Source organism: Flammeovirgaceae bacterium, from assembly GCA_015180985.1.
In the GTDB taxonomy this organism is placed as follows: Bacteria; Bacteroidota; Bacteroidia; order Cytophagales; family Cyclobacteriaceae; genus UBA2336.
Window position 1 is genome coordinate 1,295,001 of sequence record CP054185.1, and the last position, 115,343, is coordinate 1,410,343.

At 46.0% G+C, this 115,343-nt stretch carries 96 protein-coding genes, 2 rRNA genes, 1 pseudogene and 1 riboswitch (2 of these 100 cut by a window edge); of the genes and pseudogenes, 52 read left to right on the top strand and 47 right to left on the bottom strand.

Features of this window, described 5'->3' with window-relative positions:
• Together HRU69_06185 and rrf are read left to right on the top strand one after the other, a co-directional pair.
• Positions 1 to 1,782 (top strand): 23S ribosomal RNA (locus HRU69_06185); it begins 1,117 nt to the left of the window's first position.
• 159 nt (positions 1,783 to 1,941) lie between these two features.
• A 5S ribosomal RNA gene (gene rrf / locus HRU69_06190) occupies positions 1,942 to 2,053 on the top strand.
• A 144-nt stretch (positions 2,054 to 2,197) separates the two neighbouring features.
• Here the strand turns inward: rrf and HRU69_06195 are convergent.
• The 5 genes from HRU69_06195 to HRU69_06215 are packed head-to-tail and all read right to left on the bottom strand — an operon-like array spanning position 2,198 to position 9,369.
• Entirely contained in the window at positions 2,198 to 3,457 is a 1,260-nt protein-coding gene (locus HRU69_06195) for an insulinase family protein (protein QOI97104.1), read from the bottom strand.
• A 5-nt stretch (positions 3,458 to 3,462) separates the two neighbouring features.
• Positions 3,463 to 4,605: a type IX secretion system outer membrane channel protein PorV gene (gene porV, locus HRU69_06200; protein ID QOI97105.1), complete on the bottom strand. Its 1,143-nt coding sequence runs from the start codon at positions 4,603 to 4,605 to the stop codon at positions 3,463 to 3,465.
• Positions 4,606 to 4,633: 28 nt separating this feature from the next.
• The gene (porU, locus tag HRU69_06205) at positions 4,634 to 7,996 is read right to left on the bottom strand and encodes a type IX secretion system sortase PorU (GenBank protein QOI97106.1); all 3,363 of its coding nucleotides are present in this window, start codon (positions 7,994 to 7,996) and stop codon (positions 4,634 to 4,636) included.
• 45 nt (positions 7,997 to 8,041) lie between these two features.
• The gene (gene pssA, locus HRU69_06210; GenBank protein QOI97107.1) at positions 8,042 to 8,719 is read right to left on the bottom strand and encodes a CDP-diacylglycerol--serine O-phosphatidyltransferase; all 678 of its coding nucleotides are present in this window, start codon (positions 8,717 to 8,719) and stop codon (positions 8,042 to 8,044) included.
• Positions 8,720 to 8,721: 2 nt separating this feature from the next.
• Positions 8,722 to 9,369, bottom strand: coding sequence for an MBL fold metallo-hydrolase (locus HRU69_06215; protein ID QOI97108.1), 648 nt, complete (start codon positions 9,367 to 9,369; stop codon positions 8,722 to 8,724).
• Positions 9,370 to 9,425: 56 nt separating this feature from the next.
• On the opposite strand from HRU69_06215, the gene HRU69_06220 reads away from it, so the two are divergent.
• The 5 genes from HRU69_06220 to HRU69_06240 all read left to right on the top strand — a co-directional run bounded on the left by HRU69_06220 (position 9,426) and on the right by HRU69_06240 (position 17,447).
• Positions 9,426 to 10,490 carry an FAD-binding oxidoreductase gene (locus HRU69_06220; GenBank protein ID QOI97109.1) on the top strand — a complete coding sequence of 355 codons (1,065 nt, stop codon included), beginning with the start codon at positions 9,426 to 9,428 and terminating at the stop codon, positions 10,488 to 10,490.
• A gap of 9 nt (positions 10,491 to 10,499) precedes the next feature.
• The gene (locus HRU69_06225) at positions 10,500 to 13,787 is read left to right on the top strand and encodes a translocation protein TolB (protein ID QOI97110.1); all 3,288 of its coding nucleotides are present in this window, start codon (positions 10,500 to 10,502) and stop codon (positions 13,785 to 13,787) included.
• Between the two features lie 40 nt (positions 13,788 to 13,827).
• A complete protein-coding gene (locus HRU69_06230) occupies positions 13,828 to 14,703 on the top strand; it encodes a YicC family protein (GenBank protein QOI97111.1) in 876 nt (291 codons plus the stop codon).
• Between the two features lie 24 nt (positions 14,704 to 14,727).
• The gene (locus HRU69_06235; GenBank protein ID QOI97112.1) at positions 14,728 to 16,002 is read left to right on the top strand and encodes an Nramp family divalent metal transporter; all 1,275 of its coding nucleotides are present in this window, start codon (positions 14,728 to 14,730) and stop codon (positions 16,000 to 16,002) included.
• 155 nt (positions 16,003 to 16,157) lie between these two features.
• On the top strand, positions 16,158 to 17,447 hold the full coding sequence (locus tag HRU69_06240) for a beta-lactamase family protein (GenBank protein QOI97113.1): 1,290 nt from the start codon (positions 16,158 to 16,160) through the stop codon (positions 17,445 to 17,447).
• 70 nt (positions 17,448 to 17,517) lie between these two features.
• On the opposite strand, the gene HRU69_06245 is transcribed toward HRU69_06240, so the two are convergent.
• The 4 genes from HRU69_06245 to HRU69_06260 all read right to left on the bottom strand — a co-directional run bounded on the left by HRU69_06245 (position 17,518) and on the right by HRU69_06260 (position 22,566).
• Positions 17,518 to 18,678, bottom strand: coding sequence for a formimidoylglutamase (locus tag HRU69_06245; GenBank protein ID QOI97114.1), 1,161 nt, complete (start codon positions 18,676 to 18,678; stop codon positions 17,518 to 17,520).
• 86 nt (positions 18,679 to 18,764) lie between these two features.
• On the bottom strand, positions 18,765 to 20,063 hold the full coding sequence (locus HRU69_06250) for an NADH:ubiquinone reductase (Na(+)-transporting) subunit F (GenBank protein QOI97115.1): 1,299 nt from the start codon (positions 20,061 to 20,063) through the stop codon (positions 18,765 to 18,767).
• A gap of 91 nt (positions 20,064 to 20,154) precedes the next feature.
• A complete protein-coding gene (locus tag HRU69_06255; GenBank protein QOI97116.1) occupies positions 20,155 to 21,384 on the bottom strand; it encodes a homoserine dehydrogenase in 1,230 nt (409 codons plus the stop codon).
• A 12-nt stretch (positions 21,385 to 21,396) separates the two neighbouring features.
• Positions 21,397 to 22,566, bottom strand: a complete 1,170-nt coding sequence (locus tag HRU69_06260; protein ID QOI97117.1) for a PLP-dependent transferase — start codon at positions 22,564 to 22,566, stop codon at positions 21,397 to 21,399.
• A gap of 137 nt (positions 22,567 to 22,703) precedes the next feature.
• Positions 22,704 to 22,820: riboswitch (SAM riboswitch) on the bottom strand.
• Between the two features lie 154 nt (positions 22,821 to 22,974).
• Between HRU69_06260 and HRU69_06265 the strand changes: the two genes are divergently transcribed.
• The 3 genes from HRU69_06265 to HRU69_06275 all read left to right on the top strand — a co-directional run bounded on the left by HRU69_06265 (position 22,975) and on the right by HRU69_06275 (position 27,191).
• Positions 22,975 to 23,646, top strand: coding sequence for a protein-L-isoaspartate(D-aspartate) O-methyltransferase (locus tag HRU69_06265; GenBank protein QOI98843.1), 672 nt, complete (start codon positions 22,975 to 22,977; stop codon positions 23,644 to 23,646).
• An 86-nt stretch (positions 23,647 to 23,732) separates the two neighbouring features.
• On the top strand, positions 23,733 to 24,314 hold the full coding sequence (locus HRU69_06270) for a hypothetical protein (protein ID QOI97118.1): 582 nt from the start codon (positions 23,733 to 23,735) through the stop codon (positions 24,312 to 24,314).
• Positions 24,315 to 24,338: 24 nt separating this feature from the next.
• Positions 24,339 to 27,191, top strand: a complete 2,853-nt coding sequence (locus HRU69_06275) for a CHAT domain-containing protein (protein ID QOI97119.1) — start codon at positions 24,339 to 24,341, stop codon at positions 27,189 to 27,191.
• Here HRU69_06275 and HRU69_06280 read toward each other — a convergent pair.
• Both HRU69_06280 and fabG read right to left on the bottom strand, forming a co-directional pair.
• Complete coding sequence (locus HRU69_06280) at positions 27,166 to 27,621, bottom strand: DinB family protein (GenBank protein QOI97120.1); 456 nt, start codon at positions 27,619 to 27,621, stop codon at positions 27,166 to 27,168. The genes HRU69_06275 and HRU69_06280 overlap by 26 nt on opposite strands.
• 1 nt (position 27,622) lies before the next feature.
• The gene (fabG, locus tag HRU69_06285; GenBank protein ID QOI97121.1) at positions 27,623 to 28,369 is read right to left on the bottom strand and encodes a 3-oxoacyl-[acyl-carrier-protein] reductase; all 747 of its coding nucleotides are present in this window, start codon (positions 28,367 to 28,369) and stop codon (positions 27,623 to 27,625) included.
• 104 nt (positions 28,370 to 28,473) lie between these two features.
• Between fabG and lpdA the strand changes: the two genes are divergently transcribed.
• The 8 genes from lpdA to HRU69_06325 all read left to right on the top strand — a co-directional run bounded on the left by lpdA (position 28,474) and on the right by HRU69_06325 (position 39,063).
• A complete protein-coding gene (gene lpdA, locus HRU69_06290; GenBank protein ID QOI97122.1) occupies positions 28,474 to 29,865 on the top strand; it encodes a dihydrolipoyl dehydrogenase in 1,392 nt (463 codons plus the stop codon).
• A gap of 524 nt (positions 29,866 to 30,389) precedes the next feature.
• Positions 30,390 to 33,866 (top strand): tetratricopeptide repeat protein, encoded by a 3,477-nt coding sequence (locus HRU69_06295; protein ID QOI97123.1) that lies wholly within the window; start codon positions 30,390 to 30,392, stop codon positions 33,864 to 33,866.
• A gap of 208 nt (positions 33,867 to 34,074) precedes the next feature.
• The gene (locus HRU69_06300) at positions 34,075 to 34,563 is read left to right on the top strand and encodes a thermonuclease family protein (GenBank protein QOI97124.1); all 489 of its coding nucleotides are present in this window, start codon (positions 34,075 to 34,077) and stop codon (positions 34,561 to 34,563) included.
• A 129-nt stretch (positions 34,564 to 34,692) separates the two neighbouring features.
• A complete protein-coding gene (locus HRU69_06305; GenBank protein ID QOI97125.1) occupies positions 34,693 to 35,082 on the top strand; it encodes a hypothetical protein in 390 nt (129 codons plus the stop codon).
• A gap of 37 nt (positions 35,083 to 35,119) precedes the next feature.
• Positions 35,120 to 35,767, top strand: coding sequence for a deoxyribose-phosphate aldolase (gene deoC, locus HRU69_06310; GenBank protein QOI97126.1), 648 nt, complete (start codon positions 35,120 to 35,122; stop codon positions 35,765 to 35,767).
• 14 nt (positions 35,768 to 35,781) lie between these two features.
• Positions 35,782 to 37,398 (top strand): NADP-dependent glyceraldehyde-3-phosphate dehydrogenase, encoded by a 1,617-nt coding sequence (locus HRU69_06315; protein QOI97127.1) that lies wholly within the window; start codon positions 35,782 to 35,784, stop codon positions 37,396 to 37,398.
• A gap of 1 nt (position 37,399) precedes the next feature.
• Positions 37,400 to 37,669: an acylphosphatase gene (locus HRU69_06320; protein ID QOI97128.1), complete on the top strand. Its 270-nt coding sequence runs from the start codon at positions 37,400 to 37,402 to the stop codon at positions 37,667 to 37,669.
• Positions 37,666 to 39,063: an MBL fold metallo-hydrolase gene (locus HRU69_06325; GenBank protein QOI97129.1), complete on the top strand. Its 1,398-nt coding sequence runs from the start codon at positions 37,666 to 37,668 to the stop codon at positions 39,061 to 39,063. The genes HRU69_06320 and HRU69_06325 overlap by 4 nt, the downstream gene beginning before the upstream one ends.
• A 7-nt stretch (positions 39,064 to 39,070) precedes the next feature.
• Here HRU69_06325 and HRU69_06330 read toward each other — a convergent pair whose 3' ends face one another.
• The 4 genes from HRU69_06330 to HRU69_06345 all read right to left on the bottom strand — a co-directional run bounded on the left by HRU69_06330 (position 39,071) and on the right by HRU69_06345 (position 45,681).
• Positions 39,071 to 39,574 (bottom strand): hypothetical protein, encoded by a 504-nt coding sequence (locus HRU69_06330; GenBank protein QOI97130.1) that lies wholly within the window; start codon positions 39,572 to 39,574, stop codon positions 39,071 to 39,073.
• A 61-nt stretch (positions 39,575 to 39,635) separates the two neighbouring features.
• Positions 39,636 to 41,225: an FMN-binding glutamate synthase family protein gene (locus HRU69_06335; GenBank protein QOI97131.1), complete on the bottom strand. Its 1,590-nt coding sequence runs from the start codon at positions 41,223 to 41,225 to the stop codon at positions 39,636 to 39,638.
• Between the two features lie 57 nt (positions 41,226 to 41,282).
• Entirely contained in the window at positions 41,283 to 43,073 is a 1,791-nt protein-coding gene (locus tag HRU69_06340) for a hypothetical protein (protein QOI97132.1), read from the bottom strand.
• A gap of 49 nt (positions 43,074 to 43,122) precedes the next feature.
• Positions 43,123 to 45,681 carry a zinc carboxypeptidase gene (locus HRU69_06345; GenBank protein QOI97133.1) on the bottom strand — a complete coding sequence of 853 codons (2,559 nt, stop codon included), beginning with the start codon at positions 45,679 to 45,681 and terminating at the stop codon, positions 43,123 to 43,125.
• Between the two features lie 254 nt (positions 45,682 to 45,935).
• Here HRU69_06345 and HRU69_06350 point away from each other — a divergent pair, with 254 nt between their 5' ends.
• From HRU69_06350 to HRU69_06365, 4 genes are all read left to right on the top strand, one after another.
• Complete coding sequence (locus HRU69_06350) at positions 45,936 to 49,325, top strand: TonB-dependent receptor (GenBank protein ID QOI98844.1); 3,390 nt, start codon at positions 45,936 to 45,938, stop codon at positions 49,323 to 49,325.
• Between the two features lie 12 nt (positions 49,326 to 49,337).
• Positions 49,338 to 50,420, top strand: coding sequence for a DUF4397 domain-containing protein (locus tag HRU69_06355; protein ID QOI97134.1), 1,083 nt, complete (start codon positions 49,338 to 49,340; stop codon positions 50,418 to 50,420).
• Positions 50,421 to 50,431: 11 nt separating this feature from the next.
• Entirely contained in the window at positions 50,432 to 51,553 is a 1,122-nt protein-coding gene (locus tag HRU69_06360) for a fasciclin domain-containing protein (GenBank protein QOI97135.1), read from the top strand.
• Positions 51,554 to 51,630: 77 nt separating this feature from the next.
• Complete coding sequence (locus tag HRU69_06365; GenBank protein ID QOI97136.1) at positions 51,631 to 53,061, top strand: transporter substrate-binding domain-containing protein; 1,431 nt, start codon at positions 51,631 to 51,633, stop codon at positions 53,059 to 53,061.
• Here the strand turns inward: HRU69_06365 and HRU69_06370 are convergent.
• The 5 genes from HRU69_06370 to HRU69_06390 are packed head-to-tail and all read right to left on the bottom strand — an operon-like array spanning position 53,058 to position 58,008.
• A complete protein-coding gene (locus HRU69_06370) occupies positions 53,058 to 53,612 on the bottom strand; it encodes a hypothetical protein (GenBank protein ID QOI97137.1) in 555 nt (184 codons plus the stop codon). The two genes, HRU69_06365 and HRU69_06370, sit on opposite strands and share 4 nt — an antisense overlap.
• Positions 53,613 to 53,639: 27 nt before the next feature.
• Positions 53,640 to 54,974 carry an FAD-dependent monooxygenase gene (locus HRU69_06375; protein QOI97138.1) on the bottom strand — a complete coding sequence of 445 codons (1,335 nt, stop codon included), beginning with the start codon at positions 54,972 to 54,974 and terminating at the stop codon, positions 53,640 to 53,642.
• A 56-nt stretch (positions 54,975 to 55,030) separates the two neighbouring features.
• Positions 55,031 to 56,302: a kynureninase gene (kynU, locus tag HRU69_06380; protein ID QOI97139.1), complete on the bottom strand. Its 1,272-nt coding sequence runs from the start codon at positions 56,300 to 56,302 to the stop codon at positions 55,031 to 55,033.
• A gap of 15 nt (positions 56,303 to 56,317) precedes the next feature.
• Positions 56,318 to 57,472, bottom strand: a complete 1,155-nt coding sequence (locus HRU69_06385; protein ID QOI97140.1) for a DUF2961 domain-containing protein — start codon at positions 57,470 to 57,472, stop codon at positions 56,318 to 56,320.
• A 5-nt stretch (positions 57,473 to 57,477) separates the two neighbouring features.
• Positions 57,478 to 58,008 carry a 3-hydroxyanthranilate 3,4-dioxygenase gene (locus tag HRU69_06390; GenBank protein QOI97141.1) on the bottom strand — a complete coding sequence of 177 codons (531 nt, stop codon included), beginning with the start codon at positions 58,006 to 58,008 and terminating at the stop codon, positions 57,478 to 57,480.
• A 125-nt stretch (positions 58,009 to 58,133) separates the two neighbouring features.
• Here HRU69_06390 and HRU69_06395 point away from each other — a divergent pair, with 125 nt between their 5' ends.
• The 4 genes from HRU69_06395 (at position 58,134) to HRU69_06410 (ending at position 62,941) form a co-directional block, all read left to right on the top strand.
• Positions 58,134 to 58,919, top strand: a complete 786-nt coding sequence (locus HRU69_06395) for an SDR family oxidoreductase (protein QOI97142.1) — start codon at positions 58,134 to 58,136, stop codon at positions 58,917 to 58,919.
• A gap of 9 nt (positions 58,920 to 58,928) precedes the next feature.
• The gene (locus HRU69_06400) at positions 58,929 to 61,013 is read left to right on the top strand and encodes an OmpA family protein (GenBank protein ID QOI97143.1); all 2,085 of its coding nucleotides are present in this window, start codon (positions 58,929 to 58,931) and stop codon (positions 61,011 to 61,013) included.
• Positions 61,014 to 61,026: 13 nt separating this feature from the next.
• Positions 61,027 to 61,227, top strand: a complete 201-nt coding sequence (locus HRU69_06405) for a hypothetical protein (protein ID QOI97144.1) — start codon at positions 61,027 to 61,029, stop codon at positions 61,225 to 61,227.
• Positions 61,228 to 61,498: 271 nt separating this feature from the next.
• Positions 61,499 to 62,941 (top strand): aldehyde dehydrogenase, encoded by a 1,443-nt coding sequence (locus HRU69_06410; protein QOI97145.1) that lies wholly within the window; start codon positions 61,499 to 61,501, stop codon positions 62,939 to 62,941.
• Here the strand turns inward: HRU69_06410 and HRU69_06415 are convergent.
• From HRU69_06415 to HRU69_06425, 3 genes are all read right to left on the bottom strand, one after another.
• Entirely contained in the window at positions 62,931 to 64,085 is a 1,155-nt protein-coding gene (locus HRU69_06415; GenBank protein QOI97146.1) for an ATP-binding protein, read from the bottom strand. The genes HRU69_06410 and HRU69_06415 overlap by 11 nt on opposite strands.
• A gap of 329 nt (positions 64,086 to 64,414) precedes the next feature.
• A complete protein-coding gene (locus HRU69_06420) occupies positions 64,415 to 65,581 on the bottom strand; it encodes a TlpA family protein disulfide reductase (protein QOI97147.1) in 1,167 nt (388 codons plus the stop codon).
• 58 nt (positions 65,582 to 65,639) lie between these two features.
• Positions 65,640 to 66,185: a hypothetical protein gene (locus HRU69_06425; GenBank protein ID QOI97148.1), complete on the bottom strand. Its 546-nt coding sequence runs from the start codon at positions 66,183 to 66,185 to the stop codon at positions 65,640 to 65,642.
• Positions 66,186 to 67,132: 947 nt separating this feature from the next.
• On the opposite strand from HRU69_06425, the gene HRU69_06430 reads away from it, so the two are divergent.
• On the top strand, positions 67,133 to 67,327 hold the full coding sequence (locus HRU69_06430; GenBank protein QOI97149.1) for a hypothetical protein: 195 nt from the start codon (positions 67,133 to 67,135) through the stop codon (positions 67,325 to 67,327).
• Between the two features lie 4 nt (positions 67,328 to 67,331).
• Positions 67,332 to 67,526 (top strand): transposase, encoded by a 195-nt coding sequence (locus tag HRU69_06435; protein ID QOI98845.1) that lies wholly within the window; start codon positions 67,332 to 67,334, stop codon positions 67,524 to 67,526.
• Between the two features lie 459 nt (positions 67,527 to 67,985).
• Here the strand turns inward: HRU69_06435 and HRU69_06440 are convergent, their stop codons facing one another.
• From HRU69_06440 to HRU69_06470, 7 genes and pseudogenes are all read right to left on the bottom strand, one after another.
• Positions 67,986 to 68,669 carry a hypothetical protein gene (locus HRU69_06440; GenBank protein QOI97150.1) on the bottom strand — a complete coding sequence of 228 codons (684 nt, stop codon included), beginning with the start codon at positions 68,667 to 68,669 and terminating at the stop codon, positions 67,986 to 67,988.
• Positions 68,670 to 69,126: 457 nt separating this feature from the next.
• The gene (locus HRU69_06445) at positions 69,127 to 69,555 is read right to left on the bottom strand and encodes a hypothetical protein (protein QOI97151.1); all 429 of its coding nucleotides are present in this window, start codon (positions 69,553 to 69,555) and stop codon (positions 69,127 to 69,129) included.
• Between the two features lie 17 nt (positions 69,556 to 69,572).
• Positions 69,573 to 70,196: a hypothetical protein gene (locus HRU69_06450; GenBank protein QOI97152.1), complete on the bottom strand. Its 624-nt coding sequence runs from the start codon at positions 70,194 to 70,196 to the stop codon at positions 69,573 to 69,575.
• Positions 70,197 to 70,216: 20 nt separating this feature from the next.
• The gene (locus HRU69_06455; protein QOI97153.1) at positions 70,217 to 70,666 is read right to left on the bottom strand and encodes a hypothetical protein; all 450 of its coding nucleotides are present in this window, start codon (positions 70,664 to 70,666) and stop codon (positions 70,217 to 70,219) included.
• Between the two features lie 72 nt (positions 70,667 to 70,738).
• A complete protein-coding gene (locus HRU69_06460) occupies positions 70,739 to 71,035 on the bottom strand; it encodes a hypothetical protein (GenBank protein ID QOI97154.1) in 297 nt (98 codons plus the stop codon).
• Between the two features lie 353 nt (positions 71,036 to 71,388).
• Positions 71,389 to 72,573, bottom strand: a pseudogene (locus HRU69_06465) (IS256 family transposase).
• Between the two features lie 602 nt (positions 72,574 to 73,175).
• On the bottom strand, positions 73,176 to 73,475 hold the full coding sequence (locus HRU69_06470; GenBank protein QOI97155.1) for a hypothetical protein: 300 nt from the start codon (positions 73,473 to 73,475) through the stop codon (positions 73,176 to 73,178).
• A 467-nt stretch (positions 73,476 to 73,942) separates the two neighbouring features.
• Between HRU69_06470 and HRU69_06475 the strand changes: the two genes are divergently transcribed.
• Complete coding sequence (locus HRU69_06475; GenBank protein QOI97156.1) at positions 73,943 to 74,629, top strand: nicotinamide mononucleotide transporter; 687 nt, start codon at positions 73,943 to 73,945, stop codon at positions 74,627 to 74,629.
• On the opposite strand, the gene HRU69_06480 is transcribed toward HRU69_06475, so the two are convergent.
• A complete protein-coding gene (locus HRU69_06480; protein ID QOI97157.1) occupies positions 74,602 to 74,898 on the bottom strand; it encodes a type II toxin-antitoxin system RelE/ParE family toxin in 297 nt (98 codons plus the stop codon). The two genes, HRU69_06475 and HRU69_06480, sit on opposite strands and share 28 nt — an antisense overlap.
• Positions 74,880 to 75,098 (bottom strand): hypothetical protein, encoded by a 219-nt coding sequence (locus HRU69_06485; GenBank protein QOI97158.1) that lies wholly within the window; start codon positions 75,096 to 75,098, stop codon positions 74,880 to 74,882. The genes HRU69_06480 and HRU69_06485 overlap by 19 nt, the downstream gene beginning before the upstream one ends.
• Before the next feature lie 98 nt (positions 75,099 to 75,196).
• On the opposite strand from HRU69_06485, the gene HRU69_06490 reads away from it, so the two are divergent.
• Positions 75,197 to 75,676 carry an ATP-binding protein gene (locus HRU69_06490; GenBank protein ID QOI98846.1) on the top strand — a complete coding sequence of 160 codons (480 nt, stop codon included), beginning with the start codon at positions 75,197 to 75,199 and terminating at the stop codon, positions 75,674 to 75,676.
• Here the strand turns inward: HRU69_06490 and HRU69_06495 are convergent.
• The gene (locus HRU69_06495) at positions 75,670 to 76,950 is read right to left on the bottom strand and encodes a sugar MFS transporter (protein QOI97159.1); all 1,281 of its coding nucleotides are present in this window, start codon (positions 76,948 to 76,950) and stop codon (positions 75,670 to 75,672) included. The genes HRU69_06490 and HRU69_06495 overlap by 7 nt on opposite strands.
• A 58-nt stretch (positions 76,951 to 77,008) precedes the next feature.
• Between HRU69_06495 and HRU69_06500 the strand changes: the two genes are divergently transcribed.
• Positions 77,009 to 77,941 carry a nucleotidyltransferase gene (locus HRU69_06500; protein ID QOI97160.1) on the top strand — a complete coding sequence of 311 codons (933 nt, stop codon included), beginning with the start codon at positions 77,009 to 77,011 and terminating at the stop codon, positions 77,939 to 77,941.
• A 52-nt stretch (positions 77,942 to 77,993) separates the two neighbouring features.
• On the opposite strand, the gene HRU69_06505 is transcribed toward HRU69_06500, so the two are convergent.
• Entirely contained in the window at positions 77,994 to 78,413 is a 420-nt protein-coding gene (locus HRU69_06505; GenBank protein ID QOI97161.1) for a nucleoside-diphosphate kinase, read from the bottom strand.
• Positions 78,414 to 78,539: 126 nt separating this feature from the next.
• On the opposite strand from HRU69_06505, the gene HRU69_06510 reads away from it, so the two are divergent.
• The 7 genes from HRU69_06510 to secDF all read left to right on the top strand — a co-directional run bounded on the left by HRU69_06510 (position 78,540) and on the right by secDF (position 85,752).
• Positions 78,540 to 79,568 (top strand): bifunctional oligoribonuclease/PAP phosphatase NrnA, encoded by a 1,029-nt coding sequence (locus HRU69_06510; GenBank protein QOI97162.1) that lies wholly within the window; start codon positions 78,540 to 78,542, stop codon positions 79,566 to 79,568.
• A complete protein-coding gene (locus HRU69_06515; protein QOI97163.1) occupies positions 79,552 to 80,505 on the top strand; it encodes an FKBP-type peptidyl-prolyl cis-trans isomerase in 954 nt (317 codons plus the stop codon). Before HRU69_06510 ends, HRU69_06515 begins: the two co-directional genes overlap by 17 nt.
• Positions 80,506 to 80,507: 2 nt before the next feature.
• Positions 80,508 to 80,993: an FKBP-type peptidyl-prolyl cis-trans isomerase gene (locus tag HRU69_06520; GenBank protein QOI97164.1), complete on the top strand. Its 486-nt coding sequence runs from the start codon at positions 80,508 to 80,510 to the stop codon at positions 80,991 to 80,993.
• A 3-nt stretch (positions 80,994 to 80,996) separates the two neighbouring features.
• Positions 80,997 to 81,584: an RdgB/HAM1 family non-canonical purine NTP pyrophosphatase gene (rdgB, locus tag HRU69_06525; protein QOI97165.1), complete on the top strand. Its 588-nt coding sequence runs from the start codon at positions 80,997 to 80,999 to the stop codon at positions 81,582 to 81,584.
• 33 nt (positions 81,585 to 81,617) lie between these two features.
• Entirely contained in the window at positions 81,618 to 82,250 is a 633-nt protein-coding gene (locus HRU69_06530) for a uridine kinase (protein QOI97166.1), read from the top strand.
• Between the two features lie 53 nt (positions 82,251 to 82,303).
• A complete protein-coding gene (locus HRU69_06535) occupies positions 82,304 to 82,645 on the top strand; it encodes a hypothetical protein (protein ID QOI97167.1) in 342 nt (113 codons plus the stop codon).
• A gap of 89 nt (positions 82,646 to 82,734) precedes the next feature.
• Complete coding sequence (secDF, locus tag HRU69_06540; protein QOI97168.1) at positions 82,735 to 85,752, top strand: protein translocase subunit SecDF; 3,018 nt, start codon at positions 82,735 to 82,737, stop codon at positions 85,750 to 85,752.
• A 165-nt stretch (positions 85,753 to 85,917) separates the two neighbouring features.
• On the opposite strand, the gene HRU69_06545 is transcribed toward secDF, so the two are convergent.
• From HRU69_06545 to recQ, 5 genes are all read right to left on the bottom strand, one after another.
• Positions 85,918 to 86,391, bottom strand: coding sequence for a gliding motility lipoprotein GldH (locus HRU69_06545; GenBank protein ID QOI97169.1), 474 nt, complete (start codon positions 86,389 to 86,391; stop codon positions 85,918 to 85,920).
• Positions 86,388 to 87,539 carry a Signal peptidase-like protein gene (locus HRU69_06550; protein ID QOI97170.1) on the bottom strand — a complete coding sequence of 384 codons (1,152 nt, stop codon included), beginning with the start codon at positions 87,537 to 87,539 and terminating at the stop codon, positions 86,388 to 86,390. The genes HRU69_06545 and HRU69_06550 overlap by 4 nt, the downstream gene beginning before the upstream one ends.
• A gap of 7 nt (positions 87,540 to 87,546) precedes the next feature.
• Complete coding sequence (locus tag HRU69_06555; GenBank protein ID QOI97171.1) at positions 87,547 to 87,897, bottom strand: type II toxin-antitoxin system VapC family toxin; 351 nt, start codon at positions 87,895 to 87,897, stop codon at positions 87,547 to 87,549.
• A gap of 134 nt (positions 87,898 to 88,031) precedes the next feature.
• Positions 88,032 to 89,360: a phosphoribosylamine--glycine ligase gene (gene purD / locus HRU69_06560; GenBank protein QOI97172.1), complete on the bottom strand. Its 1,329-nt coding sequence runs from the start codon at positions 89,358 to 89,360 to the stop codon at positions 88,032 to 88,034.
• A 58-nt stretch (positions 89,361 to 89,418) separates the two neighbouring features.
• Positions 89,419 to 91,608: a DNA helicase RecQ gene (gene recQ / locus HRU69_06565; GenBank protein ID QOI98847.1), complete on the bottom strand. Its 2,190-nt coding sequence runs from the start codon at positions 91,606 to 91,608 to the stop codon at positions 89,419 to 89,421.
• A gap of 74 nt (positions 91,609 to 91,682) precedes the next feature.
• Between recQ and HRU69_06570 the strand changes: the two genes are divergently transcribed.
• Both HRU69_06570 and HRU69_06575 read left to right on the top strand, forming a co-directional pair.
• A complete protein-coding gene (locus HRU69_06570) occupies positions 91,683 to 92,651 on the top strand; it encodes a KpsF/GutQ family sugar-phosphate isomerase (protein QOI97173.1) in 969 nt (322 codons plus the stop codon).
• Between the two features lie 43 nt (positions 92,652 to 92,694).
• On the top strand, positions 92,695 to 93,774 hold the full coding sequence (locus HRU69_06575) for a mannose-1-phosphate guanylyltransferase (protein ID QOI97174.1): 1,080 nt from the start codon (positions 92,695 to 92,697) through the stop codon (positions 93,772 to 93,774).
• Positions 93,775 to 93,809: 35 nt separating this feature from the next.
• Here HRU69_06575 and rlmB read toward each other — a convergent pair whose 3' ends face one another.
• Together rlmB and HRU69_06585 are read right to left on the bottom strand one after the other, a co-directional pair.
• Positions 93,810 to 94,550: a 23S rRNA (guanosine(2251)-2'-O)-methyltransferase RlmB gene (rlmB, locus tag HRU69_06580; GenBank protein ID QOI97175.1), complete on the bottom strand. Its 741-nt coding sequence runs from the start codon at positions 94,548 to 94,550 to the stop codon at positions 93,810 to 93,812.
• A gap of 15 nt (positions 94,551 to 94,565) precedes the next feature.
• Positions 94,566 to 95,738, bottom strand: a complete 1,173-nt coding sequence (locus HRU69_06585; GenBank protein ID QOI97176.1) for a GWxTD domain-containing protein — start codon at positions 95,736 to 95,738, stop codon at positions 94,566 to 94,568.
• A 65-nt stretch (positions 95,739 to 95,803) separates the two neighbouring features.
• On the opposite strand from HRU69_06585, the gene HRU69_06590 reads away from it, so the two are divergent.
• A complete protein-coding gene (locus HRU69_06590) occupies positions 95,804 to 96,580 on the top strand; it encodes a class I SAM-dependent methyltransferase (protein QOI97177.1) in 777 nt (258 codons plus the stop codon).
• Between the two features lie 12 nt (positions 96,581 to 96,592).
• Here the strand turns inward: HRU69_06590 and HRU69_06595 are convergent, their stop codons facing one another.
• The 4 genes from HRU69_06595 to HRU69_06610 form a co-directional block, all read right to left on the bottom strand.
• Positions 96,593 to 99,544 carry a DUF2723 domain-containing protein gene (locus HRU69_06595; protein QOI97178.1) on the bottom strand — a complete coding sequence of 984 codons (2,952 nt, stop codon included), beginning with the start codon at positions 99,542 to 99,544 and terminating at the stop codon, positions 96,593 to 96,595.
• Positions 99,545 to 99,653: 109 nt separating this feature from the next.
• The gene (locus HRU69_06600; protein QOI97179.1) at positions 99,654 to 99,896 is read right to left on the bottom strand and encodes a type II toxin-antitoxin system HicA family toxin; all 243 of its coding nucleotides are present in this window, start codon (positions 99,894 to 99,896) and stop codon (positions 99,654 to 99,656) included.
• Positions 99,893 to 100,099 carry a 2-oxoisovalerate dehydrogenase gene (locus tag HRU69_06605; GenBank protein QOI97180.1) on the bottom strand — a complete coding sequence of 69 codons (207 nt, stop codon included), beginning with the start codon at positions 100,097 to 100,099 and terminating at the stop codon, positions 99,893 to 99,895. Before HRU69_06605 ends, HRU69_06600 begins: the two co-directional genes overlap by 4 nt.
• 45 nt (positions 100,100 to 100,144) lie before the next feature.
• Positions 100,145 to 100,684, bottom strand: coding sequence for a sulfate ABC transporter permease (locus HRU69_06610; protein QOI97181.1), 540 nt, complete (start codon positions 100,682 to 100,684; stop codon positions 100,145 to 100,147).
• A gap of 116 nt (positions 100,685 to 100,800) precedes the next feature.
• On the opposite strand from HRU69_06610, the gene HRU69_06615 reads away from it, so the two are divergent.
• A complete protein-coding gene (locus HRU69_06615; GenBank protein QOI97182.1) occupies positions 100,801 to 102,012 on the top strand; it encodes a tetratricopeptide repeat protein in 1,212 nt (403 codons plus the stop codon).
• A gap of 108 nt (positions 102,013 to 102,120) precedes the next feature.
• Positions 102,121 to 103,452, top strand: a complete 1,332-nt coding sequence (locus HRU69_06620; GenBank protein QOI97183.1) for a hypothetical protein — start codon at positions 102,121 to 102,123, stop codon at positions 103,450 to 103,452.
• Here HRU69_06620 and HRU69_06625 read toward each other — a convergent pair.
• Both HRU69_06625 and HRU69_06630 read right to left on the bottom strand, forming a co-directional pair.
• A complete protein-coding gene (locus HRU69_06625; protein ID QOI97184.1) occupies positions 103,404 to 104,477 on the bottom strand; it encodes a glycosyltransferase family 4 protein in 1,074 nt (357 codons plus the stop codon). The two genes, HRU69_06620 and HRU69_06625, sit on opposite strands and share 49 nt — an antisense overlap.
• Positions 104,478 to 105,473 (bottom strand): NAD-dependent epimerase/dehydratase family protein, encoded by a 996-nt coding sequence (locus HRU69_06630; GenBank protein QOI97185.1) that lies wholly within the window; start codon positions 105,471 to 105,473, stop codon positions 104,478 to 104,480.
• A gap of 133 nt (positions 105,474 to 105,606) precedes the next feature.
• On the opposite strand from HRU69_06630, the gene HRU69_06635 reads away from it, so the two are divergent.
• From HRU69_06635 to HRU69_06675, 9 genes are all read left to right on the top strand, one after another.
• A complete protein-coding gene (locus HRU69_06635; GenBank protein ID QOI97186.1) occupies positions 105,607 to 106,986 on the top strand; it encodes an oligosaccharide flippase family protein in 1,380 nt (459 codons plus the stop codon).
• 13 nt (positions 106,987 to 106,999) lie between these two features.
• Entirely contained in the window at positions 107,000 to 107,686 is a 687-nt protein-coding gene (locus tag HRU69_06640) for a class I SAM-dependent methyltransferase (GenBank protein ID QOI97187.1), read from the top strand.
• The gene (locus tag HRU69_06645) at positions 107,686 to 108,921 is read left to right on the top strand and encodes a hypothetical protein (protein ID QOI97188.1); all 1,236 of its coding nucleotides are present in this window, start codon (positions 107,686 to 107,688) and stop codon (positions 108,919 to 108,921) included. The genes HRU69_06640 and HRU69_06645 overlap by 1 nt, the downstream gene beginning before the upstream one ends.
• A 2-nt stretch (positions 108,922 to 108,923) precedes the next feature.
• On the top strand, positions 108,924 to 110,054 hold the full coding sequence (locus HRU69_06650) for a polysaccharide pyruvyl transferase family protein (protein QOI97189.1): 1,131 nt from the start codon (positions 108,924 to 108,926) through the stop codon (positions 110,052 to 110,054).
• A complete protein-coding gene (locus HRU69_06655) occupies positions 110,041 to 110,781 on the top strand; it encodes an FkbM family methyltransferase (protein QOI97190.1) in 741 nt (246 codons plus the stop codon). The genes HRU69_06650 and HRU69_06655 overlap by 14 nt, the downstream gene beginning before the upstream one ends.
• Before the next feature lie 3 nt (positions 110,782 to 110,784).
• A complete protein-coding gene (asnB, locus tag HRU69_06660) occupies positions 110,785 to 112,668 on the top strand; it encodes an asparagine synthase (glutamine-hydrolyzing) (protein QOI97191.1) in 1,884 nt (627 codons plus the stop codon).
• Positions 112,665 to 113,888 carry a glycosyltransferase gene (locus tag HRU69_06665; protein ID QOI97192.1) on the top strand — a complete coding sequence of 408 codons (1,224 nt, stop codon included), beginning with the start codon at positions 112,665 to 112,667 and terminating at the stop codon, positions 113,886 to 113,888. The genes asnB and HRU69_06665 overlap by 4 nt, the downstream gene beginning before the upstream one ends.
• 254 nt (positions 113,889 to 114,142) lie before the next feature.
• Positions 114,143 to 114,997, top strand: coding sequence for a glycosyltransferase family 4 protein (locus HRU69_06670; protein ID QOI97193.1), 855 nt, complete (start codon positions 114,143 to 114,145; stop codon positions 114,995 to 114,997).
• Positions 114,998 to 115,050: 53 nt separating this feature from the next.
• On the top strand, positions 115,051 to 115,343 hold the start of the coding sequence (locus tag HRU69_06675) for a PKD domain-containing protein (GenBank protein QOI97194.1). It continues 3,232 nt past the right edge of the window; 293 of the gene's 3,525 nt are visible here — the first part of the coding sequence; its start codon is at positions 115,051 to 115,053; its stop codon lies off the right edge, out of view.

Below are 115,343 nucleotides of genomic sequence, written 5' to 3' on the forward strand. Positions count from 1 at the left end.
TTTAAAGAGTGCGTAACAGCTCACTGGTCGAGCGACAGAGCATCGATAATAATCGGGCATCAAGTGTACTACCGAAGCTTAGAATAGAGCAATCTGTGGTAGGGGAGCATTCTAACAGCGGAGAAGTCGTGTGGTAATGCACGGTGGAGCGGTTAGAAAAGCAAATGTAGGCATAAGTAACGATAAGACGGGTGAGAAACCCGTCCACCGATAGACTAAGGATTCCGCGGCAATGTTAATCAACCGCGGGTAAGTCGGGGCCTAAGGCGAACCCGAAAGGGGTAGTCGATGGACAACCGGTTAATATTCCGGTACTACCGTATCAAGCAAAGTGGTGAAGGAGGAGTGACAACTCCGCGAACTGACGAAATAGTTCGTTGAAAGGCGTAGGTAGATCTTTTACAGGCAAATCCGTAAAAGATGCTGAAACCCAACAGTACCCGGAGGCTTCGGCCAAAGGGATAGAGAGTGTAATCAGACTTCCAAGAAAACCCGCTAGCGTTAATTGATATGGTACCCGTACCGCAAACCGACACAGGTAGTCAAGGAGAAAATCCTGAGGTGCTCGAGTGAATCATGGCTAAGGAACTAGGCAAATTAATCCTGTAACTTCGGAAGAAGGGATGCCTCCTTTGTAGCAATACAAAGAGGTCGCAGTGAAATGGCCCAGGCGACTGTTTAACAAAAACACATGGCTTTGCGAAATCGAAAGATGAAGTATAAGGCCTGACACCTGCCCGGTGCTGGAAGGTTAAGGGGGGATGTTAGCGCGCAAGCGCGAAGCATTGAACTGAAGCCCCAGTAAACGGCGGCCGTAACTATAACGGTCCTAAGGTAGCGAAATTCCTTGTCGGGTAAGTTCCGACCTGCACGAATGGTGTAACGATCTGGGCACTGTCTCAGCCATGAGCTCGGTGAAATTGTAGTCACGGTGAAGATGCCGTGTACCCGTCACGGGACGGAAAGACCCCATGAACCTTTACTATAGCTTCACATTGACATTGGGTGGATGATGTGTAGGATAGGCGGGAGGCATTGATCCCGGGCCGCTAGGTTCGGGGGAGTCAACGGTGAAATACCGCCCTTCGTTTTCTTGATGTCTAACCACGCAAATGCGTGGGACAGTGTGTGGTGGGTAGTTTGACTGGGGTGGTCGCCTCCGAAAGCGTATCGGAGGCTTTCAAAGGTACCCTCAGCACGCTTGGTAACCGTGCGTGGAGTGCAATAGCATAAGGGTGCTTGACAGTGAGACCGACGGGTCGAGCTGGTAGGAAACTAGGATATAGTGATCCGGTGGTTCTGTATGGAAGGGCCATCGCTCAAAGGATAAAAGGTACTCTGGGGATAACAGGCTGATCTCCCCCAAGAGCTCATATCGACGGGGAGGTTTGGCACCTCGATGTCGGCTCGTCACATCCTGGGGCTGGAGAAGGTCCCAAGGGTTAGGCTGTTCGCCTATTAAAGTGGCACGCGAGCTGGGTTCAGAACGTCGTGAGACAGTTCGGTCCCTATCTGTGATGGGCGTTGGAAGTTTGAGAGGATCTGACCTTAGTACGAGAGGACCGGGTTGGACCAACCGCTGGTGTACCAGTTGTGGCGTCAGCTGCATGGCTGGGTAGCTATGTTGGGAGAGGATAAGCGCTGAAAGCATCTAAGCGCGAAACCCACCTCGAGATGAGACTTCCTTTAAGGGACGTCAGAGATGATGACGTTGATAGGCTGCAGGTGTACAGGCAGAAATGTCAAAGCTGAGCAGTACTAATTACCCAATAGCTTCTTTTTGACCACGCCCTATGTTCGCGGATTAATTTTTTACTGCATGTATCTACCTTTTCTGGTAGTCAAATTATTGGAGTGTTACACTCATTAATCTTAAGGTGATCCTGACGAGCCGTTGACTGTCAGGCCGAGCTAAGAAAAGTGCTCAATCACCAAAGATCTTAAGGTGACTATAGCGGTGGGGAACACCTCTTCCCATTCCGAACAGAGCAGTTAAGCCCACATGCGCTGATGGTACTGGGATAATACCCGGGAGAGTAAGTCGTTGCCTGATTTTTTTAACCCTACCTGAGTAAATCGGGTAGGGTTTTTTTTTAGGGAGAGCCCTGACGAGCCGTTGGCTGTCAGGGTGCTGACCTTGCGTCAGCATAAGTTGTTGCCTTTTTTATTTTTATTGTGGTGCCTTTTTTTAATTATGCTAACCTGCTGTTATAATTAGTAAATTGCTTTCGTGAAGATGTTCCTCGGCTATTTTGGCCAACTTCTCAGCGGAAATTTTTTGTATTTGAATGACCAGATTTTGGTAATAATCACTTTCAAGTTGATGTAAATAAATATTTTTCAGTTTCTCAGTATGGGCAAAAGGCGTGTTAATTTCAGTAAACAGGCTGCCCAGAAAGTGATTTTTTACTACCTGCAACTCAGTACCCTCAAGCGGATACGTTCTGAAATCTTGAAGAGTTGATTTAATCTCTTCTGTTGCAAAATTTTTATGTTCTTTGCTAACATCAGCACTAATTATAAAATATGCATGGCGTATAAGCGGATGTATTGCTGAGTGAATGCCGTAGGTCAGGCCTTTATCCTCACGAAGTCGTTGCATTAAGCGTGAACCGAAATATCCCCCAATGGCATGATTTGCTAGAACCAGAGCCGGATAATCTGGGTGGTTTCGGGAAATGACCAGCTTCCCTAAACGAAGTGATGCCTGAATACTATCAGTTTTTTTTATATGAACGGACCCTTTACCAGGTACCGAAATCTGTGCAGAAAATAACCGAACCTCCTGCACGGGAATCTGCGCTAACCTTTCAATTATACTGGCTTGGAGCGCTTCAGATAATCTGCCGGTGATAAACGCTGTGAAATGTTTGTAGTGCTTGGCGTGGAAAGATCCGAGTTTTTCACTTAAGATTTGATTTACATGGCTTTCATCCACTTCATTTCCATATGGGTGGTTTTGGCCGAAAAGATTTTTCCTAAAGGCAGTAGAGGCCAGATAACTGGTCTTTTCGCGGTTAATTTTAAGGGTTTGCAGGAAGATGCTTTTGAATTGGTCCAACTCATCCGAAGGGAAACAGGGCCTGACACAAATTTCAACGAGTGTTTCCAGGGCTTCGCTGAAATGTTTGGTTAATCCAAATAACGATACGGAGACGAAGTCAAATCCTGGAGTAATTTCTAAGTGCATTCCGAGCGACTCTAATGTATCGGCAATCTGTTTGCTAGTTTTTGTTTTCGTTCCTTTTGCCAAGAGGTGAGCAGTGAAATATGAAATTCCCGGAATGTCCTCATACCACCGGCCGGCATGGAAAATAAGTTCAAGTTTTACAACTTGCTGCTCGCCACCGTTGATAAAAAAAAGTTTTGCCCCTGTTTGGAGGTTTACTTGATGCGGCTTTAACAGATTGAGCGAATGACTTAGTGAAAAAGGAGGAGGTAGGGTACGATCCAACATGTGGATTAATCGGTAACGGACTCTTCCCTTTCTTTCTTAACCTGGAACAACAGCGAAAAGCGAATTGTTTCGGCCAGTGGATTCTCGCGGCCATTGGTTGGAACAAGGTAGGCCACATCAATGCCGAAGGACTTTTGATTTCTGAAGCCGACTCCGAGAGTGAGGTACTTGCGGTTTCCTTTTTCTTTTGATTCAAGAAAATATCCGATGCGGCCCGCAAACGTATTATTATACCAATACTCGACACCCATATTCAGTATGATCTCCTTGATTTCCTCTGAGAAACCATCGGGTGCATCTGAAAAGGAGTTGAACATTCCGCTAAGTACAGACTGCCCTTTGTCAACAGTGGGTACAAGCAGTTTATTTAAATCCATTGCAAAGCTTATTGAGTTGAACGGATCAAGTTCGGTAGTGTAAACACCACCTATTTTCAGGTTAGTAGGTATAAAATTTTCGTTGGCATCATCGGTATAGGAAACCTTTGGGCCAATGTTTGAAATCAGTGCGCCAAGCGACAACGTAGAATTCTTAGCCCCCTTCATCAATTTGTTATAATAAATACCGATGTCAGCCGCAGCTGAATTGATTGGACGCGTATCTGTACCTGATGGAAACGCACCAGTTAAGTTGGAATAAATGTATCTTCCGGTTAAACCCACACTTAATTCTTCAGTGAGCATCCTGGAATAAGTGAAGTCCAGGGACATTTCTCTGGGATTGAAGTCGCCAAGGGGTTCGTTGCCGTTACCCCTAAAGCTGATATCGCCCATATCGAAATATTTCATCGAAAGAGCAACGGCCTGTTCGCGTGTAATTTTGTAAAAACCTGAAAGGTAGGAAATCCACATATCGTTGATGATCTTGCCCAGCCAAGGCGTGTACGAGATCGAGCCTCCGTAGGCCTTGTCAATAAATACCAGTTTGGCTGGATTCCAGTAAGCTGAATTGGCATCCGGTGCTGTTGCAACTCCGACATCGCCTAATGCTGCACTGCGTGCATCCGGACTGATGGTTAGAAACGGAACAGCGGTGGTGATAACACGAAAGGTGGTATCGGCCCCGGTGACTACTCCGGTCTGTTGTGCATATCCGACAGAAAGCAGTAAAGATGCAGTAAGAAGTGTAAACGTGGAATGAACCTTCATTTGTCAGGCTTCAAGGTTTCAAAGATAGTTAATTCGCAATAATAAGTTTTGTAACCCGCTCATTTTTAGAACCATTGGTTATTGAACGCAGGCTTATCCGGGCATAGTATAAACCTGCTTTAAGATATTTTAATGGCTCTTCTGTACGGAAAAATTCAGCCAGGGTAACCTGGTAAGTGCTTTCGGGTACAAAAAAATTGATTCGGTGAACTTCCCGGCCGGTATAATCATAAAGGCCAAGTACTCCTTCCAGATCATCCCCGCTTCGATTGTGTGTAAGGTATAGTTTTGTTGATTCAGTAAATGGATTAGGGTAATTGCCAAAGGACTCAATGACAAGTCCCTCACCGCCTACCGAAAAATTAATTGAAGCCTGGGCAGGATTATTATAGGCATCCCAGGCTTTTAGGGTAAGATTATGCGTACCCGGCAGTAAAGGTGGGAGCGTAAATTCGATTGTGCCTTTTCTGAAATTATTGATATCAGCTATATAGTAGTTGTTAAGAATAAAAGTTTGATTGTCATCAATCGTAGCAACCAGGCTGTTGCCGATTCCGTAGGCGGAGATGTTAATTCCGCTATCATCGGAGAGACGGGCGATTAACCGGGCGGGGGTGGGTACAATTCCTCCTTCAATAAAAGTAGTGTCTCCAATAAATAATCGGATTTCGGGAGGCGTATTATCGGTAGGAGGAGTGGGTTCGCTCAGTCCTATTTTAAACGCTTTTGAAAAACCGGACGCATCGGTTAATTGTTCTTCATGGTAGGCGTACAAACTCAGTTTTCCGGTGCCAACAGAATAGACAATGTTTTTCGGCATAAGAAGCTCCATGCTGAATGTTCCGTTTTCAATCTGTGCCTGCCCCCGGTAAAGTGCATTGAACCATTGGGTGTAACTGAATACCGGGTTTTCATCCCCTAATGTTTGAAAGGAGGTTTCCTTGTCAAGCAATGTAGCATGCAAGATGCCATTAAACGAAGTGTTTACCGTATGGGTATGGTCGGTTATTTTTCCTGTAATGGTAACAAGCGATAATGCGCTTAGGGTATCGCTTCCGGCCTGGGTTTTTATTTCATCTGCTTCAATTCCGAATTCGGGCATGGCCAGGTGTAATGAGGGATCACCAATCAGTGAAAAATTGCGGTTTGAAACTCCGCTATGGCTGCTGTTTTTTGTTCTTCGGAAAATATCACCCAATTCGGTGTAAGCATTATCGTTTTTTTGAAACAGGGCCTCATAAAAAGCCTGGTTCAATGCAAAATTGGTGCTTGAACTTACCGGCCGGGCTGTGGTTACCAGGGCAATGGCTCCACCATTTTTTTGCAGTATGCACAATTCGCCACCTGAAAGAAATATTGGGTCATCCTGCCGGCCAAATTCGCAAGTTGCCGTAAGGAGTAAGGGCAGGCGTTTGTTTTGTAGGCTAACAATCACCAGATCGTCAAAAATTCTTTCCTGAGCCCACTGGCGTTCTCCGCCATGCCCGGTATAATTAATGATGAGTGCACCATCGTAAAAAGCCTTTTCAATGGCGGTTCTTGTTTCGGGTGAGGTTTGCCCCGAAGCACCTGCTGGTTGAGGAAAAGCATCGAGGTAGATTTTGTGCGGGTTAAAAAAGGCCTGATTGGCTTCGATTTCTTCAGCTAACTGGTCGGCCTGACTTTGGTGAATATTAAAATCGCCATCATCGGCAATGAACACAATATTTTTTCTCCAGGGGCCGGCCAGTTTGGTGTCGGTGTCGTATGCGATTATTTTATCAACTACTGTTTTGGCTTCGCTGAGTGTTTTTACCGGTAGCCTGCCTACCCCGATATCCATACTGTGGTTTACAGGCGGGTCTTCGGCCCATTCGCCTTCGTGGTTTTCAAGAAAAGCGAAGTAATCATCGGAGGAATAAGTTTGTAACGGATGCAGTGAATTTCGCGATTCGTAGGTGACTACAAAATTCCGGTTGTTTCCCAAAATGTTTTTATAATCGTATGAGCCTTTTCCAAACAACAGCAATGCCCGCAAGGCACCGGGTGCTTTATCGTATAGGTGCTTTACAAAATCGCGGATAGCGGTAACATCCTGGCGACCGCTGGAAAATTCGTTATAGATTTCAGTTGTTGTGGCTACCTGGGCAGTCCAGCCGGTTACAGCCATCCGGTGGTTGGCCAGTCGTTGAGCTTCATTTTTAAAATCAGGATGAGTTACTATTATCAGGTTAGGGGTGGACTGGCCTCGCAGGTTTTGATTGGTAACCTTTCCAATCAGCTCAGGGGCGGGCGCATTTGGCTGGAAGACAATATAGTTTTGAAGGTTTACTGAAGGCGCTGCGAAAGAAATTGTTCCTGACTGGAAGACGGCAACCTGGAGAACCGGACTTAGCGGGTCGGTGATATTCCAAATACGCGATGAGGCAGTTGCCTGGCCAATCGAGTACCTGGAAACGGGTTGCTGTAAACTGGCCAGTGAACGAAATAGCGTTTGCTGACCCTGTAGCTTAAGTTGTTGTGTAGCCTGCAGCAGGCAAAAATTTAAATAGCCAATGGAACGGGTTGAAGTGCTTTTATTGTATTGATATCGCAGTTCCTGTTTTGTTGTGGATGGAGCAGATACAGCAGTTGAATTGATAATGAGTGTATCGCGCTTTTGCCGTCCTTTAATACCATACTGAATGTTTGGGATAGCGGCTATCGTTTGCTGACCGATTTGTGTTCCATTTAAGAATAAACTAAACGAAGTATTATCAAATGATTGGGCCATCACATCCGATACAATTTTTATAGGCGTGTCGGGTATGATATCGGGTAGGCTGAAGGAATGTATCAACTCAGTACTTAAGTCAAAGCGCTCACCGAACCATGCACGTCCCGACTTCAGTTCATTGTGCTGGTCAAGTTCATGGTAAACAAAATTTTCAAAGGTACTTACGACAGGAAACCCTGATCCGGCATCGGAGGCAGTTTGAATACGTTTTCCATTGGTTGTACCTACTGTAATAAAATAGAAGTTCTGACTGGCGTATAGATTCTTTTCATAAAAAAATATTTCCTCTTGCTGGCTGAATGAGACTTTATCGGGGCCTTCGGCATAAAACAAGATAAAATCCTGCGAATTAAAATTTCCATCCTCTTCGCCCTGAATGTAGATGGCCAGTTCTGTTAAGTCGGTTGGTCGTGGAGTACTGTTTGCCTGGGGCAACATGCCACCGCCATTTCCGTAGATGCGGATTTTACGGGGATCAGTTTTCGGATCGAACCCCATTTTTTTAAACAGGTTCAGGTCAATGCGGTAAACCCCGTTTTGTTTCACAGCTACTTTGTACCAGTTGCCGGTATGAAGTACAGATGATTGACCTGAAGCGGATACACAAACAGCCACCAAGGCCACTACAGTAGCCATTAATCTGTGAAAGGAAATAAAAAGTGGAGCCCCCGGCACAGCGATTCAGTTCTGCTTAAGTATGAGTTTAGCTAGTAACGAAAAGGCGATATACAGTAGTATAACAAGCGGTACGGCTACCAGCTTAAACAGGCTTAAAAGTAATACCGCTGCTAGTAAAAAGGTAAACCTGATTTCATTGCCCTTCCATGAAAACGACTTGAATTTAATGGCAAATAGCCCGATGGGGGAAATCAACAACCACGATGAAAGTATGGTAATAACCATCAGTTGAATCGGTTGTTGAAGCAAGGCAAGGGTAGGTTCGGGTAACAGGGGTAGGGAGGTTAGCAGGATAGCATTGGCAGGAGTGGGTAAGCCCCTGAAGGAATCCGTCTGGGTTTCATCAATATTAAATATAGCCAGCCGAAGTGCAGAAAAAGCCACAATTGAAAGCGAAGAAAGGGCGATCCACCCGGGTACATCAGCGGGCCACAGCTTATAAATAACCAATGAGGGGAGCACGCCAAAACTTACCACATCAGCTAATGAATCAAGCTCCTTGCCGATGGCAGAATGCGTTTTAAGCAGCCTTGCTGTAAATCCATCCAGAAAATCAAAAACACAGGCAACCCAAACAAAATAGGCGGCCGGCATGGGTTTATTCTCAAGCAGGTACACAATACCGATGCATCCGCAAAGCAGATTGCCGATGGTAAGGATGTTTGGAATGAATCGCTTCATGGTTATCGGGCTAAAGCGCAGAACGGATTCGTTCGTTTTTCATTTCCGATAGTTGTTGTGGGGCCATGCCCGCAATATACGGTTACCTCATCGGGTAATGAAAAAAGTTTAGTTTGAATGCTTTCAATCAATATATCGTAATCACCACCGGGCAAGTCGGTTCGGCCGATGCTGTTTTCGAACAGTACATCACCGCTGATGAGTATTTTGTTTTGCTGATTATACAAAGCAATGTGCCCTGGGCTGTGCCCCGGAACGAACAACACGTTAAACTGATAATCGCCTGCCACAACAACATCGTTTTCGGAAAGAAAACCATCGTGCTGTACGTCATGGTAAGATGGGAATCCGTAGTTGGGTGCGTAGGTTTTCACGGCTCTGAGCAACGGCTCTTCAAGGGGGTGGATAAAAAGCGGAACCCGGTATTTCGATTTGACAAAATAGTTGCCCAACACATGGTCGATATGGCAATGGGTGTTGATCAGTTGCTTTACCACCAGGCGATTTCCGGAAATATAATCAGCCAGGTAATTTTCTTCTTCCCTGCTGCAACACCCCGGGTCGATAATGATAGTTTCTTTTGTATCATCATATACCAGGTAGGTATTTTCGGCAAACGGATTGAATGTAAAGCTTTCGATATGAAGCATAACTCAAAAATAATCCGGATTTTTGGCATTTCGGATTTCTTCGTTGCAAATAGTCGATGAACACCAAGGTAGTTGATTACCTGATTGTCGGCCAGGGGTTAGCCGGCTCCTGCCTGGCTGTTCAGCTATTGGAGCGTAAAAAAAAAATTGCTGTTATTGACTTGCCAGTTGATCAGGCAGCTTCACGTGTGGCTGCCGGGTTGTTCAACCCTATAACCGGAAAAATCTTTTCACTTACCTGGCAGGCTGATATATTGTTTTCCTATCTGCACATGTTTTATCAACGTGCTGAAAAACTAACAGGGCAGCATTTTTTTTATCCGATGCCGGTTTACCGGCCGTTTGCTTCGGCTGGTGAGCAAAACGACTGGATGATTAAGAGTGCCGATAATCGATATACGCCCTACCTTGAACAACTGACTACATCACCAATTTTTGAATCGCAGGTAATAAACCCCTATGGCGGTTTGCTGTTAAAACAGTGTGGGTACCTGGACACCGTTAAATTTCTGGAAGCCGTCCGCAAGCTAATTGTCCAACAAGGTACTTTCCTTGAAGATTTTTTTAATGAAGCTGAACTGGTTATTTGCCCCGATGGGGTTACTTATCGGAACCTGAAAGCCGCAAGGGTCATTTTTTGTCAGGGTATTGCTGTTAATCAGAACCGGTTCTTTTCATGGCTTCCTATTCAACCCCTGAAGGGCGAAGTACTTCAATTGGAAACCGATGAGGAGGTGACAAGAATTTACAACCGGGGCGTTTATGTGGTGCCTGGTGTGTGGAAGGCCGGAGCAACCTATAACCGGTTTGACGGCACACCGGGGATTACACCGGATGCCCGGAAGGAGTTGACTGCTGCACTTGATTTGCTGGTCCGGTTTCCCTACCAAATACGTAATCAGCTGTTTGGATTCAGGCCAACCGTGCCTGACCGCAGGCCCATACTGGGCTTGCATCCGGAGTTTAACAATCTGATTGTGTTTAACGGGCTGGGTACCAAGGGCGTAAGCCTGGCTCCGTATTTTTCGCACCATTTGGTGCAGTGGCTTGAAAATGAGCTTGCGCTGAACAATGCGGTGGCTATTCAACGTTATAAATCATTATATTGGAAGTCTGCTTAGGAAGGTAATATGGCAAAGGTTTTGGCAATTTGTTGCTTATGGGTAGTGGCAGCAGGGCTTGATGTCCGGGCGCAACAGGCACGCGAGGTTTTTGGAAAAAACCGTATTCAATACCGCAGTTTCGACTGGCAATACCTGACCGGTGAAAATTTTGATGTGTACTATTATGATGGCCGCAGAGATATTGCCACGCAGGCCCTGCAATACCTCGAACTGGAGTTTGACCGGATTACCGACCTGATTGGGTATGCTCCGTATTACAAGGCTAAAGTATTCATTTATAATTCAATGGCCGATTTGCGCCAGAGCAATGTAGGCCTGAACCATACATACTATAATATTAACGGAGAGGTTGATTTTATTAAACCTTATGTGGAGGTAGCGCATCAGGGCACCGCCCAGGAGTTTAAGGATGAACTCCTTTTTAACATTACATCCATGCTGGTAAATGAAATGATGTATGGAGGCAGCCTGAAAGATATTTTTCAGAGTGCGTTGTTGCTTAACCTGCCCGATTGGTTTGTGAGCGGAGTGGCCATGTATGTAGCCAGGGGCTGGACCGCAGAAATGGATGACTATGTTCGCCAGATTGTATCTACCAGAAACGTTAAAAAGTTTAGCAAGTTTACCCACAAGGAAGCGGCCCTTATTGGGCAATCGGCCTGGAATTTTATAGTGGAGCGTTACGGTAAAAGCAACATTTCCAACATCCTCAATTATACACGCATAACCCGAAATGAGGAGAAAAGCATTTTGATTACGCTCGGGGTAAGCTACACACGCCTTGTAGAGGAATGGCGCCAGTATTATTTACAAATGGAAAGTTCGGTAAGTAAATCATACATAAAACAACCCGATTCGGCCAAATTTCAATCGCCACCTAACCGATACACCGAGTTTACCACATTAAAAGTAAGCCCGGATGGCCGCTACCTGGCTTATGCAGAGAATGACCGGGGTAGTTATGCGATAAAAGTGCGGTCGTTAGAAAGCAACAAAGAAACAACTATTCTCCGCGGAGGGAGCCGGGTTATCGGCCAGCGGGTAGACAACCGCCTGCCGCTCATCAGTTGGGCTGATGCCGGTACGTTGGGTGTCATTGCGGTTAAGCGCGGTGAATATACATTCTGGCTATATGATTTAAACACTCGCACAAAACTTCCGCGTGAACTGGACCGGTTCGACAATGTTCGAAGCCTGAGTTTTTCTGGCAATGGCCGGCTGGCTATACTCAGTGCCGATTTCGAAGGGCAAAACGATCTTTTTCTTTTGAGCACACGCAGAGACCGCGTACGCAGATTAACAAACGATTTGTACGATGACCTGGATCCCGGTTTTATACCGGGCACCAATCGCATTGTGTGGAGTTCGAACAGAACCACCGATACCCTGCGTACACAGGCTAAGCCAACCCTTGGCGATTTAACGGACAATTACAACCTGTTTGTTTATGATTTAGACACCACCAACCAGGTGGTGGCCCGTATTACCAATACGCTCAGTAAAGATTATGCGCCCGTTGCCCTTAACGACAACATATTTTATTACCTCAGCGATCAGCGTGGCATTATTAACCTGTTTAAGTTTGACAGGGCCAGCGGTATCTATACTCAGGTTACCAATTATTCAACCAGCATCAAGGACTATGATTTCAATGCCGAACGCAGCATGCTTGCTATGGTAACCCAGCAACGTCTGCGTGATGACATTTTTATCGACAAAAATTTTAACCTGAATCGAAATGTATTTACCCCGGCCACCCGGAGAAAAGAACTGCAGCAGGCGCGAATTATTCGTGACCGTAAACGGCAGGAAGAAAACAAAAACATGACGATTAAAGACCTGCTTAATGCCCGCCTTAAAGAAGCCCAAACTAAAAACGATTCACTCCCGGCAAAGGATTCAATACCCGTTATCAGCGATACTGCTAAAGTTACGATCGACTCAACAATCCTTGTAAAGGCAGATACAGTAAAGCCAAAACAAGAACCCGTTATAAACACGGATAATTATGTTTTTGAAGATGAGGTTATCAGGCAACCGCAGCCGTCTGAAACTTTTTTAAACCGGTACATGAAGGCCCGCGATAAAAACCGCATCATGGGCCCGTTTCCCTATGAGAGCAAATTTGGCCGTGAGTCCATGGTTACTTCGGCTGTAATTGACCCCTTGCGTGGTTTTGGATTTTTAATGGAAATTCAAATGAATGATATGCTGGAAAATTACCGCTTTTACGGAGGGCTGATGACCAGCATCGATCTGCGCAACGGTGATGTGTATGGCGAATTTCAATACCTGCCTTCGTTTATCGACTTCAGTGCCCGCTTCGACAGAAAGGGCATCCGGTGGGAACCCTATTCGGGCGAAAACATCTATCACTACTCCCTGAACAAGTTTGAACTGGGAGCCGCCCTCCCGGTATCCGACCGGATTCGGTTAACGGCAAAACCTTTTGGAGCGTTAACCACCGCGGCTTTCCTGGGCGAAACCACCCTGCCTACCCGGCCGCCATCGGCACGACCTTCTTCAGAGTTTTTTGCAGGTGTAAAATCAGAACTTGTGTATGACAACTCGGTTTCAGTAGCCCTCAATATAATTGAAGGAACACGCGGAAAAATTACCTATACCCATTGGGAGGGGCTTGATAACAGCAGCAATAGTTTTAGCCAGATTTCGGCTGATATACGGCATTACCAGAAAATTTACCGCGAAATTGTTCTGGCTGTTAGGGGTTTTGGAGGAACCTTTTATGGTAAGCGACCGAAACATTATTTGCTGGGTGGCATGGACAACTGGGCTTTTAATCAGGTGTACCTGGGAGGAACCTCCAGCACCGGTGAAGAAAATCCGCTCGGAACGCAAACACAGAATACCGATCTGCTTTTTGCTGAATTTGCCACTAACCTTCGCGGGTTTGATTACGCAATTCTTTTTGGCAACAACGTGTTGCTGATGAATGCCGAACTGCGCGTACCACTCATCCGCGTATTATCGTCAGCACCAATTACATCTAACTTTTTCCGAAACATGCAATTTATCGGCTTCTACGATATCGGAAGCAGCTGGTCGGGTAAGCCCCCATTCTCCTCTGGCAACAGTGTTAGTTTCAGGCGCGTACGGGAAGGCAGTTTTGATATCGACATAAAAAATTACCTCAACCCCTGGTTGTACAGTTATGGTGTTGGCATGCGCACCGTTATGTTGGGCTATTACATGAAGTTTGACCTTGCCTGGCCGGTTGAAAATTACCGGGTGGGCAACCCCCGCCTTATGGTTACCCTGGGCTTCGATTTCTAACAGGGATTTGCTGTATCTTGTTCCGTAAATTAAATCAGTCATGATTAAATCAATGACCGGCTATGGCAGCGTTAGCCTCGATAATGGTCACGCGCAGGTACAGGCTGAAGTAAAAAGCCTCAATTCAAAGTTTCTTGATTTGAACCTCCGGCTGCCCAAATCTTTTTCAGATAAGGAACTGGAAATCCGTAACCTGATCAATGAAAAACTGGATCGGGGAAAGGTAAGCCTTACCGTAGACTTTCAGCGGGTGGCCGATGCAGAGATTAAACAATCCTACAACGAGGCTCTCTTTATTCAGTATTATACCCAACTTAAAAAACTGGCCGACCGGGCCATGGCTTCGTACGAAAACCTGTTTCAAATAGCCCTTTCATCACCCGATGTTGTGCAAAACAAACTGGCTGAGGGTGCCAGCGAAGGAGACTGGCATCTGGTGCGAAAAGCCATTGAAGAAGCCATAGCCAAATGCGATGCCTTTCGGGCTTCCGAAGGAAAGGTGTTGGAGAAATTTTTTGTTCACTACTGTCAATCCATACGGGCCTCGCTTAACAACGTGGAGCAGCTTGATTCGAAGCGTGTTGAAAAGATCAAGGAAAAACTCAAAGGCAACATCGAAGCATTGTTTGGCGATGGGTATGATGTAAACCGGCTGGAACAGGAGATTATTTACTATGCCGAGAAATTTGATATCCACGAAGAACGCGTGCGGCTGGCAGCCCACCTCGATTATTTTTTGCAGGTGTTGGCCGAGAAACAATCAAATGGAAAAAAACTGGGCTTTATCGCACAGGAAATTGGCCGGGAGATCAACACCATCGGCAGCAAAGCCAACGATGCAGAAATACAAAAGCATGTGGTGGCCATGAAAGAAGAACTGGAGAAGATAAAGGAGCAGTTAAACAATGTGTTATAGCCGAACACCAAAGTTTGCCCGCTCATGCGCCCACCTTCTAAACTCTCCAGCGTAATCCTCTACTCCGTTATTTCGGCCGCATTTATCGGTCCGGGCACCATTACCACGGCCATTACGGCAGGGGTTACGCACCAACTTCAGTTATTGTGGGCGGTTGCACTGGGCACACTGGGCTGCCTTGTGTTACAGGAAGCATCAGCCCGCATTGTTATCAGCAGCGGGTTAAATCTTGGAGAGGCTTCTAAGAAATGTTTCGGCAACAGATGGGGTCAAACACTGATGGTTATTGTTGGTTTAACCGTTATGCTGGGCTGTGCGGCTTATGAAGCAGGTAATATTTTGGGGGCTGTTGCCGGGCTAAACCTGCTGAGTGAGGTGAATACAAAAGCCCTTACTGTATTTATTGCGGTAGCCGCTTTTGTTGTATTGTGGACTAACAAGCGCCAGGTTATTTCGTGGCTGATGACGGTACTGGTAGGCCTGATGGGCGTTGCCTTTTTTATACTTGCTTTTCAGCAGGCATTTTCCGTTACGGATGTACTTAAGCATGCTCTAATTCCTTCTTTTCCTGCCGGCAGTGCATTACTGATTTTGGGGCTTGTGGGTACCACCATTGTGCCGTACAATATCTTTTTAGGATCAGGTATTAGTAAAGGCAAAACCGTTCCGCTGATGCGCATAGGATTAACTGTTTCAGTTCTCGTTGGCGGATTGATTACGGCAGCGATATTGATTGCGGGTACGTCCGTTCAGGCGTTCTCTTCATTTCCCGAACTGGCATTGGCATTAAAAGAAAAGTTGGGCCCGGTGGGCTCGCTGGCATTGGGCGTTGGTTTATTTGCTGCCGGATTTTCTTCGGCTATAACAGCACCATACGCCTCCTCCATCATTGCCTCAACTGTTTTTGGGTGGGATGATCCGCGCAGGCTGCGCCTGGTGTGGGGTGCGGTGTTGCTGACTGGTTTTTTGTTTGGCATCAGTGGCATTAAACCGATACCGGTAATTTTAACCGTACAGGCATTAAACGGACTGATTTTGCCGCTGCTGGTGGCGCTGCTGGTATTTTTGGTTAACTCGAAAGCGTTAATACAGGAAAATTACCGGCAAAGGTTTGTGGCAAACTTTATACTCCTTCTTGTTTTCGGAAGCATTGTGCTGGTTGGCCTGAACCAGGTAGAGAAAGTGTTAATTACCGTGGGATTATGGGAGTCATCGAAGCTGAACCTATTGGCAATTCTTAGCCTGGTGTTAACGGCTATGGTAGGGTTATGGGCGATGAAAAGGCAGGGCGCCACTTGATTCAGTTGGATGTTCAACGGCAGAAAATTGCCGGTGGCCGGGAAAGATTGAATTAATTGAAATTAAGTCATAGTATATTCCAGGTTGTTAGGCGCAGTTTATAGTATCTAATACAACAACAGAAATAAACTACCTGCTAAGAATGCTTTGAAAATATGAATAGATTTATCAAGTACGCATTTGTGGCCACTATATTGATTATTGGCTGGGCTATTGTTGTGTTTAATGGACTATTAAATGGATGGTGGCATAACCCGATTACAAAAAGCAAGGGTACTGTCTCATTTATTACTGCTGTTAAAGAAACTGCAGAAAAGGAATTCGTAGGGAATTTTGCAATGGCAATCATGAAGGATGGCACCGTTGAAAAGGAACTATTCTTTTCTCATAATAAGCCCGTAGATAGAAATACGATTTTTCAGGTTTCATCTCTTTCAAAATTCGTTTCTGCTGTAGGAATAATGAAATTGGTTGAACTTGGAAAGGTTGATTTAGACAATCCTGTAAATCAATACCTGACGAGATGGCAATTGCCACCAGGCGAATTTGATACTGAACAGGTAACTGTTCGGAGATTACTGAGTCATACGGCTGGTTTGACGGATGGGCTTGGATACAGCGGCTTTGAAATCCGGGATTCTGTTCAATCCCTTGAAGAGTCACTCACTAAGGCAAAAGATGCGGATACGGGAATAAGCGGTGAAGTACGTGTTGGAATAGAGCCAAACTCCACCTGGAAATACTCAGGCGGTGGTTTTACGCTTTTACAATTGATAGTGGAAGAAACAAGTGGTCAATCCTTTAACGAATTTATGACTTCCAGTTTATTCAAGCCATTGAATATGACCAGCAGTACTTACATTTTAAGCGATTCACTAAATAGCAGTTTATGTGAGTTCTACAATGCGGATAAAACAAAAGCACCCCATTACTATTACACGTCATTAGCAGCAACTTCACTTTATACTTCATTGGCCGATTTAGAGAAATTTTTTCAAATTTTTCTGGAAGGAAAGAACGGTGAACCAATAGGCAGAGAACAAGTAAAGCCGGAAACGCTTAAGGCAATGAGAGAAGGTCATTGGGACGTAATGGGCGAGGAGATTTACGGCCTAGGCACTATGCTTTACATTGATGTAGAAGATAGCGAATACATTTTTGGACATGACGGAAAGAGCACACCTCCGATAAACACGGCAATAAGAATTAATCCGGTTACGGGTGACGGAATAATAGTTTTGGAAACAGGTAATCCGGATTTGGCTACACGAATTGCCAGTGATTGGGTGTATTTGCAAACCGGAAAAGCAGATACTTTGCTTTTTAGCATGTTGTTGGGAAAAACAACAAAAATTGCGTTAGTCGGAATATTCTTAATCGTACTAGTTGTTAGTGTCGTAGCAAGGGTGCGAAAGAAAACGGCCGCTACCAGGGGCTTGGCATAAAACCATTTGCGCTTGGTTGTCAGTGAAGTGCTTGTAGATCTGCCACCACACTATGCCGCAAGCTGTAACCCTAACTTAACTTCGCCACCATGCTGATGTACCGTTCGGGCACTTCGCCTTTGGTGGCGGTTTGGTAGTCGGTATAACTGCAGGGCACAATGCTGTTGCGGGCATAGCGTTCAAAGCCGCCCGGGTAGGGCACCTCCATCCACCACCGGTCGCTGAACTTGCTCTTGTAAAAGGTAATGGTCTCAGCCTCCACCGGCATGGCCACCACGTATTTCAAAAAGTCGTTGCTCTTAAAGTTCTGTTCCTTTTTGCGGTGGTAGTAGCCTTCAATAAAATACCACACCATGGTGGCAATTACGCTGGCAGTTTTTTTATGGGCATCGTCCAGTTCAGGGTTGTATTCATAAAAACCAACGGAACTCAGTTTTTCATTTTGCCCTGCATACCAGCAAATCTGGCAGGCTTCTTCACCGGTGAGGCCGAAAGGTTGCGCGTTGGCATTGCCGGGGGCATCGGCTGAGCGGATGGCGGTAACATCAAACGACAGCATATCGGCATTGCGGATGACGGGTTCCATCTCCTGCAGGTTGGTGCGCATCTGCCCGATTCGAAATGCTTCGAAGTACAGTTTCTCCAATACCGATACAGAGGCCGGGTCAATCAGGTAAGTCTGGTAAGCCAGGTGTGTATAACCAAACAGGAAGTTGGGTTCGTGCAGCATGATTTTATGAATATGCTGGCGGTTCATCGGTGCCTCCCGGTTTTCATCCAGGTCCAGGAAGGCGTCAATGTTCAGCAGGCTTACCAGTTTATCCATGGTTTCGTACGCGGCATACTGGCCGTAGTCAAGGTCGTGTGAGCCCCCGAGGATCACCGGCAGTACATTGTTTTCGAGCAGCATGCGGCACACCTCGCTCAGGCGGATATAGGTTTCTTCCAGGTCGTGGCCGGGGTTAAGGTTGCCCAGGTCAACCACGCGGTACAGGGCATTTCCTTTCTTCAGGGCATATAGTTTTTTACGTATTTCATCGGCTGCGTTTTTCGTTCCGGTGTTTTCACCGGCTCCGCGGTTCTCGCCAACACCCAGCAGGGCAATGTGGGCATCTTTGTATTCGGGCATTTTGTTGCCGAAGATGCGAATGCTTTTATAAAAAGATGACGTGGAAGTAATGGAGGCGTAAACCGATTCGGGGATGGGAGAGAAGAGAATGGTTAAATCCATGCAGACTATTTTTGAGAAAGATACGAAAGGAAAGAAACAAAAAGGGAGCCGGTCAGGCTCCCTTTTTGATCAGAATCTGTTGAAGATTACCCGCCAAAGTCGTCAAAGCGGATGTTCTCCTTTGGAATACCCATCTCGTCCAGCATCTTCAGTACCGCTGCGTTCATTAACGGGGGTCCGCAGAGATAGTATTCGATATCTTCGGGTGCCGGGTGATTCTTCAGGTAGTTATCGTATAGGCATTGGTGAATAAAGCCCAGGTAGCCATCTCCTTCCCGATCGTCAAGGCTCTTAAGTACTTTCCAATTGTCTTCCGGAAGCGGCTCCGACAAACCGATGTAGAAGCGGAAGTTGGGAAAGTCTTTTTCAATTTTGCGGAAGTGATCAACATAAAATAATTCCTTTTTTGATCGGCCACCGTACCAATAGGAAACCTTGCGGTTGGTTTTTTCGGTGTGGAACAGGTGGAAAATCTGTGCGCGCAGCGGAGCCATGCCGGCACCGCCACCAATGTAGATCATTTCGCGCTGGGTAGGGTTAATATGAAATTCACCGTAAGGTCCTGAAATGGTTACCTTGTCGCCCGGTTTGCGCGAGAACACATAGGATGAACAGATGCCCGGGTTCACGTCCATCCATTTGTTGTTGGCGCGATCCCACGGGGGTGTGGCAATCCGGATGTTGAGCATGATGATGTTGCCTTCGGCCGGATGATTCGCCATGGAATACGCCCGGAAAATGGGCTCATCGTTTTTCATTTTCAAATCCCACAACTTGAATTTGTCCCAATCGCTTTTAAACACATCGGGTTTGTGGCCCAGTTCGGGGTGCGGGGTAATGTCAATGGTTTTGTAGTCAACGGTAATGGCGGGCACATCAATCTGGATATAGCCCCCCGCCTCAAACTTTAAGGTTTCGCCCGGAGGGAGTTTAACAACAAACTCTTTAATAAATGTGGAAACGTTGTAATTCGATACCACTTCGCATTGCCACTTTTTAATGCCAAAAATTTCTTCGGGTATGCGGATGGACATATCCTGTTTTACTTTTACCTGGCACCCCAGCCTTACGTGGTTGGCGCGTTCCTGCCGGCTCAGGTGGCCCAGTTCGGTGGGCAGCACATCGCCACCACCTGATTCAACCACGCATTTGCACATGGCGCAAGTGCCACCGCCCCCGCAGGCAGATGGCAGAAAAATCTTTTGGTTGGAAAGCGTAGTAAGCAGGGAAGAACCGGCTGCCACGGTAATGGCATTCTGGGCATCGCCATTGATAATAATTTTTACCGGCCCCGATTGCACCAGTTGTTTTTGGGCAACCAGCAACAGGGCAACCAGCAACAGGATAATAACGGTAAAGGCAATAATGGACGAGGCAATAATCATAATGAAACCGGTTTACGGGCTACAAATATATTGCGCGTGCCTGTAAAATGACATCCAAAATGCAGTTTTTTCCGGCTTGTTAAACCTTATTTCAGGCCACCAACAATGTATTCGCGTTAACTGTGGCAAGAGCCGGAACAAAATCGGGTTCAGGGGCCAGAATGAATCCAACCCGACTGTCGCTGCTCCAGGTTTTTAATTTGTTGAAAGGGAGCCTCCCGCATAAATACTGGCTGTGGGCCCCGGCATAACCCGATTCAACTTCCTGAAAGTTATTAAGCGGAATCCCTTGTTCGGCAGGCAAGCGCACAAATGTTCTTACAGCGATGTCGTTCGAAAACCGAACGTCACTGTGTTGTTGAAGCTTGCGGTATTCATACCGGTAGCCATACCGCAGTGCTGAAATATCCGAAAGCACGGCTGAGCCCGTAGGGTAACCGCCTGCTCCTTTGCCAATGAATAACTGCTTCTCTGAAAAAGCTCCGCGTACTTGTACGGCATTGTATTCGTTTTGAATGTGCCTTAGTGAATTATCATTTTCAACAAACTGAGGCGCTACAAGCGCATGGATAGCGTTGTCGGTTTTGAATGCGCAAGCCACCAGTTTAACAGCAAGTTTGTTTTCCCGGGCATAATCCAGATCATCTGCGCTTATACGGTCAATACCGATGTTGGTAATATCATCCGGCTTAACAAATACACCGAATGCATGTGCAAGCACAATGGCGAGTTTGTATTTCGGATCGAAGCCGGCCACATCCAGAGTCGGGTCTGACTCAGCAAAGCCAAGCTGTTGCGCTTCGGCCAAGGCTTCGGCATAGCTTTTCTCTTCATTAAAAATTTTGGAAAGGATGTAATTGGTGGAGCCGTTGAAAATTCCGCATACTTCGGTAATCAGGTCGTTATCGTAATATTCTTCCAGGTTACGGATTATCGGGATGCTGCCGCAAACAGCTCCTTCATACAAAACCGACCGGCCATACTGTTGTTGGAGGTGATAGACTTCTTCGAGGTTTTCGGCCAGCATTTTTTTGTTGGCCGTTACCACGTGCTTGCCGTTTTGCAGAGCTTCCTTCAAAATAGCAAAAGCGGCATCTGCATCATCAATCAATTCAACAACCACATCTATTTCCGGGTCATGCAGGATAACGGCTTTATCCAATGTAAAGAATGAATCCGGCAGCGATCGTTTTTTTTCAGGATGCTTTATGCATATCTTTTTTATTTCGGCCTTAATTCCCCGCGTTTCATGAAGTACATGGTATAACCCCTGGCCTACGCAGCCAAACCCAAATAATCCGAGTTTCAATATTTTTCCCATTGCGATGTTGTGTTATGCGTTTACTAATTTTTTTGCTTTTACTCTTTCTATGGCCTGCTTCAGGTCGGCAATCAAATCATGGGCATCCTCAATGCCGCAGGAGAGGCGGATGAGTGAATCAGCCACACCCGACTGCAACCGCTTTTCGCGCGGGATGGATTTGTGTGTCATCTGGGCCGGGTGGCAGATGAGGCTCTTAACACCACCCAGGCTTTCGGCCAGCTTAAAGTATTTTGTTGTGGTAACCAGGTTCACGGCTGCTCCTTCTGTATCGTCTTTAAGGGTGAAAGAAAGAACACCTCCGAACAAGCCGTTCTGTTGCTGTGCAGCAATGGCGTGATTTTTATGAGGAGGCAAACCCGGGTAATACACGTTTTCAATTTCATCGCATTGCGAAAGGAAACGGGCAACCTGCAAGGCCGTATTACATTGCCGTGGAACGCGCAGCGTAACCGTTTCAATGCCGCGGATGGTGAGCCAGCAATCCTGCGGGCCAAGGATGCCGCCTGTGGCGTTTTGAATGAACTTGATTTTTTCGGCCAGTTCTTCGGTTTTCACTACTACCAGCCCGGCTACCAGGTCGGAGTGACCCGCCAGGTATTTCGTTCCGCTGTGGATAACGATGTCGGCACCCAGCGCAAGCGGCTTTTGAGCTACCGGTGAGGCAAAGGTGTTATCAACAACTACCAGAATTTGATTGGCGTGTGCAATGGCAGCAATTTTTTCGATATCCGAAATTTTTAAAGTCGGATTGGTAGGCGACTCCAGCCAGATGAGTTTGGTTTTATCGTTGATGTAATCAATGATGTTTTCGGCATCGGTTGTGTCAACGTAATGGATTTTGATGCCGAATTTTTCATAGATGTGCGTAAACAGCCGGTACGCCCCGCCATAGATGTCATCTACCGCGATGATTTCATCACCGGTTGAAAGCAGTTTGGCTACCGCATCGATGGCGGCAAGGCCGGTGGCGAAAGCAAAGCCTGCCCGGCCGCCTTCCAGCTTGGCGATGATATTTTCCAGTGCCAGCCGGGTGGGATTGTTCGAACGGCCGTAGTCAAACCCTTTGTTTACACCGGGCGCCTGTTGCACGTAGGTGGCGGTTTGGTAAATGGGTACGGAAATGGAGCCGGTTAGTTCGTCAACCGGTACACTGTGAATGATGGAAGTGGTGTTGCTCATGGTAACTGATTTTTTTGGTTTTACATTTTTTTTAAACCACTTACCGAGCAAGGCGTACCGGAACGAGCAAGAAAAAAGCTCTTCCGATAAATCAGAAGAGCTTTGTAATTCAGGTAAAATTATTCAAGCTATAATCTGACTTATCTCTCCCTGATTTCTCAGGGCTGGAGTTGGCACCTTACCGCTGACACGTTGGTCAGGGCAGGTTGTCAAGGCTTCATCGGGCCATTTCCCTCAGCCTTTCTTGATAAGTGAATTGTTAAAGAACGTGTACAAAGATAAACAGAATGTTTTTTAAAAATCCAAAAGCTATTCCGGAAAATGCTTTAAAGCTTGTTAATTTAATAGGGTAAATCCCTCTCACGGCTTATGCAGGCAAACGGGTGTTCGGTGTTGAGTTTAATTTTTATGCTGGGTGTGTACAAGGCTGCCATCTGTCAGGATTACAGCGCATTACGTAATGCTATGGTGGATAATCAACTGAAAGCACGAGGTATCAGATCAGCGGCTGTGCTTGCTGCCATGCGCAAGGTGGAACGCCACCGGTTTGTTCCTGAAAATATTTCTGTCCAGGCATATAACGACAGCGCCTTGCCCATAGGCAAGGGGCAAACCATATCGCAGCCGTACATTGTTGCGTTCATGACGGAAGTACTAAATGTAAAGCCAACCGATAAAGTACTTGAAATCGGCACAGGCTCCGGATACCAGGCGGCCATCCTTGCCGAATTATGCAAGGAAGTATACACCATTGAACTGGAGCCGGTGCTGGGCAACCGTGCCGACAGCCTGTTGAGGCAGTTGAATTACACTAATATTTTTGTACGCATCGGTGATGGCTACCAGGGCTGGCCGGAGGCGGCTCCGTTTGATGCCATTATTGTTACCTGTTCGCCCAGCCACATTCCTAAGCCATTGGAAGAACAACTCAGAGAAGGCGGGCGGATGATTATTCCGGTAGGAGAAGTTTCAGTACAGGAACTTGTTTTGGTAACAAAAGAAAACGGCAAACTGAAGCGCCAAAACCGCCTGCCTGTGTTGTTTGTGCCCATGCGTGATAAACGGGGTAAGCGGTACTGACTGCAGTGTAAAAACTTAACGTTGGTAAAGCTATCAAATGCGGTTTTTAATGGTTACCTTTCTTTTAAACCAAAACCCCACGTGCTATGAAAAATGTGTTAACCGGCTTTGCGGCAGGTGTGCTCCTGTTGCTGGCCATTGCTTACTTTGTTAAACCCACCTGGCTGTGTGGCTCATCAGCCGCTGATGACAGCCGGAAACCGCTTATTTCGCTGGCCGATTTGGCTATGGAGGTAAGCACACGGGAAGGCAATAATCTGGAAACCCTCGTAAAACTTGATAAACAGTTTTACAAAGCTTTGCTGCAGGGGAATAAGGTTGGCGGTATGTACTTTTATTCGCGCCATGGTTCTTGTTGTCCGTGCAGCACAGGGGGTACGAAATGTTGCTCCTGCTCTCAAGGTTCAGGCTTTGGCGTAATGAATAACTCAACCAATCAGGCTTATTTAGTCAATCAGGCTCTTTATAAATTTGCATCAAATTCAAATCAAAAACCTTTTGATAAGATTCCCCTTGAGGTAAAAGTGATAGATGATGTAAAAATTTTCCTGATTCCTGAATCGGTTGCAGACGGTAATTATACGGCCAGGTTTGAAGGAAATATTAATATTGAACTGGATATTGCAGTCCATTCGGATAAGACATTCGAAGTGATCGCCATCCGGTAGTACGAATTAAAATACGGTCAACCTATGAAGTTTCGGCCCGTTTGGCTTGTGTTTGTTATTCCCTCATTTTTTGCACAGGCCCAGCATTCCGAAATCAGCAAGTTGCTGGATTCTGCCATGTTGGTGTGGTACAGCGATTTTGACAGAACCCAGCAACTTGTTTTAAAAGCCGAGAAATTTTTTACTGACAGTACTGCAACTGTCAATGCTGATCTGATTGAACTTTACAAGCTTCGTATTCAATCCTGCCTGGCCTTTTCCCGGCTACAACAGATGAATCAATACATTGTTGAGCTTGAAAAGCTCCTGATAAAGAATAAACAACACTTTAGCAGGGAGGAGTTAAGCAAAATGAAATTGGATATGGAATTTCCAAGGGCTCAGTATCATCTTGCTATTGGAGAAAATAAGAGGGCCCTGGAGTCTTTTTTGAATATAAAAGCTGAATTGATGAAAGTGGCGCAGACACCTGAGGTATGTTATGAAATTTATTTACAATCAAACTACATTTCAGCCATACACCGTGATCTTGGTGAATTTGAAGCCTCGGTGAATGAGCAGCTTTCCAGTATACCCTACCTGATTTGTTCAAACCGACCGGGCTTTCCGGTTGTTTACAGAAATCTAGCGCTTACCTATTTAGAGAAACGTGACTTTAATCAGACCGGTAAATACCTGAAACTTTCGGAAGACTCGTTAAAAAGAGCGCTTCAATTGTGGCCTGAAGAACATGCCCGGGTGGCCATCAGTTTATATGAAACACAGGCCGGCTATTACGAACGAATCGGGCATCCGGACAGCGCCATGATGGCCATGATAAAGGCGCTGTCGCTCATACACCTTCGCTCCGTAAATAATCTGTTTAAGGGCAGAATATACTACCGGCTTGGTGTTCTGAATCTGCGTCTTGGAAATCTGAACGAGGCAAACAAATACATTGAGCAGGCTGAGGCAAATTTCAAACCACTGGAAGGGGACCCGTTGCATGTGGCCCGTACATTTTTGCTTAAAGCCGAATGGTCATCCCAATCGGGCAACTATGCAAAAGCCCTTGCCTATTGTGAGAAAGCAGAAATGGAGTTGGCGGCCCGTGTGGAGAAAGGCGCTGCCGGCAACTCCATCATCGTTGGAACAATTTCAAAAAAGGAACTCTTCAATATCCTGCATAAAAAAACGCAAGTGCTTTTGCGCCTTTTTGAACAGTCGGCTAACCGGGCTCATCTTATCCATGCACTGAACACAAACCAAATGGCTGTAGCCCTGTTCGACAGCACCGCCAATGAATTCAGTCTTGACAAAGACAAGATTATTCTATCAGAGTTAAGTTACAGCGCTTTTGAATATGGTATCCGCATCGCCCACCGGCTGTATCGCCTAACCGGTGACAGGCAGTACCTTGAAAAATGCTTTTGGTTTATGGATAAAAGCAAAGGTATTTTGCTGCTTGAAAACCTCCGCCTGGTAAACCGCTTTTCCGGTATTGAGCCGGAATGGCTCCAGCGCGAAAAGGAATTGAAAGCGGAAATGCTATGGGCTGAACAGGAAATATTTAGAACAGAATCAGCCCGGAACCAATCTGATAAATTGCAATCAGTGCGCGAGCGCTATGCTGCGATAAAGAGCGATTATAGCGTGCTTCTCAGCCAGATAAGAAGCAAGGCGGCCGACTTCTACCGGCTTCGCTTCGATCACTCGGTTGTACCCATGCAAACTATTCAGCAGCAACTACTAAAGCCCGGTGAAGTATTGATTGAATTTTTTACGGGCGATTCGATACTGGCGGTTGCCGGGTTCACCAGGTCAAAAATGTATATGCAGGTAAAACCCTTGCCGACAGAATTCACCAATCTGATAAATAAGCTGCAGTCAGCTTTAACAAGAAGTTCAGCCGCCAGTTTTACTAATCCTGCCCGCGAACTGTATGACCTTTTGTTGAATGATTGTTTGGCCGAATTGGGCAGCGATATGAAATCATTAATCATCATCCCGGATGGATTGTTGGGGTATATTCCTTTTGAAGTGCTGATGTCATCTGACCAACAAAATAGTTTTTTGAACAACAACTATGCGGTTTATTATGCGCACTCGGCAACGTACCTTCATGAGCAACTGCAGCGTAAGCTTCCTGATCCAAAATATTTCTTTGCCGGTTTTGTGGCCTCAGGTAACCCGAAGCTGGGCGTTCAACTTGCTACACGCAATGAAGCGTTATCGGTGTTGAAAGGAGCCGAGCATGAAGTAGCTTCTATTGCAAAATTGATTCGTTCAAAATTCAAAATTTTCAACCCGGCCGGTAAAACCGATTTCATCAAACATGCACCTGATTATAGAATATTGCACCTGGCTATGCATGCGGTAGTAAACGATGCAAACCCCATGATGTCGGAGATGATTTTTACTGTAGCAGATTCTGCTGAGCAATCGTTGACGGCCGGTGAATTATATGGGATGCAGTTAAATTCAACCTTGGCGGTACTCAGCGCGTGTAATACCGGCATGGGGCAATTACACCGGGGCGAGGGTATTATGAGTTTTTCAAGAGGTTTTGCGTACGCGGGTGTTCCTTCAGCCGTAATCAGTTTATGGAAAGTGCCTGATGAAGCAACTTCGAAGATCATGGTAAACTTTTACCGGTATTTAAAAAAAGGCGAGACGAAGGACAGGGCGCTTCAATTGGCGCGCCAGGAGTTTGTACGCGATAACCCGGAATATGCGCATCCTTACTTTTGGTCAGGCTTTATTTTAACCGGCACAACCAATCCGATTGAATTCCCTTCAGCCTTTCGATGGTACTGGTACGTTTTGGCTTTGCTGGTGGTGATTGCCGGTGGCTATGTATTCCGAAACCGCCTTATGCCAGGCCGTAACCTTTCATAATCAGCATAATCTGTCCGATGTGATACACATCGTGATGGATTATGCCGTGAAGCATGGTAAAGTACTTGAACGGCCTGCCCGGCACCTTTTGCCACAATAAATCATCCGGAGTTTGCTGTAGTGTCTCTATCAGAATTAGTTGACTTTCTTCCAGCAACCGAATAGCCTCATTCCAGTTTTTTTGTGTTGGAAAGTTGTCTTCATCAGAAAGTTCAAAGTGTTCATCTCCCTGCAATTTTTTAATCACGTAATTTCGCCAGGCAGCCATGTGGCGAATAAGCTCTTCAACAGAATGGCTGTTGCCTACGCGTAAAGTTGCATGTTCAGGTTTAAGTTTTGCGAGCATTTCTTTTACGGCCGGGCCATGCCAGGCATTTTTCTCGTAAGTGTGCGAAACAATGTCGATGATTTTCTGAACGTCTGTTTTCATATCAGGTCAGCATGCCGCCATCAACCTGAAGCACCTGCCCCGTAATGTACGAGGACATATCAGACGCCAGGAACACGCAGGCATCGGCTACGTCTTCGGGTTTTCCTCCACGTTTTAACGGGATGGCATCGCGCCAGCTTTGCACGGTTTTTTCATCCAGCTTGCCGGTCATTTCTGTTTCGATAAACCCGGGAGCAATGGCGTTAGAGCGGATGCCGCGCGAACCGAGTTCCAATGCCACTGATTTAGTGAAGCCGATAATGCCGGCCTTTGAGGCTGCATAATTAGCCTGGCCCGCATTTCCTTTTAACCCCACAACCGATGTCATGTTAATGATGGAACCACTTTTTTGTTTCATCATGGGTTTGGTAGCGGCCTTTACCGTGTTGAAGCAGGATTTGAGGTTAACATTAATCACTTTATCCCAGGCTTCTTCATTCAGGCGCAGCAACAGGTTGTCCATGGTAATGCCGGCATTGTTTACCAGTACATCCAATGATCCGAAATCAGCAACCACATCGTTTATAAGTTTTTCGGCCTGGGCATAATCCGAAGCATCGGATCGGTAACCCTTGGCTTTGATTCCTTTTGAAGCCAGTTCAGCCTCAAGGGCCTGGCCTTGTTCAACACTGGAGAGGTAGGTAAAGGCAACATTTGCACCTTGCTCGGCAAACCGAAGAGCAATGGCCCGGCCTATTCCTTTTGATGCACCGGTTACAAGTGCGGTTTTTCCCTGTAGGAGTTTCATGCGTGATGATTTGGATTGCGTCAAAAATAGCCATTTCTGCCAAAAACCGCGTTCATAAGCGCTTAAGAAGTTATATCTTTGGCGCACCAAAAATTTTCCTTGCTATGTCAAAATACGATGTCCTTGTAATTGGTTCCGGTCCGGGTGGCTATGTTGCCGCTATTCGTGCTTCGCAATTGGGGTTGAAGGTTGGTGTTGTTGAAAAAGCGGAGTTGGGCGGCATTTGCCTGAACTGGGGTTGTATTCCTACCAAAGCGTTATTAAAAAGCGCCAATGTGTTTGAGTACATCAAACATGCAAAAGACTACGGCATTGAAGTTAAGGATGCTAAACCCGATTTGGCGGGCATGGTAAAGCGCAGCCGCGAGGTGGCAGCAGGCATGAGCAAAGGCATTCAGTTTCTCTTCAAGAAAAACAAAATCGATCACATCGCTGGCTTCGGTAAATTAAAGAAAGGCGGTAAAGTTGAAGTTACCGGCACAGACGGAAAGAAAACTGATTACGAGGCAAAGCATATTATTCTGGCAACGGGCGGCCGTTCGCGCGAATTGCCCGCATTGAAAATTGATGGCAAGAAAATCATCGGCTACCGCGAGGCGATGGTGCTTGAACAACAGCCTAAAAAGATGCTGGTGGTGGGCTCGGGTGCTATTGGGGTTGAGTTTGCGTATTTCTTCAATGCCATTGGTACGGAGGTTACGATCGTTGAGTTTTTACCCAACATTGTACCCGTGGAGGATGTAGAGGTCTCGAAAGCGTTGGAAAAGTCTTTTAAGAAAGCAGGCATTACCATTTACACCAGTTCAGAAGTAATGGCCGTGGATACCAAAGGCAAGGGTTGTGTTTCAACGGTGAAGACACCATCCGGTGAGATAAAAATTGAATCCGATGTGGTGTTGTCGGCCGTGGGTGTTACGGCAAATCTTGAAGGAATAGGACTTGAGGAAATTGGTGTAAAAACCGATAAAGGCAAAGTAGTGGTGGATGAATTTTATAAAACCAATGTACCCGGTGTTTATGCTATTGGCGATATTGTGAAAGGCCAGGCATTGGCCCACGTGGCTTCGGCCGAAGGAATTATTTGCGTTGAGAAAATTGCCGGTCACAACCCCGAACCGCTGGACTACAATAACATTCCCGGATGTACGTACTGCTCGCCCGAAATTGCTTCGGTGGGTTATACCGAAGAGGCCGCGAAGAAGGCGGGGTACCAGGTTAAAGTCGGAAAATTTCCGTTCACCGCATCCGGCAAAGCAAAAGCAGCCGGGGCCCCTGATGGCTTTGTGAAGGTAATATTCGATGCCAAGTATGGCGAGTGGCTGGGCGCTCATTTTATTGGCGCTAACGTTACCGAAATGATTGCCGAAGTGGTTGCGGCCCGGAAACTGGAAACTACCGGTCATGAAATTATTAAAGCGGTTCACCCGCACCCTACCATGAGCGAAGCCGTAATGGAAGCGGCTGCTGCGGCTTATGGCGAAGTAATCCACTTATAGCGGCACATTTTTCCTTGCCTCATTGTTATGGATGTGGCTTCCTTTTTGAGGAGTTCAAGCAACCCCACCTGGCGTAGTTAGGCATAGCACCCGGTGTCAGTTAACCGCAGAAAATATGCGTTTTGACTGCCTTTTCTGATGTTATGAAGAATCGGTTAGGACTATTTAAAGTTTTACTTTAACTTAGCAATCCTTATACACTATGAAAAAGGGAATTTCAGTTAGTGGAGTGTATACCCGCGCAAAGGATTTCGTGATCCTTTTGGCGCTCTCTGCCCTTGCTTTTGTATTGTTGTCAATACTCGATAACCTGGCGCAATGAAGAAAACACTGCCTGTACGTCATTACTTTGGCAGGGCCAGATTGTTCGGCTACCTGATGGTTGCCATTTTTATAGCAATCCTGGGCTATTTCGCCTATTCCTTTTTACGATAAGCTTAAATCTGGTCAGGTTAGTTTTTAAGGCATTTTCAACAATTTGCCAATGCCGGGTTTAATACTTTTGTCCTGCATAGTCTGAAAATATGAAAGCAGGTATAGTTATTTCATTTGTTGTGCTGGCCTGTTCGGCCTTTTCTCAAAAAACAGATTCTGTTCAGCAGGCCCAATACCAGCAGGCATTGCAAAAGTTTTCTGCTAAAGATTACCCCGCGGCCGTAGGTCAGTTTACTCAGCTTATCAATTCCGGCTTTTCCGATAAGGAAGTGTACGTAAAAAGAGGTATTGCCAATTTCTTTCAGAAAGAATACGAAAAAGCCAAGGTTGATTTTGATGAGGCCGCCAAAGCCCGAATAAGTTCGCTTGAGCTGTTTGAATTTCGTGGAAATGCCAAAGCCTATCTTAACGACTACCAGGGGGCGTTAACCGATTTGGAACGGGCCGTCAGTATGGGCGCGGGCAGGGAGGAGACTTTTGTAAACCTGGCTAACATAAAATTCAGAATGGAGAACTACCGGGAGGCTATTACCAACTATGATAAAGCGGTAGCCAAAGGAGTTTACGATGCTGTGGTTTACAACAACCGTGGCAAAGCAAAATTCAACCAGCAGGATTACAAAGGCGCTGTTGCTGATTTTGATAAAGCACTTGAACTTAAACCGGGTTATGACAGAGCTTTGGAAAACAGGGCAGAGGTGCGTTTCCTGCTGAAAGACTGGAAAGGGAGTATTGAAGATTTTGACAAGTTAATCGCATCGGGCCGAAGCGATACGGAGTTTTTTCAGAAGTCCGGTGTGGCAAAATACAACCTGAAAGAGTATGCAGGGGCTGCCGAGGCGCTGAACAAAGTTGTAACCAAAGGCGTAAAGGATAAAGAGGTGTTCGCCATGCTGGGCATAAGCCTGGCCCGCCAGAACGATTGCACCAATGCCATGCGTGCGTTAACAGCCGCAGTATCCATGGGTGCATCCGATAAAGAGGTTTTTAGTTATTTAGGAAAATGCCAGTATCAAAATAAGGAATATGCGGCCGCTATTGAATCATTGAGTCGTGCAATTAACCTGGGCGGTACTGCACCTGACATATTCCTGATGAAGGGCAACGCACTTTTTAATCAGAAGGATTACGACAAAGCGGCAACCGATCTGGAACAGGCGATTGACGGAGGTATAAAAGATGCTGAGGCTTTCAGGAACCTGGGTGACATCCGACTTTTAAAAAATGATTTTACAGGTGCAATAAAGCAGTACGATAATGCCCTTGCGCTGGCTGACAAAGATGCGGTTACGTTTAACAACCGGGGAAAAGCCAAACTGGGCACGAGCGATTTACCCGGTGCAATTGCCGATTTTTCGAAAGCGCTGCAAATCAACCCGGATTATTCCAAAGCGTTGCTTAACCGGGGCACGGCCCGTTTTCAAACGACTGATTTTGCGGGTTGCATTGACGACCTGGAAAAAGCGAAACAAGCTGAAGGGGAAACACCCGAAATCCTGCGGATGACGGCCCTTGCTTACTACCACACAAAACAATTAGACCAGGCAAAAGCAAAACTTGAAACTGCAATTAAAACCGGCCTGAAGGATAGTAAAATCATGCTGTATGCCGGATACCTTCGTTATGAGGGCGGTGATTTTAAAGGAGCCGCAGAAGCATTAACCCAGGCCGAAGCTGGTGGTGAAAAGGAAGATGCCCTTTACATCCGGAGAGGAAAATCGTATGCGCAGTTAAAACAATACCAGCAGGCTGTAGCCGATCTTCAAAAGATTGCTCAGAAAAGCACCGATGACCGCGAAGTGTATGAACTGCTCGGATTAGCCTACGCGGCATTACAGCAGGATAAAGAAGCCTTGCCTGTGCTGGAGAAGGCAGTAACCATGGGCAGTGCCAACAAGGAGGTTTACTACCAACTCGGAAACTTGCGGTTCAAACAAAACAACTTTCAGGGGGCTATTCAGACCTATGATAAAGCCATCACATTAGGGGCTAATGATGAAGTAATTTTCAACAACCGGGGTAAGGCAAAACTTTCGCTTGGCCAGGCGGCAGAGTCAGTTGAAGACTTTAACCGTGCACTTACCCTTCGGAAGGATTATACTACCGCGTTGAAAAACCGCGGAACAGCAAAATTTCAGTTGAATGATTATTCCGCAACAATTGCTGACCTGGTAATTGTTGCTGCAAAAGGCGAAGCCGGCCCGGATGAATTTGGTTTGCTTGGAGTATCCCGTTTTCAGCAAAAGGATTATAAAGCCGCAGTGGCTGATTTAACTAAAGCTATCGAAGCCGGAGGTACCGATTCCCGCTTCTTTGCGGCCCGCGGTCGGAGTTTTTATGAGATGAAGGAATTCGAAAAGGCTATTCCGGATTTAACTAAAGCTATTGAAGCAGGCGTGCGGACAACGGAAATTTACGAAAGCCTGGGGGCCTCACATTTTAATCTGAAGGACTTTAAAAACGCTAGGCCAAACCTGGAACGTGCAGTTGCACTGGGCACGCAAAATGCGCTGACGTATGATATGCTGGGCGTTTGCAACTACGAAGTCCAACGCTATGACGAAGCCTTGAAAAATTTTAACAGCGCCATTGAGAAAGATCCTAAACTGGCCGTTGCCTTTTTCCACCGGGGCGAAGCCCAATTTCAATTGCGCCTGTTGCCCGATGCCATTCAAAGTTATTCGCAAGCGGTTACGCTGGGATTAAAAGAGCCGGTGCTCTATAACAACCGGGGTAAAGCCTACCTGGTACAGGAAAATTACAAAGATGCCATTACCGATTTCTCGTATGCAATAACCCTTAATCCGCAGTTTGCACGGGCTTACGAGAATAGAGGCCAGGCCTGGTTTAACAGCGCCCGGTACGACCAGGCCGCCAAAGATTTTCGCACAGTTGAAAAAATGATGGAAAAGCCGGAGCCAGCATTGTACCAACTGCTTGCCGACAGCTATTACAACATGAAGAACTATGTGGTGGCACTGGAGTATTTCAATAAAATTATTGCCGCTAACAATTCCGATAAAGTGGCTTTGTACAAGCGGGGCCGGGTGCTGTTGGAAACAGAAGATTTTCAGGGAGCCATAAAGGATTTTGAGGCCGCACAGAAAGCAGGCGAAAATTCCGTTCAGTTATACCTTGATAAAGCGCATGCATACCTGAGTCTTGACGACAGCAAGGCAGCCATAGCCGATTTAACCACTGCCATCGGCCTTGATAAGAATAACGCCAACGCTTACTTTAACCGGGGTATGATTCGGGAAGGCATCCAGGATTTTGAAGGAGCTGTTATTGATTATAATCATGTAATCGCCCTGAACCCCGATGATGGACTGGCCTACTACAACCGGGCCACCTGCAAAGCCGAACTGGGTGATGTTGGTGCCGGCATCTCTGATTTGGATGAGGCTATCCGCGTAGAGCCTAAAAATGCCTCGTACTATAAGTTGAGAGGAAATTTTTACTACCAATTACAGGATAAAACCAAGGCCTGTTTCGATTGGCGCAAGGCGGTTGAACTTGGCGATGCCAAAGCCCGCTATCAAATCGATCAGTATTGTAAAAAGTAGTAACTAAAGAATACTCACTCCCTGTTTGGGAATAACTATTCGTGCGGCATGCATAAATTTAGCGCATTCCGGATTTTTTCCCCCCGGCTCAATTTTTGAAATCATCAGTTTTGGTTAAAACCTTACGTGCAATGGGTGGCAGGCCACATCGCACGCCCTGCCCCGAAGCGTTGATTTACTTTTGACTAAACTTTTTAAACTCAGGATTATGAAAACGATCATCACAATCACTGTATTTACCTTCTGCAGCACCTGGTTGTTTGCCAATGAAATTCTGAGCGGCCGGGTGACTTCGGTTATTGACGGAAACACACTGGAAGTTGTAACCGAAACAAACGAATCATACCGTGTGGTGTTGCACGGTATTGATAGCCCTGAGCTGGGCCAGGAATTCGGTGAGGACGCTAAACTTCACCTGGAAAAAATGATTCTGTTAAAGGAGATTGTGGTCGAAATGAAGGGCAAAGATCGGTGGGGTAATTACGTAGCCATTGTTTTTGTGAATGATGTTGACTTGCGTGTTGATTTACTTTCGCGCGGTTTGGCCTGGGCCGCTGAAAAGGGTTCTGTGGCAGCCCTGAAGGATATTGAGAACCGGGCACGAAACAGAAATATCGGATTATGGGAGCAACAAGATCCCACTCCTCCGTGGGTATACCGCAGGCAGCAAAGCATGCTGGCGGCCAAAGGAAGTTAAGACTATTATGTATAATGCCGGGTAACCGGCATTTTTTATCTGTTCAGGTGGCGACTAAACGGCTTTACATGTTCATTTGCCGTATTGCAGGCAATTTTTAGCACGCTTTGTAGTTGTTATCTTTGCATGATGTGGAGGTACTTTTTTATAGTAATAATGCTGTGCGGAAGCCTGAACCTGTTGGCACAAAAGTCAGCGGAACCAGGTAAAAAGAAAAAAAAGGCTCAAAGCAACCAAAGCCAGCCGCAGCCCAGTTCACTGGAGCCTTACTACCCAACAAAAAACTACGAGCCCGAAAAAAAGAAAAGTGATAAAAAATCGGCCGGAAAAATTACGTACGATGCCCGCGACAGATTCTATGATCGAATGGAGCAACTTGCCAGGCAGGAACGCAAGCACGAAAAAGAAATGGCAAAGCCCGAAAATTCCGATCCCATGTATTTCGGGCACAAACGTCCGCCAAAAAAGCGGCCGCCTGAAAAAATGAAATTCTGCAAAGTCTGCGGTATCCGCCATTAACTTTTAATTCGTGTCTTTCTGTTTGTAACTTGGGAGGATGAATATTGCCTCCCGCATTGAACATACCAACCTTTCGCCTACCCTTACCATTCGGGAAATAGATAAACTGGTAACCGATGCCCGTGAATTTGGTTTTTTTGGCATTTGTGTTCCGCCATTCTGGGTAAAACGTGCCAGGCGCGAAATCGGCAGCGATACGATTGCACTGGTAACCGTAGCCGGTTTTCCCTTGGGGTACAACATGACGGAAACCAAACTTGACGAAATCAAGCGTGCAATCGATAACGGAGCCGATGAAGTGGATGTGGTGTGGAATATTTCAGCATTCAAAACGGGCATCCCCTGGACAAAGATTGAACTGGCTAAGTGCGCAAAAGTGCTGCACGATCAACACAAAATTTTAAAGGTTATCATTGAAACCGCGTATCTTTCTGCTGAGGAAATTGTTCAGGCCTGTAAACTATGTGCCGATGCCGGAGCCGATTTCGTTAAAACATCTACCGGTTTTGCTTCGGCCGGTGCAATTGTGGAGCACGTAAGGCTTATGCGCAAATCGCTGCCTGCCGAAGTGGGCATTAAAGCATCCGGTGGGATTAAGACAAGAGCGCAAGCCGTACAACTGATTGAAGCCGGAACTGACAGACTGGGCACTTCATCGGGTATCAGCATTATTCAATCACCATAAAATTGCCACAACACATGCGTGAATTTTTATCCGAAATTTTTCCGGAGGAATCAGCAATCCCCCAATCTCATGCCACTACCTTTCTGGAGCAGCGCGAATACCTGATTAATGGCAAACTTAAAAAGTGGGATGGCCCGCTTAATCCTGTAGTAAGTCCGGTATTTATTAAGACTCCCGAAGGACTTCAGCAAAAAATAATTGGCAAGACACCGTTACTTACAGCTTCGGAAGCGCTCAAGGCGTTAGATGCTGCTGTAGGTGCCTACCAGCTTGGTCACGGAGTATGGCCGGCCATGTCGGTCGGAGACCGTATAGCGCATGTAGAAAAATTTCTGGCAAATATGCGTGAAGTACGAAGCGAAGTGGTGAAACTGCTGATGTGGGAAATCGGAAAATCGCTGAAAGATTCCGAAAAGGAATTTGATCGCACCTGCGATTACATTGTGGATACTATAAAAGCGGTAAAAGAGCTTGACCGCAGTTCGGCTAAGCTTGTTGAAGAGCAGGGATTTATGGCCCAAATCAGACGGGTGCCGCTGGGCGTTGCCCTGTGCATGGGCCCGTTTAACTACCCGCTAAACGAAACCTTCAGCACCTTAATTCCTGCACTGATTATGGGTAACACCGTAGTATTTAAACCGGCCAAGTACGGTGTGCTGCTCATCCGGCCCATGCTCGAAGCCTTCCGCGATAGTTTTCCTCCCGGAGTCATCAATATTATTTATGGCAAGGGCCGTGAAACCGTAGGCGCACTGATGGAAACAGGAAAAATTGATGTGTTTGCGTTTATCGGAACACACAAAGGCGCCAATGAACTGAAGAAACTGCACCCAAAGCCCCATCGGCTTAAATCCATTCTGGGCCTGGATGCCAAAAATCCCGCCATCGTTTTACCCGATGCCGACCTTTCCAATGCAGTAAGCGAATGCATTACCGGTTCGTTGTCATTCAACGGGCAACGATGCACAGCCTTAAAGATATTGTTTGTTCATAAGAAGATCGTTAATGAATTTCTTATTCGCTTTACTGAAGCTGTAAAGAAACTGAAACCCGGGATGCCCTGGGATGAAGGTGTTGGCCTGACGCCCTTGCCTGAGCCCGGCAAAACGGAGTACCTCAACGACCTTGTAAATGATGCAAAGCAGCACGGTGCACGTGTGTTAAATGAAAATGGCGGCCAGGCACTTCATTCATTCTTCTATCCGGCCGTGCTGTTTCCTGTAAATGAAAAAATGAGGGTCTATTCAGAAGAGCAATTTGGACCGGTGGTGCCGGTTGTACCTTTCGAGCGGGAAGAAGAAGCCATCGACTATGTGGTGAACTCAAATTACGGACAACAGGTGAGTATTTTTGGCAATAACAGCAAAACCATTGCCCGCTTTATTGATGCGTTTAACAACCAGGTGGGTCGTATAAACCTCAACACCCAGTCGCAACGAGGTCCTGACACATTTCCGTTTAACGGTCGTAAAGATTCAGCCGAAGGTACCCTATCGGTAGCCGATGCATTACGGGTATTTTCTATTCGTACCGTAGTAGCCACCAAAGCGGTTGATGCCAACAAACAGATTCTTGCCACGATTATCAAGAACCGCGAGTCAGCATTTTTAAGCACCGACTATATCATGTAACATGAAGCATGTCAATTTGCTGGTGATGGGTAAGGTTCAGGGTGTTTTCTTCCGGGCATCCACGCAACGGGTTGCCGGGGAATTAGGGATAACCGGATTGGTAAGGAATGAGCCGGATGGCAATGTGTACATCGAGGCCGAAGGCGAAGAAGGGCGCCTTGAAAAATTTATTGACTGGTGCCGCCAGGGTCCACCCCGTGCCCGTGTTGAACAGGTGCAAATAACTGAATCGGGTCTTAAAAATTACGCAACGTTTAGGGTTGTCCGGTGAATGTACGTGTTAAATTTCTGGGCGGTGCCCAAAGCGTTACCGGCTCACGTTATCTGGTTGAAGCAGGTGATTTCAGGTTTCTGTTCGACTGCGGATTGTTTCAGGGGTTAAAGGATTTACGACTTCGCAACTGGGAGGAGTTTCCGATAAACCCGGTTACAATTAATTGTGTAATTATCAGCCACGCCCATATTGATCACACCGGCTATTTGCCGAAACTGGTTAAGGAAGGATTCAGTGGCCCTGTTTATTGCACCCACCCGACAGCCGACTTAATGGAGATTATGCTCATTGATTCAGCCAAACTGCAGGAAGAAGAAACCGAATACGCCCGTCAGAAGGGATATTCCCGGCACGACATACCCAAACCCCTTTACACCGAAGAAGATGCACAGGCTGTATTTCCCTTGATTAAATCATTCGGTTACAATGAACATGTTAAAGTTAGTAACCATGTTGAATTTATTTTTCGCGATGCCGGGCATTTGCTGGGCTCAGCGATTACGGAAGTCTTTATTAAAGGCGATAACCAGGAAAAGAAAATTGTTTTTTCGGGCGACCTGGGGCGGTATCAAACCGAAATGCTTCATCCGCCTTCCACCATCGAGCAGGCCGATGTGTTGTTTGTTGAATCAACCTATGGTAACAAAGACAACCCAGACGTTGATCCGAAAGTTGACCTGATGCGCATTGCCAATGAAACATTTCAGCGGGGTGGTGTGCTGTTGATACCGGCTTTTGCGGTAGGCCGTACCCAGGGCCTGCTATATCACCTTCGTCAGTTGATGAAAGAAAAAAGAATACCAGATGTGCCGGTGTATATCGACAGCCCCATGGCGATTTCATCAACATACCTCTTTTTTAAGCACCCTAACTTCCTGAAAGAGACTTTTAACCTGAAGGAGTTTGTAAAGGAGGTAGAAACAAATATGCTCGTATTTGTTCGATCAAACGAGCATAGCAAGTCACTGAATGCCATAAAAAAGAATGCCATTATTATTTCATCCAGCGGTATGATGACGGGCGGGCGCGTACTTCACCACTTGTATCATCGCCTTCGCAAAAAAGAAGACACCGTACTGATTGCCGGTTTCCAGGCCGAAGGAACACGCGGCCGCAGGTTGCTGGATGGAGAAAAGGCCGTTAAGATTTTCGGTGAACTGGTGCCGGTTGAATGCACCATTGAATACATCAGTTCCATGAGCGGCCATGCCGATATGCCAGAACTCTTTCGATGGCTGAACGGCTTTAAAGATAAACCGAAAATTACGTTTACAGTCCATGGTGAAGGTGCGGATCTGCACGCATACGCCCAAACCATCGGCACCCGGCTGGGATGGAATGTGGCCGTTCCGCAGTATATGGAAAGTGTTCAGTTGTTTGAAGGGATTTAGCGCAGCGTTAAGCTGATTTTTTCTGAATCCCTTTTTGCGGGTGAATTTTCACCTCAAAGAATCCGGCAGCGACAACCGCGAGCCTTTCGCCAATAAACCGGGCCTCTGCTTCCTGCGGAAAGAATACGGTGAGTTCGAGTACGCCCATCAGAAAATTTTTATGCAGGCACAGTGCTTTTGTCCATTTTTTAAACTCACTTTCCCACTCATACTGATAGCGAACAAAGGGCTCTTCACCGCTGAAGATAAACGTAAGTTGATTGTCGCTGTAATACCGGTAACGGAAAATGCCGGCCAACACCATGTAAAACTCATGGAGTTTTGATGTGTCATCGGATTGATGATGCTGAATGCGCTGAACGGTTTCATCAACAACCCCCAGCGGGTTATGTTGCAACAGGTACTGTACTTTTACAAAATCAACCAGGTAGGCGAGCAGCGGTTTTTCAAGCGAAAGTTGTGCTTCTTCGAGAACGTAGTTCTTATCCTGCGGAAAAAATTTGCGAAGCACCGGCTTGAAGGTTTTACAAAGATAGTAAACCTTTCTGAATCGCCTGCCATGAGGTTATTGCTTACGTGCCGAAGCTTTCGGCTTTCGCACGGTTCAGGTATGATTCAAATTCAATGGGGGCATCGGCACTGTCCAGCAGGCATCCTTCCGGTATGGGCGGATAGATTTCGGCATAGGTCTTTACCATATTCATAAATACCCTGCGGTACACATGGGTACGGTTTATTTCTTCAGGCCGGCTCAGGCCTGCGCACGATAGCAACTCAACAAAACTGCCAACGGTGTTTTTGTGGTAATTCGCTACGCGTTGCTTTTTATCCTCAACAACCAGGCCTTTTGCAAAGTAGGGATCTTGTGTAGCCACACCTGTGGGGCAGGTATTTTTGTTACACTCAAGCGCCTGAATGCAGCCCAGGGCCATCATCATGGCGCGGGCGCAGTTGGTAAAGTCGGCACCGAGGGCCATCGCCCGTACAATGTGAAAGCCGGTGAGGATTTTGCCGGAGCAATCAATCTTAATATGTTCGCGGATGCCGAATCCGCGCAATGCATCATCTACAAATGCAATTGCATCGAGCAACGGCATGCCCACAAAGTTTGAAAATTCGGGAGGGGCGGCACCCGTGCCGCCTTCACCGCCATCTACGGTAATGAAATCGGGGTATGTGTCCAATTGTACCATCGCTTTACAGATGCCGAGGAATTCACTCTTCCGCCCGATACACAGTTTAAAGCCAACAGGCTTTCCACCGGAGAGTTCGCGCAGCTGTTTTACAAACTGAATAAGTCCGATGGGGGAGTTAAATGCACTGTGGTAAGGTGGCGAAAATACCGTGGTGCCGGGCTTAACACCACGGATGGCGGCAATTTCGGGTGTATTCTTTTTAGCAGGGAGTATGCCGCCATGCCCGGGTTTTGCGCCCTGCGATAATTTTATTTCGATCATTTTTACTTCGGGTCGCAGCGCATTTTTTTGAAACGCTTCAGGAGAAAAATTTCCGTGTTCATCGCGGGCTCCAAAATATCCGGTGCCAATTTGCCAGATTAAATCACCGCCATATTTCAGGTGGTGCGGGCTGATACCGCCTTCGCCTGTGTTGTGGGCAAATCCACCGATTTTTGCACCTGCATTAAGTGCCTCTACCGCATTGCCGCTCAGTGAACCAAAACTCATGGCCGAAATATTCATTACGCTGGCCTCGTAGGGCTGCTTGCAGTCTTTGTTGCCAACCCGTACGCGCGGGTTGTGATCAATTTTATTGTGATCAAGCGGACACACCGAGTGTGTCATCCATTCATAGCCTTCGGCATACACGTTTAACTGGGTGCCGAAAGGAATGGTATCGATTTGTTTTTTAGCTCGCTGGTAAATAACGGAGCGCTCAATGCGGTTGATGGGTGCGCCATCGGTATCCGATTCAACAAAATATTGCTGGATCTTCGGGCGCATGTCTTCAAACACATAGCGCAGTCGCCCCAGGATGGGGAAGTTGCGCCTGATGGCCTGGCGCTTCTGAAGCATATCGGCAATACCCATGTAAATCAGAGGCCCGACAATAACAAATAACAGGAGCACATCAATCCAGAAGTAACTCCACACCAGTAATAAAGCAGTAACCAGTATGCTTGAAACAATAAATAACTTTCTCATAGCGGGTTCGGTAAGGCTAACAAGTTATGCGCTGGAGCGGAAAACCACAAGCGGATTTTAATTGTACCGGATAAATGCAGGCTTTTTAACAAACCCGGCACTATACTTTACCTGCAGGTTGGAGGATAATGTTATCCGGAAATGCGAGAGATCCTCAACAACTACCGGGAAGTAATAACACCTTAGTTCAATGGTTCCGAATACCAGGTTTTCGTTTCGGGTACGAATGCCACCGCCTAAAGCAAAATAGGCTTGCTGCCTAAACAGGTTTTGATTTTGTGGGGCAATCAAGGCCGCATCAGCAAAAAGTATGGGCGCAATACGAAAACCCAATATGGAAAGCGGTGTAAACAATACACTTTCTGCATGGATGCCGAGGCGTTTATTGCCCAACAGGCTGTCGGCACGGAATTGTTTAAGTCCGAATTCGCTGGTTATCTGTAACGGAAATATAATTGCCGGTTTAAGGATGGTGGTGTACGTAGCCGCGAGGCTGTGGCGTAGTTTAAATCGCTTCATGTCGATGATGCGGCTAAACATCGAGGCATTGGCCAGCAGCAAAACATCTTCAACTCTGTCGTTAAAATAAAAGCCACCGGCACTTAATGTAAATGAATAGAAGTCGCCATTTTTTTGAACAAATGATTTTATCAGCTCGGCACCCAGGTACGGGCGGTTGCGCCCCAGTTGGCTTACCTTTCCGGCTAACAGCGTAAGCTGCCTGCCGTAAGGGATGTCTTCGGTGCGCCCGAAACCATAGATATAGCGTGTTTTATAAAAATTTTGATTAAAAAAGGAAACCTCACCCAATACAAATGATTTGTTATTATAGAGCGGATTATCCTGCTCCACGGCTTGCCAGGGCTTATCGCTAAAATGTTGTTTAAAAGAACGCAAGGCAACAAAATGCCGGTTGCGGTTCTTCATTCTGTTTTTAACTCCGATGTTATAACCAATCCACAGATCACGAATGCCGTATTGGTATTCGCGGAAATCGGTTGCCGGTTTATTAAAGGCATTGACAGACCAATTCTGACTGAACTCGATACCTCCCGCCATGCGGGTATAGGGCGACACTAATGGACGGTCGAGCCGTAAAAAAACAGCGTTTTCGTTTTCCAGCCCAAGGCTTGAGCCGTTGTTCAGTTGAGTGTACGAAACGGTAGCGTTAATGAATGTTCCGCCCACACTATTCTTTGAATACAGAAATTGTGTTCCGAGGGTCGGGTCGCGGTCGGCATCATACAGGGCGTTTAGTTCGATCCGTTGCCCTAAACCACCCAGGTTGGCATCGTAAATGCCAAACCGGTACCTATCGGTTGACGAAGGCGTGAAACTTCCACCCAGGCTGAATACATCCCGGGTAACAACAAGTACATCCACAGAATCGCGGGTTCTCCGTACCGGCCGTACCAGGATGGTTGCATCGAGAATGAAATCCAGATCACGCAGATGCCGCTCATTGTCAGCCAGTTTGTAGGGGTCTAAGGGCTTTTTTTCTTTAAAGAACAAATTATCTTTTATGACCTGAACACGCGTATTGGTGTGCAGGCTGTTGGCTATGCGTGTAATGTCGTTAGCGATTTTTCGTTTGGTCGTGTCGTAAATGCTTCGTTCAAAACCGATTTTCTGTATTATGATTTTACGAATGATTCGGCCCTGGTAGGGCATAAAAGCCTGCTCGCTTTTCTGATTGATGGTGGTATCTTTTTCGTTGGTGGTTATGCTGCGAATTATCTTTCGCGATATTTTATTTTCAGCCAGACCGTTCCTTCCATTGGGGTTTTGAGCCCAGCCGTTAAGAGCAGTAAAAATCAGCGTGATAAGGATTACGTCCAGCCTGCGCATACACTATGTGCAAACTGCAAATTAAACCCTGAATTTTCAGAACGTACTACTATCGGGCAGCTGCCTCGTTCAGCAGGTTTCCATAAAATACGGCATTGGTAAATAGTTTAGTGGTTCCGAACCAAAACGCCCTGAACGCCAGATTATCAGTAAAGCCAATTACGCGGCCACGGCCCAGGGCCGTAAAGCCGGCCATTGAACTGTTTTTGAGCTTGCTGTAATTCGGGTTGGAGATGTAGCCGCTCAGTAATGGAGAGGATCCGTAAACCACCGGATTACCGTACGGATTTTTTGATTTCTCCATAAACAGGTTGTTGTCTTTAAACACCGGGATCTTGGTGCCGGTGTACCCGTACAGCAACGGATTGGATAAATCAACTGTAGCTTCAAAAATTGCCCCCGGGCTCTGTTGGGCGCCCCGGTACTCTTCAATATCGGCATAGGCCCGGGTTTGCTCTGTTTTTTTATCGGAAGCTTCATCTTTTTTCAAGTCGAACTTTCCAAGCCCGGCTGTGGTAAGCCAGGTAAGGGCATTGTCAAAACCAATGATTACTCCGCCATTCTGCACCCAGGTTTTCAGCCGTTCTTTGGTGGCATCGGTTATGCCGGAGTAGTTGCCGGCCGAAAAAATGATGGTGTTGTAGCGATTTAAGTTGGTGCGGTTCAGTACGTCAACAGGCAGCGCGGTTACCGGCATGTGCATGCGTACATCCATCAGGTGCCAGAGTTCTCCGGCATCATTGGCACTAACGCCATCGCCAACCAGCAGGGCAATTTCCGGCTTGCGTAAAACCTGGAAGGTACCGCTTCCGAGACTCACCCCTTTATAATCCAGACCGGTGTTAAACGAGTACACGTCAATCCCATCTTTTTCAATTATTTCCCTGATGTGGTATTGCAGTTGATCGGCTACCTTGCCCTGGTCGGCAACTGTAACCAACAAAGAGCCGCGCTCAAACTTTTTGCCGGATGGATGGTAGAACGGGTCGGTGGCTACTTTTACCCGGATGCCGTTTTGCAGCAGGCGATTTACCGCACGGGGTGTATAGTAACCGTAGGCCTCGAACACATAAGCATATTGTGCCACTTCGCCAACGAGTTTGCCGGCCGGCATTTTTAGTTCCGTGAGCTTCTGCCCCAACGCGGGCGCCACTTTTAATTCTTCATAGTCCATACCGAAGGCCAGGGGCAGCGTCCAGGTAGAGATGTCGTAAAAAATACTGTCTTTGAATTGGGTTCGCTTTTCTGTCATGCCTTTAATGAGCTTGTATTGAGGCTGATTGAGCGGCACAACAAAACCGGATTCAGCATCGAAATTTTTTCCGTTGATGGTTTGCGATGAGGGCAGTGTATATACATCAATTTGCTGGTGCATCATTATCTCGGCCAGGTGGTAGGCCCTTGCCTTATCCTTCGATCCGAACACAATTGCCTTCACCGGATCTTTGGCGGCTTCGGTTACTGCATTTTTGAAAAACTCGCGCTGGTGGGTTAACAGGTCTTCGCGCAAGGCATTCACTGCTTTCAGGGTGCTGAGGGCCGTAGTGAACTGGTTACGCACGGTAAAAGCAAAATGAAGAACACCGTTTACACTTTCCTGGGCATGCCCGCGCGAGCTGGCCTGTTCAAATAAGATGCCGATGGCACCCTGAACATCCGGAAAGGTTGAGCCTTTGCCATAATAAAAATCGTCATAGCCTTCCTGGGTGTAATAAAATGAACCAATATTATCAAGCGCTTTGGCATGGAACTCACCGATTTTTCGAGTCAGTTCCTGATTCTTTTCAGGCGTGAGCGGATGTACCCGCGAAGGCACACCGGGTTGAAAGAAAAAGGTGGCATTGGTACCCATTTCATGATGATCGGTAAGCACGTTGGGCTTCCATTGGTGGAATTTTTTAATACGGGCCTGCGACTCGGGCTGCTGGGCTACGAGCCAGTCGCGGTTCAAATCAAACCAGTAGTGGTTGGTTCTTCCGCCTGGCCAGGGCTCATTGTGCTCCATATCGGCCGGGTCGGCTGAAATGACTTTGCTTTTGCGCGAATTAACCCAACTGCTAAAGCGGTGAAGCCCATCGGGATTGAAACTCGGATCGAACAAAATGATCGTGTTGGTCAGGTACTCTTCAATTTCTTTTCCCTCGGCTGCAGCCAGATGATAAGCAGCCAGCAATGCCGCGTTGCTTCCACTGGCTTCGTTGCCGTGAATGCTGAAGCCCATGTAGAATACGGCCGGCATGGATTTTATATCCAGATTTCCGGAACGGGATGGGTCGGTGAGTTGCAGATGCTGGTTGCGAATGGCTTCAATGTTCTGGTGGTTTTTCGGACTGGTAACAGTAAGCAGCAGCAGCGGCCGTGCTTCATGGGTGTAGCCCGTAACTTCAAGGGTAATCCTATCCGAAGCCCCGTCCAGTGCATACATGTAGTTTACCAGGCGGTCGTGGCTGATGTGCCATTCGCCCACCTCATGCCCGATAACCGATTGAGGGGTGGGTATGGCCGGGTTATAGGTAACGCCTTCGGGCAGGTAGTACGATAAACTCGGTTGGGCCTGAGCGGTATTGATTACCAGGCCAAGCAGCAGCAGGAAGGGCAGGGTTTTCATACGATTAGAGTTAAAATCAAAGAGAATTATTAACTCAGTATTAAACAAGCAGATAGGTAATTTTTATGCGAGTGGCTATTTAAGCGGTGTTACTTTTTTGTAAACAAAATGTGGAAAGAATTAAAGGTGCAGTAAACGCACATGCCACCCAAACGGATATTTTTGAAGGCTTTTTATACAACTAACTAAACCAAGTATTTATGAGGAGAATTTTACTACTCGCAGCCTTTGGCCTTCTGGCTCTGACGGGAGCCATGGGGCAAGGGGTAACTACGGCATCGATGACCGGTGTTGTTAAAGACACAAAGGGCGAAGCTATTCCGGGTGCCAACGTGGTAGCCATTCACACGCCTTCGGGTACGCAATATGGTGCAGCTACACGTGCCGATGGCTATTACAACTTTCCGGCTATGCGTGTTGGAGGCCCCTATACTGTTACAGTAACCTTTGTAGGTTACAAAGAGCAGAAAGAGGAAAACGTGTACCTGCAGCTTGGCCAAACACTTGTACTCAGTTTTGTGCTGTTGGATGAAGCTACCGAGCTATCGGAAGTTGTGGTTACGGCTACCAAAGACCCGGTGTTAAACTCCGATAAAATTGGTGCCTCCTCAAACTTCAACACCAATGACATTCAACGACTTCCATCCATTGGTCGTGATTTTCGTGATATTACCCGGTTAACACCTCAGGCGGGCGGTAGTTCCTTCTCCTTTGGTGGAAGAAGTAACCTTTACAATAACCTGACAATTGATGGTGCAACCGTAAATAACGTTTTTGGTCTTAATCCACTACCTGCCGGCCAGTCGAACACAACCCCGTTTAGTTTAGATGCCATCCAGGAGATGACGGTTTCACTTTCTCCTTACGATGTTCGCCAGGGTAATTTTACCGGTGCCGGAATAAGTGCGGTTACCCGTAGTGGAACAAATGATTATAGTGGCTCGGTATATTATTTTTTCCGCAATGAAGGAATGGCCGGAAAGAAAGTGGACGGCCAGGAAATACCTGTTCCGGACTTTAAAAATCAAAACTATGGAGTGCGGGTTGGGGGTCCTATCATTAAAGATAAGGCCTTTTTCTTTGCTAATATCGAGTGGGAAAAACGTACCGAACCATTTTATACCAACCCCGTACGGGCCAACAGCAGTGAATCAACGGTTGGGAAGACACAGGCAACCGATGACAATGATCCGGAAACGGGGTTAGCCGGTTTGCGTGATTTTCTAATCAACAACTACGGCTACGATCCAGGCGTGTACAAAAATTTTAACCGTGAAACAAATAGTTTACGTTATGTTGTACGGCTGGATTACAACCTAAGTCAGAATCATAAATTAACTGTTCGCGGCAATGCTACTAACGCATTTCAAGATCAACCACCAAGCACATCGGGGGGCTTTGTTGGAGGTCCTCCTGGTGGTCGTGGTAACAACAATAACGTGTTGTCGTTCTCATCTTCTTACTACCGCATCAACAATAATCAATACTCTATTACGGCCGAATTGAACTCGGTGCTCGGTGAAGGCAAGTATTCTAACAATCTTGTGGTTGGTTATAGTGCATTCCGCGATTTCCGCGAAAATGCTGGGGGTAAACCAGTGCCCGATTTCCCGCTGGTGGATATTATCGGACCGAACGGACAGAACATGACTTCCTTTGGGCCCGACCCGTTTACCAAAAATAACCTGCTCAACCAGGATGTTATCCAGATAAACGACAACTTCTCGATTTATAAGAAGAACCATGTTATTACACTGGGTACGGCCAATGAACTTTATAAATTCAAAAACCGGTTTACGGCTATTGTAAATGGTGTTTACCGCTATAACAGCCTTGCTGATTTTTATGCCGATGCTAACCCGGCAACAACAGCCACGGCCCGGCCTTCGCAATACACCATACAATACATTGCCGTACCTGGCGGTGCCGATGCTTCGGCAGTTGAGTGGTCAGCGCTTCAACTTGGCTTCTTTGTTCAGGATGAATACACCGGGATTAACAAAGTGAAAATAACAGGAGGATTGCGGGTTGATATACCCACCTACCTTACAGACCTGCCCGTTAACAATTATGTAAACAGGCTAGATTTTAATGGTGAGCAATTGCGTGTAGGTGGTTGGCCCGAAGTACGGCCGCTCTGGTCGCCACGCGTGGGTATCAATTGGGATGTTAAAGGCGACCGCTCTACCCAGGTGCGTGGCGGTACCGGTGTGCTTACAGGCCGTGTTCCGTTTGTGTGGCTTTCAAACGCTGTTAGCAATAACGGATTATATTTTGGCCAGTTTAACTCAACAGCCGTTCCGTTTGATGTAACCGGTGATGGATTTCCCTATAATTTCTCTACAACTCCCTATGTTGCTTCACCCGAGCAGTTTGCTGATCTGAATGCCGGTATGCCGGCCTTGATTACCAATCCGCTTGACAGGAATTTTGGCCGACCTTCGGTTGTTGCCGGCATCAATACGCTTGCGAAAAATTTCCGGTTCCCGCAGGTGTGGCGAAGCAACTTGGCAGTTGATCAGAAACTGCCTTTCGGTATTGTTGGAACGCTTGAGTTCATTTTAACCAAAGACATCAATGCCGTATTCATCCGCGATGCCAACATTGCACCGGCCGTGGCTAAGCTGAATGGTGACGGCCGTCCGCTTTTCGGTGCGGTGCCGGCTAACACCACTTTCGACAGAGCCATTATTGCCAACGACAGGCGCGTGCAGGGTGATGTGAGCCAGGCCTTGGTGCTTGATAATACCAATAAAGGACATCAATGGAGCGTAACCACTCAGTTCAGGAAGCGATTCTCCAGAGATTTTGAACTTTCAGTTGCCTATACCTACACCGATGCTCGTGAGGTTAACCCGCAAAGTGCATCTACTGCCGGAAGCATTTTCAGTTCGCAGGCGCATGTTAATGGTCCTAACAACCCTGAGCTTTCGTATGCCGGAACACTCACCCCTCACCGTGTAATTGCTTACGGGTCGTATCGTAAAGAATACGCGCAACACTTTGCTTCAACAATAGGATTCAGCCTGGAGGCTCGCTCCGGAAATAATTTCTCGTACACCTATCAGGGCGATCCGAACAGCGATGGTATTGCCGGTAATGATTTAATTTATATACCGCGCAACCAATCGGAAATTGTGTTAAGCACCGGCAGCGCCAACGATACCCGTTCGCTGGACGAAATATGGACCCAACTGGATAATTACATTAAACAGGATAAATACCTGAATAGCCGCAGAGGTCAGTTTGCTGAACGTAATGGAACGCTGTCGCCATGGGTGAATTATCTGAGCCTTAATTTCTTGCAAGACTTTTACATTGATGCCGGTGGCAGAAGACACACCTTGCAGCTTTCAGCAAACATTGAGAACTTCCTGAACCTGCTTAACTCAGAATGGGGTCTGATTAAGAATCCGGCCCGCACCCAGTTAATCCGCTTCCTCGGTTACGAGTCTCCTCACACAGCCGGAACAGTAACTGCACCGGTTGATGGTAACGGTAACCCGTGGACAGCTACAACCGGAAAACCTGTGTACACTTTTGACACAAATGCAGATGGTACAGCCCTTAGTGAATCGTACATCCCGTTGCAAACCGTAGGCGGCAGGTGGCAGTTACAGTTCGGTATCCGTTACATCTTTTAAGCGTTACAGTTTATGAAAACAGTTATGAGAAAATATATGAATATGAGGAATGTGGCCCGAGCAGGAGCCATTTTGCTGGTAGCCTTTTGGGCCTGCGAAGATCCGGAATACATTACCGCGGTTCCCAATCCGCAGCCTTCGGGTTTTTCGGCCAACTTTTTATTTGTGAATGCGGCCCCCGATGCCCCTTCGCTTGATATGTATATTAACAATGTTAAAACCGGTACAAGCGCTGCTTTTGGCGCAGGACAAACCGGCTATACCAATGTGCAAATTACCTCGGGAGGTGCCGGTGGCTTTACGGCCAATACAAACATCCGGGCCAAGGCGTCTTCAGGAACAATTGGAGGTGTGTTGGGTTCGAGCGATGTGATTTACCGTGCCGGCAATAACAACACCAACAATTTTGCAGCCATTAACGGAGCCCGTTATACGCTCTTTGCGCTGGATACCATTTCGAGGCCTAAGCCGGTACGTAAGCTTAACGCCTCCAATTTTGGCGACACCACATTTTTTAACCCGTTAACCGGAACGTACATTTCTGTGGTTGAAAAGGCAGCACTTCCTCCGGCACAAAGAGCCAAGGTGGTGCCTATTGGAGTTGTTCCGTTGGGAGCAAGCGACCCGGGTGGTGTGCGGTTTTACCTGTTGCGCGACAACTACCCTGCATTTACATCTCCCAACACCACACAATCGGCAATCCGCCTGGTACAGGCATCGCCACGAAATTATACCGAGCCGCTTTGGGTGCGGTTAAATCCTGTCTCAACGGGTTCAATCATTTCACTTGGCACAAGCGTTCCTTACATTCTGAGTTTTGCTAATCCTAACGGTACCGCAAACTTCACTCCTTCGGTTGGTTCAAGAACTGTTACAGGAACCGGTATTAATTTTACCTTGCAGAATACCAACATTGCCAGTGTTCCAAATGATTACCGGATAGAGGTTTCGAAAGACGCAGGATTTACCCAAATTATTTACACCAGCGATCCGGTGCAGTTTCTGCTCGATAAGGTGTACACCGTTGTAATCCGTGGCGTTGAGGGTGGCACAGGAAACCGTGCGCTCGGTGCTACTGTTGTTCAACACAATTAATCTGAAAAATTATGAAGAGATATATTAGAATCTATTCCATCGTAACGGCTCTGGTTGTTGCTGGTGTGGCTTTTATTGCCGGATGTTCGGAGTTTGATCAGCCTGAACCGGCCAGCGGACCAACCATCGTGCAGGTGGCTTCAACACACCCCGATTTGAATGTCCTGTTTGCCGCCCTTAAAAAGACCGGGCTTGCCGCCTCATATAATAATGTGAACTCCGGGAGTTACACGGTTTTTGCACCGCATGACAGTGCTTTTACGGTTTTCTTCAGAAGTGCTTTAAACCAGCCTGCCTGGGATGAAATTGATGTAATTAATTACATCAACAACTCTATGACCACCACGTCAACAGTCAGCATTGGCGCACTTACCACACGCCTCAACTACCACATATTCAGTAGTGAGGTAGCGGCTTCACAAATTACGGGTGGCCAGGTGTTTAATACCCAGCAGGGGTCAAGGCTCTCCATATCAAAAGTCGGTTCGCAGGTGTTGCTCAATGCCAACAACGCGGGCACCGGGGCCGGCAATGGCGCCAAAGTGATAACCACCAATATTGACGCATCGAACGGTATAATTCATACTATCAATAAGGTATTGAATCCGGTAACAACGTCCAGTGCCATGGCCAGCCTTGGTATCAGTATTAATTATGGAACCAATCCTCCAACCACCACACCCACGCTTGCAGTAGCTGAAACTGCCGCTGATGGTAATGGTGCCGACTTTGATATTTTGGTTTATGCGATACTGAAGGGTGAGATGGCCACCACCTTGCTTCCGAACACTTCACCGCTTCCCGATTACACCCTCTTCACCGCTAACGACAGTCGTTGGCTGGTTGCGCTTTCGGCCGCAACGGAAATAGATGCCATCGCAGCTTTAAAAGCCATGACAGCCACCGAAGTGGGAAACATGGTAAGGAACCAGGTAGTTGCCGGAAGGGTGTTGTCAACTGATCTAAGCAACGGGCAAACCGTAAATACCTTGTTGTCTGGCAAAACGTTTACGATAAGTATTTCAGGCTCCACCATTACGTTAACAGATGGAGTTAACAACCCTGATGTTACCACGGCCAACATTTTAACCAATGCCGGTGTTATTCATCGGATTGATGATGTATTGAAATAAGGTATAGCATAATTCTTCATAAAAAGAGGCCTACCGGGCCTCTTTTTATTTTACGCCCCTTTCAGTACCTTCCGAATATGCTGCCGCGATTGATTACGTGTACGCTTCCGGTTTTTCTGTTACTGGTGGCCTGCGGCAGGCTTTCGGAGGAAGTTGATTCGGTTACCGAAGCCAACATCGATCTGGATGTTATCCGCAAACGTGGGTTTATCAATGCCCTGGTTGACAATAATTCATATAGCTACTTCATTTACAAGGGGCGCTCCATGGGTTTTGAATACGAGCTGCTGCGCCTGTTTGCCAACCACCTGCAGGTGGATTTGCGGATTAAAATTGAATCGGGTATTGAGCAGGCGATTAACCGGCTTAAAGGCGGGGATGGCGATATCCTGGCTTTTCCATTGGCCATTACCAGCGAACGAACCGGCCGGATAACATTTACCAAACCACTATTTGAAACACACCAGGTATTGGTACAGCGCAAACCCCAAAACTGGCGTACACTCACAGCCGATGAAATCAACCGACAGGTTGTGCGTAAGCCGGCTGAGCTTATTAACCGCGAAGTTTTCGTAAGGCCGAACTCCAGTTTTGAACAACGCCTTCGGAATTTATCTGCAGAAATCGGTGGAGCTATTCTGATTCGAACCGACAGCGCCAACATGAGTACCGAAGATTTAATAAAAGCGGTTGCCCTTGGTGAAATTGATTTTACCGTTGCCGATCAGTTTATGGCCCAGGTAAATGCCGGATACTACCCAAACCTGGACATTGAAACCGTTTTAAGTTTGCCCCAGCAAATTGCCTGGTCAGTGCGGAATACGTCACCTCAGTTATTGCTGGCCTTTAATGAGTGGCTCATACAAATCAAAAAGGAACCAACCTTTATGGTTATCTATAACCGGTACTTTAAAAATCCGCGCACCTCCCTTATTCGTATGCAAAGCGATTACTCCTCGCTTGCTGGCAATAAAATTTCGCCTTATGATGAACTGATTAAACAAGGTGCCGAAAAACTGGGGTGGGACTGGCGCCTGCTGGCAGCGGTCATCTACCAGGAATCCAGGTTTGATCCGGAAGGCGAATCATGGGCGGGCGCCAAGGGATTAATGCAACTGATGCCTGAGACTGCTAAACGTTTTGGCGTTAGCAATCCGAACGATCCAAACCAGAGCATACGGGCCGGTGTAAACTACCTGAAACATCTTGACCGCTACTGGTTAAAGGAAGTAAACGATGAGCAGGAGCGCATCCGGTTCGTACTGGCATCATACAATGCCGGCCTCTCGCATATAATTGATGCAAGAAAGCTTACCATTAAGTACGGAGGTAACCCAAATGTATGGAACGAGGTGGAATCCTACCTGCTTAAAAAATCCGACCCGGCTTATTATAAAGATCCACTGGTGATGGCCGGCTATTGCAAATGCGAGGAGCCGGTTAATTATGTGAAAGAAATCTTCGATCGGTTTGAAGAGTACCGCCAGCATATAAAAACTGACGGCTAGCGGCTTTTCGGATTATCAATAGCCGTGCGCGGAAATTTGGATAAGTCAAATAAACTAATAATGCTTCGCAGGGTTTCCAACTCAATGCGTTCACCGGCAAGCGTCAGGTAAAACCGGTCGCATACACCAAGCAGAATTTGTGAAGTGTTGTTGATTTTGTTAAATGACTCCCTTCCTATACAATCGGGTAATTCTATATACCGGCTTATCACCGAATCACTTTCTATAGTTGGCATGTCTTTCCATTTACCGGTAGCCTGGCTGTACATGATGAGAGCATTGTTGTAATCAAACAGCAGAATCTTGATTTTACGCTTGCTTTTGCTGAAGGATTGCTCCGCCAGCGAGTAGGAAAGTGTTCCGATTTTTACCACTCTTGTTACGGGCTTGCTTTGTGCAGCAAAACCTTCAATATTTTCAGGCAATAGTTTCCTTATCTCTTCATGCAATAGCACCGGTCGCTCCTGAGCCTGAATGAGGTAAGCATGGAGGCAAAACAAAAAAGGAATTATTGAGTAAAGAACGGAGGAACGTAGGATGGGGGATGTCACTCCTCCGAAGGTAGCAACTATTCAGTATTATCCCAATTGGTTTACAATGCTTTCGAAATTGAGCGTTTCCCATTTTGTTGCTACGTCAGGTGTCTTCATCACCTCATCCATAATGGTTTTTTGCTTTTGCCCGGTGGCATAAGCATGTGAGTAACGCAAATCATCACGAAAGGTGACCATGGTATATAAAGGAATCCACTTGTCAGGGAAGAGCTCGTGCAGCCTCGCTTCAATCTTTTTCCGGAGTAAAAAATCTTCATCAGCTACCAGGTCGCGCATCTCAACAAAGTTATCCAGTGCCAATTGCGCAATGGCATCGGCATCGGGCTTACGCAATTGTTGAAATTCGGGCAACACGGACTTCCAATTGTCGTTATGCTTATCCAATAACTCGTTCAGCACCCGGCAGTCTTCAAAACCTGCGTTCATACCCTGGCCGAAAAAGGGAACAATACCGTGAGCTGCATCGCCAATGAGCAGCGTTTTGTTTCGGTGCCACGGATAGCAATAGATGGTTACCAGCGAAGAAGTAGGATTATCCCGAAAGTCTTCCTGCAGGGTGGGCATCATGGGCACGGCATCGGCAAAATGTTTTTCAAAAAATTGTTGAATAGCCTCTTCTGATTTCAGGTTGGCAAATGAATTGGTTCCTTCAAATGGAAGAAACAACGTGCAGGTAAATGTTTTATTCGGATTGGGCAATGCAATCAGCATAAAACTTTCGCGCGGCCAGATGTGGAGCGCATTGGGCTCCATCAGAAACTCTCCGGCATCTCCGGCCGGTATGCGCAATTCCTTGTAGGCGTGTTCAATGTACGTCTGTTTAAATTCAAACCGGTCGGTAAGCTGCATGGCCCAGCGCACAGCCGAAAAGGCACCATCGGCACCGATAATCAAATCGAATGGTTTGTGCTTGATGGCCTCGTGGTGCTGTAGAATGAGTTCGGTTTTATCAAAATTCACACTCAGGCACCGGTGTTCGAAGGTGAAGTCAACCCCTGCTTTTTCGGCTTCGGTCATCAGCACCATATTCAGGCCCCCGCGCGAAACCGAGTTGATGAACTGCCCCTTCTTTCCGTACGGTTGAAAGTTGGTTTTGCCCTGTTCATCGTGTACCATCCGGCCGTGCATGGGTATGGCGTTTTGCCTAAGCACTTCGGCCAGGCCCACCTGTTCGAGGGCACGGATGCCGCGGTTGCTTAACGCCAGGTTAATGGAGCGCCCGCCTTCAATAAGGTGTTTGCGCATATCGAGCCTGCGTTCAAATACCGAAACGTTATAACCTCTTCGCGCCAGATAAATGGATAACAGCGAGCCCACAAGGCCTGCACCGATAATGGCTATGTTTTTGATTTCTTTCATAACGGGAGGAAGATAGGTTAACCGCAGTTTAAAAAGACTGACAAAGGTCAGTTAATTCATTTACTTGTTGCCTGGCGAAAGCGCTGGGCAAACATAAAAACTTCTTCGAATGTGTTGTAAAGCGGCACCGGGGCAACGCGTATCACGTCCGGTTCGCGCCAATCGGCTGTAATGCCGGAGGCCACCAGGCTGTTAAAAACTTTTTTTCCGTTTTTCTTCATCAGGATGGAAAGCTGGCAACCGCGTTCATCCGCGTTTGACGGGGTAATAATGATGAAGTGTTGCTGCTGCGGATCGGATTGCTTAAGTAAAAATTCCAGGTAGCCGGTTAGGCGCAAACTTTTTTTGCGCAGCCGGTTTATGCCCGCCTGCTGAAAAATTTGCAGCGAGGCCAGTTGGGCTGCTCCCGAAAGAACCGGGAAGTTGGAGAGTTGCCAACCATCAACGCCCGGCATGGGTTTAAATCCCTTTCGCATTTTAAAACGTTCGGATTCGTTATGACCCCACCATCCGGCAAAGCGGGGTAAAGAAAAATTGGTTGCGTGGCGCTCATGCACAAAGGCTCCGGCCACACTGCCCGGCCCGGAGTTAAGGTATTTGTAACTGCACCATACGGCAAAGTCAACATTGTCTTCATGTAATGACAGTGGCACATTGCCGATAGCATGGGCCAGATCAAAGCCGGCATGCGCTCCTGCCCGGTGTGCCGCTTCCGTAATTTTACGGATGTTGAAAAACTGACCGGTGTAATACTGAACACCGCCAAGCAGTACAAGTGCAAGCTGGTTGGTGTTGTCATCAATGGTTTGCAGAATATCTTCTGTGCGTAAGGTGTATTCACCCGCCCGTGGTGTTAGTTCTATAATAGCATCCTGCGGATCCAAACCATGGTAACGCACCTGCGATTCAAACGCATACTGATCGGATGAGAAGGCGCCTCGCTCCACTATCAGTTTAAAGCGCTGGGCTGTTGGTTGATAGAAGGACACCATCATTAAATGAAGGTTTACCGTAAGCTGGTTCATAGCCGTAACCTCAACGGGCTTTGCGCCCACCAGTGTGGCCAGCGCCTTCTTGAAAAATTTATGATAGTACAACCAGGGCCTTCTTGAGTGAAGATGTCCCTCTACGCCCTGTGTGGCCCAATCCTGTAATTCTTCGTTGATGAACTTTTTTGTTGTAATGGGCTGGAGCCCCAGCGAGTTGCCGGTAAAATAAATAACCGGCTTGCCGTTGTGTTTGGGGATTATAAATTTTTTGCGAAATGTTTTCAGCGGGTCTTGCCGATCCAATTTTTTGGCAAAGGCGGGCGAGTTTTCAAATTTCATGCAGTAAACATCAGGTCAGTAAACATCCAGTTCATCCCGTGAAGGCAATTTTGGAAACGGTGTGTGCGGTTCGGTTTGGTACCAGTACACCACCGAAGCGATGTCATCCTGCAGGGGCAGGTATCTTCCGTCCGATCGCCAGCCGAGAGCCTGGATGGTGACTTTCAAATCTTTTTCAAACCGGATGGGGTCGGTAATGTGCCACCGGTACATGCCGAATCGTTGCATTACTTTATAGTGGCCATCGCCACGGATGATTTGATGCAATCCTGTGTAAGGCCCGGTGTAGGTGGTATAATCGGTTACTTCAACGCCATCAACCACTTTGCGTTTGGTATCCCAGTCGTACGAACCGCAGAAGTAATCCTCGGTACCCGTGCCGCAAATGGTGGGGAACTCTTTATCGCCATCCATGAAAAATTTTATTTCACCCTCGCCCCACCATCCGTTGGTATGAACTTCCCAGGCCATGTACGTTCCTACAAAATGCCCTTTGCCTTTAATGTTATCAACCAAAACATAGTCGGATTTATAAGGCAGACGGTTTACTCTTCGGAATTGTGCGTGGAAGTAAGCCGCATCAGCTGGCACTTCGGTAAGGATGTAATCAATCTGATAAAAGAGAGTCATCTCAGTTTCACTCAGATTTTCCATGGTGATTTTACATTTCTTGCGGAAGGGCATGGGCCAATAACAGTTGAAGGCGCTGCCCGGATTTACCGCCACCGCCAGTGAATTAAGGTGGGCATAGGTGCCCCAGCCCATTCCGAAAAAATCGCCTACCGGAACTTCAACGGAAGGATCGTTTTCGTCATCCCAGTAAAACCGGATGATGGCATGGCGCCAGTTGCCGGTAGGTGTTAACCAGATGTGCTGGATGGAACCGGGCCCGGTAATTTCGGCCATGGTAAACGTGGTTTTGGATTTTATTTTAACGCTGGGGCTTACTTTCCAGCCCTGACCCAGGTCGCGCGAAGCACGCGAGCCGGTGCCTTCGGTGGCCATGCCGCCCTTGCCTTTTTCTCCGGTGAAATTTTCGGGTGAGATGGATCGGCTTTTCGCATCGGATAACCGGTAGAGTGTGGAGAGGTCAGACTCAATGCCGCTGAATTTTTGTGCATGCACATTCACCGTGATGCATACCAACAGAGAGGCGTATAATTTTTTCATAGGATTTATACAAATCGGGCATCGGCCTCCATTACGGTGCCGCACTTTTTGCAGGTGCGCAACTCCTGCGAACCGTAAAACTCGCGGAAGCGGGGCAGAAAATCCTTTTCGATGTTATCGAGGTGAAACCGGTACTCGTGCAACTTGTTGTTGCAGTTGTCGCAATACCATTGCAGGCCATCCAAAATATTTTCTTCAGGGCGTTTGCATTCTATAACAAGCCCTACCGAGCCAGCCGGCCGTTCCGGGCGGTGAGGTACCCGTGCCGGGAGCAAAAACATTTCACCTTCTTTTATCGGAATATCCACCGGCTTGCCGTCTTCCTGGATGCGCACGTTAATGTTGCCTTCAAGTTGGTAGAACAGTTCTTCGGTTTCGTTGAAGTGATAATCTTTACGCGCGTTGGGCCCGCCTACGATCATCACAATGTAATCGCCTGCATCGGCATAGAGGTTTTTGTTACCCACGGGTGGCTTCAGCAGGTTGCGGTTTTCCTGAATCCACTGCTTTAAGTTGAATGGTCTGCGAATAGCCATGGTTTTACGGTTTGAATGAAGTTTGCTAATTTAACCCTGATGATAACCGCCTGCAAATGGTTTGGTAAGAAAGGTGGTTGCATCCTTTTAACCCGTCAAAACCAGCATATTACCTTAAACCTTTCATGAATCTTGATTTAACCGGAAAGCATGCGATTGTGTGTGGAAGCACACAGGGAATCGGCAAAGCTGCAGCTATTGAGCTGGCCTTGCTTGGCGCCTCGGTTACCCTGGTGGCCCGCGATGAGCAAAAACTGAAACACGTGTGGGGCGAGTTGCACCACTCCGGTCACCAGTTTCATCATCACCTGGCGGTTGACTTCAGCCACCTGGAGGAGGTAAAGAAGAAGATCAACGAGTACATGCAAAAGCACACGGTGCATATTTTGGTTAATAATACCGGAGGCCCGCCCGGTGGAACGGCCATTGATGCAAAGCCTGAAGAGTTTTTATCAGCGTTCAATAACCACCTCATCTGTAACCAGGTTATAACCCAGGCCGTGGTGCCCTCCATGAAACAAGAAAAGTACGGGCGCATCATCAACATCATTTCCACTTCGGTAAAAATTCCGATTCGCGGGCTGGGCGTTTCCAACACCATCCGCGGGGCAGTGGCAAACTGGGCAAAAACGCTTTCGCTGGAATTGGCGCCTTATGGGATTACTGTCAACAACGTTTTGCCCGGGGCTACGCAAACAGCCAGGCTCGATTGGCTGATCAAATCAAAAGCGGAAAAATCAGGGAAATCAGAAGAGGACATTCGCCACGAGATGACGGCCGAAATTCCGGCCGGAAGAATCGGCCAGGCCAGCGAAGTAGCTGCAGCTATTGCGTTCCTTGCTTCGCCCGCAGCCGGCTACATCAATGGTATTAACCTGCCGGTGGATGGCGGAAGAACAGGAAGTTTATAATCCATATTCATGAGTCCAGCCAAAACAATTGTTGCCTTCATTTTATTGCTGAGTGCAATCAGCGTGTATGGCCAGCCGAAAATCATTATCAGCGAGAATTTTTCTGCCAATCACCGGGGGTGGTACACTTATACCGGTAACGGCAATTCTATTTTGGTTAAGGATGGTGTATATGAATTTGATACACCCGAGGGGGGGTGGATTTCGTACATCTATCCGGCCATTTTTCAGGATAAGGATTTTTATGCCGAGGCAAAGTTTACCCAGTTGAACGGTAATGATAACAATGGCTTTGGATTTATCTGGGGTTATGATGCCGACAGCAAACAACTCAACAACTTTGTTATCTCCCTTAACGGATATACCAAAGTGTGGGCATCGGACGAGACCCGTACCGATGCGAAAGACTGGAAGAAGATTGACGGTATTAGCGGCTTGGGCAAAACCAACCTGCTGCGCATGGAGCAACGAAACGGTCAGTTAACTTTTTATGTAAACGGTAAGGAGGTATTCCGCATGAAGTCGCTGCCCTGGTATGGCAAAGGCTTTGGCTTTGTTACCTATACCAAAATGAAAATGGCCGTTGACGACTTTGTGCTGGCCGGGTACACCCGGATTAGCCTGCCCGATAAACTTACTTCCGGATTGGTAAAAGAGAACCTGGGCCCCGAGGTGAACACACGTTACAATGAAGTTACGCCTAATATTACAGTGGATGGTAAAATGATTTTGTTCACCCGTAAAAACAGTCCGGATAACCTGGGCGGAACAGAAGATGCTTCTGATGTGTGGTACAGCACATCACCGGACGGCATCACGTGGAGTAAAAGCAAAAACATGCAACCTCCCGTTAACTCCGAAAAGGTGAACAACATTACGGCCATCGGGCAGGATAACAACACCATTTTACTGGCTACCGGCAACGACTTTGAATTGTTTGAACGTACTGCAAGCGGGTGGCGCAACAAGGGAACTATCGGTGTGTATTACGAGAATGAACATAGATACTTTGAGGCAACCCAATCGGCTGACGGTAAAGCCATTTTATTTGCCGCTAAAAACAGAAAGAGCTTGTTTTATAAAGACGGCAAAGAAGAAAAAGACATTTTCGTAATGCTCAAAGATGCCCAGGGCAAGTGGAGTGAACCAATTAACCTGGGCGTTTCCATTAACACCAGCGGTAATGAGGCCTCACCGTTTCTCGCTGCCGATGGGAAGACATTATACTTCGCCTCGGATGGTCATCCGGGCTATGGCGACATGGATATTTTTATGAGCAAACGGCTCGATGATACATGGACCCGCTGGAGCACCCCGGTAAACCTCGGGCCCGAAATCAATTCGTTTGGGTTTGATGCCTACTACACCCTGCCGGCTTCAGGCGATTATGCGTACATGTGCACCAATGCCGGTGGGTTTGGCGAATCGGATATCGTGCGCATCAAACTACCGGAAGTCATCCGCCCTGATCCGGTGGTACTGGTGGTCGGGAAGGTACTCAACGCAAAAACAAAAAAACCGGTGGAAGCCGGCATTGTGTTTGAAAACCTGGTAACCCGCAAAGAAACCGGAGAGGCCATCTCCGATCCGGCAACCGGTGATTACCGGGTGGCGCTTCCCTATGGCGTTAACTACGGATTGCACGCAAAGGCAAAAGGATACCTGTCGGTAAACGAAAACCTGGAGCTGGTGAATGTGCGCACCTATACCGAAATGCAGAAGGACTTGTACCTGGTACCCATTGAAATCGGTGAAGCCATTCAGTTAAACAACGTGTTCTTCGAACAGGGCCGCCCGCTGCTCAAACCCGAATCGTACCCCGAACTCGACAGGCTGGTGCAGATTTTAAAAGATAATCCTACCATGGAAATTGAACTGAGCGGGCATACCGACAATGTGGGCAACCCGAATGCATTACTTACTCTTTCACAGGAGCGGGTAACTACCGTAAAAAATTACCTGGTAAAAAACGGCATTCACGGTTCACGCATTACCGGCAAAGGCTATGGCGCTTCGCAGCCGCTGGTGAAGAACGATACCGAAGAGCACCGCAGAATGAACCGGAGGGTGGAGTTTAAGATTACGAAAAAGTGAATACTTTTGGAGAATGGTAGCTGAACTTAAAAAGGTACTGAAGCAAGTTGAAAACCTGCCGCGTAAAAGGCAGCGTGAACTGGCGACTTTGATTTTGGATGAGATTAAGTGGGATAAGACTTTTGGGGATACACAAGGTGAATTAGAACAACTGGCCGCAGAAGCGGTTGGTGAGTATAAAGCCCGAAAAACAAAGCCTTTAAAAATTGGTTAAGTGCGCTCTGTCACTACTGAAAGATTTCGTAAAGCGTATGAAAACTTACCTTCCACTGTCAAGTTAAAAGCAAGGGAGGCTTATAAGCGATGGATTAGGAACCCATACCACCCTTCGCTGAATTTCAAACAGATTCATAAAACCAAATCGATATACGCTGTCAGGGTAGGGAATTCTTATCGCGCTTTGGGTGTAAAAAACAAGCATACCATGATATGGTTTTGGATTGGTTCTCACGAAGAATACAACAACCTCACTAGTCAACTGTAACATGCAAAAAATTCTGAATTACATTAATGGCGAGTTGGTTGAACCGGTCTCCGGTAAATACCTTGACAACTATAACCCGGCCGAGGGCAAGGTGTACAGCCTGGTACCTGATTCAGCTACAGCAGATGTAAATAATGCCGTTGAAGCAGCACAGCAATCGTTCGAAGCCTGGGCCACCATGCCCGTTGAAAAGCGCTCGGCCACTCTGCAGAAAATTGCCGATTTGATTGACCGCGACCTGGATAAACTGGCGCTGGCCGAAAGTATTGATCAGGGCAAGCCGGTTAAACTGGCCAAAGCCGTGGACATTCCGCGCGCGTCATCCAATATGCGCTTCTTTGCCACGGGCGCCATTCATTTTGCTTCCGAAGCGCATGTTACCGGAAACGAAGCCGTAAACTACACGTTGCGCACGCCCGTTGGTGTGGCCGGATGTATTTCGCCATGGAACCTGCCGTTGTACCTGTTTACCTGGAAAATTGCACCGGCCCTGGCGGCAGGCTGCACGGTAGTGGCCAAACCTTCGGAACTTACCCCGATGACAGCTTATTTATTCTCGCAACTTTGCATGGAGGCCGGTTTGCCGAAAGGCGTACTCAACATTGTGCATGGCCTTGGTCCCAAAGCCGGGCAGGCTATTATTGAGCATCCGGGTGTTCCGGCTATTTCGTTTACGGGTGGAACAGTTACCGGTAAAAAGATTGCTGCAACGGCCGCGCCCATGTTTAAAAAGCTTTCGCTGGAACTGGGCGGAAAAAATCCCAATATTGTTTTTGCCGATTGCAGTTTCGAACAGGCTGTGCGCACGTCTGTTCAGTCGTCCTTCTTCAACCAGGGCGAGATTTGTTTGTGCGGCTCCCGCATTTTTGTTGAACGCAGTTTGTACGATAGGTTCGTTACGGAATTTGTGAAGCTGACCCAAGAATTGGTGGTGGGCGATCCGCTGGAAGAAATGACACGAGTAGGCGCGCTTGTTTCAGAGGCACACATGAACAAGGTGCTTTCGTACATTGAACTGGCAAAAGAAGAAGGCGGAAAAATTGTAACCGGAGGAAAACAGGTAAAACTCAGTGGTCACTGTGCCAACGGATACTTTGTTGAACCTACAGTGATTACCGGGTTGAATGAACAATGCCGCACCAACCAGGAAGAAATTTTCGGACCGATAGTTACCATTATGCCGTTCAATACCGAGGATGAAGTTATAGGATATGCCAACAGCACACCCTATGGGTTATCGGCCACCCTCTGGACGGAAAACCTGACACAGGCCCACCGCGTGGCAGCACGGGTAAAAAGCGGCATCATCTGGATAAACTGCTGGCTCTTCCGCGACCTGCGTACGCCCTTTGGCGGCATGAAGCAAAGCGGGGTAGGGCGCGAGGGCGGCTGGGAAGCACTGCGCTTTTTTACCGAGGCGAAGAATGTGTGTATTAAGCTATAACGGACAGATCCCTCCAGTTTGTTACCACGAACGATTGCCAGTTGTACGATTCGTCACCGCCATAGACAAGGATTTTCTTCGACTTCGGGTTTAGTTTGTTCCAAAAGCGTAAACCTTTAAAATGCTCATCGTTTGCTGTTAAGCCCGATTTAATTTCTACAGCAACAGGTTCGGGATTCGATTCAATAATTACATCAAGTTCATGGCCGCTTACATCACGCCAGTAAAATAAGTTGCTCCGCAAGCCTTGGTTAAACCGGCTCTTTAATAATTCATTAATAATGAAATTTTCGAAAAGCGCCCCACGCATGGCGTGGTACAACAGGGCATCGGCTGACTCTATTCCAAGCAGGTAGCTGGCCAGTCCGGTATCGTAAAAGTAAAGTTTGGGTGATTTAACGATTCTTTTAGAGTAGTTTTTATAATAGGGTTGCAGGAGGTGCACAATGTAACTGGCTTGCATAACCGATAACCACGATTGGGCTGTTTTGTGATCAATGCCGCACTCCATGGCCAGGTTGCTCAGGTTTACCTGTTGCCCGATGCGTGCAGCACATAAGAACATAAACCGTTGAAATGTTGCAAGATCGGTAATGTTTTTAATCTGCCTGACATCCCGTTCAATGTACGTGCGCACATAGGCAGGAAACCAGAATTTTTCATCAACACCTTCATAGGTAACAGGCGGATAACCGCCCCGGTAAATCAGATTATTTAGTTCTATCGGATACTGATGGATTGCTTTAAGTTCGGTATAACTGAAAGGGAGTAAATCAAGGTAACCAATTCGTCCGGCAAGACTTTGTGTTATTTTTTCCAGCATAAGAAAATTATTCGAGCCCGACAGGATAAATTTACCCCGCTCGCTACTTTCGTCCAGTACCTGCTGCAGGTAGTTAAATAATTCAGGTACCCGTTGTGCCTCGTCAATAATTGCACCGGCATTGTAGTGGTGCAAAAACCCCCTTGGATCATCCGCGGCCCGTTGTTGAATTTCCGGATTCTCCAACGAGACGTAACGTTTAGTGGAAAACACCGCTTTTGCCAACGTGGATTTGCCGCTTTGGCGTGGTCCTACAATGGCAACTGCCCTGAACTGCCGGGCCATTTTTTTAAGGGTTTCTGCCGCCTGCCGGGTAATCATTCTGTACGATTGGGATTCTGATTCCCAAAAATACAAAAATTGATTAATCTATTACGTTTAGATGCGAAGAGATAAAACTGGTGAAGCGCTATACTTCTGAAAATTCTTTTTCGAGTTCTGGGGCTACCCCATGAGTTACCTGGAGTTTTCGGTACGGCAGATGATATTGTAAATCATGCCTCCTTACTTTTTCTCTTTCAGCAACACCGCATTAAAGCGGTTTACCGCTTTTCGCTGAAAAAGTGGCTTTCCACACCCCATTGCACCAAGGCCGAATCGGGCCTTTACACAGTTACTTAGTCGTTACCAGGTACCAACGGAACGTAATCTTAGAAATCCGCAATTTGTTGTTTAAGAAATAACTCTATCTGGACAGGGCTCCGTGCCTCCAGAACAACCATGTTGTTTTCGTTGACTAACAAATACAGCGGGATTCCCTCTAAATCGGGTTTAATTAATCCGCTAAGTATCGGATCAACCTCCATACATTGAAGCCAAGATGTCTTATCTTTTTTTAGGGCTTCTTTCCATTGATTTACGGTTTTATCAATGCTTATACCGATGATTGGTATGTTATGCTTACGGAGTTTTGTAGACAAAGGGGGTAATTGATTAATATTAGCCTTTCTGCAAGGTCCACACCAGGATGCCCAGAAATTAATCACCTTGTATTTGCCTGGTATTTGATTAAGGGTCAGATGCCTGCCTTTTATGTCAACCAGTTTAGCGTCAGGCAGGGTAAGCCCCGCTTTGTTCTTTGTAGTAGTAAGATCTTTGCTTTTTAAAGTACGGTAAAGGATAGCATTTGATTGGGGTAATTTATTGATGTAGTTTTCAATCTGCACCGGTTGTAACTGCCCTAAAAAGGCTTCATTTAGGTAATAAATGCCCACTACTAGTAATTCTGGTGTTTGACAGGTATCAAGAACCACTTGCAGTTGTGATTTTAGTAAATCTATTTCTTCTAGTATACGCTTAAAAATTTTCTGTTTTAATTCCTGATTTCTTTCAGGTGATCCGAATTTTAATTGATTAGCCTGATGAAGCAGGGTAGTGATGGGTTGTCTTAAATTCCGTAACTGCAATACTTTACTGTTCACATCGCTCCCGGTCATACTAATCAAGTGATATAGCTCCTCACTGTGGCCTTGTATCAGTAAGTTCTCTTTTTTTTCATACCTGGAAACTACAAGGAATGAATTTTCATTATTACCTGATATGGTTTTGAAATAATTACATCCCTTACACGGCTGACTTACCTGATACAAGACACCCTGGGGGTCAGTGTCAAAAGTATAGGTAAAGTTGCCACTCGTATTAAGGGCAACCGAATCAATTAGCTTGGGCGGCATTAAGCCTATTTTATCGATTCGGGCGATATAAAGTTTATTTTCCCAGTTTTCTGAAGGGGTTATTGTTCCATGCATAGTCAACTGGGCCTGAACAAGGATACTCAATAGTAAGTTGAATCCTAATAAACATAAACGCAGATGCATATGGACTGCAAATTATTAAAGTAATTCTGGTTGAAGGCCTTACAGTAAATGAATTTTATTAAATAGATTTAATAAAATCCAGGAATGAACTTTGGATTTCAACCGTATTGATACCATAGTTGTTGGCTTGCTTTATGAATTTGGCAATATTTTGAGGATAAACCATAACCTTTGAGACGCCTGTTATATCACCTTCATTCTGTAATCGGGGTTGGGGCAAGTCTTCGCATCTGCAAGAGGCTATTCCAAAATAAGTTCCGCAGACTGCTGCTCTGGATGATGAGCAACAAATGCAACAATCTGAAAACCAGCCGCTGGCGCTACAGGAGCGATCTCCATTATCACAGTTGCAACTTGCGGAAAGAGTTAATGGTTTCTGAAGAGCTCTTTCAATATAAGTTGTTAATAAATCCTTTCTGGTCCTATCAAGTTCATTAATAAAATGATTGAAATCCTCAGTGAATTGTCTATATGCCGGACCATTGACCACTTCTATTATCTCAGGAAAATCACTCCAGTTCATTTCTTCCGTACTATTCGGATCGGTACAAGAAAGAAGCAGGCTAATACTAATTAAAGTAAGGTTAATGAACAACTTATTCATAACTTTGAAGTTTTATGATTAGGACTAAACTCAACCCGGTTGCGCACAGGGGTCTTAACAGTAAAAGTATAGCCTTTTTTTTTTTTTTTTTTTCAAAATGGTTTTGGGTATACCTTACGTGTGTGCTTTTTGTACTAAATTCTTCATTAAAGTTTGCGGTTTACCGTAAAAAACTGAATATCTACACGTTTTCTTTAGCCGGAATGATGTAAGTTTCAGCGCGGTTTTGGTAAGCAGTAAGATATAAGTAGCAAGACATAAGTAGTAAGTATGGTCGGTCTTAACATTCTGCTACTTACATCTTACTACTTAAGTCTTATGTCTTGCGTCTTACTACTCTCGTCTTAAAATGAGTTTCTTCAACATCAGCAACACCTTCTTCGAACTCTGGGGCTACTCCATGAGCTACCTGGAGTTTTTCGGCACAATACCCGGTTTTGTGGTGAGTATCTAAATAACGCGCCCTGTTTTTGCCGGACAGGGCACGTTATTTTTTAGTTTTGAACTTTCAAGCTAACTTCTGTTTTCGCTCATTTTTTGCCGCGTCCTTTTGATGATTTCTTTTTTCCGGTAAGTTAACAAACGCAGCGAAGTGCCGTCTTTTAGATATAACTTGATCTGGTTGGGAATGATAAAAACCATAAAACGGCCGGATTGATTGAAGTTCATGGTAAGTAATTGCAAAATTGTATTTTTCAGCCGCAGGTTTAAGGGTTTTAAAAATTAGCGAATCGGAAGTTAAGTAAAGCACACCCCTTCGTGAAGGAACGATATCATCACGCCTGACTTTCTGTGAGAATGTATTCTCTTTTTCAATCTTGACAATTTGCTTTTACGAAGACTATCATTGTGAGAGAACAGATTAGTAATCCGCTTTTCATGTTGATCTTAATATTAGATTATGGATTATCATCAGGAAAAGGCCTACATTCTCCTAATGAACAACCTTGACGCCATCCACCATCCGCTATAAACCCCGGCCCCGAAACGATGAACCCGTGCGGCAGCAACTAAGGCAGTTTGCCGAGTTGTACACCCGCTGGGGCTTCTGGATGATGTACTACCGGCTAAGAGCCCTGCACTACACCGATAACCATAAACGTATTTACCGAATCTACACCGAGATGAAACTAAACCTTTGAAAGTCTGAACCAGGCGCGCCTGTACACTCAAGCCTGGATGTGGGTATACAACAACGAGTGGCCGCACAGCTCACTGGGGTACTTAACACCTGCACAGTTCCTGTTGAAATATGGAAAACCCCACCACCCGCACAAGGCTACAGCGGAGTTCCCACATTCCAACAGGATAGCAACAATAACTGGAAATCTATACTTTTAAGTGTGACTAAATAGGGGGAGCTTTCATTACGGTTTGCTACGAGTCATCTCAAAAATACCTTCGTCCTGGCGAACGAAGTGAGGCCATCTCGATTTCCAAAACAGATCCGGGATTGCTTCGGTCGTGCCTCCTCGTAATGACGTGGTTTCTGTTTTTGAAATAGCTTCCCACATCTTACTACTTAAAATGTGTCCTACACGCTGTAAGTGCAAGACACATTTAATTCAGCTTTCACATGGGATTACCACTATTATTTTTGCCCTCCAGAATTACGGGATCCTACAACAGCATAAAGGATAATTTGGTACAATTGGCTGATAAATCCCAAGACCATCAAGCCTCTCCCAGCTGAATATGCAAGCGTTTCCTTTGGACTCATTATGAACAGAAAAGCACCAATTATAACGGCAAGGATTGAAAAGATCAATCGGAAAACACTTACCTTTAAAATGAACTGTTTTATATCCATATTGTAGCGCAAGCTAATGAAAAACCAATAAAGCATTCTGGAAACATGAATGCACATGTAACACGACAAACCCAATCACTTTCGCATTCATTGACAGCACACAAAAGACAATTCCCATAAGAGGAACTTATTTCTGGACAAGTGCCAGTGGTTCTAGAGGAACTAGCGTTTTTTGGCACAATTGTTTCGAAGGGAATATCTTTAGTGACATTAAAGTTACCAATTTTGTTGTTTTCATTGACAAAAAGTTCGAAATACGGTTGTGCATTTAAGTCAGTAATCGATAATTGTATCATTGAACCTTTGGATATTGATTTAGCGATAACAGGCAAGAGTTTATCATTTAGTTTATAGAAAACAAGGTATTCATAGTTTAACGATGAAATTAATCTTATAGTTATTACTTCGATAGGAGAGTGATCGAATTCAATCAAAAAAACATCAGTGTGATGGTCAATTCGCTCCAAAATTGATCGGGGGATACTTTGCCACATCATTGTGGCAGTTAATTTCTTGTAGAAGGAATCATCTTTTGAAACTAATGATTTCTTTTTTACGTGGTCTTGAATTAATGCCGGGCCATTTTGAGGCTCATTGTCCTCCACAACAAGTTGTTGCGTACAAGAACTAAGCAAAATGAGAATAACACTTGTAAGATAGTTTAGAGTTTTCATAAGCTTTATAGATTTTTTTGCATTTAAAAAACTCAACCCGGTTGCGCACAGGGGTCTTAACAGTAAAAGTATAGCCTTGTTTTTTTTTTTTTTTCAAAATGGTTTTGGGTATACCTTACGCGTGTGCTTTTTGTACCTAATTCTTCATTAAAAGTTTGTGGTTTACCGTAAAAAACTGAATGTCCATCCGTTTTCTTTAGCCGGAATGATGTAAGTTTCAGCGCGGTTTTGGCAATTAGTAAAGATGTAAGTAGCAAGACATAAGTAGTAAGTATGGTCAGTCTTACGTCTTGCTACTTACATTTTAACTACTTACGTCTTATGTCTTGTGTCTTGCGTCTTACGTCTTAAAATGAGTTTCTTCAACATCAACAACACCTTCTTCGAGTTCTGGGGCTACCCCATGAGTTACCTGGAGTTTTTCGGCACGGCAGATGATATTGTAAATCATGCCTCCTTACTTTTTCTCTTTCAGCAACACCGCATTAAATCGGTTTACCGCTTTTCGCTGAAAAAGTTTTTCAGAAATATTCAGTGAAAATCCGGCTGCCACCGTACTAAGTACCAATGTGCGGGTTTGGTGGTAATTCACATAGAGCGGCTGGTCGGCTATGAGGTACAACAGGTAAACCGAAAGGCCCAGGCGCACCACGGTTTGGCTGGTGCGTAAAGCAAGTGCCGTTTTGATGGAGCGGTTTACCTGCTTGTCGTCAACGGCCTGTAAGGGGATAAGCAGCCCGTCAAACGTTACCCGCTTGCCGTTGAAGTAGTACCGGCCGTTTTCAATGGCAATGGGGTTGAGGTCGAGTGTGATTTGCCGGACGGGGCTTTGAGCAGCCAGGTTGCTGAACAGCAGGGTAATCAATAGCGCAAAAGCCAATCGCATAGCAATAGTAATTGGTATCACGGAGCTATTAACAAAAGTAAGCTTTTCCATAGTGCCAGGCCGGTAAAAAAGGTTATGAATACGGTTGCAGTAACCGGTTTATCCGACTCCTTGTTGAGTTCCTGACTTAACAACCAGCAAAAGGTTACATCCAGGATGCCGAAGGTGTTGAAAAATGCGGCTGTTTTGCCCTGCATGGCAAGACCCGCCAGGTTGCTGATTTGGGTGATTGAAAACAGCCTGAATGCATTTAATTCAAAGTAGGTGTAATCCTGTTGAAAGAACTGGAAGTAGAAGAACTTGACAAACTCTGTAATAAAAAAAATCGGATAGAGTTTCAATACACCCTCAAGGAGATTATACCATGATAGCTTCAGATTAGCCAAAAGTAATCCGATATATAATAAAGTTATGGTGCCGAAAACTTTCGCCCCGGTAAGTAATAAATGGGTTAGATTTTTGAGCAGAATCCTGTTATTTGATTGGCTTTGTTCTGCAAGTTTTGTTGCTGTTTCGTTATCCAGATAATTTGATAATTCAGAAGCGAGAATCTCTTCAGTAATTAATGTATTGTTCAGGTAATATTGGATTATGTCTAAAGTAATAAGCAGAAAAATCCATAATAGCACTTCCTTTTTCACATTATACAAGTTGAGTTATCTCACTTAGCATTATTTTTATTTTTTTGAACTCTTTTTAGCCAGTAATTCTGGGTACCCTTATAGTCAATGACAATTAATGTATCAGCATTAATAACATATTTATAAGTTGATTCACCAGTATTCATTCCGGGTTGATTTTGGGTGATGATGAGATTGCCGTTACGAGTGCTCCAGGAAAGGGAGGACTTTTGACTTTTCAAATTGAGCTTACTTAGCTTTTGTTCCTTGTAGGGAGAGTTACTAGATAATGTGCCATTTGCATAATATTGACGTCTAGCATTTCGCAATATTGGATCAGTTGGCTGTATTACCGAATTGGCGTCCTTACTAAATAAGAATAGCCATTCACCAACCAACGCTTCATCACGTTGAGGTTGTGACTTTTGAGCAAATAGATTGTATCCGATGAAACAATAAGAAAGGAATATAAATACAACAAAGGGTTTCATTTAACTGGTATTTAATTAAATAAGAGCAGGAAAAGTTATTTCCTGCTCTGCTTTAGATCGACAATTTTGGAACTACTGCATAATGCAAATCATAAGGGCTGCAAAGAGCAAAGCGGCAGCATCAAAATAGTCATCTCCCGCCTCCGTGCCTCTGTTTTCCGCATAGAGGAACATTGTATCCGTCCACATATAAAAAATCTCCAAACACCCATCACCATTGCTTGCTGAAATGGCTTCATATCCGTTGTAATCCGGAATATTAATGTTCGCAGTTACGTTAGGGGTTGAACTTGGCCCGGTGGCCGTACTGAATGAACTTAGCGCAAAAATTGCTACTAGGGCAAATACGCTTAACATGATTTTTCTCATCGTTTTAAGGGTTTATGGTTAAGAATTTTAACTCAACCCGGTCGCGCGCTGGGGGTCTTAAATGGTAAAAGTATAACCTTGTTTTTTTTTTTTTTTCAAAATGGTTTGGGGTATATCTGACGCGCGTGCCTTTTGTACTTAATTCTTCATTAAAAGTTTGTCGGTTGCTTTAAAAAACTGAATATCCATCCGTTTCCTTTAGCCAAAATGATGTAAGTTTCAGCGCGGTTTTGGCAATTAGTAAAGATGTAAGTAGCAAGACATAAGTAGTAAGTATGGTCAGTCTTACGTCTTGACACTGCCTAATTAAGTGTGTAAGTGCTGGGTAACGACTAAGCAACTGCGTAAAGGTTTTATATTTTGCATCTGCCTTCGAAGATAGTTAAAAATTGATTTACGATTAGTGGCCAGTTTCTCACGGGCAAGGTCCATTTTTTGGTGATCTCCCGTAAAGCCAGGTACACCGCTTTCACCACCGCCTGGTCGTCAGGGAACGAAAGTTTGTTGTTGGTATACTTGCGGATTTTTCCGTTGAGATTTTCGATAATGTTCGTGGTATAGATCAGCGTTCGGATTTCGATCGGATAATCGAAGAAGTGCGTGAGGTTATCCCAATTCGTTTTCCACGACTTGATAGCATGCGGATATTTTTGCCCCATGTTACTTCAAGGTTGCTCTAAGGCTTGAGCAGCCAGGCTCTTTGTTTGGTGCTCCGTAAACAGTCTTCAAATCGGCTACAAATTGTTTCTTGTCTTTCCAGACAACGTAGCGAAGCGCATTTCTGATCTGATGAACTACACAAATCTGGGTTACCGATTGGGTAAACACGCTGGTGATTGCATCGGTGAAGCCCTTCAGATTATCGGTGCTGGTGATGAGAATATCTTCCACGCCACGGCTTTAAATCAGTAAGTACACTTATCCAGAATGAAGCACTTTCGCTTTCACCCAGCCACATGCCCAATACTTCCTTAAACCCCTGAGCATTAAGGCCTACGGCCAGGTAAATGGTTTTGTTGATCACCTTCCCATTCTGCCGGACTTTGAATACGATCCCATCCATCCACACCACAAAGTACACCGATGAAAGAGGCCTGCTTTGCCACTCCGTTACCAACGTATGTACCCGCGAGGTAACGTTGAAATAGTGGCATCCGAAACATTCACACCATAGATTTCCCGGATTTGTATTTCAATGTCGCGTACGCTCATACCCCGGGCATATAAGGAGATGATAATTTCTTCGATGCCTTCTACGAACCGGCTGCGCTTGGGAACCAGGACGGGCTCAAACGTGCTGTTCCGATCCGAGGTACTTCTATCTGTAGTTCACCTCGCGTGGTCTTGATGGTCTTACGGGTTTTTCCGTTCCGTGAGTTCCCGGAGTTAATCCCTTCTGGTGAATGTTTGGCATAGCCCAAATGGCCATCGAGTTCACCTTCCAGCATTTGCTCCATGCCCTTTTTGAAAAGTTCATCGATAAAGCTGTTGAGGTCTTTCGAATTCTTAAATTGCTTGAGAAACTCAGGGGTGAGCATCTCTTTGAGTAGTGGGTGTTGTTCTTGATTTTCCATGGTAACTGTGTTTAAAGTTAAGTCTTTAAATGCAACCGATTCGGCTGAAAGTGGTACATTCCACATCCCCTTTCAGCAAGGCCGAATCGGGCCTTTACACAGTTGCTTAGTCGTTACCGCGTATCTCCGTATATTTTATATGAAATTTCTTGTATAAGGACGCCCCTGCCGGTTTCCGGACCTGTAATCGTTAGTATATTATTGCTAGTTTTCCAACGTAATTCGGGCTTGGGCCCTTTCGTATTCAATGAGTTTAGCTTTCTCTCCATTGCAGGCGAAGTCATAAGGACATGGCCGTTAGCGTAAAATATGTACTTCATACCTTTAACTATAGGAAGGAGGCGCTTCTCTGTTCCGTCACAATTTAGTTGATGCGAAATAAGCCATTCTCCAATCAGGGCATTATCACGGCTGCTTTCAGTTTTTTTTTGTGAATAAAGATTGCCCCACATAAACTGTATAATCACAAACAGAAAGCTGAAAATTGAAATTTGCATAGGCTATACTATTTATAAAATCAGTAACAGGAAAGCTTTAAGCTTTCCTGTTACATAAAAACTATCCTGTCATTCACTAATACATGCCATCAACATCCCATAAAGAAATGCTGCGGAGAATCCATAAAGAGCTTCTTGAGGGCTTCCGGAAGGTGAATCTATGTAGTTAAAAAGAGCATCAGTCCAAGCCATAAAAATCTCCAAACACCCATCACCATTGCTTGTTGAAATGGCTTCATATCCGTTGTAATCCGGAATATTAATGTTCGCAGTTACGTTAGGGGTTGAACTTGGCCCGGTGGCCGTACTGAATGAACTTAGCGCAAAAATTGCTACTAGGGCAAATACGCTTAACATGATTTTTCTCATCGTTTTAAGGGTTTATGGTTAAGAATTTAACTCAACCCGGTTGCGCACAGGGGTCTTAACAGTAAAAGTATAGCCTTTTTTTTTTTTTTTTCAAAATGGTTTTGGGTATACCTTACGCGTGTGCTTTTTGTACTAAATTCTTCATTAAAGTTTAGGTTTACCGTAAAAAACTGAATATCTACACGTTTTCTTTAGCCGGAATGATGTAAGTTTCAGCGCGGTTTTGGCAATTAGTAAAGATGTAAGTAGCAAGACATAAGTAGTAAGTATGGTCAGTCTTACGTCTTGCTACTTACATTTTAACTACTTACGTCTTATGTCTTGCGTCTTACTACTTACGTCTTAAAATGAGCAGTAAGATATAAGTAGCAAGACATAAGTAGTAAGTATGGTCGGTCTTAACATTCTGCTACTTACATCTTACTACTTACGTCTTATGTCTTGCGTCTTACTACTTACGTCTTAAAATGAGTTTCTTCAACATCAGCAACACCTTCTTCGAACTCTGGGGCTACCCCATGAGCTACCTGGAGTTTTTCGGCACGGTGGCAGGGTTTGTGGCGGTGTACCTGGCCTCACGCGCCAACATCTGGAGCTGGCCCATCGGCATCATCAACGTTACGTTGTTTTTCTTCCTGTTCTACCAGGTGCAGCTCTACCCCGATATGTTTTTGCAGGTTTTCTTTTTTGTAACCAACCTGCTGGGCTGGTGGCGGTGGGCACACCCCAAACCGTTTGAAGAAGACCGAAAGAAAGAACTGAAGGTTAGCTACATGCCTGCGCGGCAGTTGCTGGTGCTCACTGTCGCTGGGCTTGCCGGCACCTTGCTATTCGGCTCGCTGGCCAGCCGGTTGCACGAGTGGTTTCCGGTAATTTTCAACAAGCCGAGCGCCTTTCCGTACCTCGATTCATTTGTTACCGTGATGAGCATCATTACCACCTTTCTCATGATTCAAAAGAAAATTGAAAGCTGGATCATCTGGATTGTGGTGGATGTGGTGGCCACGTATATGTACTATATGAAGGAAATAAAATTTGTGGCCCTCGAATACCTTGTCTTTTGTTTTATCGCGGCCTACGGGTTATGGAACTGGCGGAGGGAGTATTTATCATACGATAGTAGCGGTCAGGCAAAACGTTTTTCCGGATCCTGACGATTATCCCAAACTGAAACAATTTCAATCGTTGATTTATGAACCTCGTAAAAGATCAGGTAATTGCCTTTGATAAGTACGCGGGTTGTGCCGTTTTCGGTTAGCCGACCAAGGTAATTATTTTTTACAAGCAAGGTTGTCAATGCCTCCACTGAATCAATCAGCTTAAGGCTGTAGGATATGCTTTTGTTTCGCTCAATGTAAAATTCAAGTATGTTCTTAAATTCTTCTTCGGCCCGGTTGGACCAGATTATTTTCTTTTTACCCATGATCGGAGCGAGGATAATACTTGCTTGTTCTCCTTGTACAGACCTTTTTTTAACTCCTTGCGGCTTATTTCTATACTCTTCTTTTGCTGAGAAGTCAATGGAAATAATTCTTCTTCAGCAGAAATTTTAATAAGCTTCAGTGAGGCTAATTCATCAAGTATTTTTCTGGCCTTCGGGTTGAGTACTTTTACCTGCAGCATTTTCAATAGGTTTTCATAAAATTACAAAGAATTACCTGCTTGTGATTAACAATATTCTACTTGTTTGCTTCTACGGCCCTGAAAGCACCGGCAAAACGATGATGGCCAAAAAAATGGCCGAACACTACAATACCCAGTGGGTGCCTGAGGTAGCACGCGAGTTAATCACAACCAACACATTTAACCGTGAGGACATCATCAACATTGGCCGGGCACAAACCGAACGGATTTTTCAGAAAGCCCGCAAGGCAAACAAACTCCTTTTCTGCGATACCGACCTGATTACCACCCAGATTTACTCACGCCATTACCTGGGGGTAGTGCCGCCCGTTTTATATGAACTTGAAAAGATGGTTGAATACGACCGCTACTTTCTGTTTGATGTGGATGTGCCCTGGGTGAGTGACGGCCTGCGCGACATTGGTGAACAAAGCAGACGACAACAGATGATCGAAATCTTTAAGTCGGAGTTAGACCGCAGAAGAATTGGTTACGTTCTCGTTCAGGGTGATTGGGAAGAACGTGAAAGCATCATTCATCGTGAAGTGCAGAACCTGATTCGCAACACAAATCAGTAAGGATTTTTGCCTGCGCGGTAGCCCCAGCCTGCGTAATAAAAAATGTAGAGGTAACAAGGCAGTACACACCAGAAGAAAGCTGCCTGCGAGCTGAGCGCAATGCCATCCGGATCAACGAGGCGCCCGTAAACCTGGGGGATGATGGCTCCACCGGCAATGCCCATAATCAGCAAGGCCGAACCGATTTTGGTAAACCGGCCAAGCCCATCAATAGCAAGCGGAAAAATGGCCGGCCACATCAACGCGTTGGCCAGGCCCAGCAAGGCGATAAACAGAATGCTGATGTAGCCGGTTGTGAAATAGGCCAGTGTAGCAAACACTACCCCGGTAATGGCCGAGTACTTCAGCGCGTCCTGCTGCCGGATGTATTTCGGAATGGTAATGATGCCGATGATGTACCCAACTACCATCGACCACAAGGTGTATGATGTAAAATTTTTGGTTTCGTCCAGGCTCATGCCCAGCGCTTTTCCGTACGGACCGATCACATCCCCTGCCATTACTTCGGCACCCACGTACACAAAAATGCAAAGCGCCCCGAGCAACAGATGCGGAAACTGAAAGATGCTGGTTTTACCTGTCGGTGCCTGGCTTTCAGCATCCTCCTGTTCGGTTTCAATTTCCGGTAACGATGAAAACCAGATCATCAGCGCCAGCAGGCCAAGCACCAGGGCCATGATGATGTAGGGCATAACAATGCGCTGCGCCAGCGAGTGCATCAGTTCAATCTTTAGCTGTTCATCGGTAGCCGAAAGAATCTGCGATTCAATTTCCGAGGCACCGCTTAGTACTATTGCACTTAATATTAACGGACTCAACGCTCCGGCTACTTTATTGCAAATACCCATAATGGATATTCGTTTTGCTGCCGATTCAATGGGGCCGATAATGGAGATGTATGGATTGGAGGCCGTTTGAAGAATGGATAGCCCCATACCTTGAACAAACAAACCCGTTAAGAATAAACCGAAGCTGCGTGCATTGGCTGCCGGAATAAACAACAGGGCCCCGGCAGCCATTACTACCAGGCCGAGGGCCATGCCTTTTTTAAAACCGGTTTTGTTGAGTATGAAGGATGAGGGGATGGCGAGGAAAAAATACGCCATGTAAAAAGCAAATGTTACTAGTAATGCCTGGCCATCGGTTTTTAGTCCGCAGGCCAGTTTTAAGAAGGGTATGAGCGTGCCGTTAAGCCAGGTAACAAACCCGAAAATGAAAAACAAAATACCGATAATGACGATTGAGTAGGTATAATGATTGCCCTTTTGCTGCATACCGTTATTTTTGATTGTAAATAATTTCCGAGTATACAGTAAAATCAACAAAGCACAAATGAGCGCACCCCGTAAATTAACCCTGCTGGTACTGGCGGCCGGTATCGGCAGCCGCTATGGCGGCATTAAACAGATTGACGGTTTTGGCCCGAATGGCGAAACCATTATGGACTACTCGCTGTACGATGCCATCCGGGCGGGTTTCACCAAGGTGGTTTTCATTGTGCGCGATGAAATACTGGAAATCGTGAAGGAAAAATTCCTGCCCAAACTCAAAGGCAAGGTTGAGGTGGAGTTTGTCATTCAATCCATGGATAAACTGGTGCCGAAAGAATTTCAGAATCCCGAACGGAAGAAACCCTGGGGTACCGGCCATGCCATGTTGTGTGCAAAAGATGTGATTCACGAACCCTTTGCCGTTATTAATGCCGATGATTTTTATGGACGTGCTGCCTTTAAGAATGTGGCCGATTTTTTCAACACCCCCCTTAATTCCCCCTCAAGGGGGGAAATGCAAGGAGGCATTCATGCATTAGTTGGCTATACATTAAAAAATGTGCTTTCTGATTACGGCAGTGTTTCGCGCGGGGTAGGCGAGGAGGATGCCAACGGATTTCTTACCTCGGTGGTAGAGCGCAAAACAATCGTGAAGGAAAATGGAAAAATCATTGCAAAGGAACCCGAAGGTGATATTGTAATGAACCCGGAAGCGAAAACGTCCATGAACTTCTGGGGTTTTCACCCGTCTATTTTTCCAATTTCTGAAAAACTGTTTTATGATTTTTTAAAGAACAATTATCAGGATATAAAGGCCGAGTTCTTCATTCCCATCATCGCCAACTCACTGGTGAAAAGCGGAGAGGGGAAAATAAAAGTGATATCCGGTGGAGACATCTGGTTTGGCGTAACCTACCAGGAGGATAAAGAAGAAGTGGTGGGTAAAATCAGGGAGTTAATCACAAAGGGTGATTATCCTGCAAAGCTGTGGTAAGAAAATGGTCTCCGGTTGCCTGTAACCGGTAACATGCAACCGGCAACCGATTTTAAAACTGCTCCAGTCTCGAAAAGAAAAAGTTTCCCTCTATTTCCGCATTCGCATCACTGTCGGAGCCGTGGATAGCATTCGCCTCGATGGATTTGGCAAACAGGTTGCGAATAGTACCGGGCGCAGCCTTTTGCGGATCGGTTGAGCCAATAAGTGTTCTGAAATCTTCTACGGCATTTTCTTTCTCCAGAATCATCGGCACAATAGGCCCTGACGACATGTAGTTGCACAGGTCGTTGTAAAACGGCCGCTCTTTATGGATGGCATAGAACTGGCCCGCGCGTTCTTTTGTTAACAACGTTTTTTTCATCGCTACAATCCGAAAGCCTGCTTCTTCAATCATTTTGGTAATTGCCCCGGTGTTGCCGGCCGATACAGCATCGGGCTTAATCATGGTAAATGTTCTGTTTCCTGCCATTGTATTACTGTTTTCAACTTTTCGGGCGCAAAAATAAGGGTTATTCTATGAAATCCGCCCGGTGCGGGTAAAAACTCAAATCCGGCAATTCCTCCTTATTTTTGCCCCTTGCCACCAAACCCGGTAATGAAAAATTTAAGCGTGTTCAAGCAGTTTATGAGCCAGCCGCGCAGGGTGGTTATCGTTACGCACCACAAACCCGATGCCGATGCGCTGGGCTCTTCACTAGGGTTGTGGGGTTATCTTATCAACTGCGGGCACACGGCACAGGTTATTACACCTAGCGATTACCCTGCTTTTCTTCACTGGATGCCCGGCAATGATAACGTGCTGATTGATGAAGAGAAGAACAAACAGTCGATTATCCGCCACTTTGAAAGTGCTGAAATTATCTTTTGCCTCGATTTTTCATCGTTGAACCGCGTCAACAACCTGGGTGATGCCGTTCGGAAATCACCGGGAAAGAAAGTGTTGATTGACCACCACCTGGAACCGGAGCATTTTGCCGATTTTGAACAGTGGGACCCGAAGGCTGCATCAACCGCGGGCCTGGTGTACGAGTTGATAATCGAGCTGGGCCATCGCGAAAAAATTACACCAGCCATAGCCGATTGCCTGTATGCCGGCCTGATGACCGATACGGGTGGCTTCAGGCATAACAACACCAGACGCGAGGAGTTTATGATTGCCTCTGATTTGGTTTCAATGGGCGCCAACCCGACAAAAGTTTCCAAACTGATATACGATACCAATACACTGGATCGGCTTCGGTTAATGGGTTTTGTACTCAGCGAAAAGCTTATCGTATTGCCCGAATTCAACACGGCTTACATGACCCTGTCGCAGCAGGAACTAAAGCGCTTCGGCTCCCAAACCGGTGACACCGAAGGTTTTGTAAACTACGGTCTTTCCATAAAAGGCATCAGGCTGTCGGTAATGATATATGAACGAAGTGATGAAATTAAACTCTCGTTTCGCTCACTCGGAAACTTTTCAGTGAATGAACTGGCGCGTAAATATTTTGAAGGAGGAGGACATAAAAATGCTGCTGGCGGCTCCAGCAAACTTTCCTTGCAGGCCACTACGCAAAAATTCTTAGCTTTGCTGCCCGAATACAAACCGCAGCTTACTGCTGCCGATGATTCTGAGTATTAACCTGATTATTCCTATTAAATCCAACTACATGAGAAATGCAATTTTTGCTTGCTGCCTGGCCGCTTTGCTGGCAGGTTGTTCTGAAAACGTGAAAGAAACACCCAGCGGACTTAAATATAAAGTGATTAAAAGCGGTGATGGCGTGCGGGCCCGGGTGGGGGAAATCCTGGTTTTTGATTATGCCCTAACCGACTCAAAAGATTCGGTATGGACCAGCACAATAGATAATGGTTTTCCTTCTGCTTACATGGTTAACGACAGCAGCGCCATTCCTCAGGAGAACGGCATCATCCAGATGCTGCGCCAACTTTCAAAGGGGGATAGTGTTGTGGTGGATATCTCCATTTCCGAGTTCTTCAAGAAACTCAGCCGCAGGCCCATTCCCGAAAACCTGGACAGCACCCTGATGATGCGTTACCAGTTCCGTGTGAATGAAATTATGAACAACGAAAAATTCATGACCTACGAGCAGGAACTGATGAATAACTTCCTGATCAATCAACTGAAAAGAGATACACGGAAAATTGATGCGTACCTGAATGAAAGGGGTATTAAAGCCGATACGCTGCCATCGGGTTTGCGGTATGTTATTACCTCACCCGGAACGGGCGAAACGGCCAAGTCCGGACAAACGGTTAAGGTAAACTATACCGGCTACCTGTTAAACGGCCCGTATTTCGACTCCAGCATTCAATCGGTTGCCGAGGAAAAAAATCTTTATGACCCGGGTCGCACGTACGGCCCTTATGAAGTAACCATTGATCAATCCAGTGTAATACAGGGTTGGCACGATGCGTTAAAAACCATGAATAAAGGAGCAAAGGGGACTTTCTATATTCCATCAACGCTCGCGTATGGCCCGCAGCAACGCAGCGCAGTGATTAAACCCAATTCCATTTTAGTGTTTGAACTGGAGATGGTTGACATTGCCAACTAACCATGCGGGTTGCGTTTATTCTTTTAGGTTTTTTGGCATTACAGGTTAGGTGCAGTGATGATGATTGCTCAACCCGCGTATCGCAATCGCGGCTGGATGCCGTGAACCAGGCAAAACTCGAACAGGATATTGCGGCTATTGATGCGTACCTTGATGGAGAAGGTATTATCGCAGTGCAGGATCCAACCGGTGTTCGATACATGATAACACTGGAAGGATCTGGCGCAAAGCCTTGTTTGGAATCAAGTATAACGTTTAAGTATACGGGCATGTTATTGGATGGAACTGTGTTTGACGTAAACACCATTGGGTTAACCTATCCGTTAAAGAGCCTTATTCTTGGGTGGCAAATTGTGTTGCCTCAGTTAAAAGCGGGCACAAAAGCAACACTGTATATTCCATCGGGCTACGGCTATGGAACTATTGCGCTGCCGGGTATTCCGGCAAACTCAAACCTTATTTTTGAGATCGAACTTGTTTCGGTTTAGCCTGTGAAAACAATTGTTTTTGCCACCAATAACCGGAATAAATTGGAGGAAGTACAGCAGTTAACTGGTACTTCCATCAAAATCCGTTCATTGATAGAAATCGGTTGTGCAGAGGAATTACCGGAAACACAAAATACCATTGAAGGCAATGCTCTTCAGAAAGCGCAGTACGTTTTTAAAAAATTTAAAACCCCTTGCTTTGCCGATGACACCGGCCTGGAGGTAGAATCCCTGAATGGTGAGCCCGGGGTCTTTTCTGCCCGCTATGCAGGCGAGCACAGAAGCAGCCAGGATAATATTGACCTGTTGCTGCAAAGACTTAAAGGACAACCAAACCGGAATGCGCAATTCCGGTGTGTAATAGCACTGGTGGATGCGGGTGTTCCTGTTTTGTTTGAAGGTATTGTAAAAGGTAAGATAATTGAAACACCAAGGGGGGCCCATGGCTTTGGGTACGACTCGATTTTTCAGCCGGCCGGTTTCTCGTCAACACTGGCTGAGATGACGATGAAAGAAAAAAACGCCATCAGCCACCGGGGCATTGCGGTGATGAAACTCGTGCAGCATCTGAAAAAAAATTATGCCCGGTAACTTTTCGTTTGGTAATTTGTCCCACCAGCTACTATGAACAAACCTTTTACCATCGGCATTACCGGGGGCAGCGGATCGGGCAAGACCTATTTTTTATCGGGCCTGTCCAAACGGTTCAGCGAATCGGAGTTGTGTTTAATCTCACAGGATAATTATTACCATCCGCGTGATCAACAAAAGACGGATGAACGCGGGGTTAAAAACTTTGATTTACCCGAAGCGATCGATCACCGCCAGTTTGTGGCCGACATCAATAAACTTAAACGGGGTGAGGTGCTTACAAAAAAGGAGTACACATTCAACAATCCGGGCGTTGAACCAAAAACTCTGGTGTTTAAAACGGCCCCTCTTTTGGTAGTGGAGGGTTTGTTTGTACAGTATTTTGAAGACATTGCTAACGAATTGGACTTGAAAATATTTATCGAGGCCAAAGACTATGTTAAGCTAAGCCGTAGAATAATGCGCGATAATGAAGAGCGGGGTTACGGTCTGGATGATGTGTTATACCGGTACCACCACCATGTAATGCCGGTTTATGAAAAACTTATTGAACCACTAAAACATCAGGCCGATCTGGTCATCCCCAATAACCACCAGGTTGAACGTGCATTGGATGTACTTACCCTGGCATTAAGGGCCAAACTGGCCGGAATTGCAGCTAAGTAGGTATTTTGCGGAGCCTCTTTCAGATTCAAGGCAATTTTCTACTTTTGTAGCCCATGAAAAAAGGGCAGGCTCCATATCGCGCAATAACCCTCATTACCGGGGTTGGTATTGCTTTAGCCATTGTGGTTAGTCAGCTTTTTTATTTCCGGTTGTCCGATAGGCCGGTGAATGCCGTTGAAACGGAGCAGTCGGAAGAGGCGGCCTTCATTTCCATGCCTTCGGTTACATTGCCCTCCTCTTCTTCGGTGGTGCAAACCAACCAGGAATTTGCGTTTATTCTTGAAATTCTTCTGGAAGATTCACATCAGCACACGGATGCGGTTCCCATTACCAGTGTTTTCGATAAACTGTATCGAACCCTTTTTCGGGTGGTCATTTCCCCGAACGCACCCTGAATATTTTTATCATTTTTAACTGAACACCGTTCGGTATTCAGTCTGATCTTATCATAGAATCTTGAACCTTAAACATTGAATTAATTAGTATGCAAAACAAAGGATTTGTAGTTGTATTAACAGTTGTAATTGCTGCGTTGTGTCTTTACTATTTATCATTTACCGTGGTTTCAACACGGGTGCAGCGCAATGCCATCGCCTATGCCACCGATGCCAACGGCATTGTTGATTTGGGCAAGAAAGTGGCCTACATGGACTCGGTTTGGAATAAACCGGTGTACAACCTGTTTGGCGTTGAGTTTACCTACAAGGAAGTAAAAGACAACGAACTAAGCCTGGGCCTCGATCTGCAGGGCGGCATGCACGTAACCCTGGAAGTTTCTCCGGTTGATATCATTAAAGGCCTTAGCGGAAACAATAAGGATTCAGCTTTTGTGAAGGCATTGATAAAAGCACAGCAAAAGCAAAAAAGCAGTGAGAAAAGTTTCAGCAGCCTGTTTTTTGAATCGTACCGCGAAGATAACCCGGACGCCAAACTGGCTCATGTGTTTGCCTCAACCACCACCCGGGGCCGCATCAGCCTGAACGATCCGGATGAAAAAGTAATTGAAGTGGTGGAGCAGGAAATCGAAAGTGCTATTGATCGCTCGTACACCATCCTGAAAAACCGCCTTGACCAGTTCGGAACCTCGGCTCCCAACATTCAACGCCTGCCCGGCACGGGCCGCATCCAGATTGAGATTCCGGGTGCCGATAACCCGGCCCGTGTGCGTAAACTGTTGCAGGGCGTTGCCCGTCTTGAGTTCTGGGATGTGGTGGAGCCCAACGATATTTCTACTTCACTGATGAGCATTAACGATCTGCTCGCCAAAGAACAGCGAAGCCTGGCGTTAACGCAAACAGCCGCTTCAACAGAAGTTAAATCCGACACCAAAGCAACTTCCGATACCACTCTTACCGATTTGGAAAAGCAATTGCAAACTGCTTCGGTAACGGATACGACTAAATCCGGATTAGACTCGCTTCAGAATCTGAATGTTTCGCCTTTGTTTGCCAGGAGCACACCGGCCGGAACATTTCGGTACAGCCTCAAAGACACTGCCGAGATTAACCGAATCTTCAGGCGTGCCGATGTACGCAGCTTGTTGCCCCGTAACGTAGGCGTGTACTGGGCCAACAAGCCCGATAAAGATTTGGGTAATACCGAGGCTCTTTCGCTTTATTTTTTGGATCAGGGCCGGGGTGGCAAGCCTAAACTCACCGGTGAAGTTATTAATGATGCACGCCAGGATTTGGATGAGTACGCACGGCCGGCTGTTAGCATGACCATGAACGCCACCGGTACACGCATCTGGGCGAAGATGACAGCCGAAGCCGCGAGTAAATCACCCCGTGGAAGAATTGCCATCGTGTTGGATAACACCGTGTACAGTGCTCCGTATGTAAACGGAGAAATCCCTAACGGCAATTCACAAATAAGCGGCAACTTTACCGTAGAAGAAGCAAAAGACCTGGCCAATATTTTAAAAGCCGGTTCACTGCCTGCACCCACTAAAATTGTGGAGGAAGCAATTGTGGGCCCCACACTGGGTGAACTGGCCCGTGATCAGGGATTGATCTCAACCGTGCTGGGGCTTGCACTTGTTGTTATTTTCATGGTAATGTATTATGCCAAAGGCGGCTGGGTGGCCAACATTGCCTTGCTGTTCAACATCTTTTTCATTCTGGGTATTCTCGCGCAGCTTGATGCTTCACTCACCCTACCCGGTGTGGCCGGTATCGTGTTAACAATGGGCATGGCCGTAGATGCGAATGTGCTCATCTTTGAGCGGATTAAAGAAGAAATGCTCCATGGCCGCAAACTCAAAGATGCCGTTAAAACCGGCTATCAACGCGCCTTCTGGACGATTTTTGACTCCAACCTAACCACGCTGATCACGGCATTGTTCCTGGCGTGGCTCGGGCAGGGGCCGATTCGTGGCTTTGCCGTTACGCTGATGGTGGGTATCGCCACTTCGTTTTTCACAGCCGTTTATGTTTCGCGCGTAATCGTAGAGTGGATGACCCGCAAAGGTGACGAGAGCAAGGTTTCGTTTGATACCTTTATTGCACGGGCTGTTAAAAAAAGAAGACAATTCGAATTTGTGCGCAACAGTAAGCTGGCCTATATTATTTCATCGGCCCTGATTGTTGTCGGGCTTGCGCTGATGCTGGTAAAAGGCCTGAATATGGGTGTGGATTTTAAAGGTGGCCGCGCTTACATTGTGTCGTTTAACCAGCCGGTAGTGGCTACCAATCTGAAGGTAGGGTTAAGTGAGGCCTTTAAAAATGCCGGTACTGAGGTAAAAAACTACGGCAGTAACAGCACTGTTAAAGTAACTACCTCCTACCTGATTGATGATGACAACGATGCAGCGGACGAAAAGGTAAAGCAAACGCTGATTGCCGGGCTGGAAAAAATTACCGGCAAGCAGTATGTTGACCAGGATTCGCAACTTAACGACAGCCGCTTTACTATTTCCAGTTCCTCAAAGGTAGGAGCAACAGTAGCGGATGATATCAAGAACTCAGCCTGGGAAGCCAGCTTGTTTTCGGTGGTGGCCATCTTCATTTACATTCTCATCCGGTTCAGAAAATGGCAGTTCAGTACCGGTGCCATTGTGGCTACATTGCATGATACCTTATTTGTATTCGCGGCCTTTGCCATTGCTAATTTCTTCGGTATCAGCTTTGAAATTGACCAGGTGTTTGTGGCTGCCGTACTTACCATTATCGGGTATTCCATTAACGATACGGTGATCATTTTCGACCGGATACGCGAATACATCGGGTTGGGCACTTCGCACGATAAAAAGAAAATCGTAAACGATGCCATTAACGACACGCTGTCGCGTACCATCATTACAGCCGGTACTACCTTACTTGTGGTAATTACTTTGCTGATTTTTGGTGGTGAGGTGTTGCGTGGATTCTCGTTTGCCTTGCTGGTAGGTATAGTAGTGGGAACGTATTCTTCGGTGTTCATTGCCGCGCCCATTATCATTGACCTGGATAAAAAGGAAGAAGAAAAACCAACCGAGGTAAAGAAAGTGCCGGTTACGGCCTGAGAAGGGTTAGGTTATAGGGTATAACGGTATAAGGCATTGGGGTTTCCAATGCCTTATTTTTTATCAACTTATTTGTGTAAGAGATGCCACATTTGTTTACAGAGAGAGTAGAGTTTTAAGTTCTCGGAGTCCTGAGCTTGCGAAGGCCCTCAGCCCTATAATTATTTAATCTGCTAAATTTTTCTCAACCCTTAAACCCACCGCCCGCACGCCTTTCAGCGTATCGGTGCGCATAAATTGTTCGAACCGCATGGCATAACGGCCGCTATACGGAAACGTATGTTTACCGAGTAACAGAAAGCGGTGGTCGTAGATATCGCCAATGCCGCTTTGGCCCAGCGGCTTGCCGGTTTTTTTATCGAACAAAAATTCGGTGATTAGTTTTTGGTGCAATTCACGACCGGCTGAGTCCAGCAAATGCCAGGTAACGTATAGGTTGGCATATGGGTAAACCGACTCGTTCCGTACGGTAAGGTACAGGTTGTAGGGCTGCGTGTTGTCGGTAATTTCAAAATCAAACCGGGGCTGCTCGCCTGTCGTCCACAAGCGGTGGGTGAAGTCGTGGTTTTTTTCATAAAGCCGTGAAGAGTCGCAGCCGGCAATAGTCAGAGATAAAATTAGCATTACAAAATTTCTCATCCTTGTTTGCGTGGTTCGTTGTTGCGGTTATTGCGGTTACCACGGTTGCGTTTTTTCTTCTTTTTCTTTTTGCTCTTGCTGCTGAATTTTTTGTCGAGTTGGGCCAGGTCGCTGTTCAGCGTGGCTACAGGAATCTTTGCCTCCACTTCATCGGCCTGCAGGGTGGCTGGTTTTTTACCGGCTTTGTTCATTTCCAGTATCTGGTTTACCCGCTCTACGTTCAGCGGGTACCAGGTGTTGTCTTCGCGGTAGCCGAACCACATAATTTTACGGAAGATGTCGGTTTTCTGAAGGCGTGCTTCGCCTTGTTCGGTAAGCAAGGGGGCTTCTATTTTGGGTATGTCGCGCAGGGCATCCATGTAGGTTTCCAACTCGTAGTTAAGGCAGCATTTCAGCCTTCCGCACTGGCCGGAAAGTTTGCTGGGGTTGAGTGATAAATTTTGATAGCGTGCTGCGCTGGTGGCCACGTTTTTAAAATCGCTGAGCCAGGTGGAGCAGCACAGTTCACGCCCGCAAACCCCGATGCCGCCCAGGCGCCCGGCTTCCTGCCGTAAGCTAATCTGGCGCATCTCCACCCGTATTTTGAATTCGCCCGCCAGGATGCGGATCAGTTCACGGAAGTCTACCCGATCTTCGGCCGAGTAGTAAAAAGTGGCTTTCGTATTGTCGGCCTGGTATTCGATGTCGGAAAGCTTCATCTGAAGTTTCAAATCGCGGATGATTTCGCGCGTGCGGTACAGGGTGGGCAACTCGCGTTTTTTTACTTCCTCAAATTTCTCCAGGTCTTTGGTATGGGCCAGTCGGTAAATTTTTTTGATGTCGCTGTCGTTGGCGATTTTCTTTTTCTGCATCTGCAGCCTGACGAGCTCGCCCTGCAGCGACACATAGCCGATGTGATGGCCGGTTTGTGCCTCTACCACAACGGCATCGCCCGTAACGAGGGTGAGTTTATCGGGATTGCGGAAGTAATCTTTCCGGCCGTTTTTAAACCGTACCTCAATAACATCGAAACGATCTTCGCGGGGCATCTCCATGTTCGAGAGCCAATCGAACACGTTCATTTTGTTACAACCCCCCGTAAGGCACATACCGTTGTTGTTGCACCCTGCAACCTTCGTTCCTTTACCTGATGTACATGCGCAGCCCATAGGAGTACTATTGAATAAGCCTGAGCGATAAACCTTTAATTTTACTAAATTCCCTGTCGCGCGTAATCAAGGGTATATCCAGATGTATTGCACTGGCTGCAATCACAGAATCAGGCAATCTGATTTTTTGTTTCTGTTTCAATTCGATAACCAATTCCTTTACGGGTTTTGTTAAACCGACAATAAAGCAATCCCGAAGAAGTGTTTGAAAGAAAGACTTCTGTTTTAGAGTAATTTTATGCCATCCAAGTAATTCAATTTCAGATATGACGGATACATACAGGTTGTTTCCATCCAAATGGATGTCAATACCAGTTTTTCCTTCAGCCAGGTCAACCAAAATATCAAGACCACTCATAACGTGTTGCTCTCTGGTACTCCAGTCCGTCTAACCCCCTGACGAGTTTACCAAAATACTTTTTGGCAAGAAACCCTGTTTTTTTGGGGGGCGATGTGCTCTCGTTTTTTTTTATGACTTCCTTCGATTTTGACTTACTCCTCCTTACGCGTGTATTCATGCTCTATTTTTTCTCTTAAAGTTAGTAAATCCAATCCGATGTCTTTTCTATAATACACACCTTCCCAGTTTAGCCGGGTAACTTCCTTGTATGCTTTTTGCCTGGCAATTGAAACATCCATATTCATTCCGGTAACGGCCAACACGCGGCCTCCGTTTGTAAGTACATGGTTGTTGGCAGCCTGGGTGCCAGCATGAAATACCAGTGCCTCGGTTGCTGTGTTTAATCCGGTAATTTCTTTTCCTTTTTCAAAATCTCCGGGGTATCCGCCAGACGCCATCACTACGGTAACGGCACTTTGCTGATCGATTTCAACGGTGTGGTTTTTCAGGTTACCGGTTGCGGCAGCTAATAGTAATTCAACCAGATCGTTTTTAATCCGGGGCATTACGGCCTGTGTTTCAGGGTCGCCCATACGAACATTGTATTCTATAACGTAGGGATTACCGCCAACATTCATCAGACCGATGAAAATGAACCCGCGGTAATCAATGCCTTCCTGCTGAAGTCCGTGGATGGTTGGCTTTACAACCTGTTCTTCTACCTTGCGCATAAAGACAGCATCGGCAAAAACAACGGGCGATACTGCACCCATGCCGCCTGTGTTGGGACCGGTGTCGCCATCGCCAATGCGTTTGTAGTCTTTGGCTTCCGGAAGGATGACGTAATCCTTTCCATCGGTGAGTACAAAAACTGAAAGTTCAATTCCTTTTAAAAACTCTTCAATCAGTACTTTCCTGCCAGCTTCACCGAATTTTCCCCCACTTAGCATAGCGGTTATTTCCCGTCCGGCTTCTTCTTTATCCTCAGTAATGATTACCCCTTTACCGGCTGCCAGGCCATCGGCCTTAAGGACGATGGGCGGCTTGCACTGATTAATGTAAGCCAGTGCCTGCTGCGTTTCACCGGCATTAAATGTTTTTGCTTTGGCTGTCGGGATAGTATGCCGGAGCATGAACTGCTTGGAAAAATCCTTGCTGCCTTCCAGCCGGGCTCCGGCTTTGCCCGGCCCCAAGAGCGGTATCTTTTTAAGCTCCGGGTCGGATGCAAAATAATCTCGCAGGCCTTTTACCAGAGGCAATTCAGGACCTGTCACCAATAAATCAATACCGGTTTCTTTACAGAAATTGCCAAGCTTTTCAAAATCATCAACCGCTATGGAAATGTTTTGTGCGATGGCGGCTGTACCCGCATTGCCCGGAGCTACAAACAGGGCACCGCACAGCCGGCTTTGCTTAATTTTCCAGGCCAGGGCATGTTCGCGGCCGCCATTACCGATAAGCAAAATGTTGAGTGACTTCATAAAGGCCCCAAAGATGGGCAAACCCCTGTAAAATTCAAGCAGGCTTTAGTGCCGATGGTTAATGGGCGTACTCGCTCATAAAGGCCAGGCGGGCCAGCCTGATTTCCTCTTCGGTATAATCGGCCAGCGAGTCGTCATTCAGTGCGGCTTCCAGGCTGTCGGTTTCGGCATTCATGAAATAATCGTGAATATCGTCCAACTTGTGGGCGTCAAGCACCTGATCAATATAATAATTCAGGTTAAGTTTTGTTCCGGAGTAGCTGATGTTTTCAATTTCGGTAAGCAGTTCTTCAAAACTCAGGTTGGCCATTTCGGCAATTTCTTCCAGGTCAACTTTTTTATCGATTTGCTGAATGATGAAGATTTTTGTTTTGGATTTGTTAACCGATGACTTTACGACCACTTCGGTGGCTGTTTCAATGTCGTTGTCTTCAACGTATTTCTGAATCACTTCCAAAAACTCTTTGCCAAATTTGTTCACCTTGCCCATGCCTACACCGTTTACCTGGGCCAGGTCTTCTTTGGTGGTGGGGTAGGTGGTGGCCATTTCTTCCAGTGAAGGATCCTGAAAGATTACATAGGGAGGGAGGTTGCGTTCCTTGGCAATTTTTTTCCGAAGCGTTTTAAGCATTTCAAACAGCTTATCGTCATACGCTTTGGCGTTAACGGGTGCGCGCTCGCTGGATACTTCCTCATCTTCCAGGTCGGTGGTAAAGTCATGATCGCGGGCCAGTTCTATGGCGTGCGGCTTTTTCAAAAAGGCTTCTCCTTTTTTCGAGAGTTTCAGGGCACCGATGTTTTCGATGTCTTTTTCCAGGTATTGATAAATAAGTGCCTGCCGGATAACGGACTTCCAAAAGTCGGCATCTTCATCGCCACCTTTACCGTAAATAGCCAGGTCAAAATGGGCATAACTTTTAACGTATTCGTCCTCAATACCACGGATAACGTTTACAAGGTGATTAAGCCCGAAACGTTCGTTGGTTTGTTTAACGGCTTGCAACACCATTTTTACGTACTCCATGCCATCAAAACGTTCTCTCGGGTGCACGCAGTTATCGCACATGCCGCAGTTGTCTTCGGTAAATTCTTCACCGAAGTAGTGCAGCAGCTGGCGCCTGCGGCACACGGGTGACTCGGCATAGTATTCCATTTCCTGTAGCAGGATGCGGGCGTTTTCGCGCTCCTGCACGGATTTGTCTTTATTAAATTTTTCCAGTTTGTTCAGGTCGTTATGGCTGTAAAACATAAGGCAGTGGCCTTCCAGACCGTCACGGCCGGAGCGGCCCGTTTCCTGATAGTAGCCCTCCAGCGATTTGGGCACATCATAATGAACCACAAACCGAACATCGGGTTTATCAATGCCCATGCCGAAGGCAATGGTGGCTACTATAATGTCGATTTCTTCGTTGAGAAAAGCATCCTGATTTTTTTCCCGAACATCCGGATCCAGTCCGGCATGGTAGGGTGCTGCTTTAAATCCATTTACTGAAATCAGGTTGGCGATTTCCTCAACCTTTTTGCGGCTGAGGCAATACACAATGCCCGATTTGCCCCGGTTATCGCGCAGAAATTTAATGAGTTGTTTCTTGGTTTCCTTCTTTGGGCGCACTTCGTAGTACAGGTTCTTGCGGTTGAAGGAGCTGATGAATACATCAGCATCTTCCATCTGCAGGTTTTTCTGGATGTCAATCTGTACTTTGGGTGTTGCCGTGGCTGTAAGGGCCATGATGGGTAAATCACCCAGTTGCTGAATCATAGACTTTATCCTGCGGTACTCCGGCCGGAAGTCATGGCCCCATTCGGATATACAATGGGCTTCGTCTATGGCAACAAACGAAACTTTTACTTTTTTAAGGAATTCAATGTTTTCCTCTTTAGTAAGCGATTCAGGTGCTACATACAGCAACTTAACCGTGCCGGCCAAGGCATCTTTTTTGAGCCGTGTTATTTCGCCTTTTGACAAGGTGGAGTTAAGAAAGCGGGCATTAACACCATAGGCATTTAGCTGGTCAACCTGGTTTTTCATCAGGGCAATAAGGGGGGAGATAACCACGGCAAGGCCATCCAGCAGCAAAGCGGGCAACTGGTAACACAGCGACTTGCCGGCACCTGTGGGCATTATTACGAACGTATTTCTTCCTTCCAGCAGATTCCGGATGATAGTTTCCTGATTACCCCGGAAGTGGCCGTAGCCGAAAACCTCTTTCAGCTTCAGTTTTAATGCGTCTTTCTCTTCAACCAACATCATAATTACCTAACAACAGTTAGTGTCAAATCTTTCTATCTTTGCCTGCTGACAAAGCTAATTTTGAAAGGGAATTGAATTTAGTAAAAAATATTAAAAACATTGCACGGGAAGTATTAATAAATGAATCCCGTGCGATAGAAAATCTCACAAATTTTATTGATGACGACTTTGAGGCCTGTGTAAACGAAATTTATTCGTCAAAAGGCCGGGTTGTCATAACAGGCATTGGCAAAAGCGCCATAATAGCCAATAAAATTGTGGCTACACTAAATTCAACCGGCACGCCCGCCCTGTTTATGCATGCTGCCGATGCTATTCATGGCGATTTAGGCATGATTCAACAAGACGATATTGTTATTTGTATCTCCAAAAGTGGCAATACTCCGGAGATAAAGGTACTGGTGCCGTTACTAAAACGAAGGGGCTCCAAACTTGTTGCCCTGGTAAGCAACACCAAATCCTATCTGGCCCAACAGGCAGATTTTGTTTTGAATGCAACAATTGAGCAAGAGGCTTGCCCTAACAACCTGGCCCCTACTACCAGCACTACCGCCCACCTGGCCATGGGCGATGCCCTTGCGGTTTGCCTGGTTAACCTGCGCAATTTTACCGATGCCGATTTTGCCAAGTTTCATCCGGGCGGGGCGTTGGGTAAACAGCTTTACCTGAAGGTTTCGGATATTTCAGTAAACAATGAACTCCCGTTGGTAAGCCGCGATGCCACCCTGAGGGAAGTAATTGTGGAGATAACCTCAAAACGATTGGGGTGTACTGCCGTAGTAGATGATGACAAGAGGCTACTGGGTATTATTACCGATGGCGATTTGCGAAGAATGCTTCAGAAAAACCCCGACCTGACGGGCATCCGCGCAGGCGACATCATGACCAGCAACCCAAAGCATATTCAAAAAGACGAATTTGCTGTGAAAGCACTTCATCAAATGCAGGAGAACAATATTACCCAGCTTGTGGTAATGGATGGTGAAAAGATTAGCGGATTCATTCACCTGCATGATTTACTGAAGGAGGGCATAGCCTGATTGAACCATGAACCCTAACGCTTCCTGACACGAAGAAGCCGAAATGAAGAAAAACCTGTATGTGGTATTAATGGCCGGGGGCGTGGGAGTACGCTTCTGGCCCTATAGCCGCAACGAAAGACCCAAACAATTTCTGGATGTATTGGGTATCGGTAAAACCTTATTGCAGCTAACCTATGAACGCTTCCTGCCGCTGTGCCCGCCCGACCGGATTTACGTGGTGACCCATGAAGAGCATGCCCACCTGGTTCAGGAGCAGTTGCCCGATTTAAAAGCAGAACAAATACTGGCCGAACCCATGCGTAAAAACACCGCAGCCTGTATTGCCTATGCCAGCTACCGTATCCGTCAACACCAAAATGATGCGGTGATTATCGTTAGCCCGGCCGATCACCTGATCATGAAAGAAAATGAGTTTCAGCACGTGCTCACCCGGGCGGTTGATTACGCGCAAGAGCAAGATAAACTGATTACGCTGGGAATTACACCCTCCCGACCGGAAACCGGTTACGGCTACATTCAGTTTCTGCCCGATAAAAAGTTTATAAAAAAAGTAAAGACGTTTACTGAAAAGCCCCAGTTGGCATTGGCCAAGAAGTTTCTGGAGAGCGGTGATTTTGTGTGGAACTCCGGGATTTTTGTTTGGGGTGTTCAAGCCATCATTCGCGCACTTGAAGAGCACATGTCCGAAATGGCCGAGGCATTTGAAGAATGCAGCGAGTCGTTTGGCACAAATGAAGAGCACAAAGCGGTTGCCGAGGCGTATGCACAATGCAAAAGCATCTCCATTGATTACGGAATTATGGAAAAGGCTACCAACGTGTATGTATGTCAGGCCTCGTTTACATGGTCCGATCTGGGCTCGTGGGCTTCCATTCACGATATTTCGGCTAAAGACAAGGAGAACAACATGGTTAGCGGGCGTGTGTTGGTGTATGATTCGCGCAATTCCATTATCCGGGCCTCTTCGGCTGATAAGCTGTTGGTTGTGCAGGGCCTTAACGGGTACCTGGTGGGCGAATTTGGTAACGTGATTATTGTGTGTGAGAAAGACCGGGAAGACTTGTTCCGCCAGTTTGTAAATGATGTGAAGGCACTGAAAGGTGGAGGAGAATTTTTATAATAAAGAGGTATTCGAACAGCTTATACTACTTAGCTTTATCGAAATGTTCTCTGCCGTACTATTTCATAAATCGCAATTCCTGCGGCTACACTTACATTTAATGATCCGATTTTCCCACTCATCGGGATTTTTACGAGTTCATCGCAGGTGCGCAGGAGATCATCCGAGATGCCATCCTCTTCTGACCCCATAAGAAGAGCAATGGGTCCGCTGATTACAACTTCATAAATTGTCTTTGCGGCCTTTTCTGTGCACGCTATCACTGTTACGCCATTGTCGTGCAGAAACTTTACGGTTTTTCGTAAGTCCTTTTCGCGGCAAACCGGCAGGTGGTTCAATGCCCCGGCCGATGTTTTCATGGCATCACCCGAAACGGGTGCGCTTCCTTTTTCAGCGATGATCAAACCATCCACACCGGCACACTCGGCTGTACGGGCAATGGCGCCAAAGTTGCGCACATCGGTAATCCGGTCGAGGATTATAAAGAACGGTTCGCGGCCCTGGCTGTATGCAAAGTGGATGAGGTCATCCAGCGAGGCATACGTTACCGAGGACAGCAGGCACACCACACCCTGGTGGTTTTTAGGGGTAAACCGGTTCAGTTTCTCAACCGGAACATAAGTAAATGAAATGTTGCGCTCGCGCACCAGTCTGAGCAATTCCCGCAGCAACTCGTTATTCAGGCCTTTTTGAATGAAGAGCCGTTCAATTTCCCTTCCGGCAACGATGGCTTCCATCACGGCACGGGTGCCGTAAATCATGTCGGGTTTGGTCATGCTCAAAAATACAAACTAAAAACGCGCTTTTCGCCACAGGTCAACCATCGCGTACCAGGCATCGGTAAATTTGCGGTCGCGGATGAGCACATAGTTATCGGGGTCGAAAAGAGTTGATGATTTGGTGAAAATAAACCGGCCCTTGTAATTGGTATTCTTATACTCCCAAACTTCACGGTCGCCCAACCGGTACACTTCTTCAGGCGGCCCGAAGATAATGTACATCATTCCGCGGTCTGTTTTCCATCCTTCCTTGTACGAACTGAACAACTGGTTGGCCTGTTCAACCCTGCGGAAGTAATTGCGCATAAAAATTTTGGCGCGTTCGGTGCTGCCGGTAATGCTCAAAATGGTTTTGTCAAACAGCAGTTTATCGCCTTTTGCAGCGCGTAGTTTATCCATCTCCTTCTTTTCACATACATAAATCATGGGCCCGGCCAGTGTTTCAATTTTGCCGAGTTTGGGGTAATCGTCTTCCACCCGGAAGGCCAACCCTGCCGTGCTGGCGGTATCTTGCTGCAGCAGATAAAGACCCAGTCCGCTGAACCTTACCGGTTGGCCGGGCATTATAGTGAAAGTAGAATCGGGCGTAATAACGGGTGAAACACGGGCCTGCGAAGTTGCAAACGGAGGCGCTGCTGCCGGGAAGTCGGTTTTGTACAGCGATACAACAAGCGGCTTGTTCTGATCAAATCCGTTAGCAGTTACCGGCTCGTTAATTCGGATAAAGGTATTGGTAACGGGTACATTATTTTGAAACAGACTGAAGGCATTATCCTGTGATATGGTTTTATAAAAATACCAGGCTTTGCGCGAGGCGCTGAGAATTACTTTGGCTACCAGTAGCTGCCCCGGGTTGGCATCATCAAGCTGCAAACGTCCGGTTTTCTTTTCGGCAGTATTTGTTATCCACGCGGGCTCGGATAATTCCCGTCCGTCCTTATCGCCAATGCTGTTACGCAGTTCCCACCGCACTGAATACTCGTTTGTGCTTCTTGCCGGGCTTGATGATGAAAACTCAAAATACAATTGATGCTGACCGGCCGTTCCGTGCACCGTGAATACCAGATTAAATTCAAGCCCCTGATCGTACAAGTAACTGAAATTTACATCACGCAACGGTTGCGATTGTAATTTTACTGCAAAGCAGGGGAACAGGGCAATTATCCAATAACGATAACACTGCATATTTTCAAATTAAACTATTCTGATGAAAATAATCCTTACCATTCGGTTAATTTTAGCGGCTGATTATGACCAAAATTTATACCACCGAAATTACTTCTGAGTCACTCCCTTCCGATAACCCCATTCATCAACGGTTATTTAAAGCGTATGTTGCAGCCGAAGAATACATTCACGGCAAGGTTTTGGAAATCGGCTGTGGCGAAGGCCGTGGCGTTGAATTACTGATTCAAAAAGCTGATTCGTTTACGGCTGTTGATAAGATTGAGGGTGCCCTGCAAAAACTGCGTGCACGATTCCCTCAGGCAACGTTTATAGCCATGAACCTGCCCCCCCTAACAGGGTTGCCCGACAATGCCTTTGATTGTGTAGTCAGCTTTCAGGTGATTGAGCATATTAAAAATGACCGGCTGTTTCTTCAGGAGATTTACCGAGTGCTAAAACCGGGAGGACTTGCCCTGCTTACCACGCCCAACCGTAAGATGTCGTTAACCCGTAACCCGTGGCACGTACGTGAATACCTGGCTGATGAACTAACCGCATTGGCGGCATCGGTTTTCCGGCAAGTTGACATGAAAGGGATAACCGGCAATGAAAAGGTAATGGCCTATTATGAACAAAACCGCCAATCTGTAAACCGGATTACCCGCTGGGATAAATTAGACCTGCAGCATAAGTTGCCAGCATGGATGCTGCGTATTCCTTACGAACTGTTGAACCGGCTCAACCGGAACAACCTGCAGCAGGCAAACCAGCATTTAGTAACAAACATTTCCCATACCGACTACCTGGTTACCGATCGGGCCGGTGAAGCGCTTGATCTTTTTATAATTGTGCGGAAATAATCTGCACCGCATTTAGCGGTCAAACTGCTGCACCTGGGAGGCATACTTTTCGTAAGCCTGCTCATATTTACCGGCCAGTTCAGTTTCGCCATATTTGTAAAGCACCCGTTGTATTTCGCCCAGTACCGCAATGTTGTTGTACAGGTCGCGATCGAACATACCCTTGCGGATCATATAAGCGGCCATTTCATCTACCCGGTTACCAATTACTTCCGATATTTCAATAGCTCTTTCTTTTTCGCCTACTTCAAAGAGCATTTCCAGCATCAGCGCGTTGGTGAAATCGTAGGGTACGCCTTTGTCGGGCATCACCTGCAGGCTGCGCAGCAACACTTCGCGTGCGCGCACCGTATCTTTCTCATTCAGCAGGGCCTCAGCTACATCATTAAACGTGCTGCGGTGGTTTTGCGCGAAATTGCGGTAATCCACGCTGTAGAAAACGTTTGGATCATCAAGGCCACGGAACCGGAATTTGTTCATGATGTTATCGTAAGCCACTTCGGTATTTACCAGGCGTGTTCGCGGGTCAGGATTTTGAATGGGCAAAATCCGGAAGGCGTTGCCCTCGCTTACTACAAATGGTCGTAAATCAATATTAAATTGTTCAAGCGAAGTATTGTTTACATAAAGCGGGCGCTCCCAGTTGTTGGTCAGCATCAGGTCAAGCAGGGCCAGGTCTTGCTTCAGCAGGCTGTTCCTGCGTACCCGCAAGCGCATTTCATTAACCAGCATGTGTTCCATGCCTTTCGGGATGATGCCGAGTTTTTTTACATAGGATGTGTCCACCTTCAGCACCAATTCCTTTGAAGGAATCATATTGGTATTGGGGTAATACGGGTGCAACAGGGTTTTACTGTTTTTCTTGATCAGGTCGATATACTGGGCAAGGTCAATGCTCTTGATACCGGTTTCCTGGTACATTAATCCTTCGTTGGGGCCGCCCTGCCGGTAGTGTTCAGCGGTAAGGGTGTAGGGAAATGCATCGGATTCGTAATGCTTGCGCATACTTTGTTCAATGTACCAATCGGTATTGTAGTAGCTCAACACCACCACGCGTACATCGGTGCGGATGCCCTCCACCTCCTGTGCATACCACAACGGGAAGGTGTCGTTATCGCCACCGGTAAACAGGATACCGTTTGGCGCGCATGATTGGAGGTAGTTATTGGCCGAATCAACCGAAAAATACCGGTTGGAGCGGTTGTGGTCGTCCCAGCCCTGGGTGGCCATCAGGGCAGGTGTGGTAAACGCAATAAGCGTGGCAAGAATAGCAGATGCCTTTGCATTTTTAATGAATTTGCCAAGGCCGGAAGCTAAACCAATAACCGCCAGACCAATCCAGAAAGCAAAAGCGTAATACGAACCGGAGTAAATGTAGTCGCGTTCGCGCGGCTCGGAGGGAGGCGAATTGAGGTACACCACCAGGGCTACACCGGTAAGGATGAACAGGAGCCCGATGACCCCGGCATTTTTAGGATCTTTTACTACCTGGTAATACAAACCGAAAAAGCCAAGGATAAAGGGAATCAGGAAGAAATTGTTACGGGCTTTGTTGTACGAAACCATGTAGGGTACATCTTCGAACCAACTATTCGGCCCCAGCCAGTCGGCCCCGATTTCATCACCCTCGCGGCCGGCAAAATTCCACATAAAGTAGCGGATGTACATCCAGCCGATCTGGTGGCTGAACATGAAGCGCAGGTTATCGGAAAAGGTTGGCTTTTGACCTTCTTTAAGTCCCAGTTTTGATCGGTAAATGGACGCGTGGTTATCGGTGGTGCTGTACATGCGCGGCAGGATGGTCATGTGGGTTGGTTCGTACACGTATTCGCGTTTCCGATCGATGATTTCGTATTTGTCTTTGCCTTTCTTGTACACGGGGGCACCTTCTTTGATGTCGATGATTTGTGCGGTAAAGTATTGCCCGTACAGCAGCGGGCGGCTTCCGTATTGTTCGCGTTTCAGGTAGCTTACAAAACTCATCACATCGCTCGGATCGTTTTCGTCAATGGGCGTGTTGTAATTTGAGCGGATAACGATTACAGCATAGGATACATAACCGATGAGGATAAAGGTTGTGCTCAGCAAAAAAGTGTTAAGCACCGGTTTAACTTTTTGCTGGCTGTAAACGATACCGTACACCAGGCTGCCGATAATGATTAAGCTGAACACGATGACTCCTGAACCAAACGGAAGGCCTAGTGTATTGACAAAAAACACTTCGAAGCCCCCGGCCAGCGAAGGAAGGCCGGGAATGATAATGTCGTTGATGAAGATGATCAGTAACCCGCTTACCAACAGCGTGGCGAGAATGCCCCAACGCGAGGGTGTGTATTTTTTAAAATAGAAAATCAAGGCCAAAGCGGGTAGCGTAACCAGGTTTAACAGGTGAACACCAATGGACAGGCCCATGGCATAGGATATCAGAATAATCCACCGGTTGGCTTTGGCTTCGTCTTCAATGGCATCCCACTTCAGCATGGCCCAAACCACCAACGCGGTAAAAAACATAGACATGGAGTATACCTCGGCTTCAACAGCCGAGAACCAGATGGAGTCGGCAAACGTCATGGCCAGGGCGCCTACCAGCCCGGCACCCATCAGCAAAATGGTTTTATCGGCAGTGAGTTCTTCAGGCTTTGAAATGTTGAGCAGTTTGCGGCCAAAAATGGTAATAGACCAGAAGGTGAAGAGAGATGCAAAGGCACCGGCCAATACGCTGGAGAAGTTAATCCAGTAGGCTACGCGGGTAACATCGCCCAGGGCCAGAAACGAAAACATGCGGCCGATGAGCAGGAACAACGGGGCTCCGGGCGGGTGGGGCACTTCCAGTTTGTACGATACGGCAATAAATTCGCCACAATCCCAGTAACTGGCGGTTTCTTCCATGGTGAGCCAGTAGGCAGTAAGGGCGATTGCAAATACTATCCAACCCGTTATGTTATTGACTTTCTGAAAATTCATGCTTTTTAGGAATTCGTTTTAGAGTACCGTTAACGGCCTTTGGTTACAAATAAAGGGCGAAAATACGGATTTTGAAGTTTGTTTAATTAAACGCAACTAAAGATTAACCCTATCCAAATAAATCTTTGATTAAAACATCTTTCGATTGCTTTCGATGCACTGCAATAGCTGTGAGGATTGAAGAAAGTGTACCGATTTTAAGCGGATTATGATTTGGAATTGTAATGTGATGAGTTGTCGGGAAATTAGAGGTGAGACGGATGTGGCTTCCCTTTTGTCGGCTTACTTCATATCCGATTTTATTAAGCGATTTAATTAATTCTCCGGCTGAAACATCGCGGGGAATTCTCATAATGCAATCAGTTCCTCTTTAGTGAAATGAAGCCTGATGATTCTGGGATGCTTGCCTTCATCAAAATGTGTCAAAACCGCATCTTTAATGTTTGATTTAAGTTCCTCTAGGTTATCAGCTTCTGTAAAAATACTTTCACCAAGAGCACGTGCTTCATACCCTCCTTCAGGTGAATCTTCAATGTAGAAAATCAACTCGTTCATAGTACGGCAAGTTACAAATTTTAGACTTCAGTAGTTTGGGCACGATTATTTATACACAATCACATAAAAACCAAGCCACAAAAAGAAAATCAGCACATACGATGCCAGCACAATAAACCAAACTACCTTTTTCTCTTTGCGGGCGTAGTGATGGATGCCGGCCACCAGTAAAAACCAGTAGATGATCTCAAACAGATTCAGTGCGCGCAGGGGGTAAGCCCATTTTTTGTTGATGCTGTAGTAGTCAAAAAAGTGCATCAGCGAAAGCGGGTAAAACGCACCGATGTCGGAATACCGCGGATCGGGAACAACAAATAGGAACCAGAGGATTTTTAGTAATTCCGGGATCAGAAAAATAAACTCCGCCCCGATAACCACGCCCCAGCACTGTGCGTAGGTTACCCGGTAGCCGAACATGAAGCACCCTACCCAGATAACAAAAGCAATTACCGTAAACTTCCACAGGTAAACCACCGGGATGGATATAAACTGCAGTGTGCTGAGGACTTTGAGCACCATGCCTTCGGGCCTGTCCTGCAGAAACTCAAAGGCTGCGGTTTCGTTTTCAATAAAAGATTTTTTCATATACAACAGGAAAACCGTAAGCAGGCAGAGCAGCACAAAAAGCAGCCTTTTGTCGGCCGCAAATATTGATTTAGTTTCGTAATTGGTTTGCATACCCGTTAGGCAGAGCAGTAAAGATGGTTAAAATAAGGTTTTGGGCAGCAGGTATAGGCATCACCCTGGTTGGGTTAGTCGCAAGCCCGGGTATATGGGCACAGCCGCTGGTAAAAAAAGATACCACTATTATATTAATTAACGACCTGGGCGTTCAGTTGGAGTGTACCCAGGCGCTAAACGATTTATACAACTTTAAGTTCGATAAAGCCGAAGCGCAGTTCCGCTACCTGCGGTACAAATACAAGTGGCATCCGCTGCCCTATTTTTTAATGGGCATGATTGAGTGGTGGAAGATTATGCCGAATACAAAAAACGAAACATACGACAAGGCCTTTTTTGCTTATATGGATTCGACTATCCTGGTGGCCGAAAACCTTTTTAAGAAACATCCTGCCTATAAAATTGAAGCAGCCTTCTTTTTATCGGCTGCTTATGGATTTAAAGGGAGGTTGTACTCCGATGAGTTTCGTAAAAACTGGCGCAAGGCCGCTACGGCCGGTAAAAATGCCCTGGATTACCTTGAAGTAAGCAAATCGAAACAGGACTTAAGCCCCGAGTTACTGTTTGGCGATGCGCTGTTCAATTACTTTTCGGTTTGGGTGCCTGAAAACTACCCTGCCCTGAAACCCATCCTGTGGTTCTTTCCGAAAGGCGATAAGAAATTAGGACTGGAACAATTAAAAGAAGTTTCGTACAACGCTTTTTATACCCGCACCGAAGCCATGGTTTGGCTTATGCGGATTCTAAATAATTATGAGAATGATGATGTACGCGCTTTCCAAATCAGCGAATACCTCTATCAAACCTATCCGGATAATCCCTTCTTTCACCGCTACTACGCACGCATGCTGTATGGCATGGGCCGCTATGCACAGGCTGAGCCTGTTTGCAAAGACATACTGAACCGGGTTGACAGTACTTATGTTGGTTACGAGGCCAACACCGGCCGGTATGCTTCCTTTTTTCTCGGTCAGATTTACGAGGCGCGAAGAAATTATGATGAAGCCAAAAAATACTATCAATTGTGTATCCGGTATGCCCAAGAACTGGACGTACCCGAGTCGGGCTATTACCTGTACTCGTTAATTGCCCTGGGCGAAATTGCCGAGAAGCAGGGCGATAAAAAGGAGGCGGAGAAATACTTTAAAGAAGTAAAAAAGCACGCCAAACGAAAGGATGAAGCTTTTAAAGCGGCCAAGCGCAGGTTAAAGAAGTTGGAAAAGGTGGATTGAATTGGTTCAGGGTTACAATTCAAAGTTCAAAGTTTAGGCTTTTATGGTTAATAGATTTGAACTTTAAACTTTGAACTTTGAACTTTGAACTTTTAATCGAAAAGCCCGTTGGAACTACGTGATCTGGTAGTAACCCCTATTGTCATCATACTGGTGTACGTTGCAGCCTATTTTATCAGGCCGAGCGTTACCGATGCGGTTACACGCAAGTACTTTTTTCCGGCACTCACCCTACGGATTTTTTCTGCCATTGCATTAGGCTTCTTGTACCAGTTCTATTACGATGGTGGGGATACTTTTAATTTTCATACACACGGCAGCCGGGTAATCTGGGAGGCGTTTATGGAGTCATCTGTTTTAGGATGGAAACTACTGACATCGACCGGTGAACCGATAAGGGGCGCCTATGATTATGTTTCATCCATTATTTTTTATACTGATCCCTCCTCCTTTTTTATTGTAAGGATTGCAACCCTTTTTGATTTGCTCACCTTTTCATCTTACACGGGTACAGCGGTGTTGTTTGCCGTAGTTAGTTTTTCGGGTGCCTGGTCTTTATTTACTGTATTTTACCGCGAAACGCCTGCGCATCACCGGTGGGTTGCTGTTGCCACACTTTTCATTCCTTCGGTTATTTTCTGGGGTTCGGGATTATTAAAAGACACCATCACACTGGCGGCAGTAGGATTTCTTACATTGGCTATAAGCAATTTGTTCCGGTTTAATAAAAATAAAGCCGGGTCGATGTGGTTATTGGTAATAAGTGTTGCACTTCTCTATGCTGTGAAGAAATATATTTTACTAAGTTTTTTACCTGCCGCTATTTTATGGATTTATGCAGGGTACCTGGCCCGCATTAAATCTCTTATTCTTAAATTATTGATAGTTCCTGTAATCGGGGGGTTACTGGTAGTAAGCGGGTACTATTCAATTGTGCTCATTGGAAAAGATGATCCGAAGTATTCACTTGAACGCATTGCTACCACGGCCCAGATAACCGCCTATGATATTGGTTTTTATACGGGTAAAGATGCCGGCAGCGGCTATTCGTTAGGTGAACTGGACGGGACTTTTTCCAATATGCTTTCCAAAACTCCGCAGGCAATAAACGTAACCTTGTTCAGGCCCTATCTGTGGGAAGTTAAAAATCCGCTGATGCTACTTTCTGCATTAGAAAGTTTTGTTCTGATGGTCATTACGCTGGTTCTGATTGTGCGCTACGGAGGACGGGTGGTTCAGTCGGTTAAACACCCTACCGTAATATTTTGCCTTGTGTTCAGTTTAACGTTCGCGTTTGCTGTTGGCGTTTCTACCTTTAATTTTGGTACACTGGCTCGTTATAAAATACCCCTGCTGCCGTTTTATGTGCTCGCCTTGGGGTATATATTGCACTATCCGAATAAGGAAAGAAAGCGCGAAGAGTTGGCATATACCGAGTAGCGTTCATGTACGGTTACCCTGCCGGCTTTACCGATTTGCTGCCGCAGTTCAAAATCATTAATTAACAGGCTAAGATACCTTATCCAATCTTCGGTGGTTGAACACAGAAATCCATTTTCACCATGCCGAATGATTTCGCGGTTAACACCAACCGCTGACATCAGGGTGGGTATTTCAAGGGCCATGTACTGAAGGCCTTTCAGCCCACATTTCCCCTTCGACCACTCGTCATCGGGTAAGGGCATAATGCCTATATCGAAGTTGAGTAAATCTTCAACTTCACGGTCTAAGCTCCAGGCCTTTCCGGTGATTTCCAGTTTTTCATTTCGGTACGCACTGTCGCCTATTACCTGTATAATCACCCGGCTACCGTATTGCTCTTTAATTACCTCTAATGCAGGCAGGGCTTCTTTAAAATGATCAATGGTAGTTTTACTCCCGCTCCATCCGATAGTTATAACCGATGACACTTTTTTTTCGCGGGGCACATACAGGACGGTATCAATTGTGGTAGGAATAATTGTAACCGAAGGATTGTACCGGAGGGCATAATCGGCCAGGTATTGGTTACCGGCTACAACGGCATCCGCTAACGAAATAATACGAGCTGTTTTACCCGGATTCTTTAAGAAGTTTAACTTTTTGTTAGGGCTTGTAGAAGAGACCTGCTGCATCCAGATGGAATCATCAAAATCGAAAATGATTTTTGCTTTTGAGTACGACAAAAGTTTCTCGAAGAAGCTGGTTCCCAACATAAATGCTTCGCGCTGAATGAAGATGTAATCATATTGACGGGCGCGTGCCGCATCTTTTATGCGCCTGGCAATGCTTTTTAGAAGAATCCATGCCTTAGCCAGGTATTTACCGTGCGAATAGAAAATTTTATCATCTGTTTCGTTCAGTAAGAACGAATGGTGAACGATAAAACCTTTTTCGCGTAACAGTGTTAAATATTGTTCGTATCGAAAGCGTTGCGAAGGCGATCGTCCTTCGCGGTGCATATCCAGAAAGAGAATGGATTTCATTTAATCGTTAAGCCAAATGGGGGGGAGTTTTTCAGTTATTTCTATGTTTTCAAACCTTGGACTTTTCTTGCTGCCGGTACGCCTGGCCCAGTCGGCCATTTTTTTCAGGCCGTCAGGCAGCGGGGTATGGTTGATGTCGCCAAAAATCTGCCGGCATTTGGTGTGATCGGACCAGGCGTGCATCACTTCATTTCGGGCTTCGGTAAACAAAATTTCTCCGGCCATGCCCATGGCCCTCATTACCTCCTGTGCCAGGGTTTTAACGGTATAATTCTGGTCGGCACCCACATTAATAATCTCATTACGGGCTTTTGGATTGTTTACACAGCTGGCGATGAGCGGGGCAATATCGCCTATGTAACTGAATGCTCGTGTTTGTTCGCCATTGCCAAAAATGGTGAGCGGCTTGTTTTGCATGAGTTGATTCATGAAGATACCCACCACGTTTCGGTATTTATCGCCAATGTTCTGGTACTCACCATATACATTATGTGGCCTGAAAATAGTGTAATCAAGCCCAAACATTTCGTGAGCGCATTTCAGATCCTGTTCAACGGCAAGTTTGGCAACACCATAGGGATCTTCCGGTAAAGGCACCATGTCTTCGCGCAGGGGCAATTGCCCTTTTCCATAAACAGCTATGGATGAGGTGAAGACAAACCGCTCAACTTTATGCTTAATGCTTTCATTGATTAAGTTAATGCTGCCGATGAGGTTGTTTTCGTAATTGAACCTGCGTATAAAATGGCTCAGGCCTTCTGCAGCATAGGCCGCCAGGTGGTAAACGTAATTAAAGGAGTGTTCTTGAAATAACCTGGAAATCAGTTGATGATCCGTAATACTTCCTTTAATGAAGAGCGCTCCATCGGGCAGGTTTTCTTCGAACCCTCCGCTGAGGTCGTCTAAAATAATAACCTGATGGCCGAGTTTTAATAGTTCGCGGCCAACATGGGCACCGATAAAGCCGGCGCCTCCGGTAAGTAATGAGGTTTTCAAGGTTTTAATTTTTTGCGCAAGTTATCATAATCGCTTAAAAATAGTTGGTAGCGTTACGACTTATGCAGCCGTAGCCCGAAAGCAATATTCAGCAATAGGCAGCAATATTTTTTTTTCCGATGTTTGAGCCCTTATGCTGCCGAATCCCTTTTTGCTGGTAAAAAATATTTTTTCGCGGCTTTTTCCTGAAGGCAGATTTATCCATAACCTAGCTGTAACTTTTACCGGTAATGCAACTGCGCTGGTGCTCGGTTTAGTATTTACACCGTTTATTGCCCGCTTGTACGGGCCTGCTGCCTACGGAGCCTTTGCATTGTTTATGGCAATCGTCAATAATGTGTCACCCCTGGTAACCCTTCAATACCCCACCGGTTATGTCACCATCAAAGACGATGATGAGTTTTATAAGTTGGTACAGTTTACCTTTGGCGTTATTATTTTTTTTGTAGCGCTCTCGGGTTTAGTAATTTTTTCGGCCGGTAAATACCTGGTTGTTTTTTTTGAATGGGAAGCCATTGAGGCCTATCTGTGGTTTATTCCTCTTTATTTGTTATTAATTGGTTTAGATAACTTGCTGCTGGGTTGGGGTATTCGCCTTAAAGAATTCAAGCGTAGTGCACTGGGAAAGATAGTCTCAACATCAGCCAGCAAATTGGTTACGCTGTTGGTTGGATTATTTGTACGCACCGATGCCAGCGGTTTGATTACAGGAAATGCCTTGCAGTATCCGCTGGATAGCCTGGCCCGTATGGGTGGGGCCATGCGCAATCAATTTCACCGGCTAAATCGTTTCATTTCCTTTGCGGACATCCGCAGGTTATGGAAAGCCTACAAAGCGTATCCGTTTTTTATAACTACCGGATTACTGTTGAGCAACTTCAGCAACCAGTTGCCGGTTTATATTATTTCATTTTACTTCGGTCAAACAACACTGGGTTTGTTTGCATTGGCGTTTAGCCTGGTAAGCATGCCCATGAATGTACTTATCAGTTCATCCACCACTGTTTTTCTGCAAAAAGCGGCCGAGTTACACCCGGATTACCCCGAGCAACTCAGTTTAATTTCTCTTCAGCTTTATAAAAAATTATTTTTGCTCGGCATAACAAGCCTTACCGCACTATCCCTCATTAGTTTACCCTTATTTGTTTTTTTGTTTGGCGAACCCTGGAGGGAATCGGGTATTTTTGCTGCAATTCTTGCCTTTAGCTTCATTCCTGGAGTTGCCGCCAATCCCCTCTCGGTATTGTTCCGGGTACTGCATAAAGAGCATAGTAATTTTATTTTGAACATGGTATTTATTGTTTTAAAGGCTGCCGGACTGTTAGCAGGGGCCATGACTGCGAGTGCTCAGGCCGCTATAATGGGCTATGTGCTGGCCACCATACTGGGTTATATCATTCAGCTTTACGTGATTTTTGGCATGGTAAAACTAAACCGTGGCATTGTGCTGCGCGATGGGTTGATTACCCTGGCGTTGTTCGGAGGAGTTACAGCCTTTTTTACTTTCGTATGAAACAGACGTATTGATGGAATTTCTGGAAAAGCTTAGAAAATACCTGGTTAATCACATAGGCATTTTTCGGGTTAACGCAGTAAGGATGTACAGGAGGCTGTTCAATGATCAGCACCAACTTACTTCCAAAACGTATTCAGACAGGTACCCATTATTGTTTACAGAGGCATCAAAAGCTATCGGTGATACGGATAAGAAGCCTGTTAAGCTACTCTCGTTTGGATGTTCCACCGGTGAGGAATGTTTTTCGTTAAAAAAATATTTTCCCGCTGCCCGGATTATTGGCGCTGACATAAACAGACTGAACCTGCTTATAGCAAAGCACCGGAACTCCAGCCCGGATATTTCATTCATTTACAGCAAGCCGAAAAACTTGTTGCAGGCCGCACCCTATGATGCAATTTTTTGCCTTTCAGTTTTGTGCCGGTGGGAAGATACCAAAGACCTGCCGAATTGCGGAGCGATTTATCCGTTTGACAAATTTGATAAAACCGTGCAGGAACTTGCGGCCTTGATAGTAAAAGGTGGGTTATTTATAATCTACAACAGCAATTTCAGGTTTGAGGATACAGCCGCTTTTCGGGATTTTGAAATTGTTCGCACCAACCTTCCCAACAGCGGGTTTGTCCATAAGTTTGATAGGTTTAACAATCGGATAACCGAAGATCATGTACATTGTATTTACAGGAAACTAACCTGATGAAAGTTCTTTTAATAAGCATATCGGCACCACCACAGAATACGCCCGAAAGTTTGCAGGTTATTAAATATGCAAATCAGTTGGCCAGCCGTTGTGATTTAACGCTGCTTACCATAAAAGAGGCTGATGGATGGAGGAAGGCTGATGTAAGCCTGAAAGATGCCATTCGCCCTGCACGTATAGTAAGGTTGCCGCACTATAGTTCTAAAGTAGGCAGGTTTCTTTCAGGTATTTTGAACCGAAATTGGCTGATGAAGCCTGATGAAGATTTTATGTTCCCTGTTCAATGGAAGAGGGCAGTAAAAAAAATAAAGCATAAGCCCGATATTCTTTATAGTCGCTCAACCCCCTATAGTTCGGCCCTGATGGGGCTCAAACTCAAACAATATTATAAAGTTCCCTGGGTGCTGCACCTGAGCGATCCCTGGTTATTATCTCCGCTAAACTCATTTACCGGAGAATTGCAGGCTTACCACAGGCAGGCTGAACTAAAGTGCTTTGAAAGTGCCGATGTGATTACGCTCACCTCGCAGGAACAACTGGCGCTTTATCGTAAGCACTATCCGCGGCTGGCTCATAAGTTTCACTTTTATCCGAATGTTTATAATGATGATGAGGTAACTGACAATCCGATTACTTTTAATGGCAGGTTGACTTTTTTGCACACCGGAAATTTTTACGGTGAAGGACGAAACCCGGTTTTTTTGCTTGAAGCAATTCAAAAAGTTATTCAGCGCGATCCAACATTTGTGAATGATTGTGAATTTGTTTTTATCGGTCGCCTCAATGCCGATGTGCATGCCGTATTTAAGAAATACAATTATCCGTTTGTAAAGGTTATTGAAGACTACACCTTTACTCAGGTAGTGCAGAGCCAGCGGAATGCCCATATACTTTTGCTTTTTGATTGGAAATTCAGAGAAAGTAGTTCCGTTTTTTTCTTGTCTAAAATACTTGGTTACATGACGTCCCAACGGCCCATCCTGGCTATTACCGGCCGAAACAGCACCTGCTGGTCGGTAATTGAAGAAAGATACGGACGATGCTTTGAACACGATAACACAGCGGGTATAGCCGATTACCTGCTTGATGCATTAAAAAGTTTCAGAACTAAAAACAGCAACTTTTTTACGGTTGCACAGCCCGACCCGGCATACTCGGCCAGGAATAATGCCGATAGACTGTATGCCTTGTTTGAAAGTCTGCTTCAACCAACGTTGCCCGAAGCAAAGTAACCATGAAAAAAATTTTACTTCAGGGATATTATGGTTTCGGGAATCTGGGCGATGATATTCTTTTATTGGTTTGTTTTAGAAACATTAAAAAGCATTTCCCCGAAACAGAGCTGGTGGTTTTTTCAAACGCTGATGCAAAAACGGCTGCCTATCTGCCGGAATGGCTTGGTGAACACGTTCGCACCATTAACTATGCTGCCCGCGAACATTTTGATTTAATTATCCATGGCGGTGGCGGAGTTCATTATGATTATGAGAATGGAGGTATTTTTTACTTCGTACTAAACCGGATTTTGCGCCTTCAGCCTTCCTGGCTTTCAAAACTGTTTTTCTGGTATAAAAGGATAAAGGGCCGGGAGCACATAACCGCTGCAAAACGAATTGGTTTGGGTATTGGGCTGGGCACATTTACCAATTCATCGAAAAAATTTTACGAAAACCTGGTCATCATGAACAGCTATGATTACCTGCTTGTACGGGATTCGTTCAGTTTGCTGCTGGCCCGCAAATACAAGATGCGTTCCCAACTTCTGTTATCAACCGACCTGGCCTTTTATACAGATTACTGGCAACCGGTAAAGAAAGCAAATCATAACGAAAGAAAAATCGGGTTTGTGCTCCGGCACTGGAAGGGTGGAAATGATTACATTGATGACGCAATTAATGTGGCTAATAATTTAGCAAAAGACGGGTTCAGCATAACCTTTTTTCTTTTTGAAGCCGTGCACGATTTGCCCTGCCTCCAAAAACTGCCGAATGATTATGCTGTAGTAAAGTGGCCTGATGATGGTGCCAATAGGGGTAAATTTTTCGATCGGTTTTGTGAACAATCACTGGTGGTATCCGCCCGTTTTCATGGAGCCATTCTGGCAGCAACATTCCAGATGCCTACTATTGGGATAGAACTTGATCCGAAAATGAGAACACTAACAGAGATCCTTCCGCAGTCTGCTCAGCTTATTAAAAAGGAGGACATAACAACCCGCCTGGAACAAACAGTTTTGAATGTTTACCGGAAATGGCCATTCTGGCAAGCACGAGCCAAAGAAGATTACGAAAAAAATTATAAACTCATTGTTAGCGGAGTGATTGCTTTTAATGATTTTATTCGCAGGGAAAATGAGGCTATCTGAAATCATTAATCGTTTGCTGGGCCGGCAATCATCGCCCTGGGCGAAGCGGATTGCCCGCGATAATCAACGCATGGAAAAATTTCTTGCAAAAGTATTACAGCAAAATGCAAACGGTGTGGATGTAGGGGCCCACGAAGGAGCATTTTTAAACTTATTGCTAAAGTATGCCCCGCAAGGCAAGCACTGGGCGTTTGAACCCTTGCCGGATTATTTTAAAAAACTAACGGATACTTTCAGGCAAGTATCCGTTCATCAGGTTGCATTGAGTGACCAAGCCGGAAAAACAACTTTTTTCAGGGCCGTGGGAGCCGAGGCTATGAGCGGTCTTAAACCTCAACACTATCCGGTTTCAGTGCAGTTGGAGCAGTTCGAAATAGCCACCACACAATTGGATGCCGTTATACCAAACGATGTGCAGGTTGATATTATTAAACTTGATGTGGAGGGCGCTGAACTACAGGTTTTAAAGGGCAGTAAACGCACCATTAACCGTTGCCGGCCGGTAATTATTTTTGAATTTGCACAACTGCATACCGAAGCATTTTCTGTTACACCGGATGCCATGTTTACGTTCTTTGACGATAATCAATACGTAATTATGCGTCTGGATATGCAGGAAGTTTATACCCGGCAACGCTTTGCCGAAAATTTTCATCAGTCGCATCAATCCAATTACGATGAATTTGCTGAAACAAATTTTTTGGCCATTCCAAACGAAAGAAGATAAGATATGTGTGGTATAGCTGGTTTTGTTGATAAGCGTAAGTCGTTTGATGATTTGCTGGCCATGCAGCGCTGCCTGCACCACCGGGGCCCGGATGCGCAGGGAACATTTTTTGAAAATGGTGTTGGATTGTCTCATAACCGGCTTTCTATTATTGACTTGAGTGCATCGGCTAACCAGCCCTTTATTTATGAAAACCTGGTGCTGGTATATAATGGCGAGATTTATAATTATGCCGAAATCCAGAAAGAACTTGTTGCTGCAGGCTATACTTTTGCCACCCACTCCGACACCGAAGTTTTACTTAAGGGCTTTCATTACTGGGGCATTACCGTGCTGCATAAGCTTATCGGCATGTTTGCTTTTGCCATTTACGATAAAGCCAGCAAGGAATTATTTCTGGTTAAAGATCGGCTGGGAGTAAAGCCATTATATTATTCCGTTCAGGGAGATGCAATCTGTTTTGGCAGCGAGTTAAAAGCTTTTGTGCGAAAAACCGGTGAGATAAATTACTCCGGACTCATCGATTACCTCCGGTACGGGTTTACCGTTAGCTCAAATACATTTTTCGAAGGAATAGAAAAACTTCTACCGGGCCATTATCTTCATTTTGCACACGGTAAAGCCCGGGTGATTGCGTATTGGGATGCCGAAGATTACGTGCATGATCCGTTTACCGCTCAGCCTGAAGAAAAATTGGCAGATGAACTGGAGGCCTTACTGGTTTCATCCTTTAAGTACCGGATGGTTTCGGATGTACCCGTAGGAATTTTTTTCAGCGGAGGAATTGACAGCACCGCACTCGTTGCAATATTGTCCAAACACTTTGGAACAGTTAACACCTTTACCATTGGTTTTGACGATCGGGCTTTTGATGAAACTCCCTTTGCCCGTAAAATCGCAGGTTACTTTAAAATCAATCACACCGGGCGCATTTTAAATATTAATGAAGCAAAAGAAAGACTAGGCAGTTTTTATTCAATTTATGACGAACCTTTTTATGACAGTTCAGGCATTCCAACATCATTGGTAAGTGAACTTGCCCGCGAAAATGGAATGAAGGTGGTGTTGTCATCCGAAGGTGGTGATGAATTGTTTGGCGGATACACCTCGTACCAGCGGTATTACAAATACGGAAAGCGGGTGTTCAATTTTCCTGCCTTTGCCAGAAAAATGGGCAGTCGCTCACTGTTTGGTTTGGATACCCTAATTAAAGTATCCGCGCTGGGTAATAAGCTAAACAAAGCCGGCCAACTGCTGCAGAATACTAGCTGGCAGGAGTTTTATAAAACCTGTGTTTCAACACTCGATGCTTCGAGATTGGAGCGGTATATCAGTGGAACATTAAATGATTCGGCTTATAATGACCTGGCTACCCTGACACATAAAACAGTTAAATCGGCACTTCATCCGATGGAATTGTTTATGCTATGGGACTTAAAGTACCTGCTGCCCGATGATTTCCTGCTAAAAATTGATCGGGCCACCATGCATCACAGCCTCGAATCGCGCGAGCCTTTTTTAGACCACCGGCTGGTAGAATTTGCCCTGCGCTTGCCCCTGCACTACAAAATTCGAAACGGACAGACAAAATACCTGCTTCGAAAAGTAATTGAACGGTACCTTGCACCGGAATATTTTAACCGGCCTAAAATGGGTTTCAGTGTTCCCTTATTTAATTGGTTTAAAAAAGATATGGACAACCTCTTTCAGGTTTACTTATCAAAACAAAATTTTACACAGGCCTGGCCCATGATTAACTACAACTGGGTTCAGAAGCAGCTGAATATTTATTTCAAAAGTAAATCCACCGACCAGGAATTGAATATGGTTATTATGTGGAAGTTTCTTGGCCTTATGTTGTGGCGAGAAGCAATGACTGCGAAATGAATCGCCAGAAAAAAAATATTCTGCTCATTATTCCTAATCTTGATTTTGGGGGAGCGCAGCAATCCTTTGTAGCACTTAGCAATGAATTGGCTAAACAGCACCGGGTTACAAATGTCGTTTTTAACCGCCATAACATGGCGCCTTACACCTTTACTGCGCCCCTTATCGATTTGGGTGTGCCCGCTTCTGCCAGTCTTTTGAGCAAGGTTAAAAATTTTTTTACCCGGATATCAAAGGTTCGCGAGATCAAAAAGCAATATGACATAGAGATTGCCATTAGCTTTTTAGAAGGAGCGGATTATGTTAATTTGCTTAGCAAAGAAAAGGATAAAACAATTGTAAGTGTACGTGGCTCTAAAAAGCATGATCAGGACATTACCGGTTGGCTTGGTTTTTTCCGGCACTACGTTTTGCTGCCAATGCTGTACCGAAAGGCCGATTATATTGTTGCGCTTAACCAGGGCATTCGCCAGGAACTCATCTCTCATTATAAGCTAAAAAGTCCTATCCGTGTAATTTATAATGGGTTCAGTACGCAGATAGTAGGCGAGCGAACAGGTGAGCCGCTTGATAAGGATGCTGAGAATTTGTTTCGGTGGCCTGTTCTTATAAATCACGGGAGACTTTCAACCGAAAAGGGATTGGAACAATTTATAGCTGTAATCGCTGCCCTGAAAAAACAAAAAGTCATTTGTAAGTTCTTAATAGTTGGTGAGGGTCCGGTTAAAAGTAACTTGCAACAAGTTATTGCTGATAATCAACTTAAATTTTGGGAGAGAGAGGGTGAACAAAATTTTAGCCCCGATGCCGATGTATACTTTTGGGGCTATCAGCAAAACCCCTTTAAATTTTTAGCGCGTGCGAAACTCTTTGTGCTGCCCTCCTTGCACGAAGGTTTTGGTAATTCGCTTGCAGAAGCCATGCTGTGCGGAATTCCGGTATTGGCTTCCGATTGCCCCTACAGTCCGCGTGAGTTACTTACACCGGGCCTGACTACCGATCAACCTATACAACAAGCTGAATGGGCAGATTTTGGTGTATTATTGCCGCAATGGAATACGCCCGGAGTTGTTAAAGCGTGGGCAAATACCATTACCGGGTTGCTTAGTTCAGAAGAGAAGCGTCAACTTTACGGGCTAAAGGCAAAAGAACGCATCTCTTTTTTTTCGATAGAAAAGACAGCTCAGGAATGGAATGATTTGATTGACGAAATAACTTGAAAAGGCATACCATCTTAATTATCGATAACTCACGGGCTACTACCGGAGCGTTTACATCTATATCCCTGTTGTTTGCGTACCTTAAAAATTATCAGTTTTATATAGCGTTGCCAAAGGGTACGGAATTAAAAAACAATCTGGTATCTCAGGGTTTACCGGTACTTGAAATTCCATTTTTAGAATTGCATAAAGGCTTTCGATTGGTTTTTTACCTACCGGTTCTGTTACTTAATTCGATCCGTCTGTTGCGGATTGTGAGGCAAGAGAATATTCATCTCGTACATGTTAACGATGTATATAATTTGTGCGGGGTGGTAATGAAACTGATTAAACCAAAATTAAAATTGGTTTACCATATACGGCTTCTGTCAACATCGTATCTCCGGCCTGTTTATCCGGTGCTGACACGCATTGTGTTATGGTTTGCCGATGCGGTAATTTGCAACTCTTCAGCTGTTAAAAATGGTTTGCCGCATATTCCGGAAAAAGTATCCGTTATCGGAAACCCTGTAAATACAATTGAACTTCATCCACCCAAAGTTTTTAGAGAGGTAAGTACCCTTTTGGTTTTAGCAAATTATGTACCCGGTAAAGGACATGATTATGCCCTTGAAGCCTTTGCAAGGGCGAAACTGCAGTTACCTCATCTCAGGTTAATAATGGCTGGCGGAACGTTTGGCTTGCCTGCAAATGAGCAGTATAAAAAGCAATTACAGGAGAGGTCGGTTGCACTTGGTGTTGACCAGCACGTTGAATTCAGAGGCTTTCAGCCAGATAGTGAAAGGCTGATTAAGGATTCAGACATTGTTTTGCAATTTTCTGCTTCAGAATCATTTTCCCGGGTTACGGCTGAAGCCATGCAATACGGAGTACCCGTAATAGCCGTAAACAGCGGTGGGCCTTCGGAGTTAATAAAACACGAGGAAACGGGTATGCTGGTTAATCCGGGCGATGTAACAGCCATGACGGAAACAATAGTTACCCTCGCAAAAAATCCTCTACGCTACAGCAACATATCGGCCGCTGCCAGAAGTTTTATAATTGATAACTTTAAGGCCGATTTTATTGCCAATCAGGTTGAAGGCATTTACAGGAAACTCCTTTTTTAGATTATGCGGTTACAGATTAGCCTGAACCGGTATTGTGGTTTACCATCCGCTTTATGATGCGTTTGTTTAACTTACTGGGTTTACTGACAACCGCTTTAGAAATTCTGGCTCAGTGTCCGGCTGCAGACTTTACTATTCCGGTAAGCACATGCATCAATTCAACTATTGAAGTTGAGAATAATGCAACTGGAGCATCGTATTATGAGTGGGACTTTTGCAGTGGCGACCTGGACCTGACCCCGGAAGTAACTGCGGTTGTTACTAACTCGTTACTATTTCGAACCCGTTCATTGAGGCTGATTAATCACAACAATGCATGGTATGCGTTCACCATCGACCAGGCATC

What these genes read in the sequence shown, in the direction of transcription:
- HRU69_06475 (QOI97156.1), top strand. Translation starts at nt 73,943, where the DNA reads ATGAGTTTCTTCAACATCAGCAACACCTTCTTCGAACTCTGGGGCTAC.
- HRU69_06515 (QOI97163.1), top strand. Translation starts at nt 79,552, where the DNA reads ATGATTCTGAGTATTAACCTGATTATTCCTATTAAATCCAACTACATG.
- HRU69_06595 (QOI97178.1), bottom strand. Translation starts at nt 99,544, where the DNA reads ATGAATTTTCAGAAAGTCAATAACATAACGGGTTGGATAGTATTTGCA.
- HRU69_06385 (QOI97140.1), bottom strand. Translation starts at nt 57,472, where the DNA reads ATGAAAAAATTATACGCCTCTCTGTTGGTATGCATCACGGTGAATGTG.
- pssA (QOI97107.1), bottom strand. Translation starts at nt 8,719, where the DNA reads ATGAAGCGATTCATTCCAAACATCCTTACCATCGGCAATCTGCTTTGC.
- asnB (QOI97191.1), top strand. Translation starts at nt 110,785, where the DNA reads ATGTGTGGTATAGCTGGTTTTGTTGATAAGCGTAAGTCGTTTGATGAT.
- HRU69_06640 (QOI97187.1), top strand. Translation starts at nt 107,000, where the DNA reads ATGGAATTTCTGGAAAAGCTTAGAAAATACCTGGTTAATCACATAGGC.
- HRU69_06345 (QOI97133.1), bottom strand. Translation starts at nt 45,681, where the DNA reads ATGAAAACCCTGCCCTTCCTGCTGCTGCTTGGCCTGGTAATCAATACC.
- HRU69_06245 (QOI97114.1), bottom strand. Translation starts at nt 18,678, where the DNA reads ATGGATTTAACCATTCTCTTCTCTCCCATCCCCGAATCGGTTTACGCC.
- HRU69_06655 (QOI97190.1), top strand. Translation starts at nt 110,041, where the DNA reads ATGAGGCTATCTGAAATCATTAATCGTTTGCTGGGCCGGCAATCATCG.
- secDF (QOI97168.1), top strand. Translation starts at nt 82,735, where the DNA reads ATGCAAAACAAAGGATTTGTAGTTGTATTAACAGTTGTAATTGCTGCG.
- HRU69_06390 (QOI97141.1), bottom strand. Translation starts at nt 58,008, where the DNA reads ATGGCTATTCGCAGACCATTCAACTTAAAGCAGTGGATTCAGGAAAAC.
- HRU69_06280 (QOI97120.1), bottom strand. Translation starts at nt 27,621, where the DNA reads ATGAAAACAGACGTTCAGAAAATCATCGACATTGTTTCGCACACTTAC.
- HRU69_06510 (QOI97162.1), top strand. Translation starts at nt 78,540, where the DNA reads ATGAAAAATTTAAGCGTGTTCAAGCAGTTTATGAGCCAGCCGCGCAGG.
- HRU69_06420 (QOI97147.1), bottom strand. Translation starts at nt 65,581, where the DNA reads ATGCATCTGCGTTTATGTTTATTAGGATTCAACTTACTATTGAGTATC.
- HRU69_06360 (QOI97135.1), top strand. Translation starts at nt 50,432, where the DNA reads ATGAAGAGATATATTAGAATCTATTCCATCGTAACGGCTCTGGTTGTT.
- HRU69_06470 (QOI97155.1), bottom strand. Translation starts at nt 73,475, where the DNA reads ATGAGAAAAATCATGTTAAGCGTATTTGCCCTAGTAGCAATTTTTGCG.
- HRU69_06305 (QOI97125.1), top strand. Translation starts at nt 34,693, where the DNA reads ATGTGGAGGTACTTTTTTATAGTAATAATGCTGTGCGGAAGCCTGAAC.
- HRU69_06590 (QOI97177.1), top strand. Translation starts at nt 95,804, where the DNA reads ATGACCAAAATTTATACCACCGAAATTACTTCTGAGTCACTCCCTTCC.
- porU (QOI97106.1), bottom strand. Translation starts at nt 7,996, where the DNA reads ATGGCTACTGTAGTGGCCTTGGTGGCTGTTTGTGTATCCGCTTCAGGT.
- HRU69_06350 (QOI98844.1), top strand. Translation starts at nt 45,936, where the DNA reads ATGGGGCAAGGGGTAACTACGGCATCGATGACCGGTGTTGTTAAAGAC.
- HRU69_06365 (QOI97136.1), top strand. Translation starts at nt 51,631, where the DNA reads ATGCTGCCGCGATTGATTACGTGTACGCTTCCGGTTTTTCTGTTACTG.
- HRU69_06355 (QOI97134.1), top strand. Translation starts at nt 49,338, where the DNA reads ATGAAAACAGTTATGAGAAAATATATGAATATGAGGAATGTGGCCCGA.
- HRU69_06400 (QOI97143.1), top strand. Translation starts at nt 58,929, where the DNA reads ATGAGTCCAGCCAAAACAATTGTTGCCTTCATTTTATTGCTGAGTGCA.
- HRU69_06495 (QOI97159.1), bottom strand. Translation starts at nt 76,950, where the DNA reads ATGCAGCAAAAGGGCAATCATTATACCTACTCAATCGTCATTATCGGT.
- recQ (QOI98847.1), bottom strand. Translation starts at nt 91,608, where the DNA reads ATGTTGGTTGAAGAGAAAGACGCATTAAAACTGAAGCTGAAAGAGGTT.
- HRU69_06275 (QOI97119.1), top strand. Translation starts at nt 24,339, where the DNA reads ATGAAGTTTCGGCCCGTTTGGCTTGTGTTTGTTATTCCCTCATTTTTT.
- HRU69_06410 (QOI97145.1), top strand. Translation starts at nt 61,499, where the DNA reads ATGCAAAAAATTCTGAATTACATTAATGGCGAGTTGGTTGAACCGGTC.
- HRU69_06460 (QOI97154.1), bottom strand. Translation starts at nt 71,035, where the DNA reads ATGAGAAAAATCATGTTAAGCGTATTTGCCCTAGTAGCAATTTTTGCG.
- HRU69_06545 (QOI97169.1), bottom strand. Translation starts at nt 86,391, where the DNA reads ATGAGAAATTTTGTAATGCTAATTTTATCTCTGACTATTGCCGGCTGC.
- HRU69_06265 (QOI98843.1), top strand. Translation starts at nt 22,975, where the DNA reads ATGCTGGGTGTGTACAAGGCTGCCATCTGTCAGGATTACAGCGCATTA.
- HRU69_06250 (QOI97115.1), bottom strand. Translation starts at nt 20,063, where the DNA reads ATGATTATTGCCTCGTCCATTATTGCCTTTACCGTTATTATCCTGTTG.
- HRU69_06500 (QOI97160.1), top strand. Translation starts at nt 77,009, where the DNA reads ATGAGCGCACCCCGTAAATTAACCCTGCTGGTACTGGCGGCCGGTATC.
- HRU69_06215 (QOI97108.1), bottom strand. Translation starts at nt 9,369, where the DNA reads ATGCTTCATATCGAAAGCTTTACATTCAATCCGTTTGCCGAAAATACC.
- HRU69_06225 (QOI97110.1), top strand. Translation starts at nt 10,500, where the DNA reads ATGGCAAAGGTTTTGGCAATTTGTTGCTTATGGGTAGTGGCAGCAGGG.
- HRU69_06485 (QOI97158.1), bottom strand. Translation starts at nt 75,098, where the DNA reads ATGCTGCAGGTAAAAGTACTCAACCCGAAGGCCAGAAAAATACTTGAT.
- HRU69_06415 (QOI97146.1), bottom strand. Translation starts at nt 64,085, where the DNA reads ATGATTACCCGGCAGGCGGCAGAAACCCTTAAAAAAATGGCCCGGCAG.
- HRU69_06600 (QOI97179.1), bottom strand. Translation starts at nt 99,896, where the DNA reads ATGAGAATTCCCCGCGATGTTTCAGCCGGAGAATTAATTAAATCGCTT.
- HRU69_06650 (QOI97189.1), top strand. Translation starts at nt 108,924, where the DNA reads ATGAAAAAAATTTTACTTCAGGGATATTATGGTTTCGGGAATCTGGGC.
- HRU69_06440 (QOI97150.1), bottom strand. Translation starts at nt 68,669, where the DNA reads ATGAAAACTCTAAACTATCTTACAAGTGTTATTCTCATTTTGCTTAGT.
- HRU69_06610 (QOI97181.1), bottom strand. Translation starts at nt 100,684, where the DNA reads ATGAAAAAATCTTTTATTGAAAACGAAACCGCAGCCTTTGAGTTTCTG.
- porV (QOI97105.1), bottom strand. Translation starts at nt 4,605, where the DNA reads ATGAAGGTTCATTCCACGTTTACACTTCTTACTGCATCTTTACTGCTT.
- HRU69_06615 (QOI97182.1), top strand. Translation starts at nt 100,801, where the DNA reads ATGGTTAAAATAAGGTTTTGGGCAGCAGGTATAGGCATCACCCTGGTT.
- HRU69_06520 (QOI97164.1), top strand. Translation starts at nt 80,508, where the DNA reads ATGCGGGTTGCGTTTATTCTTTTAGGTTTTTTGGCATTACAGGTTAGG.
- HRU69_06320 (QOI97128.1), top strand. Translation starts at nt 37,400, where the DNA reads ATGAAGCATGTCAATTTGCTGGTGATGGGTAAGGTTCAGGGTGTTTTC.
- HRU69_06635 (QOI97186.1), top strand. Translation starts at nt 105,607, where the DNA reads ATGCTGCCGAATCCCTTTTTGCTGGTAAAAAATATTTTTTCGCGGCTT.
- HRU69_06195 (QOI97104.1), bottom strand. Translation starts at nt 3,457, where the DNA reads ATGTTGGATCGTACCCTACCTCCTCCTTTTTCACTAAGTCATTCGCTC.
- HRU69_06455 (QOI97153.1), bottom strand. Translation starts at nt 70,666, where the DNA reads ATGAAACCCTTTGTTGTATTTATATTCCTTTCTTATTGTTTCATCGGA.
- HRU69_06395 (QOI97142.1), top strand. Translation starts at nt 58,134, where the DNA reads ATGAATCTTGATTTAACCGGAAAGCATGCGATTGTGTGTGGAAGCACA.
- HRU69_06585 (QOI97176.1), bottom strand. Translation starts at nt 95,738, where the DNA reads ATGCAGTGTTATCGTTATTGGATAATTGCCCTGTTCCCCTGCTTTGCA.
- purD (QOI97172.1), bottom strand. Translation starts at nt 89,360, where the DNA reads ATGAAGTCACTCAACATTTTGCTTATCGGTAATGGCGGCCGCGAACAT.
- HRU69_06445 (QOI97151.1), bottom strand. Translation starts at nt 69,555, where the DNA reads ATGCGATTGGCTTTTGCGCTATTGATTACCCTGCTGTTCAGCAACCTG.
- lpdA (QOI97122.1), top strand. Translation starts at nt 28,474, where the DNA reads ATGTCAAAATACGATGTCCTTGTAATTGGTTCCGGTCCGGGTGGCTAT.
- kynU (QOI97139.1), bottom strand. Translation starts at nt 56,302, where the DNA reads ATGAAATTTGAAAACTCGCCCGCCTTTGCCAAAAAATTGGATCGGCAA.
- HRU69_06230 (QOI97111.1), top strand. Translation starts at nt 13,828, where the DNA reads ATGATTAAATCAATGACCGGCTATGGCAGCGTTAGCCTCGATAATGGT.
- HRU69_06645 (QOI97188.1), top strand. Translation starts at nt 107,686, where the DNA reads ATGAAAGTTCTTTTAATAAGCATATCGGCACCACCACAGAATACGCCC.
- HRU69_06315 (QOI97127.1), top strand. Translation starts at nt 35,782, where the DNA reads ATGCGTGAATTTTTATCCGAAATTTTTCCGGAGGAATCAGCAATCCCC.
- fabG (QOI97121.1), bottom strand. Translation starts at nt 28,369, where the DNA reads ATGAAACTCCTACAGGGAAAAACCGCACTTGTAACCGGTGCATCAAAA.
- HRU69_06375 (QOI97138.1), bottom strand. Translation starts at nt 54,974, where the DNA reads ATGAAAGAAATCAAAAACATAGCCATTATCGGTGCAGGCCTTGTGGGC.
- HRU69_06505 (QOI97161.1), bottom strand. Translation starts at nt 78,413, where the DNA reads ATGGCAGGAAACAGAACATTTACCATGATTAAGCCCGATGCTGTATCG.
- HRU69_06300 (QOI97124.1), top strand. Translation starts at nt 34,075, where the DNA reads ATGAAAACGATCATCACAATCACTGTATTTACCTTCTGCAGCACCTGG.
- HRU69_06550 (QOI97170.1), bottom strand. Translation starts at nt 87,539, where the DNA reads ATGGGCTGCGCATGTACATCAGGTAAAGGAACGAAGGTTGCAGGGTGC.
- HRU69_06530 (QOI97166.1), top strand. Translation starts at nt 81,618, where the DNA reads ATGAACAAACCTTTTACCATCGGCATTACCGGGGGCAGCGGATCGGGC.
- deoC (QOI97126.1), top strand. Translation starts at nt 35,120, where the DNA reads ATGAATATTGCCTCCCGCATTGAACATACCAACCTTTCGCCTACCCTT.
- HRU69_06535 (QOI97167.1), top strand. Translation starts at nt 82,304, where the DNA reads ATGAAAAAAGGGCAGGCTCCATATCGCGCAATAACCCTCATTACCGGG.
- HRU69_06270 (QOI97118.1), top strand. Translation starts at nt 23,733, where the DNA reads ATGAAAAATGTGTTAACCGGCTTTGCGGCAGGTGTGCTCCTGTTGCTG.
- HRU69_06625 (QOI97184.1), bottom strand. Translation starts at nt 104,477, where the DNA reads ATGAAATCCATTCTCTTTCTGGATATGCACCGCGAAGGACGATCGCCT.
- HRU69_06665 (QOI97192.1), top strand. Translation starts at nt 112,665, where the DNA reads ATGAATCGCCAGAAAAAAAATATTCTGCTCATTATTCCTAATCTTGAT.
- HRU69_06490 (QOI98846.1), top strand. Translation starts at nt 75,197, where the DNA reads ATGATGGCCAAAAAAATGGCCGAACACTACAATACCCAGTGGGTGCCT.
- HRU69_06555 (QOI97171.1), bottom strand. Translation starts at nt 87,897, where the DNA reads ATGAGTGGTCTTGATATTTTGGTTGACCTGGCTGAAGGAAAAACTGGT.
- rlmB (QOI97175.1), bottom strand. Translation starts at nt 94,550, where the DNA reads ATGACCAAACCCGACATGATTTACGGCACCCGTGCCGTGATGGAAGCC.
- HRU69_06335 (QOI97131.1), bottom strand. Translation starts at nt 41,225, where the DNA reads ATGAGAAAGTTATTTATTGTTTCAAGCATACTGGTTACTGCTTTATTA.
- HRU69_06340 (QOI97132.1), bottom strand. Translation starts at nt 43,073, where the DNA reads ATGCGCAGGCTGGACGTAATCCTTATCACGCTGATTTTTACTGCTCTT.
- HRU69_06240 (QOI97113.1), top strand. Translation starts at nt 16,158, where the DNA reads ATGAATAGATTTATCAAGTACGCATTTGTGGCCACTATATTGATTATT.
- HRU69_06235 (QOI97112.1), top strand. Translation starts at nt 14,728, where the DNA reads ATGCGCCCACCTTCTAAACTCTCCAGCGTAATCCTCTACTCCGTTATT.
- HRU69_06425 (QOI97148.1), bottom strand. Translation starts at nt 66,185, where the DNA reads ATGAATAAGTTGTTCATTAACCTTACTTTAATTAGTATTAGCCTGCTT.
- HRU69_06575 (QOI97174.1), top strand. Translation starts at nt 92,695, where the DNA reads ATGAAGAAAAACCTGTATGTGGTATTAATGGCCGGGGGCGTGGGAGTA.
- HRU69_06220 (QOI97109.1), top strand. Translation starts at nt 9,426, where the DNA reads ATGAACACCAAGGTAGTTGATTACCTGATTGTCGGCCAGGGGTTAGCC.
- HRU69_06480 (QOI97157.1), bottom strand. Translation starts at nt 74,898, where the DNA reads ATGGGTAAAAAGAAAATAATCTGGTCCAACCGGGCCGAAGAAGAATTT.
- HRU69_06405 (QOI97144.1), top strand. Translation starts at nt 61,027, where the DNA reads ATGGTAGCTGAACTTAAAAAGGTACTGAAGCAAGTTGAAAACCTGCCG.
- HRU69_06295 (QOI97123.1), top strand. Translation starts at nt 30,390, where the DNA reads ATGAAAGCAGGTATAGTTATTTCATTTGTTGTGCTGGCCTGTTCGGCC.
- HRU69_06255 (QOI97116.1), bottom strand. Translation starts at nt 21,384, where the DNA reads ATGGGAAAAATATTGAAACTCGGATTATTTGGGTTTGGCTGCGTAGGC.
- HRU69_06260 (QOI97117.1), bottom strand. Translation starts at nt 22,566, where the DNA reads ATGAGCAACACCACTTCCATCATTCACAGTGTACCGGTTGACGAACTA.
- HRU69_06605 (QOI97180.1), bottom strand. Translation starts at nt 100,099, where the DNA reads ATGAACGAGTTGATTTTCTACATTGAAGATTCACCTGAAGGAGGGTAT.